Origin of the sequence: Actinoplanes sp. TBRC 11911, assembly GCF_012933445.1 — a bacterium.
Classification (GTDB): domain Bacteria; phylum Actinomycetota; class Actinomycetes; order Mycobacteriales; family Micromonosporaceae; genus Actinoplanes.
The window spans coordinates 1-111,075 of the sequence record NZ_JABBNC010000035.1 but is presented as its reverse complement, the minus strand read 5'-3'; the positions used below and the strand labels follow the sequence as shown (position 1 = coordinate 111,075).

The 111,075-nt window shown below is 69.6% G+C and carries 99 protein-coding genes, 1 pseudogene and 1 riboswitch; of the genes and pseudogenes, 54 read left to right on the top strand and 46 right to left on the bottom strand.

Annotation, left to right across the window (positions count from 1 at the left end):
* Positions 1–6 precede the first annotated feature (6 nt).
* The gene (locus HH310_RS34480) at positions 7–1,110 is read left to right on the top strand and encodes an alanine racemase (RefSeq protein WP_169179926.1); all 1,104 of its coding nucleotides are present in this window, start codon (positions 7–9) and stop codon (positions 1,108–1,110) included.
* On the opposite strand, the gene HH310_RS34475 is transcribed toward HH310_RS34480, so the two are convergent.
* Entirely contained in the window at positions 1,097–1,726 is a 630-nt protein-coding gene (locus HH310_RS34475; RefSeq protein ID WP_169179913.1) for a bifunctional 2-polyprenyl-6-hydroxyphenol methylase/3-demethylubiquinol 3-O-methyltransferase UbiG, read from the bottom strand. The genes HH310_RS34480 and HH310_RS34475 overlap by 14 nt on opposite strands.
* 1,131 nt (positions 1,727–2,857) lie before the next feature.
* On the opposite strand from HH310_RS34475, the gene HH310_RS34470 reads away from it, so the two are divergent.
* Positions 2,858–3,607: a helix-turn-helix transcriptional regulator gene (locus tag HH310_RS34470; RefSeq protein ID WP_169179912.1), complete on the top strand. Its 750-nt coding sequence runs from the start codon at positions 2,858–2,860 to the stop codon at positions 3,605–3,607.
* Positions 3,608–3,650: 43 nt separating this feature from the next.
* Here the strand turns inward: HH310_RS34470 and HH310_RS34465 are convergent, their stop codons facing one another.
* The 5 genes from HH310_RS34465 to HH310_RS34445 all read right to left on the bottom strand — a co-directional run bounded on the left by HH310_RS34465 (position 3,651) and on the right by HH310_RS34445 (position 7,439).
* Complete coding sequence (locus HH310_RS34465) at positions 3,651–4,148, bottom strand: peptide deformylase (RefSeq protein WP_169179911.1); 498 nt, start codon at positions 4,146–4,148, stop codon at positions 3,651–3,653.
* Between the two features lie 45 nt (positions 4,149–4,193).
* Positions 4,194–4,712, bottom strand: coding sequence for a SigE family RNA polymerase sigma factor (locus HH310_RS34460; protein WP_248294703.1), 519 nt, complete (start codon positions 4,710–4,712; stop codon positions 4,194–4,196).
* The gene (locus tag HH310_RS34455) at positions 4,709–5,494 is read right to left on the bottom strand and encodes a hypothetical protein (protein ID WP_169179910.1); all 786 of its coding nucleotides are present in this window, start codon (positions 5,492–5,494) and stop codon (positions 4,709–4,711) included. The genes HH310_RS34460 and HH310_RS34455 overlap by 4 nt, the downstream gene beginning before the upstream one ends.
* Before the next feature lie 98 nt (positions 5,495–5,592).
* On the bottom strand, positions 5,593–6,159 hold the full coding sequence (locus tag HH310_RS34450) for a dihydrofolate reductase family protein (protein ID WP_169179909.1): 567 nt from the start codon (positions 6,157–6,159) through the stop codon (positions 5,593–5,595).
* A 32-nt stretch (positions 6,160–6,191) separates the two neighbouring features.
* Positions 6,192–7,439 (bottom strand): chorismate-binding protein, encoded by a 1,248-nt coding sequence (locus HH310_RS34445; protein WP_169179908.1) that lies wholly within the window; start codon positions 7,437–7,439, stop codon positions 6,192–6,194.
* Between the two features lie 121 nt (positions 7,440–7,560).
* Between HH310_RS34445 and HH310_RS34440 the strand changes: the two genes are divergently transcribed.
* Entirely contained in the window at positions 7,561–7,761 is a 201-nt protein-coding gene (locus HH310_RS34440; protein WP_169179907.1) for a DUF5999 family protein, read from the top strand.
* Positions 7,762–8,163: 402 nt separating this feature from the next.
* On the opposite strand, the gene gcvP is transcribed toward HH310_RS34440, so the two are convergent.
* On the bottom strand, positions 8,164–10,959 hold the full coding sequence (gene gcvP, locus HH310_RS34435) for an aminomethyl-transferring glycine dehydrogenase (protein WP_248294702.1): 2,796 nt from the start codon (positions 10,957–10,959) through the stop codon (positions 8,164–8,166).
* A gap of 71 nt (positions 10,960–11,030) precedes the next feature.
* Positions 11,031–11,125: riboswitch (glycine riboswitch) on the bottom strand.
* A 50-nt stretch (positions 11,126–11,175) separates the two neighbouring features.
* Between gcvP and mgrA the strand changes: the two genes are divergently transcribed.
* The 8 genes from mgrA (at position 11,176) to HH310_RS34395 (ending at position 20,288) form a co-directional block, all read left to right on the top strand.
* Entirely contained in the window at positions 11,176–12,171 is a 996-nt protein-coding gene (gene mgrA, locus HH310_RS34430) for an L-glyceraldehyde 3-phosphate reductase (protein WP_169179905.1), read from the top strand.
* The gene (locus HH310_RS34425; protein WP_169179904.1) at positions 12,168–12,842 is read left to right on the top strand and encodes a DNA polymerase beta superfamily protein; all 675 of its coding nucleotides are present in this window, start codon (positions 12,168–12,170) and stop codon (positions 12,840–12,842) included. Before mgrA ends, HH310_RS34425 begins: the two co-directional genes overlap by 4 nt.
* A gap of 879 nt (positions 12,843–13,721) precedes the next feature.
* Positions 13,722–14,468, top strand: a complete 747-nt coding sequence (locus HH310_RS34420) for an alpha/beta hydrolase (protein ID WP_169179903.1) — start codon at positions 13,722–13,724, stop codon at positions 14,466–14,468.
* Positions 14,469–14,565: 97 nt separating this feature from the next.
* Positions 14,566–14,958 (top strand): hypothetical protein, encoded by a 393-nt coding sequence (locus HH310_RS34415; RefSeq protein ID WP_169179902.1) that lies wholly within the window; start codon positions 14,566–14,568, stop codon positions 14,956–14,958.
* A 129-nt stretch (positions 14,959–15,087) separates the two neighbouring features.
* Positions 15,088–15,738, top strand: a complete 651-nt coding sequence (locus HH310_RS34410) for a nucleotidyl transferase AbiEii/AbiGii toxin family protein (protein WP_312034515.1) — start codon at positions 15,088–15,090, stop codon at positions 15,736–15,738.
* Between the two features lie 10 nt (positions 15,739–15,748).
* On the top strand, positions 15,749–18,235 hold the full coding sequence (locus HH310_RS34405; RefSeq protein ID WP_169179901.1) for an RNA helicase: 2,487 nt from the start codon (positions 15,749–15,751) through the stop codon (positions 18,233–18,235).
* Complete coding sequence (locus HH310_RS34400) at positions 18,235–19,620, top strand: DUF4118 domain-containing protein (RefSeq protein WP_169179900.1); 1,386 nt, start codon at positions 18,235–18,237, stop codon at positions 19,618–19,620. The genes HH310_RS34405 and HH310_RS34400 overlap by 1 nt, the downstream gene beginning before the upstream one ends.
* Entirely contained in the window at positions 19,617–20,288 is a 672-nt protein-coding gene (locus tag HH310_RS34395; protein ID WP_169179899.1) for a response regulator, read from the top strand. The genes HH310_RS34400 and HH310_RS34395 overlap by 4 nt, the downstream gene beginning before the upstream one ends.
* On the opposite strand, the gene HH310_RS34390 is transcribed toward HH310_RS34395, so the two are convergent.
* From HH310_RS34390 to HH310_RS34375, 4 genes are all read right to left on the bottom strand, one after another.
* Entirely contained in the window at positions 20,285–20,929 is a 645-nt protein-coding gene (locus HH310_RS34390; protein WP_169179898.1) for a DUF6082 family protein, read from the bottom strand. The two genes, HH310_RS34395 and HH310_RS34390, sit on opposite strands and share 4 nt — an antisense overlap.
* Positions 20,930–20,990: 61 nt before the next feature.
* Positions 20,991–21,404 (bottom strand): nitroreductase family deazaflavin-dependent oxidoreductase, encoded by a 414-nt coding sequence (locus HH310_RS34385; RefSeq protein WP_169179897.1) that lies wholly within the window; start codon positions 21,402–21,404, stop codon positions 20,991–20,993.
* 245 nt (positions 21,405–21,649) lie between these two features.
* Positions 21,650–22,162 (bottom strand): GNAT family N-acetyltransferase, encoded by a 513-nt coding sequence (locus HH310_RS34380; protein WP_169179896.1) that lies wholly within the window; start codon positions 22,160–22,162, stop codon positions 21,650–21,652.
* 30 nt (positions 22,163–22,192) lie between these two features.
* A complete protein-coding gene (locus tag HH310_RS34375) occupies positions 22,193–23,098 on the bottom strand; it encodes a DMT family transporter (protein ID WP_211192966.1) in 906 nt (301 codons plus the stop codon).
* Between the two features lie 84 nt (positions 23,099–23,182).
* On the opposite strand from HH310_RS34375, the gene HH310_RS34370 reads away from it, so the two are divergent.
* Complete coding sequence (locus tag HH310_RS34370) at positions 23,183–24,034, top strand: LysR family transcriptional regulator (RefSeq protein ID WP_169179895.1); 852 nt, start codon at positions 23,183–23,185, stop codon at positions 24,032–24,034.
* A gap of 117 nt (positions 24,035–24,151) precedes the next feature.
* Here the strand turns inward: HH310_RS34370 and HH310_RS34365 are convergent, their stop codons facing one another.
* Positions 24,152–24,361, bottom strand: coding sequence for a hypothetical protein (locus tag HH310_RS34365; RefSeq protein ID WP_169179894.1), 210 nt, complete (start codon positions 24,359–24,361; stop codon positions 24,152–24,154).
* 60 nt (positions 24,362–24,421) lie between these two features.
* On the opposite strand from HH310_RS34365, the gene HH310_RS34360 reads away from it, so the two are divergent.
* From HH310_RS34360 to HH310_RS34350, 3 genes are all read left to right on the top strand, one after another.
* On the top strand, positions 24,422–24,967 hold the full coding sequence (locus tag HH310_RS34360; RefSeq protein ID WP_169179893.1) for a carboxymuconolactone decarboxylase family protein: 546 nt from the start codon (positions 24,422–24,424) through the stop codon (positions 24,965–24,967).
* Between the two features lie 136 nt (positions 24,968–25,103).
* A complete protein-coding gene (locus tag HH310_RS34355) occupies positions 25,104–25,445 on the top strand; it encodes a VOC family protein (protein ID WP_169179892.1) in 342 nt (113 codons plus the stop codon).
* A 1-nt stretch (position 25,446) separates the two neighbouring features.
* A complete protein-coding gene (locus HH310_RS34350) occupies positions 25,447–25,830 on the top strand; it encodes a nuclear transport factor 2 family protein (RefSeq protein WP_169179891.1) in 384 nt (127 codons plus the stop codon).
* Between the two features lie 2 nt (positions 25,831–25,832).
* Here HH310_RS34350 and HH310_RS34345 read toward each other — a convergent pair whose 3' ends face one another.
* Together HH310_RS34345 and HH310_RS34340 are read right to left on the bottom strand one after the other, a co-directional pair.
* Positions 25,833–26,489: a response regulator transcription factor gene (locus tag HH310_RS34345; RefSeq protein WP_169179890.1), complete on the bottom strand. Its 657-nt coding sequence runs from the start codon at positions 26,487–26,489 to the stop codon at positions 25,833–25,835.
* Entirely contained in the window at positions 26,486–27,535 is a 1,050-nt protein-coding gene (locus tag HH310_RS34340) for a HAMP domain-containing sensor histidine kinase (protein ID WP_169179889.1), read from the bottom strand. The genes HH310_RS34345 and HH310_RS34340 overlap by 4 nt, the downstream gene beginning before the upstream one ends.
* Before the next feature lie 86 nt (positions 27,536–27,621).
* Here HH310_RS34340 and HH310_RS34335 point away from each other — a divergent pair, with 86 nt between their 5' ends.
* The 3 genes from HH310_RS34335 to HH310_RS34325 are packed head-to-tail and all read left to right on the top strand — an operon-like array spanning position 27,622 to position 30,513.
* Positions 27,622–28,353, top strand: a complete 732-nt coding sequence (locus HH310_RS34335) for an ABC transporter ATP-binding protein (RefSeq protein ID WP_169179888.1) — start codon at positions 27,622–27,624, stop codon at positions 28,351–28,353.
* Positions 28,340–29,812: an ABC transporter permease subunit gene (locus HH310_RS34330; protein ID WP_169179887.1), complete on the top strand. Its 1,473-nt coding sequence runs from the start codon at positions 28,340–28,342 to the stop codon at positions 29,810–29,812. The genes HH310_RS34335 and HH310_RS34330 overlap by 14 nt, the downstream gene beginning before the upstream one ends.
* Entirely contained in the window at positions 29,809–30,513 is a 705-nt protein-coding gene (locus tag HH310_RS34325; protein ID WP_169179886.1) for an ABC transporter permease, read from the top strand. Before HH310_RS34330 ends, HH310_RS34325 begins: the two co-directional genes overlap by 4 nt.
* Positions 30,514–30,624: 111 nt before the next feature.
* Here the strand turns inward: HH310_RS34325 and HH310_RS34320 are convergent, their stop codons facing one another.
* Positions 30,625–31,461: an SDR family NAD(P)-dependent oxidoreductase gene (locus HH310_RS34320; protein WP_211192965.1), complete on the bottom strand. Its 837-nt coding sequence runs from the start codon at positions 31,459–31,461 to the stop codon at positions 30,625–30,627.
* 236 nt (positions 31,462–31,697) lie between these two features.
* On the opposite strand from HH310_RS34320, the gene HH310_RS34315 reads away from it, so the two are divergent.
* On the top strand, positions 31,698–32,327 hold the full coding sequence (locus HH310_RS34315) for a TetR/AcrR family transcriptional regulator (protein WP_169179885.1): 630 nt from the start codon (positions 31,698–31,700) through the stop codon (positions 32,325–32,327).
* 93 nt (positions 32,328–32,420) lie between these two features.
* Here the strand turns inward: HH310_RS34315 and HH310_RS34310 are convergent, their stop codons facing one another.
* Positions 32,421–33,224, bottom strand: coding sequence for a class I SAM-dependent methyltransferase (locus HH310_RS34310; protein WP_169179884.1), 804 nt, complete (start codon positions 33,222–33,224; stop codon positions 32,421–32,423).
* 164 nt (positions 33,225–33,388) lie between these two features.
* Between HH310_RS34310 and HH310_RS34305 the strand changes: the two genes are divergently transcribed.
* Positions 33,389–33,943, top strand: a complete 555-nt coding sequence (locus HH310_RS34305) for an isochorismatase family protein (RefSeq protein WP_169179883.1) — start codon at positions 33,389–33,391, stop codon at positions 33,941–33,943.
* 51 nt (positions 33,944–33,994) lie between these two features.
* On the opposite strand, the gene HH310_RS34300 is transcribed toward HH310_RS34305, so the two are convergent.
* Entirely contained in the window at positions 33,995–35,254 is a 1,260-nt protein-coding gene (locus tag HH310_RS34300; protein WP_169179882.1) for an alpha/beta fold hydrolase, read from the bottom strand.
* Between the two features lie 39 nt (positions 35,255–35,293).
* On the opposite strand from HH310_RS34300, the gene HH310_RS34295 reads away from it, so the two are divergent.
* Both HH310_RS34295 and HH310_RS34290 read left to right on the top strand, forming a co-directional pair.
* Positions 35,294–35,764, top strand: coding sequence for an MmcQ/YjbR family DNA-binding protein (locus HH310_RS34295; RefSeq protein WP_248294701.1), 471 nt, complete (start codon positions 35,294–35,296; stop codon positions 35,762–35,764).
* Positions 35,761–36,123 carry a nuclear transport factor 2 family protein gene (locus HH310_RS34290; protein ID WP_312034514.1) on the top strand — a complete coding sequence of 121 codons (363 nt, stop codon included), beginning with the start codon at positions 35,761–35,763 and terminating at the stop codon, positions 36,121–36,123. The genes HH310_RS34295 and HH310_RS34290 overlap by 4 nt, the downstream gene beginning before the upstream one ends.
* Here the strand turns inward: HH310_RS34290 and HH310_RS34285 are convergent.
* Positions 36,115–37,509: a WD40 repeat domain-containing protein gene (locus tag HH310_RS34285; RefSeq protein WP_169179881.1), complete on the bottom strand. Its 1,395-nt coding sequence runs from the start codon at positions 37,507–37,509 to the stop codon at positions 36,115–36,117. The two genes, HH310_RS34290 and HH310_RS34285, sit on opposite strands and share 9 nt — an antisense overlap.
* 681 nt (positions 37,510–38,190) lie before the next feature.
* Here HH310_RS34285 and HH310_RS34280 point away from each other — a divergent pair.
* Positions 38,191–38,613 (top strand): molybdopterin-binding protein, encoded by a 423-nt coding sequence (locus HH310_RS34280; protein WP_169179880.1) that lies wholly within the window; start codon positions 38,191–38,193, stop codon positions 38,611–38,613.
* 213 nt (positions 38,614–38,826) lie between these two features.
* On the top strand, positions 38,827–39,174 hold the full coding sequence (locus HH310_RS34275) for a hypothetical protein (protein WP_169179879.1): 348 nt from the start codon (positions 38,827–38,829) through the stop codon (positions 39,172–39,174).
* A gap of 60 nt (positions 39,175–39,234) precedes the next feature.
* Here the strand turns inward: HH310_RS34275 and HH310_RS34270 are convergent, their stop codons facing one another.
* Both HH310_RS34270 and HH310_RS34265 read right to left on the bottom strand, forming a co-directional pair.
* Positions 39,235–39,897, bottom strand: coding sequence for a nucleotidyltransferase domain-containing protein (locus HH310_RS34270; RefSeq protein WP_312034513.1), 663 nt, complete (start codon positions 39,895–39,897; stop codon positions 39,235–39,237).
* 5 nt (positions 39,898–39,902) lie between these two features.
* Positions 39,903–40,790 (bottom strand): AraC family transcriptional regulator, encoded by an 888-nt coding sequence (locus HH310_RS34265; RefSeq protein ID WP_169179878.1) that lies wholly within the window; start codon positions 40,788–40,790, stop codon positions 39,903–39,905.
* Between the two features lie 177 nt (positions 40,791–40,967).
* Here HH310_RS34265 and HH310_RS34260 point away from each other — a divergent pair, with 177 nt between their 5' ends.
* The 5 genes from HH310_RS34260 to HH310_RS34240 are packed head-to-tail and all read left to right on the top strand — an operon-like array spanning position 40,968 to position 47,401.
* Positions 40,968–43,805, top strand: a complete 2,838-nt coding sequence (locus HH310_RS34260; protein WP_169179877.1) for a family 78 glycoside hydrolase catalytic domain — start codon at positions 40,968–40,970, stop codon at positions 43,803–43,805.
* 11 nt (positions 43,806–43,816) lie between these two features.
* Positions 43,817–45,130 (top strand): ABC transporter substrate-binding protein, encoded by a 1,314-nt coding sequence (locus HH310_RS34255; RefSeq protein ID WP_169179876.1) that lies wholly within the window; start codon positions 43,817–43,819, stop codon positions 45,128–45,130.
* Between the two features lie 6 nt (positions 45,131–45,136).
* The gene (locus HH310_RS34250; protein ID WP_169179875.1) at positions 45,137–46,060 is read left to right on the top strand and encodes a carbohydrate ABC transporter permease; all 924 of its coding nucleotides are present in this window, start codon (positions 45,137–45,139) and stop codon (positions 46,058–46,060) included.
* Complete coding sequence (locus tag HH310_RS34245) at positions 46,057–46,884, top strand: carbohydrate ABC transporter permease (protein WP_169179874.1); 828 nt, start codon at positions 46,057–46,059, stop codon at positions 46,882–46,884. The genes HH310_RS34250 and HH310_RS34245 overlap by 4 nt, the downstream gene beginning before the upstream one ends.
* A 13-nt stretch (positions 46,885–46,897) precedes the next feature.
* A complete protein-coding gene (locus tag HH310_RS34240; RefSeq protein ID WP_169179873.1) occupies positions 46,898–47,401 on the top strand; it encodes an NUDIX domain-containing protein in 504 nt (167 codons plus the stop codon).
* A 387-nt stretch (positions 47,402–47,788) separates the two neighbouring features.
* Here HH310_RS34240 and HH310_RS34235 read toward each other — a convergent pair whose 3' ends face one another.
* The gene (locus HH310_RS34235) at positions 47,789–48,562 is read right to left on the bottom strand and encodes a hypothetical protein (RefSeq protein WP_169179872.1); all 774 of its coding nucleotides are present in this window, start codon (positions 48,560–48,562) and stop codon (positions 47,789–47,791) included.
* A 185-nt stretch (positions 48,563–48,747) separates the two neighbouring features.
* Here HH310_RS34235 and HH310_RS34230 point away from each other — a divergent pair, with 185 nt between their 5' ends.
* Both HH310_RS34230 and HH310_RS34225 read left to right on the top strand, forming a co-directional pair.
* Complete coding sequence (locus tag HH310_RS34230; protein WP_169179871.1) at positions 48,748–49,146, top strand: GntR family transcriptional regulator; 399 nt, start codon at positions 48,748–48,750, stop codon at positions 49,144–49,146.
* Positions 49,146–50,300, top strand: coding sequence for a DUF1648 domain-containing protein (locus HH310_RS34225; RefSeq protein ID WP_169179870.1), 1,155 nt, complete (start codon positions 49,146–49,148; stop codon positions 50,298–50,300). Before HH310_RS34230 ends, HH310_RS34225 begins: the two co-directional genes overlap by 1 nt.
* On the opposite strand, the gene HH310_RS34220 is transcribed toward HH310_RS34225, so the two are convergent.
* Positions 50,289–51,038, bottom strand: coding sequence for a metallophosphoesterase (locus HH310_RS34220; protein WP_169179869.1), 750 nt, complete (start codon positions 51,036–51,038; stop codon positions 50,289–50,291). The genes HH310_RS34225 and HH310_RS34220 overlap by 12 nt on opposite strands.
* Positions 51,039–51,171: 133 nt before the next feature.
* On the opposite strand from HH310_RS34220, the gene HH310_RS34215 reads away from it, so the two are divergent.
* On the top strand, positions 51,172–52,467 hold the full coding sequence (locus HH310_RS34215) for a zinc metallopeptidase (RefSeq protein ID WP_169179868.1): 1,296 nt from the start codon (positions 51,172–51,174) through the stop codon (positions 52,465–52,467).
* Here the strand turns inward: HH310_RS34215 and HH310_RS34210 are convergent.
* Entirely contained in the window at positions 52,464–53,252 is a 789-nt protein-coding gene (locus HH310_RS34210; RefSeq protein WP_169179867.1) for a phosphatase PAP2 family protein, read from the bottom strand. The genes HH310_RS34215 and HH310_RS34210 overlap by 4 nt on opposite strands.
* Before the next feature lie 186 nt (positions 53,253–53,438).
* Between HH310_RS34210 and HH310_RS34205 the strand changes: the two genes are divergently transcribed.
* A complete protein-coding gene (locus tag HH310_RS34205; protein ID WP_169179866.1) occupies positions 53,439–53,918 on the top strand; it encodes a molybdenum cofactor biosysynthesis protein in 480 nt (159 codons plus the stop codon).
* A gap of 677 nt (positions 53,919–54,595) precedes the next feature.
* Here HH310_RS34205 and HH310_RS34200 read toward each other — a convergent pair.
* Entirely contained in the window at positions 54,596–55,363 is a 768-nt protein-coding gene (locus tag HH310_RS34200) for an N-formylglutamate amidohydrolase (RefSeq protein WP_211192964.1), read from the bottom strand.
* A gap of 70 nt (positions 55,364–55,433) precedes the next feature.
* Here HH310_RS34200 and HH310_RS34195 point away from each other — a divergent pair, with 70 nt between their 5' ends.
* Together HH310_RS34195 and HH310_RS34190 are read left to right on the top strand one after the other, a co-directional pair.
* The gene (locus tag HH310_RS34195; RefSeq protein ID WP_169179831.1) at positions 55,434–55,571 is read left to right on the top strand and encodes a hypothetical protein; all 138 of its coding nucleotides are present in this window, start codon (positions 55,434–55,436) and stop codon (positions 55,569–55,571) included.
* A gap of 7 nt (positions 55,572–55,578) precedes the next feature.
* A complete protein-coding gene (locus tag HH310_RS34190; RefSeq protein ID WP_169179865.1) occupies positions 55,579–57,195 on the top strand; it encodes a methyl-accepting chemotaxis protein in 1,617 nt (538 codons plus the stop codon).
* 62 nt (positions 57,196–57,257) lie between these two features.
* Here the strand turns inward: HH310_RS34190 and HH310_RS34185 are convergent, their stop codons facing one another.
* From HH310_RS34185 to HH310_RS34155, 7 genes are all read right to left on the bottom strand, one after another.
* On the bottom strand, positions 57,258–58,121 hold the full coding sequence (locus HH310_RS34185; RefSeq protein WP_169179864.1) for an NAD(P)-dependent oxidoreductase: 864 nt from the start codon (positions 58,119–58,121) through the stop codon (positions 57,258–57,260).
* Between the two features lie 147 nt (positions 58,122–58,268).
* A complete protein-coding gene (locus HH310_RS34180; protein ID WP_169179863.1) occupies positions 58,269–59,072 on the bottom strand; it encodes an SDR family oxidoreductase in 804 nt (267 codons plus the stop codon).
* A 32-nt stretch (positions 59,073–59,104) separates the two neighbouring features.
* Positions 59,105–62,236: an NACHT domain-containing NTPase gene (locus HH310_RS34175; RefSeq protein ID WP_169179862.1), complete on the bottom strand. Its 3,132-nt coding sequence runs from the start codon at positions 62,234–62,236 to the stop codon at positions 59,105–59,107.
* A gap of 12 nt (positions 62,237–62,248) precedes the next feature.
* Entirely contained in the window at positions 62,249–63,274 is a 1,026-nt protein-coding gene (locus tag HH310_RS34170; protein ID WP_312034512.1) for an LLM class flavin-dependent oxidoreductase, read from the bottom strand.
* 47 nt (positions 63,275–63,321) lie between these two features.
* Positions 63,322–64,191 carry a M56 family metallopeptidase gene (locus tag HH310_RS34165; protein ID WP_169179860.1) on the bottom strand — a complete coding sequence of 290 codons (870 nt, stop codon included), beginning with the start codon at positions 64,189–64,191 and terminating at the stop codon, positions 63,322–63,324.
* Positions 64,188–64,550 (bottom strand): BlaI/MecI/CopY family transcriptional regulator, encoded by a 363-nt coding sequence (locus HH310_RS34160; RefSeq protein ID WP_169179918.1) that lies wholly within the window; start codon positions 64,548–64,550, stop codon positions 64,188–64,190. Before HH310_RS34160 ends, HH310_RS34165 begins: the two co-directional genes overlap by 4 nt.
* A gap of 1,158 nt (positions 64,551–65,708) precedes the next feature.
* Positions 65,709–66,332 carry a TMEM175 family protein gene (locus tag HH310_RS34155; RefSeq protein ID WP_169179859.1) on the bottom strand — a complete coding sequence of 208 codons (624 nt, stop codon included), beginning with the start codon at positions 66,330–66,332 and terminating at the stop codon, positions 65,709–65,711.
* Between the two features lie 306 nt (positions 66,333–66,638).
* Between HH310_RS34155 and HH310_RS34150 the strand changes: the two genes are divergently transcribed.
* Positions 66,639–67,247: a TetR/AcrR family transcriptional regulator gene (locus HH310_RS34150; protein WP_169179858.1), complete on the top strand. Its 609-nt coding sequence runs from the start codon at positions 66,639–66,641 to the stop codon at positions 67,245–67,247.
* 588 nt (positions 67,248–67,835) lie between these two features.
* Here the strand turns inward: HH310_RS34150 and HH310_RS34145 are convergent.
* A pseudogene (locus HH310_RS34145) lies at positions 67,836–69,287 on the bottom strand (MFS transporter); the annotation flags it as partial.
* A 105-nt stretch (positions 69,288–69,392) separates the two neighbouring features.
* On the opposite strand from HH310_RS34145, the gene HH310_RS34140 reads away from it, so the two are divergent.
* Positions 69,393–69,857, top strand: a complete 465-nt coding sequence (locus HH310_RS34140; RefSeq protein WP_169179856.1) for a CGNR zinc finger domain-containing protein — start codon at positions 69,393–69,395, stop codon at positions 69,855–69,857.
* Between the two features lie 238 nt (positions 69,858–70,095).
* On the opposite strand, the gene HH310_RS34135 is transcribed toward HH310_RS34140, so the two are convergent.
* The 6 genes from HH310_RS34135 to HH310_RS34110 all read right to left on the bottom strand — a co-directional run bounded on the left by HH310_RS34135 (position 70,096) and on the right by HH310_RS34110 (position 78,026).
* Complete coding sequence (locus HH310_RS34135) at positions 70,096–71,415, bottom strand: 6-phospho-beta-glucosidase (RefSeq protein ID WP_248294699.1); 1,320 nt, start codon at positions 71,413–71,415, stop codon at positions 70,096–70,098.
* Entirely contained in the window at positions 71,402–72,433 is a 1,032-nt protein-coding gene (locus HH310_RS34130; RefSeq protein WP_169179855.1) for a carbohydrate kinase family protein, read from the bottom strand. Before HH310_RS34130 ends, HH310_RS34135 begins: the two co-directional genes overlap by 14 nt.
* A 131-nt stretch (positions 72,434–72,564) precedes the next feature.
* Positions 72,565–74,868, bottom strand: coding sequence for an alpha-xylosidase (gene yicI, locus HH310_RS34125; RefSeq protein ID WP_169179854.1), 2,304 nt, complete (start codon positions 74,866–74,868; stop codon positions 72,565–72,567).
* A 14-nt stretch (positions 74,869–74,882) separates the two neighbouring features.
* Positions 74,883–75,770, bottom strand: a complete 888-nt coding sequence (locus HH310_RS34120; protein WP_169179853.1) for a carbohydrate ABC transporter permease — start codon at positions 75,768–75,770, stop codon at positions 74,883–74,885.
* Positions 75,767–76,657: a carbohydrate ABC transporter permease gene (locus tag HH310_RS34115; protein WP_169179852.1), complete on the bottom strand. Its 891-nt coding sequence runs from the start codon at positions 76,655–76,657 to the stop codon at positions 75,767–75,769. Before HH310_RS34115 ends, HH310_RS34120 begins: the two co-directional genes overlap by 4 nt.
* A gap of 58 nt (positions 76,658–76,715) precedes the next feature.
* Positions 76,716–78,026, bottom strand: a complete 1,311-nt coding sequence (locus tag HH310_RS34110; RefSeq protein ID WP_169179851.1) for an ABC transporter substrate-binding protein — start codon at positions 78,024–78,026, stop codon at positions 76,716–76,718.
* A 339-nt stretch (positions 78,027–78,365) separates the two neighbouring features.
* On the opposite strand from HH310_RS34110, the gene HH310_RS34105 reads away from it, so the two are divergent.
* The 4 genes from HH310_RS34105 to HH310_RS34090 all read left to right on the top strand — a co-directional run bounded on the left by HH310_RS34105 (position 78,366) and on the right by HH310_RS34090 (position 86,707).
* Positions 78,366–79,694, top strand: a complete 1,329-nt coding sequence (locus HH310_RS34105; RefSeq protein WP_169179850.1) for a hypothetical protein — start codon at positions 78,366–78,368, stop codon at positions 79,692–79,694.
* Between the two features lie 1,942 nt (positions 79,695–81,636).
* Complete coding sequence (locus HH310_RS34100) at positions 81,637–84,561, top strand: glycoside hydrolase family 3 protein (RefSeq protein WP_169179849.1); 2,925 nt, start codon at positions 81,637–81,639, stop codon at positions 84,559–84,561.
* 151 nt (positions 84,562–84,712) lie between these two features.
* On the top strand, positions 84,713–85,720 hold the full coding sequence (locus HH310_RS34095) for a LacI family DNA-binding transcriptional regulator (RefSeq protein ID WP_169179848.1): 1,008 nt from the start codon (positions 84,713–84,715) through the stop codon (positions 85,718–85,720).
* A gap of 27 nt (positions 85,721–85,747) precedes the next feature.
* Positions 85,748–86,707 (top strand): NADPH:quinone oxidoreductase family protein, encoded by a 960-nt coding sequence (locus HH310_RS34090; RefSeq protein ID WP_169179847.1) that lies wholly within the window; start codon positions 85,748–85,750, stop codon positions 86,705–86,707.
* Here the strand turns inward: HH310_RS34090 and rph are convergent.
* Positions 86,704–89,259 (bottom strand): rifamycin-inactivating phosphotransferase, encoded by a 2,556-nt coding sequence (rph, locus tag HH310_RS34085; protein ID WP_169179846.1) that lies wholly within the window; start codon positions 89,257–89,259, stop codon positions 86,704–86,706. The two genes, HH310_RS34090 and rph, sit on opposite strands and share 4 nt — an antisense overlap.
* A 293-nt stretch (positions 89,260–89,552) precedes the next feature.
* Here rph and HH310_RS34080 point away from each other — a divergent pair, with 293 nt between their 5' ends.
* A complete protein-coding gene (locus HH310_RS34080; RefSeq protein WP_169179845.1) occupies positions 89,553–90,395 on the top strand; it encodes an EamA family transporter in 843 nt (280 codons plus the stop codon).
* 203 nt (positions 90,396–90,598) lie between these two features.
* The gene (locus HH310_RS34075; RefSeq protein ID WP_169179844.1) at positions 90,599–91,933 is read left to right on the top strand and encodes an FAD-binding oxidoreductase; all 1,335 of its coding nucleotides are present in this window, start codon (positions 90,599–90,601) and stop codon (positions 91,931–91,933) included.
* Between the two features lie 106 nt (positions 91,934–92,039).
* Here HH310_RS34075 and HH310_RS34070 read toward each other — a convergent pair whose 3' ends face one another.
* The 7 genes from HH310_RS34070 to HH310_RS45050 all read right to left on the bottom strand — a co-directional run bounded on the left by HH310_RS34070 (position 92,040) and on the right by HH310_RS45050 (position 97,978).
* Positions 92,040–92,456 carry a maleylpyruvate isomerase N-terminal domain-containing protein gene (locus HH310_RS34070; RefSeq protein WP_211192963.1) on the bottom strand — a complete coding sequence of 139 codons (417 nt, stop codon included), beginning with the start codon at positions 92,454–92,456 and terminating at the stop codon, positions 92,040–92,042.
* Positions 92,417–92,671, bottom strand: a complete 255-nt coding sequence (locus HH310_RS43340) for a hypothetical protein (protein ID WP_211192962.1) — start codon at positions 92,669–92,671, stop codon at positions 92,417–92,419. Before HH310_RS43340 ends, HH310_RS34070 begins: the two co-directional genes overlap by 40 nt.
* Entirely contained in the window at positions 92,668–93,129 is a 462-nt protein-coding gene (locus HH310_RS34065) for an ester cyclase (RefSeq protein ID WP_169179843.1), read from the bottom strand. The genes HH310_RS43340 and HH310_RS34065 overlap by 4 nt, the downstream gene beginning before the upstream one ends.
* 24 nt (positions 93,130–93,153) lie before the next feature.
* Positions 93,154–93,297, bottom strand: a complete 144-nt coding sequence (locus HH310_RS34060; RefSeq protein ID WP_248294698.1) for a hypothetical protein — start codon at positions 93,295–93,297, stop codon at positions 93,154–93,156.
* Between the two features lie 1,201 nt (positions 93,298–94,498).
* Positions 94,499–95,374, bottom strand: a complete 876-nt coding sequence (locus HH310_RS34055) for a 5'-methylthioadenosine/S-adenosylhomocysteine nucleosidase (protein ID WP_169179842.1) — start codon at positions 95,372–95,374, stop codon at positions 94,499–94,501.
* A complete protein-coding gene (locus HH310_RS34050) occupies positions 95,371–96,954 on the bottom strand; it encodes a hypothetical protein (RefSeq protein WP_169179841.1) in 1,584 nt (527 codons plus the stop codon). The genes HH310_RS34055 and HH310_RS34050 overlap by 4 nt, the downstream gene beginning before the upstream one ends.
* A 133-nt stretch (positions 96,955–97,087) precedes the next feature.
* Positions 97,088–97,978 (bottom strand): hypothetical protein, encoded by an 891-nt coding sequence (locus HH310_RS45050; protein ID WP_169179840.1) that lies wholly within the window; start codon positions 97,976–97,978, stop codon positions 97,088–97,090.
* Between the two features lie 2,263 nt (positions 97,979–100,241).
* On the opposite strand from HH310_RS45050, the gene HH310_RS34040 reads away from it, so the two are divergent.
* From HH310_RS34040 to HH310_RS33990, 11 genes are all read left to right on the top strand, one after another.
* Positions 100,242–101,216, top strand: a complete 975-nt coding sequence (locus tag HH310_RS34040) for a siderophore-interacting protein (RefSeq protein WP_169179839.1) — start codon at positions 100,242–100,244, stop codon at positions 101,214–101,216.
* Positions 101,217–101,282: 66 nt separating this feature from the next.
* Positions 101,283–101,696 carry a response regulator gene (locus HH310_RS34035; protein WP_169179838.1) on the top strand — a complete coding sequence of 138 codons (414 nt, stop codon included), beginning with the start codon at positions 101,283–101,285 and terminating at the stop codon, positions 101,694–101,696.
* 110 nt (positions 101,697–101,806) lie between these two features.
* Positions 101,807–101,992, top strand: a complete 186-nt coding sequence (locus tag HH310_RS34030) for a Flp family type IVb pilin (RefSeq protein ID WP_211192961.1) — start codon at positions 101,807–101,809, stop codon at positions 101,990–101,992.
* Positions 101,993–102,077: 85 nt separating this feature from the next.
* A complete protein-coding gene (locus tag HH310_RS34025) occupies positions 102,078–102,440 on the top strand; it encodes a TadE/TadG family type IV pilus assembly protein (RefSeq protein WP_211192960.1) in 363 nt (120 codons plus the stop codon).
* Between the two features lie 35 nt (positions 102,441–102,475).
* Positions 102,476–103,657, top strand: a complete 1,182-nt coding sequence (locus HH310_RS34020) for a pilus assembly protein TadG-related protein (RefSeq protein ID WP_169179837.1) — start codon at positions 102,476–102,478, stop codon at positions 103,655–103,657.
* Between the two features lie 9 nt (positions 103,658–103,666).
* Entirely contained in the window at positions 103,667–104,443 is a 777-nt protein-coding gene (locus HH310_RS34015; RefSeq protein ID WP_169179836.1) for an RcpC/CpaB family pilus assembly protein, read from the top strand.
* Entirely contained in the window at positions 104,440–105,624 is a 1,185-nt protein-coding gene (locus tag HH310_RS34010) for an AAA family ATPase (RefSeq protein ID WP_169179835.1), read from the top strand. Before HH310_RS34015 ends, HH310_RS34010 begins: the two co-directional genes overlap by 4 nt.
* On the top strand, positions 105,621–107,000 hold the full coding sequence (locus HH310_RS34005) for a CpaF family protein (RefSeq protein ID WP_169179834.1): 1,380 nt from the start codon (positions 105,621–105,623) through the stop codon (positions 106,998–107,000). The genes HH310_RS34010 and HH310_RS34005 overlap by 4 nt, the downstream gene beginning before the upstream one ends.
* Positions 106,997–107,968 carry a type II secretion system F family protein gene (locus HH310_RS34000; protein ID WP_169179833.1) on the top strand — a complete coding sequence of 324 codons (972 nt, stop codon included), beginning with the start codon at positions 106,997–106,999 and terminating at the stop codon, positions 107,966–107,968. Before HH310_RS34005 ends, HH310_RS34000 begins: the two co-directional genes overlap by 4 nt.
* Positions 107,965–108,867 carry a type II secretion system F family protein gene (locus tag HH310_RS33995; RefSeq protein WP_169179832.1) on the top strand — a complete coding sequence of 301 codons (903 nt, stop codon included), beginning with the start codon at positions 107,965–107,967 and terminating at the stop codon, positions 108,865–108,867. Before HH310_RS34000 ends, HH310_RS33995 begins: the two co-directional genes overlap by 4 nt.
* An 82-nt stretch (positions 108,868–108,949) precedes the next feature.
* Positions 108,950–110,650, top strand: coding sequence for an ATP-binding protein (locus tag HH310_RS33990; protein ID WP_312034511.1), 1,701 nt, complete (start codon positions 108,950–108,952; stop codon positions 110,648–110,650).
* Positions 110,651–111,075 lie beyond the last annotated feature (425 nt).

Here is a 111,075-nt window from a genome sequence, read left to right as displayed (position 1 = left end):
GAGCACATCGCGTGGGGCACGCTGCGACGGCCGGTGTGCGCTTACGTCTACGACACCGCCGCACTGCGCGCGCGGACCGCCGAGGTGCGGGCAAGTCTGCCCCCTTCCGCCGTTCTCCTGTACGCCGTGAAGGCCAACGGCAATCCGGCGGTACTCGGGGCGCTGGCCGAGGTGTGCGACGGTCTGGAGATCGCGTCCGGCGGGGAGCTCGCGCTGGCACGAGCGGCCGGCGCGAAACGGATCGTGTTCGCCGGCCCCGCCAAGACCGACGCCGAGCTGGCCGCGGCACTGGACACCGGCATGCTGATCAACGTGGAGAGCGTGCACGAACTACGCCGCATCGCCGCCCTCGGCGACCACCCGGACGTGGTGCTGCGCGTCAACCGAGCCGGCACCGCGCTGCACGGCAGCCACACGATGACCGGCACCCCGACACCGTTCGGCATCGACGAAACCCAGCTCGGCGACGCGCTGGCCGTGCCCGGGGTGCACGTGATCGGCTTCCACCTGCACGCCGTGTCGAACAATCTGGACGGTGCCGCCCACGCCGCGTTCGTCCGTGACTGCCTCGACTGGTCGGCCCGCACCGCCGCCGCCCACGGCGTCGACCTGCGGGTGGTCAACGTCGGCGGCGGGTTCGGCGTCGACTACGTCACCGGCGCGTCCATCGACCTGTCGCCGCTACGCGACATCGAGGTGCCCGACGGCGTCGAGCTGATCTTCGAGCCGGGCCGGTTCCTGGCCGCCGACGCCGGCTGGTACGCCGCCGAGGTGATCGACCTGAAGACCACGCACGGGCGTACGTTCGCGGTGCTGCGCGGCGGCACCCACCATTTCCGCCTGCCCGCCGCCTGGGGTTACAGCCACCCGTTCACGGTCGTGCCGGTCGACGACTGGCCGCATCCGTGGCCGCGCCCGTCGGTGACCGACACCGAGGTCGACGCGGTCGGTGAGCTGTGCACGCCCCGTGACGTGCTCACCCGCGGCCAGCACGTGGACCGGCTGCGGGCCGGGGACATCCTGTTGTTCGCCCGGACCGGCGCCTACGGCTGGGACATCTCCCACCACGAGTTCCTGCGCCACGACCCGCCCGAGTTCATGATTCTCTGACGAACCAGGCCCGCCACCGCGATCCAAATTCCTCCACCCGTACGCCTCGAACCCCGTCCCCGGCAACGGAATCGACCTCGGCGCGGGTCAGCGGCCACGGCGGCCCGTCGTCGTCAGCGGTCGCCGACGCGAACGCCAGCACCAGCAGCGTCCCGCCCGGCGCGACGAAATCCCGTACGGCCGAGATCGCCCGCGCCCGCAGCTCCCGCGGCAGCGCCTGCACGTTGTTGCTCTCCACCACCAGATCGAAGCTTCGCCGCCACTGCGGAGGCGGGTCGAACAGGTCGGCCACGTGATAGTCCACGCGGGTGTCCGGATGCCGCTCGCGGGCCAGCCGGATCGCCGTGTCCGAGATGTCGAACGCCGTCGTCGCGTACCCCAGCCCGGCCAGGAACTCGGCGTCGCGTCCCGGACCGCACCCCACCACCAGCGCCGCCCGCCCCGCCCCGGCCGCAAGGTCCGCGCCGCGCAGGCTCTCCGCCGCGTCCGGTCGATCCCACGGCACCTCGGCCCGGCCGTCCCCCGCCTCCGCATAAAGCCGCTCGAACCAGCCGGTCGCGTCCCCCGCGTCCAGCGACGCGTGGGCCAGCCGCCGGGCGTCCTCGTCACCGCTCATGCCCCCATTCGACCATCACCGGCCGCGGCACGGGGGCCCCCGCGGCGTGGCGGGCGCGCCGGCCCGCTCGCAAGGCGGACAATTAACGCAATCATCATCGATCTCCCGCGATGTGGGGTCTGCGGCCAACCTGGCTAAGGCCACCTGGCTGCGGCCTCGAAATCGTCCTCGCCGCAGGCGCGAAATCGTCCTGGTCGCGTGACGATCGCTCGTGGCCGGACCGTCCACTATGTGGAACACCGCGGCCGCATCATGGACTTTTTGTGAACCTTGGATACTTGCGCCCACATACGAGCCACAACTCTCCAAGGTTCACATGCGGCCTGAAAATCGCGCCGGGCAAAAGGCCCATTACATGGTAAAACCATCCTCTACAATGGACGTCGATCTCACATCGCGGACGGCGGGCCCATAACGTGGACGCGGGTCTCAGCAGGCGGTCGCCCGTCCCACGGAATGGGCACGCCGCGCAGCCGCACGCCGCGCCCAGCGGCCCAGCTGTCCAGCGGCCCAGCGGATCCGACCCGTCTCCGGAAATATCGGATATGCGAGGGTGGGCCGGCCGCAGTACGCAACCAAGCGGTGGTCGGCTGTGTCACCCCGCGACCGCGCGACCGACCCTGCGGCGAGCTGCCGGCGCGCCTCAGTGATCCGCAGGCGACGGCGCAGCATCTCGCGACCCCGTGAACGGCGCCGACCGCGCGCGCGACGGGCACTGTTCCGCGACTACCGCAATCGGGCACGACCCAGCACCGGTCGGCCCGCGACCGCTGCTGACCGCTACGCCCACCGGCTCGCTTATGACTTGCTGGTCCAGTTGCTCCGGGCGCGTTGACGGCCGTGGAGTCGCCGAATTCGATATCCGCCAGGGACGTGTCGGCCCGCAAACGGCCTTCGCGCGGATTCCGCCAACGGCACGCGCCGCGAGAACCCCCCAGCCTGCCCGCACCCCGGCGGTCTCCCAACCCGGGCGGCCGCGACGACGCTTGGGCGGCCCTTACTCGGCAGCCCGCCGTCGGGCCTCGCAGGCGCGCTGCGCAGACGGCCTTCCCGGCCGGATTCCGCAAGGCAGGCGTGGCGGGCGGCGGATGTTCGGTGCGGGCCGAACTGTCGGGGCGGCATCATCGGCTGATGGACGACGCTGAAGGACTCGCCGCGTGGGCGGCGCTGCTCGCCGACCGCAGCCGGGCCGCGATGTGCCTGGCGCTGCTCGACAACCGTGCCTGGACCGTCGGGGAGCTGGCCCGGCACGCCGGCGTGGCGATGCCGACGGCCAGCGAGCACGCGGACCGTCTCGTCAACGGCGGGCTGGCCGCCGAGCACCGGCAGGGCCGGCACCGCTACCTGAGCCTGGCCGGCCCGGAGGTCGCCGCGCTGCTGGAGTCGGTCTCGTCGCAGGTCGCGCCCGGTCACGCGCCGCTCCGGTCGATGGCGGCCGCGCACCGGATGCGTAACCTCGCCGCGGCACGCACCTGCTACGACCACCTGGCCGGCACGCTCGGGGTGGCCGTCGCCGACGCCCTCGCCGCGACCGGTGCCATCGACCGGCGCTCCGGGCTGACGCTGACCGGCGAGGGACGCGCCCTGCTCGGCAACGTCGGCATCGAGCTCGCCACGACCACCCGGCGGCCGCTGCTGCGCGACTGCCTGGACTGGACCGAGCGGCGCCCGCACCTGGGCGGCGTGCTCGGCGCGGCGATCTGCCGGCACGCGTTCGACGCGGGCTGGATCGGGCGCATCGGCACCGGCCGGGCGGTGCGGGTCACCCCGGCCGGCGCGGACGCGTTCGCCGATCAGCTCGGCGTGGTCGTCCCCTCGACGCCGGATACTCCCGGCGCGATCTATGCGGCGCGGGGAGCACCGCGCGTCATCAATGCGTAGCCGGACGCGACCGACGTCACCCCCACACCTGCCGCACTGCGGATCATCCCCGCGGGGCTGGATGCACGCGGCGCAACTCCCGCAGCGCCTGCCGGCGCACGTCGCCGGTGAGGGTGTCGATGTAGAGGCGGCCGTCGAGGTGGTCGGCCTCATGCTGCAGCGCCCGCGCGAGGAAGCCGGTGCCGTGGATGACCAGCGGCTCGCCGTGCATGTCGAACCCGGTGGCGGTCACCGACAGGGCGCGCTTCGTCGGGTACGCGAGGTCGGGCAGCGACAGGCAGCCCTCCTCGTCGTCCTGCTCGCCCTCGAAGCCGGAGAGCACCGGGTTGACCATGTGACCGACCTCGTCGGCCACGTTGTAGGAGAACACGCGCAGGCTGACCCCGATCTGCGGGGCGGCGACACCGGCGCGGCCGGGCTCGCGGACCGTGTCCTCCAGGTCGGTGACCAGGGCACGCAGCTCCGCGTCGAAGGTGGTCACCGGGTCGGCCTCGGTGCGCAGGACAGGGTCACCGAAGATCCGGATGGGCCGAACTGTCATGCCCCGAAGGCTACCGGGCCGTTACCGCCGCGGCGGCACACAGGGTCAGACGGCGAACAGGGTCAGCTGGTCGGCGGCCAGCAACTCCCGCAACTTGACCAGCGACCGCCGCGTCTGGCTCTTCACCACACCGGCCGGCACTTCGAGCGCGTCCGCCACCTGCTCCACACTCAGGTCCTCGAAATAGCGCAGGATGATGATCGCCCGGTCCCGGGCCGGCAGCCGCCCCAGCGCGTCGAGCATGGTCAGCCGCAGCTCCGGGCTTTCCCGGTACGCCGGTTCGTGCAGCACCGCGTGCACGGTCTCGCTCGACGACCGGCGTCTGCGGTGGTCCAGGAAGGTGCGCAACAAAATCTTCTGCGCGTACGCCGTGAGGTTGTCCGCCAGCACCGCCCGCCGCCACGACAGGAACAACTTGGTCAGCGCCGTCTGGGTCAGGTCCTGCGCGAGGTGCCAGTCCCGGCACAGCATGAAGGCGGTGGTGCGCAGCCGCTCGGCGTGCGCGTTCGCGAACTCCGCGAACTCCTCGTCCTCGGTCATCGGCGCCAGCACGTCCCCGGTCATCGGCCGGCCACCGGCACGACCGGGAAGCGGCGCGCCCCGGCATCGACGAGCCCCGCGTCCATCGTGAAGCCCCAGCGCGGGTCGGACACGACGGCGACACCCTGCCCGGCGGTGAGGGCGCCCCCGGCCGGACAGGACGCGATGTCCAACCGCACCCGCACCCCGTCGGGCCGATCGGCCGTCACAGTCGTCGTCCGCGAACAGTCACCCGGCGTGTGCGCCACATCGACGGTGAGCGTGCCCGCGCCGCCCCGGCCGACCGTCACGGCGAGCATGCCGGCGCCGGCACCGGAGTCCACAAACAACCGAACACTCAGGTCGTCACCTGCGGAAACCCCGTACTCGCCGGTCTTCGCGGGCCGTACGAGCTCTGTCAGAAGCTGAAGCATGGCAGCGGATGTCGCTTTCTTCTGCTCTCCCCCGGCACGCGCCGTGCCGTCGTGGCTCGTCACCGTACGCTCACGGGGCGAGCCGGTGGGGGCCGAAGTCATCATCGGCACAGTTTCGGGAGACAACGACGGCATCGATACGTGAGGATCGATGCCGGTGCCGTCCGCGACCACCGGCACATGCGCACGCGACGGGGTTGCCTCGTCACGCAGAAGGAGCCCGGCGAGGACCAGCACCGCCACCAAGCCCGCACCGAGAGCGACCCGGCGCTGACGCCGCACGCGCCGGGCACGGCGGCCGGCGGCCATCGCGGCGCCGACGATGTCGCCGATCGGGGGCGGGCGCTCAGCGTCGAGCTCGGACCGCAGCAACGCCCGCAGCTCTTCCGTCACCACGACCTCTTCCCGCCTTTACCCACTAAGACGTGCCGGCGGCACCGGCCGGTGACACGTCATCGCACCCCCTTTCAACGCAGCCTCGGCCGGACCCGTCACGCGCGGGCGTCCACCGAGTACGTCAGGTAGGCGAACTGGGAAAGCCGCTCCACGTTGGTCAGACGCAGGCGTTTCGAGCTCAGGCGCCGCGGCAGCACCGGCGCACCGGCACCGAGGGTCACCGGGGCGACACCGAGGATCACCTCGTCGAGCAGCCCCTCGTCGGCGAACGCCCCGACGAGGGCGCCGCCGCCGACCAGCCAGATGTTCTTGCCGGCGGCGGCCGCGGTCATCGCCTCGTGCACCGGGCGCACGTCACCGCGCACGAACGTCAGGTTCACCCCCGGGATCGGCGGCAGCGAGCGATGCGTGAACACCCAGGCCGGGACGTCGCCGTAATACTCGTGCCACTTGGCCGGGTTCTCGAGTAACTTGTCGTGGTCGAGGATCCACTCGTAGGTGGTCGCGCCCATCGCGAACGCGCCGATGCCGGCGAAGAACGCGGCGAACGGCGGCCCCTCGCCCTCCTCGCCCTCCACCTCGAACAGCCAGTCCAGCGAGTTGTGCTCGTCGGCGATGAAGCCGTCGATGGTGGTGGCGGTGTAGTACTGGGTTGATGGCATGGGGTCACCCTGCCATCGGGGTACGACAATTCTCAGCCGGACTGCAGCGCCGCGCGGATGGGCGCCGCTTTGGCCGCCGCCTCCGCCACCTCGGCGTCCGGGTCGCTGTCCCAGGTGATGCCGCCGCCGGCCCAGGCGTGCACCCGCTGCCCGTCGACCGCCACGGTCCGGATGCTCAGGCCCAGGTCCAGATGGCCGGTGCCGATCCAGCCCAGCGCGCCCATGCTGACGCCGCGGCCGACCGGTTCCAGCCGGGCGATCTCGGCCAGCGCGGCAAGCTTCGGCGCGCCGGTGACCGACCCGCCCGGGCACACGGCCCGGAGCAGGTCCGCGAGGCCGAGACGGCCGGTGATCGGCGCGGACACGACGGATTCGGCCTGCCACAGATCGACCCACCGGCGTACGGCGAAAAGCTCGTCGACCCGCACCGGCCCGACGCCCGGCAGCCGGGCCAGGTCGTTGCGTTCCAGATCGACGATCATCACGTGCTCGGCACGTTCCTTGCGGGAGGCGAGCAGCTCCCGGCGCCCGGACGCGGTCGCCGGCCGGGTCCCCTTGATCGGCCGGGTGATCACCCGGCCGTCGCGCACCTCGACCAGGGTCTCCGGGGTCGCGGTGGCGAGCGCCCAGCCGTCGCCGCCCAGAACGCCGCCGTAGCGGGCGCCGGGCAACGCCGCGACCCGGCGCAGCGCCGGCCAGGGATCACCCGTGTACGGCGCGATGAGGTGCCCCACGACGTTGGTCTGATAGACGTCACCGCGCCCGATCGCCTCCCGCACCGCCTGAACGGCGGCGGCATGCTCGGCCGGACTCCAGGACGACGTCCACGGCCCGAGGGTCCAGGAAGCCGGCATCCGATTTGTCCCGGACGCTCCCGGCACGAGGTAAGTCTCTCCGGGCGTGTCACGAACATCCGGCGATTCAGCGTGTTCGTAGACGACGGCGTACACATCGGGCACCCCCGGAACCGGCGACGGCCGCCCCGGATCCGCGCCGGCCATCACACAACCGGCTGCCGCGGACACATACAGTGCCGCGCCGCAGAGGGTGCCATCGCCGGACGGATGAACCTGGGTAACCGTTCGGCCAATATTTCGCACGTCCAGTCCGTTGCCCGCGAGGAACCCGGAGACAAGCTCAGCAGGGTCACCTCCCGCACCCGCGAACCAACTGAATATCGCTGACGCACGGTGACGGCCCTGGCAGGACGCCGGAGACCCCGGCGGTACGTCAATCCGACGTGAATGAAGGTGGCCGAGCGACGTTGTTCCGTGGACCATACAAACCGAGGATTCTCGCAACTCCGGCGCCGTCACCGCCTCAATCCGTCCTCGTTCGGTTTGAGGTAACGTCCATCACCGTAGTTGTGAATCATCACACAGCCCCCACCGGAGACCCCCGATGTGCCAGCACCAAACCCCATGTCCCGCAGCGGACGACACCGATCGCGAGGCCGCGCGCATCGTCGCGGCGCACCCCGAGCAGGGTTGGAGCCTTCTCTGCAACGGCGTGATCACCTTCGAGGACACGGGTGAGATCCTTCCCGACGGCTCGATGATCGAACCGCACCGCGGACCGGCTCCCCACGCCCTCGCGGCCTGACGTGCAAGCACCGGCCCCGCGGCCGGTGCACGCCGGCCGATCGGTCACGCAGAGTAGCGAACCGACTCTTTTCTCGCTCACCGTCGAGCCCTCCCCCTGACCTAGGACGCCGCTCCGACGGCCCGCCATCTCCGCGAGCAACGACGACTCGCGGCGGGCGCCGCCACCGCACACCCCGAAACCCCCGTTCGGGTACGCCGGCAGGCCGCGCCCCACCAGTTCCGGACACCGCCGCCCCCGCCCCGGTCCGCGCGAACCCCCGTCCACCCGCGCGCACGGTGCGAACCGACGCCCGCCCAGCCGCCGGCGCTCCGGGCACAACGCCCACCCCCGCGTTGCCCCGGCAGCCACCCCGGCTGGGCGGGCCGCTCCCGCTCGGCGGAACGGGGGCGGCCCGCGATCTCAGTCCTCGAACGCCTCCGGCGGCGGACACGAGCAGACCAAATTCCGGTCCCCGTACGCCCCGTCGATGCGCCGCACCGGCGACCAGTACTTCGACCCGCGATCCACACCCTTCGGGAACGCCGCCACCGACCGCGGGTACGCGTGCGCCCACTCGTCGGCCGACACCGCCGAAGCCGTGTGCGGCGCGTTCGCCAACGGGTTGTCGCCGGCCGGCCACACCCCCGCCGCGACCTGGTCGATCTCACCCTTGATCGCGATCATCGCGTCCACGAACCGGTCCAGCTCGGCCAGGTTCTCGCTCTCGGTCGGCTCCACCATCAGCGTGCCGGCCACCGGGAACGACATCGTCGGCGCGTGGAACCCGTAGTCGATCAGCCGCTTCGCCACGTCGTCCACCGACACCCCGGTCGCCTTCGTCAGCGGCCGCAGGTCGAGGATGCACTCGTGCGCCACCAGACCCTGGTTACCCGCGTACAGCACCGGGAAGTGGTCCTTGAGCCGCGCCGCCACATAGTTCGCCGCCAGCACCGCCGACCCGGTCGCCGCCTTCAGGCCGTCCGGGCCCATCATCCGCACGTACGCCCACGAGATCGGCAGGATGCCCGCCGACCCGTGCGCCGCCGCCGACACCGCACCCGACGACTCGCTCAGCGGGTCACCCGGCAGGAACTCGGCCAGGTGCGCGCGCACCGCGACCGGCCCGACCCCGGGACCGCCACCGCCGTGCGGGATGCAGAACGTCTTGTGCAGGTTCAGATGCGACACGTCCGCCCCGAACCGGCCCGGCCGCGCGTACCCGACCAGCGCGTTCAGGTTCGCCCCGTCCACGTACACCTGACCGCCCGCGTCGTGCACCTTCGCGCACAGATCCGCGATCGACTTCTCGTACACGCCGTGCGTCGACGGATACGTCACCATGATCGCCGCCAGGTTCCCGGCATGCGCGTCGATCTTCGCGTCCAGGTCGCCCAGGTCCACGTTGCCGTTGTCGTCACACGCGACGACAACCACCCGCATACCCGCCATCACCGCCGAAGCCGCGTTCGTGCCGTGCGCACTCGACGGGATCAGGCACACATCACGGTGGTTGTCGCCCCGCGCCAGGTGATAGCCGCGAATCGCCAGCAGCCCGGACAACTCGCCCTGCGACCCGGCGTTCGGCTGCACACTCACCGCGTCGTACCCCGTGATCTCCGCGAGCCACGCCTCGAGCTGCGACACCAGCCGCTCGTAGCCGGCCGCGCGCTCCGCCGGGGCGTACGGGTGAATGCTCGCGAACTCCGGCCAGGTCACCGCGTCCATCTCGGTGGCCGCGTTCAGCTTCATCGTGCACGAACCCAGCGGGATCATGCCCCGGTCCAACGCGTAGTCCTTGTCGGACAACCGGCGCAGATACCGCATCATCGACGTCTCGGAGTGGTGCGTGCGGAACACCGGATGCGTCAGGAACTCCGACGTACGAGGCAGCGAAACCGTGCCCGCCGAAGCAACCACCGGCGCGTCGAAAACCGCCAGCACCGCCGCCACGTCCGCCACCGTCGTCGTCTCGTCACACGAGATCGACACCCGGTCCCCGCCCACCAGCAGCAGGTCATAGCCCGACTCGGCGGCCGTCGCGACAATCTCCGCGGCCCGCCCCGGCACGATCGCGGTCACCGTGTCGAAGATCGCCTCATGCGCCACCTCGACACCCGCCGCACGCAGGCTCCCCGAGATCGTCAGCGCCCGGCGATGCACCCGCGACGCGATCGCCTTCAACCCCTCCGGCCCGTGATACACCGCGTACATGCTCGCCATCACCGCGAGCAGCACCTGCGCCGTACAAATGTTGCTCGTCGCCTTCTCCCGGCGAATGTGCTGCTCACGCGTCTGCAACGCCAGCCGGTACGCGGGCGCGCCCTCGGCGTCCTTCGACACACCCACCAGCCGGCCCGGCAACTGCCGCTCCAGCCCGGCCCGCACCGCGATGTAACCCGCGTGCGGCCCGCCGAAGCCCAACGGCACCCCGAACCGCTGCGTCGTGCCCGCCGCGATGTCCGCCCCGATCTCCCCCGGCGCCCGCAACAACGTCAGCGCCAGCAGATCCGCGGCCACCGTCACCAGCGCACCCCTCGCGTGCGCCGCCACGATCAACGACTCATGATCCCGTACGGCTCCGGAAGCTCCCGGATATTGCAGATGCAGCCCGAAGAACTCCTCCGGCAGCTCGGCACCCGCGTCCAGATCCACCAGCACCAGCTCGATGCCCAGCGGCTCGGCCCGGGTCCGCAGCACCGACAACGTCTGCGGCAACGTGTCCGCGTCCACCACGTACACGCCCGACCGCGACTTCGAACCCCGCCGCGCCAGCGTCATCGCCTCGGCCGCCGCCGTGCCCTCATCGAGCATCGACGCGTTCGCCGTGGTCAGACCCGTCAGATCGGTCACCATCGTCTGGAAGTTCAGCAACGCCTCCAGCCGGCCCTGCGAGATCTCCGGCTGATACGGCGTATAAGCCGTGTACCAGGCCGGATTCTCCAGCACGTTGCGCCGGATCACCGACGGCGTGAACGTGCCGTAGTAACCCAGGCCGATCATCGACCGGGTCACCGTGTTCTGCGCCGCGATCTCCCGCAGCTCCTCGATCGCCTCCTCCTCAGAGGCGGCATCCGGCAGATCCAGCGACCCGTGCCAACGGATCACCTCGGGAATCGCGGCATCCATCAGCGCGTCCAGCGACGCGTACCCGATGGTCTTGAGCATGAGGGTCTGCTCGTCCGGGTCCGGACCGATATGCCTTGATGCGAACGTCATGGCGGCTCCCAGGGGAGAGGTCGACAGGGCGGCCTCCCCCTCTGTCATACCCTCGCGGTACTTCAGAGTCGCCTGCCCACGCGGTCCTTTTGCCTGAGAGGTTCCGGGGAGGATTTGCCCCTTCGGCGCCACCCCTTGACAGGGCGGACTCTCCCGCGTGGCTGCGCCAAACGTACCAGCGATCATTTGACGAACCGATGACCCTATGGTGTTCGTGTGACATACGCCCCCGCGAACAATCGCTACGACACCATGACGTACCGCCGCTCCGGACGCAGCGGGCTCAAACTGCCCGTCATCTCGCTCGGCCTGTGGCAGAACTTCGGCACCACCCGGCCCCTCGAAACGCAGCGAGCGATCGTCCGGCGCGCCTTCGACCTCGGCGTCACCCACTTCGACCTGGCCAACAACTACGGCCCGCCGTACGGCACCGCCGAGTCCAACTTCGGCCTGATCATGGAGAAGGACCTCCGCCCGTACCGCGACGAACTGGTCATCTCCTCCAAGGCCGGCTACGACATGTGGCCCGGCCCGTACGGCGAATGGGGCTCCCGCAAGAACCTGCTCGCCTCGCTCGACCAGTCCCTCAAGCGGCTCGGCCTCGACTACGTCGACATCTTCTACAGCCACCGCTACGACCCGGACACCCCGCTCGAGGAGACCATGGGCGCCCTCGACACGGCCGTGCGTTCCGGCCGCGCCCTCTACGCCGGCGTCAGCAACTACAACGCCGAGCAGACCGCCCGCGCCGCCGCCATCCTGCGCGACCTCGGCACCCCGCTGCTCATCCACCAGCCGTCCTACTCGATCCTCAACCGCTGGACCGAGCACGACAACCTGCTCGACACCCTCGAAGAGGTCGGCGCCGGCTGCATCTCGTTCAGCCCGCTCTCGCAGGGCCTGCTCACCGACCGCTACCTCGGCGGCATCCCGGCCGACTCGCGTGCCCGCACCAGCATCACGCTCAGCGAGAACGACCTCGACGCCCGCACCCTGCAACGGCTGAACGCCCTCAACGACATCGCCAAGCGCCGCGGCCAGAGCCTCGCCCAGATGGCCCTCGCCTGGGCGTTACGCGACCCGCGCATGACCAGCCTGGTCATCGGCGCCAGCAGCGTCACCCAGCTGGAGAACAACCTCGGCACCCTCGGCAACCTCACGATCAGCACCGAGGAAGCCGACGAGATCGACGCCACCGTCCTGGACCTGTGACCGACCTCGTCGCCGACCACACGATCCTGTCGGTCGTGGTCGGGTCCCGGGCCTACGGGCTCGACGGACCCACCTCCGACCATGACCGGCGGGGCGTGTTCGCCGCACCCACACCCCTGTTCTGGCACCTGGACAAACCGCCCACCCACCTCGACGGGCCGCTGCCGGAGCAGTTCAGCTGGGAGATCGAACGCTTCTGCACCCTCGCCCTGCAGGCCAACCCGACGGTCCTCGAAGTCCTCTGGTCCCCGCTGGTCGAAAAACTCACCCCGGCCGGTTCGGCGCTGCTCGCGATCCGCTCGGCGTTCCTGTCCCGCCGGGTTTTCCAGACCTACGGCGCGTACGCCTCGGACCAGCTCAAAAAGGTCTCCGCCCGGCGGTCCCGAACCGGCGACACGAACCACAAGCAGGCCATGCACATGATCCGGCTGCTGATGGCCGGCGTGCACGTGCTGCGCACCGGCTCCGTCCTGGTCGACGTCGGCCCGGCCCGCGACCGCCTGCTCGCGGTCCGTCAGGGCACCGCATCCTGGGAGTCGATCACCGACTGGGCCGCCGAGCTCCAGGCCTCGCTCGCCCTGGCCGCGGCGGAAACTCGGCTGCCCACCGCCCCGGACCGCGCCAAAATAGATCAACTGCTGGTGCGCGTACGGGAACAGGGTTTGACATGACCGCCGAGGTGACGGCGTGGGCCGCCCCGCTCCGCCGCCGCGTCCGCCCGGCTCCTGCCACCGCATCCGCCCCGCTCCGTGCCTCGGCGAGCACCGCGGCGGGTGCGTGATCGATTCGGGCAGTTGGTCCGTCGGCGAAGCCGTCCGTTGTGTTCTTGGTGCGGCTTGCCGCACCGTTCGTAATGCGTCCTAGGATTCTAGGATTAAGATGGTCCCCGTGCGGCGCGAGCCACGGGATGCCGGAGGTGGTCGTCGCCGGGCAACATCCGAAGGGGAGCGCCTGTTAACAGCAGCGCGGGCCGATATCCGACAAATGCTGTTAATACATGCCGACGCTGTCGGAAATCGTACGGGTGAGCTGGCGGGGCGGTATCCGCGTCCGGCCGCGCTCTCATCATGCGGTCGCGGACGCCTACATACCGGGATGTCTGTCCGAATAGGACACTCGTTTTGTGCAGGTTAGTTCCCTTTTGGGCGGGCTGCTGGCCGGGTGATTTCGAGACCTTGGAGAGTTACGCCCACATACGAGCCCGAACTCTCCAAGGTCTCGAAAATCCGATCGTGGGCACTCAGCCGACGTGGACATGGCAGCGGCCAGAACGGGGCGAATCGGCATGTATGGACTCCTCCGGTCGGAGCGTCGAGCAAGGCGATCGTCCTCGGCGAACGCGCGGCGGTGTGCGGCGATGGAGCGTCGGCTTGCTGGCAAAAACGAACGTTCGTTCGTGGAGCGAGAATAGGTGAGGCAGGCATCCGGGCCCGCGGGTGCAGCCGCCGCTGGCCTGCCTATGCCTCATCGCGGTGCTCGGCGGCATCGCGCTGTAGTTCATCCACGTGGACGGATAGGCAAGGGCGGCGCCGGACTGCTTCGATGGACGGATGGCGGACGCGATCCAGTGGGGTGAGCGCCGGCTCGCGGCGGGCGTCGTCGAGCGGACCTTCCTGGTGAACCGCACGATCCCCGGCGTGCTCTGGATGCCCACGCCGGCCGCGCTGCCCTGCCCGGTCGTCCTGCTCGGGCACGGCGGCAGCGGCCACAAACGCAGCGAACGCGTCGTCGGCCTGGCCCGCTGGTTCGCCGCGCACGCCGGCCTGGCCTCGGTCGCGATCGACGGCCCGTACCACGGCGACCGCTACGCCGAGGACTACCAGGAACGCATCGCGAAGGCCGGCGTGGAGCGCGTCCTGGACCGGATGACCCGCGACTGGCGCGCGACCATCACCGTCCTCACCGGCGAGGGCATCGCCGACGCCGACCGGATCGGCTACCTCGGCATGTCCATGGCCACCCGCTTCGGCCTGCCGCTGGCCGCCGCGATGGGCTCGACGTTGCGGGGCGCGGTGCTCGGGAAGTTCGGCCTGCGGCAGGGCCCGGACCTGCACCCCGGCCTGGAGTCCGCCGCCCGCGTGACCGCCGACGCCCGCGCCGTGGTCACGCCCGTGCTGTTCCACGTCCAGTGGGACGACGAGGTGTTTCCCCGCGACGGCCAGTTCGAGCTGTTCGCCCTGCTCGGCTCCCCCGACAAGCAGCTCGCCGCCTTCCCCGGCACGCACACCGACACAAAGGACAGCGCGGTCCTCCTGTGGCGCGATTTCATCTGCCACCACCTGGCCAAGCACCACTGATCCGGGACCGTCCGGTGTGTCCCGGACACACCCTCTGAGGCGTCCTAGGATTCTAGGAATTAAGGAGGCGGGCGAATGTCGGTTTACGCTGATCGTCATGCGCGCCGCTCTTGACGCCGTCCACCTTGCCCGGCCACACCGGCCCGTGCTCGTGGCGGGCACTCTCGGCGAGCTCGCCGGCCCCACCCGCGGGCTGGTCGAGCTGCCGCTGCGTCTGTGGTGGGGCCCGCAGCGCGCGTTCGATCTGGCCGAGCCGACGATGCTGGCCTGGATGTACGAGAACGTCCTGCGCGAGGCCATTCGTGTCGAGGAGCTCCGGGCCTACCTGGACGGGCCCACCCTGGTGCGGGTGTGGCCGCAGCTCAACCTCCCCCGCGCGGTGCGGGCCGCCTGGGAGGCGCGCCACCCCCGCCTGCGCCTGGCCGCCGCCCACCAGGCCGCCGCCGGCCTCGAAAGCGCCGACGCAGGCCCCCAGCTCCGCCACGCCTGACAAGTCTCGCGGCTGACGACCTCGCGGCCGCCGCCCCACCGAATCGGTAGCGGAGGCCCGGAGCCGCCGCCCCTCCCGGCGGATAAATAATTGCCGAATGCCGACCCGCACCCGCCCCGGCGCCCCGTCGTGAGCCCCGACGAACTCTTCCGGGACGTCGCCCGCATCGCGCTCACCGTCGCCACCAAGCACGGCTTCGTCCTGGGCGGCGGCGTCGCCTGGCTGGTCAACGGCCTCGTCGACCGCCCCACCGAGGACGTCGACCTCTTCACCGACACCGCGGGCGGCGTCCAAGCCGCCGCCGGCGAGGTCACCGCGGCACTCACCGAAGCCGGCTACCGCGTAGTCCGCGAGGAAGGCGACGACCTTTTTGCCGGAATGTCGGCAGATATCCAGGAATTTCTGGTCGCAGCCGACAACCGCGCCCTCCGACTCACCCTCTGCCGCCTGGACCGCCAACGTGCCCCGGTAGTCATGGACGTAGGCCCGGTCATGCACCTGGACGACCTGGTAGCCACCAAAGTCGCCGCCCTGGTAAACCGCCGTGAGGTGCGCGACTACATAGACGTAGCAGCAGCCCTCGAGCGCTACCCCTTGACCCAGATCCTCGCCTTGGCACGAACGGCCGACCCCGCCCTCGACCCGGAAGACATAGCCGACGCCGGACGTTATCTGGATCGCCTGGACGACGCCCGGTTCGCTCTCTACGGGCTCACCCCCGCCGACATAGCAACCCTGCGGCAGCGCCTGGCGAACTGGCCACGATCCCTATCCATATAGTTGACACATCATGACACTGACCGACCGCCTGCCCAAAGATCACGATCCCGACTCCGTCTTCGACGCCTTCCAGAAGTGGGCCACCGAGCAGGGCCTCTCCCTGTACACCCACCAGGAGGAGGCGCTCATCGAGATCGCCACCGGCGCGAACGTCATCCTCAACACCCCGACCGGCTCGGGCAAGAGCCTGGTCGCCACCGGCGCGCACTTCGCCGCGCTCGCCGACGGCCGCACCACCTTCTACACCGCGCCGATCAAGGCCCTGGTCAGCGAAAAGTTCTTCTCGCTCGTGTCGATCTTCGGGGCGCACAACGTCGGCATGCTCACCGGCGACGCCAGCGTCAACGCGGACGCCCCGATCATCTGCTGCACCGCCGAGGTCCTGGCGAACCTGGCGTTGCGCGAGGGCAAGGACGCCGACGTCGGCCAGGTCGTCATGGACGAGTTCCACTTCTACGCCGAGCTGGACCGCGGCTGGGCGTGGCAGGTGCCGCTGATCGAGCTCCCGCAGGCGCAGTTCATCCTGATGTCCGCGACCCTCGGCGACACCACCCGCTTCGTCGACGATCTCACCCGCCGCACCGGCCGGCCCACCGCGGTGGTGGCCAGCGTCGAGCGCCCGGTCCCGCTGCTTTTCTCGTACGCGATGACCCCGCTGCACGAGACGATCGAGGAGCTGCTGACCACCCACCAGGCGCCGGTCTACATCGTGCACTTCACGCAGGCCGCCGCCCTGGAACGCGCGCAGGCGCTGATGAGCATCAACATGGCGACCCGCGAGGAGAAGGACAAGATCGCGGCGGCCATCGGGAACTTCCGGTTCACCGCCGGTTTCGGCCGCCAGCTTTCCCGTCTCGTACGCCACGGGATCGGCGTCCACCACGCCGGCATGCTCCCGAAGTACCGCCGTCTCGTGGAGACGCTCGCCCAGGCCGGCCTGCTCAAGGTCATCTGCGGTACGGACACGCTGGGCGTCGGCATCAACGTCCCCATCCGTACGGTGTTGTTCACCGGCCTGTCGAAGTACGACGGGGTGAAGACGCGGCTGCTCAAGGCGCGCGAGTTCCACCAGATCGCGGGCCGGGCCGGGCGGGCCGGGTTCGACACGATCGGCACCGTCATCGTGCAGGCGCCCGAGCACGTGATCGACAACGAGCGCGCCCTGGCGAAGGCCGGCGACGACCCGAAGAAGCGGCGCAAGGTCGTCCGCAAGAAGCCGCCGGAGGGCACGATCGGCTGGGGCCAGCCCACGTTCGATCGCCTGGTCGCCGCCGACCCGGAGCCGCTGACCTCGTCGTTCCAGGTGTCGCACGCGATGCTGCTCAACGTGATCTCCCGCGGCGGCGATCCGTTCCAGGCGATGAAGCACCTGCTCACCGACAACCACGAGGAGCCGGCCGCGCAGCGCCGCCACATCCGGCGGGCGGTGGCGATCGCCAAGGCCCTGATCGCCGGCGGTGTGATCGAACGCACTGATCAAGGTACATATCGCCTGGTCGAGGATCTCCAGCTCGACTTTGCGCTGAACCAGGCGCTGTCCCCGTTCGCGCTGGCCAGCCTGGAGCTGCTCGATCGTGACGCCGGTGACTATCCGCTGGATGTGGTGTCCGTCATCGAGTCCACTCTTGAGGACCCGCGCCAGGTACTTTCCGCTCAGCGGCAGAAGGCTCGCGGCGAGGCGGTCAATGCGATGAAGGCGGAGGGCATCGAGTACGAGCAGCGCATGGAGCTGCTCGAGGATGTCACCTACCCTCGTCCGCTGCTGGAGCTGCTGGAGAACGCGTACGAGACCTATCGGCGCGGCCATCCGTACGTCGCCGACTACGAGCTGAAGCCCAAGAGCGTGGTCCGCGACATGTACGAGCGGGCGATGACCTTCACCGAGTACGTGTCGTTCTACGGGCTGTCCCGCTCCGAGGGCCTGGTCCTGCGGTACCTCGCGGACGCGTACCGGGCGCTGCGGCAGACGGTGCCGGAGGACGCGCGTACCGAGGAATTGACCGATCTGATCGAATGGCTGGGCGAGCTGGTCCGGCAGGTCGACTCGTCGCTGCTCGACGAGTGGGAGCGCTTGCGCAACCCGGGGGCCGAGATCGAGGAGGTACGCCTCGACGACAAGCCGCCCGCGGTCACCCGCAACACCCGCGCGTTCCGGGTGCTCGTGCGCAACGCCATGTTCCGCCGGGTCGAGCTGGCCGCGTTGCGCCGCTACTACGACCTGGGCGAGCTGGACGGCGAGTCGGGCTGGACCACGGACGCCTGGCAGGACGCCCTGGAGCGGTATTACGACGAGTACGACGAGATCGGCACCGGCCCGGCCGCGCGCGGTCCCGCGTTCCTGCACATCGACGCCGGTGCGACCGTCTGGACGGTGCGGCAGGTGTTCGAGGACCCGAACGGCGACCACGACTGGGGCATCGACGCGACCGTCGACCTGGCCGCCTCGGACGAGGCCGGGACCGCCGTCGTGCAGGTCACGAGCGTCGGCCCACACTGATGATCGGCGGGCCGCCGCTGTCCGGGCGACGCCGTGTCGCCGGGTACGCGCTGGCCCTGTCCGCGTTACCGGTGCTCAGCGCCGTGGCGTACGAGATCGGCATGGCCCTGTCCGACGTGATCGTGCTGTACCTCGCGGTCGTCGTCGGCGTGGCACTGGCCGGCGGTCTCGGCCCGGCGCTGCTCGCCGCGGTGGGCTCGTTCCTGCTGCTCAACTACCTTTTCACCCCTCCCGTACGCTCGTTCGACATCGCCACCCGCAAAAATCTGCTCGCCCTGGTCGTCTTCGTGATCGTGGCGACCGGCGTCTCCTGGATCGTCGACCTGGCCGCGCGCCGCACCCGCCAGGCCGACGAGGCGAGCCGCGACGCGCACACCCTGGCCGAGGTCGCCGGCGGGGTGCTGGGCGGCGCCGACCCGCTGGACGCGTTGCTGAACCAGTTACGGGGCTCGCTCGGCCTCGCTTCCGTGAGCCTGCTCGAACGCGTACCGGAAGGGGGTTGGAAGGTGGCCGCGGCCGTGGGTGGACCGGTGGCCGAAAGCCCCGCCGAGGGTGACGTGCGCGTGCCCGCCGACGAGGACCGCATGCTGGTGTTACGCGGCCGGCAGCTGGCCGCGGGCGAGGAACGGATCGTGCGGGCGTTCGCCGCGCAGGCCGCCAACGCGCTCACCCAGCAGCGGCTGGCCGTCGCCGCCGAGGGCGACCGGGTCCGCAGCGCCCTGCTCGCGGCCGTGTCGCACGACCTGCGCTCCCCGCTGGCCGCGGCGAAGACGGCGGTGGACGGGCTGCGGCTCCCGCTCGACGAGCAGGACCGCGCCGAGCTGCTGGCCACCGCGGACGAGTCGCTGAACCGGCTGACCGAGCTGGTGGCGAACCTGCTCGACATGAGCCGCCTGCAGGCCGGCACGCTGGGCATGACCCTGGTCGACGTGGGGCTCGAGGACGTCGTGCCGCGGGTGCTGACCGAGGTCGGCGAGCAGCGCGTCGTGGTGCGGTTGCCGGACGGCCTCTGCGGCGTACGGGCGGATCCGGGTCTGCTCGTGCGGGTCCTGGTGAACTTGCTGGCCAACGCGTTGCGCTACAGTCCGGCGACCGTGCCGCCTTCGCTGGTCTCGTGCCTCGACGGCGACATGCTGCGGGTGCGGGTCGTCGATCACGGTCCGGGCATCCCGGCGGCCGACCGGGAACGGGTGTTCCAGCCGTTCGAGCGGCTCGACGACCGCGACTGCCATCACGGTGTCGGGCTGGGGCTGGCGCTGTCGCGGGGCCTGACCGAGGCGATGGGTGGCACACTGCTGCCTGAGCCCACGCCCGGTGGCGGCGTCACCATGGTGGTCTCGCTGCCCTGCGCCCATCCCTCCGCTGACCTCGATGGGGCCTCATGACCCGCATCCTCGTCGTCGACGACGACCCGCAGATTCTGCGCGCCCTGCGCATCAACCTGCGCGCCCGCCACTACGAGGTCGACGTGGCGGCGGACGGCACCGAGGCCCTGCACGTCGCGGCCGCCCACCCGCCGGACCTGGTGGTGCTCGACCTGGGCCTGCCCGACATGGACGGCGCCGAGGTGATCCGCGGCCTGCGCGGCTGGAGCAGCATCCCGATCATCGTGCTCTCCGGCCGCGCCGAGGGCACCGACAAGGTCGACGCCCTGGACGCCGGCGCCGACGACTACGTGACCAAGCCCTTCGGCGTGGACGAGCTGCTGGCCCGCATCCGCGCGGTGACCCGGCGCGCCCACCCGCAGGACGGCCCGGGCGCGGCCCTGGCCACGATCGGCGACTACCGCATCGACCTGAGCGACCACACGATCAGCCCGGATCTGCGGCTCACCCCGACCGAGTGGCAGTTATTGGAGCAGCTGCTCCGCAACCCGGGCAAGCTGATCACCCAGCGGCAGCTGCTGCACGAGGTGTGGGGCCCGCAGTACAGCACGGAGACGAACTACCTGAGGCAGTACATGGCCCGCCTGCGGAGGAAGCTGGAGCCCGACCCGACCCGCCCGAGGCACCTGCTGACCGAGCCGGGGATGGGCTACCGGTATCAGCCTTAGGCGTCAGGGGTCGCGGGGTCGTCGTACTCAGCGCATATGTTGTCCAGCTTGGCCGCGAAGAGATATTCCGGGCCGCCCGGGTTGAGCGAAGCTCTGATGTGCTTTCCGGCCGTCCAATATCCACGCATGATCGGACTGGTGAAGAGATAGCGCATGCTCGCGACGACATCTTCGTCGGAGGCCTTGTTCAGCTTCAGCGAAGTCCAGTGGAACTGGTAAATGATATTCGCATAGAGATACTGACGGTTTTGCGTCGCCGACAAACCCGCCGCGTATGCCGGCCAGACGTCGGCCAGTTCCAGGTCGTCGACGCTCATTCGCATTATTTCCAGATGCATGGCACTTAGATTGGCGGCTACGCTCCCCTGCAGCTCGCGGAACTGAATCCGTGCGGTGATCACCACCGCCGCCAGGCTCAGGATGGCGATGATCGAGCTCAGCGCGCCGAAGGTCTGACCAACGTCGCTCCATCGGCTCCAGTCCTCCGAGGTTCCCCGCCATGCGAGGGTAGCGGCCAGGCCCACGCCGACAGCGAGCGCGAATGCCACCAGAAAACTCAGCCCCACCCACAACGAGAACCGGCCCAGAGACACTGCCCTTTCCAGATTCTTGACATGGGTCATCGTTTTTACGCCCTTCAAGTCGGCATCCGTCGTTCCCCCGGCAAACTCATAGTGACGGCGCCCACCAAATAACGATCGATTACTGACGGATCAAGGACACCACCGGGATGGGACGGCCGGCTCGCTGCTCGTGCTCCTCGAAGAACGGATACGTTGCCTTGATCCCGGACCACTCCTCGGCGTAGTCGTCGCCCGATAAGGGGACCGCCTTCGCCTCGAACTTCACGCCGGTCATCTCCACGGTCACGTCCGGGTCGGCCACGAGATTCAGATACCAGTGCGGGTCACGCTTCGCGCCGCTGTTCGAGGCGATCACGAACAGGCGGTCGCCGGAACGGGCGTACATCATCGGGGTGGTTCGTTCCTGGCCGGTGCGGCGGCCGGTCGTGGTCAGCAGCAGCAACGGGCGCCCGGCCATGGACCGGCCTTCGTCGGCCCGGAAGTCGGCGATGAGCTGGCGGTTGTGGGCGCGCATATCGTCGGGCATCGTCATGGGGCCATCTTCGCGCCGGAGCCGCCGCTTGTCCCGGCCGTCGCCGCATCATGCTGATAGATCCACCCCACCGTCTGGGACGACATCCCGGCCGGGCTGCTGGCCATCAGCTCATCCCGCCCACCTCACCCCACGCGGACGCCCGCTCGTACACCCGCACGTCGAAGCCCGCCGCCAAACCCGGCCATGCCCGCGCTCCGCAGCGAGAACGTCCCCCGCTCAGCGAACCTCCGCCGCGCCAGCCGCTATGCGTTGCGCACACCCGGGATCTCGGCGTTCGAGTAGTACGGCTTGCGGAACGGGAACACCTCGGTCACCCAATGCCGCAAACCTTCGTAAACCAAATCGTAAAACCCTTGCCCGTACGCCTCCGGAGTCACCCACCAGCTCACGTCCACGTCGAAGTCGAGCAGGTCCGCGGTCAGCGTGGTGCGCTTGCCCATCGGGTAGAGGTAGGCGCATCCGAGGTAGCGGCCGGCGTCGTCGTACACCACGTACGTGAACGAGCCGCCGTCGCGGAACTCCACCTCGTGCCAGACGACGTCGTCGAAGTTGTACTCCTCGGTGACCGGCCCGGTCGGCCACTTCCCGCCCCGGGTCCGCCGGATCAGGTCGAGGCTGGCGTTGATCCCGCGCACGTCGTCGGCCAGGAAGGCCCGGCGGATCGCGCGCGCCCGGATGCCGGCGTGGCTGAGCTCGGCCGGCGGCGCGAAGTCGTCCGGCAGGCGCAGCTTCTTGACGCATCGGTCATAGTCCATCCTCGCAGTGGACCACGCCGGCTCCAGGTTTTACCGCGCGCCCGCGACCGCCGGCTCCAGCTCGACGGTCCCGGTAAGCTCCGGCTCCGACTCCGGCACCGGCTCGGGGTGCCGCTGGCCGGTCCTGGTCGCACCGATCCCGGCGACCACGACCAGGGCCATTCCGGCGACGCCCGCCACGTCCGGGATCTGGTGCAGCACCAGCGCTCCGATGGTCAGCGCGAGGGCCGGTTCCACCGCCATCAGCGTCCCGAACGATGCCGTGTTCAACCGCCGCAACGAGAGCATCTCCGCCCCGTACGAGGTGATCATCAGCAGGCCCAGCACCGCGCCCAGCAGCAGGTCGCTGGGCTTCAACGCGGACACCACGCCGGGGATCACCGCGAACGTCGCCACCAGCCCCGCGACCGGCATCGACACGGCGAGCGCCCGGAACCCGGCGACGGCGTTGCCGACCCGCTCGGTGAGCAGGATGTACGCGGCCCAGCACGCGGCCGCGGCCAGCGCGAACCCGACGCCGGCGAGATCCGGCACCCCCCGCCACGGCGAGGTCAGCATCAGCACGCCCAGGCCGGCGAGCAGCGGGAACACGGCCGCGGAGCGTTTGCCGCGGGCGGCCGCGACGCCGAGCGGCCCGAGGAACTCGATCGCCGTGGCGGTGCCGAGGGGCAGCCGAGCGACCGCCGCCATGTACAGCATCGTCGTGCCTGCGGTCGCGATGCCGAGCACCACGGCGGCGATCAGGTTGCCGGTGCCGAAGCTGCGCAGCCGGGGCCGCACGAGCAACGGCAGGACCAGGCCCGCGGCCACGAGTCGCAGCCACGCGCTACCTTCGGCCCCTAGCCGATCCATCACTCCTACCGACGCGGCGATGGCGATCTGCACGGTCAGCATCGAGGCGATGGCCAGGGAGGTTCCGGTGCGCGTGACGTTCATGGGCACCAGTAGTACGTCGTGAGATTATTCGCGACCACGTGTGAATCATTTACAAACCGTTCACGGATCCCGAACAATAATCCGATGGAAACGCGCAGGCTGCGGATATTGGTGGAGCTCGCTCGATTGGGGTCGATGCGTGAGGTCGCCCAAGAGATGGGACTCACTACCTCGACCGTGTCGCAGCAGCTAGCGATCCTTGCCCGCGACGTCGGCGCCACGCTGATCGAGCCCGAGGGCAGGCGGGTCCGGCTCACTCCCGCGGGCCGCCGGCTGGCCGAGCACGGCATCATCATCCTCGCGGCGGTCGAGGCGGCCCAGCACGACCTCGACCCCGGCGCCGAGCCCGCCGGCCTGCTGCGCGTCGCCGGCTTCGCCACGGCCATCCGGCGATCGCTTCTTCCCGTTCAAGAGCTTTTGTCCGTACGCCACCGCGACGTCCGACTGGAGATCCTGGAACACGAGCCGGAGGAGGCGTACGCCCTGCTCGACAGCGACGACGTGGACCTGGCCCTCACCTACGACTACAACCTGGCCCCTGCCGCCTTCCCGAGCCGCTACGAGACGCGCCGCCTGTGGAGCGCCCCGTGGGACCTCGGCGTGCCGATCGGCATGTCCGCCGAAGAGGCGTGGCGGCAGGACTGGATCGTCAACTCGCGCGACGGCTCGGACGAGGAGGTGATCCGCACGCTGGCCGCCCTGCGCGGCGGCGAGCCCCGGATCATGCACCGCTGCGACAGCCTCGGCCTGCTCAGCGACCTGATCGTGGCCGGCATGGGCGTGGGCCTGCTCCCCGCCGACGTGGCCCCGCGCGCGGGCGTCGCGCTGGTGCCGCTGGCCGACCCCCGGGTGGACCTCCGGGCGTACGCGGTGATCAAACGAGGCCGGGGCACGTGGCCGCCGCTGGCCTTGGTGCTCGGAATGCTCCAGCCCTGAGCGCCGGGCGAGGTGTCGGCACTACGTCGGCGCATCCCAGCAGCCGGGGCGCGGGCACGCGGGCCGGGAGCGGGGCGAGCGGCCCCTTCCCGCGTCGGGCGTCACTCGACCAGGGCTCTAGTGCCCGTTCGGGCTGATTACCCGGAAGGTGGTGGTCTGCTCCAGCACGCGGGGTTCCTCCACCGCGCCGTCGCAGAGCAGCGCGACCGGCTGACGGGGCAGCCCCGAGATCTTGTCCGGTAACCAGCCCACGACCAGCCAGACCCGGTCGTCGGCCCGGGTAGCCCCGGGCTCACGCAGATAGAGCGGGAAGTTCTGCGGGATCACGACATCGACGCTACGCGCGCCGCCGCCCGCCCGTGGCCCGATTCCCACTATCCTGAGCCGGTGACGCACATCGATCTCGGCGTGGACGAGGAGCGGCTCCCCGGCATCCAGGGCCTGCTCGCCTACCGCCCGGAAACAGCGAAGCCACTCATGGACTTGGCCGAGGTCCTGCTGCGCAGCCCGAACTCACTCCCCCGAGGCGAACGCGAACTGATCGCCGCCTACGTCTCGTCCCGAAACGAGAACACGTACTGCCGCGAATCCCACTCAGCCTTCGCCGCCGCACAGCTACCGTCCGGCCGCCAACTGGTGGACGAGGTCCGCCAGGACCCCGAGACCGCCGCGATCTCGCAGAAGTTGCGCACCCTGCTGCACATAGCCGAGGCCGTACGCCGAGACGGCCGCACAGTCACCGACAAGCTGGTGGAGGCCGCGAGGTCGGAAGGCGCAACAGACCGCGAAATCCACGACACCGTCCTGATAGCCGCCGCGTTCAGCATGTTCAACCGCTACGTCGACGGCTTGGCCACCGCGTCCCCGTCAGACCCCGAGGCCTACCAGCGCGCCGTCCCCCGAAGCGTCAACTCGGGCTACACGGCCCGCTGACGTCGCCGCCACCGCGACCCGCCTCGACACCGCAGCGTGACCCACCTCCGCAACGCGCGTCGCCACCCCACCGCCCTCGGCCCAGTCGCTGCTCAGGAGCCCTCCTTTCGGCCCGGCCGTCTCGTATGGTGGGGCGATGGCCCTCGACTTCTTCGGCGGGATCTCGGTCTCGGACTATCCCGCGGCCCTCGACTGGTACGAGAGGCTGTTCGGCACCCCACCCGCTTTCGTCGCGCACGACACCGAATCCGTGTGGGAGCTGGCCGAGCACCGCTACGTCGCGGTCAATCTCCGGCCGTCGCACGCGGGCCACGCCGTACACACGATCTTCGTGGACGACCTCGACGAGCGGGTCGCCGCCGTGTCCAAGCGCGGAATCGAGCCGGCCAACCGCGAGACCTACGGAAACGGCGTACGAAAAGTCACCTTCACGGATCCGGACGGCAACGAGTTCGGCTTCGGCGGCGGACCGGTTTGACGTGGACGCCACCGAACAGACGCGGCGCACCGCCCACGCATACGGAGAACTGCTGGACATGCGTGACTGGCCGGCCTGGGGCGCGTTGCTCAGCGACGACGTGGTCTACGAACTGCCCCAGACCCGCGAACGAATCCGCGGCAAGCAAGCCCTGATCCAGTTCAATGTGGAATACCCGGGCGACTGGCAACTGACCGTGCGCCGTGTGGTGGCCGACAGCCGCGAAGCCGCCCTGTGGGTGACGTTCGACGTCGGCGACGACAGCCACGACGCCCTCGTCTGGCTCGAGCTGACCGGCGACGGCCTGATCTCGAAGATCACCGACTTCTGGCCCGAGCCCTACGACGCCCCCGCGGGCCGCGAGCACCTGACCGACCGCTCCTAGCGCTAAACGATGCGATAGCCGACTCCCGCCATGGTGGCGATGACCTGTGGCTCGCCCAGTTTGCGGCGGAGGCGACCGATCGTCACGGTCACCGTGTTGGTGAATGGATCGGCGTTCTCGTCCCATACCTGCTCCAAGAGATCCTCGGCGCTGAGGAAGGCCGGCGTGGCCCGCAACAGCGCTTCCAACAACGCGAACTCCTTGACCGACAACGACAGCGGCACCCCGGCCCGGGTGGCCGTACGGGTGATCGGATCGAGCTCGATGCCCGCCGCGCGCAGCGTGCGGGCGCGGGCCGCGGGCCGCCGCCGCCCCAGCGCGCGGACCCGCAGCACCAGCTCGGGAAAGTGAAACGGCTTCGCCAGGTAGTCGTCGGCGCCCAGCGTCAGACCGCTCACCCGGTCGTCGGCGCTGCCGGCGGCAGTCAGCATCAGCACCATGGCCCGCGCCTCCCGCGCCGTGATCACCTGGCAGAGGGCGTCCCCGTGCATGCCCGGCAGATCACGGTCGAGGACCACCACGTCGTACGTGTTCCGGTCGACCTTGCCCGCCGCGTCGATCCCGTCATAGGCGACATCCACCGCCATCCCCTGGTCGCGCAGCCCCTCGGCCACCACGTCGGCGAGCTCGCGCGCGTCCTCCACGACCAGGATCCTCATCGGCGTGGCAGGGTGATCGTGACCTGCAGCCCGCCCGCCGGGCGAGCCTGCAGATCGAGGGCGCCGCCATGGGCCGACACGATCGCCGCGACGATGGCGAGCCCCAGCCCGGTGCTGGTGCCGGTGCGCTCGGCGCCGATCCGCTGGAACGGCTTGCCGAGCTGCTTGACCTGCGCCGGATCGAGCATCTCGCCGTCCGAGCTCACGACGAGCCGGGCCTGGGTGTCCGACGCGTCCGCATAGATGGTGATCTTCCCGCCGGGCGGGCAGTGCAGGACGGCGTTGTCCACCACGTTGGCGACCATCCGCGCGAGCAGCACGGGATTGCCCTCGGCCAGCGCCTCTCCGGTGATCGGAACGTCGTCGTCCCACGCGAGCAGCGCCTGCTCGGCAAGATCTCGCAACGACACCACCGCGCGCGAATCGAGCGCACCGTGCTGCGCCCGAGCCAATATGAGGAACCCGTCGATGAGCCCGTCCACCTGGTCCAGCGACCGGCGCAACCGGGATGCCAGCGCCGGCGGCACCGATTCCGGTTTCGCCTCGGCCACATCCAGCGAGGCTCGCATGGTCGCCAACGGCGTCCGCAGCTCGTGCGACACGTCCGCGACAAACCGCCGTTGCGCCACGAACGACTGCTCGAGCCGGCCCAACAGGTCGTCGATCGTGTCGGCGAGCGCCTTCACCTCGTCCGCCGGCCCGCGCACCGCCAGCCGCTCGTGCAGGTTGTCCGCCGAGATCCGCCGCGTCGCCGCGGTGATCGTGCGCAGCGGCCGCACCACCCGCCAGGCCGCCGCGTGCCCGAGGACGATCGCGAGCAGCAGCATGACGAACAGCGCGACGAGAGCCCCATATATAAGGCTCCGGTTGCGTTCCCGGTCCGCCTCGGCCAGCACGCGTGCGATGTCGACGGACGGCGTCTGCCCCTGCCGCGGCGCGGTGACCGCGCTGCGCGCCCCGAAAGCGGCGACGATGGACAGCAGCACCGCTCCCGAGAAGAGGAACAGCCCTCCGTACAGCAAGGTGAAGCGGGTCCGAACGTTCATGCGCCAACCTTGCCAGCCGGCACCTAACAGAGAAATGACAAGACCTGTCACGCCGCTGTTAGGCCCGGCGCCGTACAACATTCGGCATGCGAGCCAACACCATCGAAGTCAGCAGGTTGTGCAAGCGTTACGGTCCCGCGGTCGCGCTGGACGACATGACCTTCACCGTGCGGCCGGGGCACGTCACCGGCTTCGTCGGCCCGAACGGCGCCGGCAAGTCCACCACGATGCGCGTCATCCTCGGCCTGGACCGCGCGGATGCCGGCACCGCCCTGGTCGGCGGCCGTCGTTATGCCGAGCTCACCCGGCCGCTCACCCACGTGGGCGCGCTCATCGACCCGGGCGCTCTGGCCCCGACCCGCTCCGGCCGCAACCATCTACTGTGGCTGGCCCACTCGCAACGGCTGCCGGCCCGCCGGGTCGACGAGGTGCTCGACCTGGTCGGCCTGGCGAAGGCGGCCCGCCGCCACGCGGGCGGATATTCGCTGGGCATGAAACAACGTCTGGGCGTGGCCGCGGCGCTTCTCGGCGACCCACCGATCCTCATCCTCGACGAGCCGTTCAACGGCCTGGATCCCGAGGGCATCGTCTGGATGCGGGAACTGCTGCGCGATCTCGCCGCCCAGCAGCGCTCGGTGCTGATCGCCAGCCATCTCATGTCCGAGCTGCAGGATCTTGCCGGTCATCTGGTGATGGTCGGGCGCGGCCACGTGGTCGCCGACGAACCGGTCGCCGCACTGACCGGGCGCCACGGCAGCCTCGAGGCCGCCTACCTCGCGCTCACCCGTACGGAGGTCGAGTTCCGTGCTGCGCGCTGAGTGGACCAAACTCCGCACCCTGCCGGGCTCGATGATCGCCTTGCTTGTCGCGATCACCCTCACCGTGGCGTTCGGCCTGCTCACCGCCGCCGGCACCCACACGTCCTGCCTGGGCGGCCCCTGCCCCGATCCCCCGGTCGGTCCGGACGGCCAGGTGGTCACCGACTCGTTCTCGTTCGCTCATCGCCCGCTCGACGGCGACGGCACGCTTACGGCCCGGGTCACCTCGATGACCGGGATCATCACGTATCCCCCGCCGCACAATGACGAGATCGTCAACGAGATGGTGCCCTGGGCCAAGGCCGGCCTCATGATCAAGGACGGCACAAAGCCCGGTTCCCCGTACGCCTCGGTGCTGCTCACCGCCGCGCACGGCGTCCGGATGCAGCACAACTTCACGGGCGACGCCGCCGGACCGCCGGGCGCCCGGTGGCTCCGCCTCGACCGCAAGGGCGAGACCATCACCGGGTATGCCTCGGCGGACGGCACCTCCTGGACGAAGATCAGCGCCGTACGCCTCGACGGCCTCCCCCGGCAGGTGCAGATCGGCCTGTTCGTCGCCTCCCCGAGTAACGTCACGGCGGAGGCGAACGGCCGCGGCGGACGCGTCGTCAAGGCCCGATTCACCCAGGCCACCGCCGTATTCGACGAGGTCGGCCCGGGCGGCGGCTGGACGTACGACGGCGTCGGCCGGACCGGTGACGGCACCGACTGGGAGAAATTCCATCAGCCGCCCGGGATGCGCGAATCCGGCGGGTCGCTCACGATCAGCGGCAGCGGAGACATCGCGCCGGCCGGTCGCGAGGCCGGGCCGCCTCTCGAACAGACCGTCGCGGGCCTGTTCGCCGCGCTGTTCGTCGTCATCGTGGTCGCGGCGATGTTCATCACCGCCGAGTACCGCCGCGGCCTCATCCGCACCACACTGATCGCCACCCCTCGACGCCATCGCACGGTCGTCGCCAAGGCGGGGGTGATGTTCGCCGCGACGTTCGTCACCGGACTGATCGCGGCTCTGCTGACGCTGCCGGTGTCACTGCGTCTGCTCCGGGCGGGCGGCACGTTCATCGCCCCGGTCGGCTTCGGCGTCGGGCTCCGCATCGTCGTCGGGTGCGGCTTGGTGCTTTCGCTCGCGGCCCTCCTCGCGTACGGGATGGGGGTCGTCCTCCGCCGTGGCATCGCCGCCATGGCCTGCGCGGTCCTGCTGGTCGTCGTGCCGCACATGCTGGCCACCACATCGGTGGTGCCGGACGAGGCGGCCCGCTGGTTGCTGCGGGTGACACCGGCCGCCGGTTTCGCGATTTTGCAGAGCATTCCCGCGTACGCCCAGGTGCAGTATCCGTACGCACCGGCCGACGGCTACTTCCCGCTCGCGCCGTGGGCCGGCCTGGGCGTGACGGCTTTGTGGGCGACCGCGTTCGTGGCTCTGGGCGTGGTCCGCATCCGGCGAGGTGACGCATGAGGGCCGAGCTCACGAAGTTGCGCACCCGGCGTGGCCCGCTCCTGCTGTTGATCCTGCTGGTCGCGGTGACGGCAGCGGGCTCGGCGATGGCCGTAGTGGACGGTCCAGACCCGGTGCACGCAAGCCTCCAGGGCGTGCTCATCGGCCAGGCCGTGGCCGCGCTGGCCGGCGTGCAACTGCTCGCCGGCGAGTACTCGACCGGCCTCATCCAGACCACATGGCTGGCGGTGCCCCGCCGCCTGCCCGTGCTTTTCGCGAAGAGCGCTTGGCTGCTGCTCGGCGTCTCCGGGGCGGCACTGCTGGCGGTGGGCGCATCGGTGCTCGCGGGTCGCCTGATCTCCTCGTCCTACCCGGCACTGACATCGACAACCGTGCTGCGCGCCGCGGCCGGCTCAGTGCTCTACCTTTCCCTGACAGCGCTGTTCGGCCTGGGCGTCGGCGCCCTCCTGCGAAACGCGCCTTTCGCCGCCGGCGCCACTCTGAGCGCCCTCTACGTCATCCCCGCCATCATCCCTTTCTTCCCGGACCGCGACTGGCAGGAGGCCCTCTACCGGATAGGCCCCTCGACGGCCGGCCTCTCCATCCAGACCACGGCCGATCCCGCGAGCCTGCCGATCGGCCCCTGGGCGGGCCTCGCCGTCACCGCCGCCTGGGCCCTCGGCACCCTGGCGTCAGGCGGGTGGTTGTTGCGTCGTCGCTGAGCCAACCCACCGCGACGGCGTCGCGCCGCGGGGACATAAGCGCATCGCCCGGGCGGCTCGGATGGCGTCTGAGGCTCAGCCGTCGGACGAGGTCTGACGGGCGGTCACCGATCAGCGCTGAATGGGAGGTACGCCGAGAACGGTGCCTCCGCTGGCGTCCAGCACCTGACCGGTGATCCAGCGCCCTTCATCGGAAGCCAGGAACACGATCACGTTCGCCACGTCAATGGGCTCCCCGACATCCTGAAGGGCGTTGATGGTTTTCATCCACGCCGCGATCTCGGGAACCGCCAGAAACGGTGCGGCCATGGGGGCGTTGATGAATCCTGGGGCGACGGAGTTCACGGTGATTTTGCGACCACCCAGCTCCCATGCGAGGGTGCGAGTCGCAAGGTTGGTACCGGCTTTGAGTGTCGAGTACAGAAGGTCCGACGGAATCGCCACATAGGTGGCGGCGGTGGAGACATTGATGATGCGACCACCGTTCGGCATCCGGCGCAGAGCCTCTTGGATGATCAACAGCGGCGCCCTGAGGTTGATCGCGAAGAGTTGGTCGTAAAGTTTCTCTTCGGCTCCCGCGAGGCCGTCAAAGCCAGGACCGCGCAAGCCGGCATTGTTGACCACGATGTCGACCGTTTGCGAATGCAGGTCGAAGTCGGCCCACAACTTCTTGGCACCTCCAGGCTCAGAGAAGTCCGCGCACACGAGGAAGCCGGAACCGCCTTCCGCTTCAACGGCCGCCAGTGTCTCTTCGGCACCTTGTTTGCCGTTCCGATAGTGCACGGCGACGCGGGCGCCCTCGCGGGCCAGTTTGAGTGCTGTGCTCCGACCGATACCCGCCGTACTAGCCCCTGTCACCAGGGCGACCTTGCCCGCCAGTCCCGACATTTCAAACTCCTTTTCGGTGATCCGATAGACGATTAGAGCAGGAGTTATCGCGAGATCCATCCTCTTTTGAAAACGGGACGGACCCCGAGGTTCCTCTTTCCCGGGTTTCTTCTCGTAGTGCCACACCGCAGTTACTCGGAGGCCTTGGCGAATATCGCCGCCTGCGGCCTCCTTGCGCTGTTTATCAGGGCAATCTTTGTCGGCAGAATCCTGCTTCGCTTTCCCACTTGGAGTGGATGCACCGAGTATGCCGGGCGATTTTTGGAGTGGCAACTCTAAACGAGGTACGGTGGCGCATGACCGCGAGTGAGGATAAGCGTCGATTGACGGCGAAAGGACAGGCCACGCGTCTCCGCATAGTCGATGCGGCCTCCGGGCTCATGCTGGAACACGGCGTGACACGCACAACTCTCGAAGACATTCAACGCGCTGCGGCGGTCAGCCCCTCGCAGCTCTATCACTACTTCCGCGACAAGGATGAGCTCGTCCTGGCGGTGGTCGACCGGCTGACCGAAATCGTCCTCGACGTTCAACATATGGGTCTCGACCGGATGGACAGTCTGGCGGCGCTCCGCAGATGGCGTGATCTTGTGGTCGACCTGACTCGTCAGGCCGAGTGCGTCGGCGGCTGCCCGTTGGGCTCGCTCGCGAGCAACCTCGCCGAGCCCAATCCGATTGCTCGCGCCCGGCTCGCCCAGTCGTTCGCGCAATGGGAGAAGCTGCTCGTTGCCGGCCTGGCCGCCATGCAGGCCACCGGCGAGCTCCGGGCGGACGCCGATCCCGAGGAGCTGGGGCTCGCTCTGCTCGCCGCTGCCCAGGGCGGCCTGTTGCTCAGTCAGGTCCGCCGAGACACCAAGGCACTCGAAACCGCGCTCGACACCGCCATCAACTACATCGAGACGCAGACGACCCCGGCCGGATCATGACTCAGTCGCGGGCAGCACGCTACGGCGCCGACGAGCTCATCGCTACCGCCCTGATCGTCGATCGGCACCGAAACCTGACCCGCCGGATGCGCCTCAGCCGCGAAGCGGTGTCGCGACGGAAAGGACATGACTATCGCCGAGCAGGGATGGTTCGTCTTCCACGGTGCGCAGCATCTCCAGCATGACAGCGGTCTCTTGCGGGTCGGCCAGGATTTCGTCCAGGCGAGAGCCGATGATCCGCAGCGGACCTTCCACGGTGATCCGCCGGCGCACCATCAGACCGGCCTCCGCGGGTTCACTCAGCAACTCGTCCGGATGATGCAGGTACGCGGTCGTGAACCAGGCCGGCTCACCGTCGACGTTTCGATAGGTGCCGTCCGACAATGTCTGCTCCACCAGCCGGCGATACCGCAGGTCCCGGAAGAAACCCCGGGTCAAGCCGTCGAACAGCGGGAAGAACCGGCTGATCGTCGCGGCCACGATCACACCCTCGGGCCGTACGACTCGAGCGGCCTCGCGCCAGACCACGATCCGTTCGGCCCGGTCCAGCACGTGATACAGCGGGCCGAACAACAGCACCGCGTCGGCGGTGTCGTCGGCCGCCGGCAGCGCACGGCCATCCCCGACGACGGCCGCCACTCCGTCCAGAGCGGACGCCTCGGCAACATACTCGGGCACCGGATCGATAACGCACACGCGATAGCCGGCCCGTGCGAGCGGGCCCGCATAGACACCGGTGGCACCGCCGACATCCAGCACCGTCGCGGGTGGTGCGGGCAGCACCCGGGTCAGGACGTCCCAGGTGCGGAGGAACTCCAGCCGACCCCGGCTGGAGACGGTGAGACGATTTCGTTCGCCACCGCGCTGGTAGTAGTTCATGATCTCGGGCCTGAGCATGGGAATCATGCTTGCAGCGGATCCGGTCGTCCGGCCGTATGACGAAGGCCACCGCGACGGCAACGTGGCCGTGTTCACGGGGCACCGGCATGAATCTCTGGCCCGGTTGTCAGGGGGTCGGTCTATGTTCGTGGGGTCGGATCCACCTCAGCCGAGGAGTAGCCATGACGACGCTCGACAACCGCCCCCACAGCGCGCTGCTGGTGATCGACGTGCAGAACGGTGTGGTGCAGGGGGCCTACGAACGCGACAAGGTGGTGGCCACGATCGCCGGGCTCGTGGAGCGGGCGCGGGGCGCGGGTGTCGAGGTCGTCTGGGTGCAGCACAACTCCGACGAGTTACCGACGGACAGCGAGGCCTGGCGGTACGTTCCGGAGCTGGAGCGCGGCGAACGTGAGGCGCTGGTGCAGAAGTATTACGGCGATTCGTTCGAGGGCACCGATCTCGAGCAGGTGCTGGCCGAGCGGGGCGTCGGCCGGGTGTTCGTCTCGGGCGCTCAGACCGACGCGTGCATCCGGTCGACGCTGCACGGTGCGATGGCCCGCGGCTACGACACGGTCCTCGTCTCGGACGCGCACACCACCGAGGATCTGACCGCCTACGGCGCGCCGACCCCGGACAAGGTCATCTCCCACACGAACCTGTACTGGCGGTTCAGCGACGCCCCAGGCCGTGTCGCAGCGGTGGTCACCGCCGCCGACGCCGATTTCACCACCTGAAGACCGGGGGCCGGGAGGCCGGGGGACTCTCCACCCCCGGCCGACCGACGATCAGCGCAAGCCGGCCGCCATGTCCATCAAGTGGCTCAGGATCTCGTCGCCGGACGTGCGCAGGCCGTCGTGTTCGTGCTCGTTCGTCACCCAGGTGCGGACGTTGCCCACCGCGGCGGCCGTGTCCAGTGACAGGCCCGCGTCCACGTACATGTCGTCGGCGTAGACGGCCGCGCACACCGGGATCTCGTTGGCGGCCAGGCGGTCCAGGTCGTAGAGCGGCGGCCAGTCGTCGGTGCGGGCCAGGATGTCCGCGGCGCCGGCGAAGGGCTTCAGGGCGGTGATGTCGGTGAACATCCAGGGGTACATCATCTCGCCGGTGAACAGCAGCGGGTCGGCGTCCTCGGCGAACTCGGGGCGCGATTTCAGAGCGCGGGCCGCGGCCCAGTCCGTCGCGACTTTACCGAGGCCGTAGCAGTATTCCTGCAACGCGAACAGTGGCTGGTCCACGAAACCGGTCAGGCGCATCACCTCGTGGCGGAAGGTGTCGGAGAGCTCGTCGCCGTTCCACGCCTCGTCGAGGAGCCAGTGCAGCTGCGCGTACCCGTAGCTCATGCCGAAACCGTTGCCCAGCACGCGCAACCGGGCCACGGTGAGGCGGTCGCCGTCGGGGAGGCGTACATCCGTGGTGGTCAAATGGTCGGCGATGCGGCGGACGGCTGCGCGATCGGCGGGGAAGGCGCGGTAATACTCGGCGTTCTTCGCGGCCACGCGCGGATACGTACGGGCGTAGACCTCGTCGGCCGTGGCGGTCAGGCCGGGCAGGCCGCCGGTGATGTAGCAGGTGCGCAGCGCGTGCGGGGCCGCCGAAAGGTAGGCGAGCGTGACGAAACCGCCGTAGCTCTGGCCCAGCGTGTCCCAGCGCGCGCCACCGGCGACCTTCTCCCGGAGGATCTCGGCGTCGGCGACGATGCTGTCCGCGCGGAACAGCTTGGTGCGGTCGGCGAGATCCTCCGCGGACATGCCGGCGACCGTGCGCGCGGTCAGCGGCGTGCTGCGGCCGGTGCCGCGCTGGTCGAGCAGTAATAATCGATGCGTCTGCACCGCCCGGCCGATCCAGCTCTCGGCGCGCAGCGGCCGGGGTGACTTGCCGCCCGGACCGCCCTGCAGGAACAGCAGCCAGGGCAGGTCCTCGCCGGTGCGGTCGGCGGCGACCACCTCCCGGGCGAAGACCTCGATCGTGCCGGCGCCGGGCCGTCCATGATCGAGCGGAACGTTGACGACGTGGTCCGTGAAGCGAAGTCCCGGGTGAGCGATCATGAGCACACCCTAAGGCCCGTTCACGTTATTCTGCGAGGCATGGACGGGGACGGCGAACGCGCGGCCCGCATCGACGACGTGCACGAGCTCGCGATGGCGATGCCGCACGTGAGCGTGGTGGACGGCTCGTCGGACAACCCGGTCTATCAGGTGGGCCGCAAGTCGTTCATCTTCTTCCGCAATCCGCGGCCGGATGCCGTCGACCCGGACACCGGCGAGCGCTACCCGGACGTGATCGTCTTCTGGGTCGAGTCGGAGGCGGACAAGCTGGCGCTGGTCCAGGACACCTCGACGCCGTTCTTCACCACCCCGCATTTCGACGGGCATCTGTCGGTGCTGCTGCGGGCCAGCCGCATCGGCGAGATCTCCCGGCAGGAGCTGGCCGAGATCGTTCAGGACGCCTGGCTGTCGCGCGCCTCGCCGCGACGGGCGCAGGCGTGGCGTACCAACGTCGACAAACAGGCGTGGCATACCAACGCTGACAACGCTGACAAAGGAGTGAGCCGGTGACCGGGCCCGCGAACCATCAGCTTCTGGCCAACATGTACGCCGCCTTCAACCGCCGCGACGTCAACGCGGTGCTCGCCGCCATGACCCCGGACGTGGTCTGGCCCAACGGCTGGGAGGGCGGGACGGTCCTCGGGCACGACCAGGTCCGCGAATACTGGCGCCACCAGTGGCATGAGATCAACTCAACCGTCGTGCCGACGGCGTACGCGGATCGCAGTGATGGACGTACGGCCGTGACGGTGCACCAGGTCGTACGGGACAAGCAGGGTGGCGTGATCACGGACCAGCAGGTGGTGCACATCTACCGGTTCGTGCACGGGCTGGTGTCGGACATGGAGATCACGCAGGTGTCAGGGTGACAGGGCGCCGTCCTCGCCGAGCGCGAGGATGACCAGCTCACCCCGGTTGTCGGTGGCGGTCAGACGGTAGTCGCCGAGCCGGTTCAGCGCGGCGATCCCGGCCCCGAACTCGCCCACCAGCCGCGGACCGCTGGGCGGGCCCGACCAGTCGACGGTCCACGCGTAGAGGCGGAAGTCGTACGAGGCGGCGACCACCACCGGCACCGACGGCGAACCCAGCACCGCGACGGTCTTCACCGGTTCCGGTGCGTGCAGCGTGACCGCGTGGTCGGCGGTCAGCCCCTCGGCGGCGAGCACCAGCAGGCGGATCGCCCGGTGCGCGGCCGACACCACGACCCGGTCGGCGAGCGCGGACACCGCACCGATCCGGGCGTCGTGCTCCCACAGCACCCGCCGGTCGTCGCCGGTCCCGGCGGTCACCACCCGCCCGTTCGCGGCGAGGACGCCACCGCGGAACGGGACCGACAACGGGTCCGAGGACGGCGCCGGGGCGTCCGCGGGAGCCCCGATCGTTCCGCCGGCCAGCAGATCCAGCAGGTGCGGCCGGCCCGCGAAGGTCGCCGACGCCACCACCGTGCCGCCGACGGCCAGCGAACGGGGCCACACCAGCGCATGGCTGCGGCGCCACAACGGGCGGTTCATCGACAGCGCCATCAGCGATCCGTCGTAGCCGCCCGCGATTAAGTGCCGGCCGTCCGGCGCCCACGTCAGCCCGCGCAGCGGCACGTCGCCGGGGTGGATGCGGCGCATCGGCGTCAGGTCCGGCCGGAACATCTCGATCGAGCCGTCCTCCCCCGCCACCGCCAGGACGTCCCCGCCCGGCGACCACGCGCATGCCTCCGCTACCGCGACGGGACGCCGGGCCAGGGGAGCCGCGTCACGCCACAGATCCCGTACGCTGACCAGCCCGTCCACACCCGCAGTCGCGACCAGGCCGGATGGGGACACGTCGAGGCGTACGCAATCGGGAATCTCGCCCAGAAAGGCCTCGTCGAACGGGTTCCACACGGCGAGCCGGCCGCCGCCGATGAGGCAGAGCAGATGCTGGCCGTCCGGCGTCCAGGCGACGGTGGTGATCGCGCCGGGATGGCCGGGCAGCGCCTTCATCAGCGACGGCGGCCGGTCGTCGACCACCCGCCACACCGACACCGTGCCGTCGGCGGTGCCGGTCGCCAGCACGTCGGCGGCCCCCGGATTCCACGACACCGAGGTGATCGGCGCGGAATGCGGCAGCGTCGTGTGTATCACCGGGCGCCTCGGGTCGGCGGTTTCCCAGATCCGCACCGTGTGATCGGTCGACCCGCTCGCGAGGCGCGCTCCGTCGGCACGGAAGGCCACACAGCTGACCGGCGCGCCCTGGACCGGCGCACTTGAACCCACCGTCACCTCGACCATGCTGGTCAGCCGCTCAACCCGAGTCAATACGGCCACGGGTGGGTCAGAACACGCTGCGAGGCCGGGGCGGGTGCGCAGTCACCCGTTAGTAGTAGGTGTCTTGGTGCACGTTTGCGTAGTCCCGCCGGAGCGCGGCGGGCAGCCTTGCCCAAGGCGGGTTACCCGGGCGGCCGCGATGCCGGTGCGTCGCCCCGAACCGGCCGGTGCGACGTTTCGTGACGGGCCGGTCTCCGGGCGCGGCGGGGATCTCGATCGCGCGTCCGGCCATGGGATCGCGTCGGCTGGTTTGACGAGACGAGTGGTCAGATCGAGGCCGGCCCGAATAGGGGGCGACCGCGGGTCAATGCGTGCGGATCGGGGATTTGTCCGCGGTTGCATTATGACGATTGCTGACGTCGACGCACGGTAGCGGCGCCGGCGTCACTGTGCGTCAGCGGCGGCGGAGCTCGTCGGGCTGATAAAGTCGCTGCTGGCGGCCGGTCTCGGCGGCACCACCATGAACGCGCCGCCTGAGATCGTCAGACCGTACGCCTTGGCCCGCCGACCGCCATTCGCGAGAACGGGACCGGGCCGAGTGGCAAATAGTGGATCTGACACGGACAAGAGAAATCCTGGCCGGGCTCGAAACGCAGTACGGTGTTATCGAATGATCGTTTTCTTGAGGGGCCGATAATGCAGCTGAGTATTCGCAATCAATTCCCCGGCACCGTGGTGTCGGTGGCGTCGGGTGACGCGATGAGCGCCGTGAAGGTACGGCTGTCCGGCGGCCAGGAGGTCACGTCGGCGATCACCGCCGAGGCGGCCCGCGATCTGGGGCTGGCCGAGGGGACGGCGGTGCGCGCGCTGGTCAAGTCGACCGAGGTGGCGGTGGCGACCGGCGAGGTCGACGACGTCAGCATCCGGAACCGGGTGCCCGGTGTGGTCGCGAGCGTCCAGCACGGGTCGGTCATGAGCACCGTGAAGATCACGCTCCGGTCCGGCGAGGTGCTGACGGCGGCCATCACCCGGGACGCGGCCGAGGATCTGAAGCTGAGCGCCGGGGCGTCGGTGACCGCACTGGTGAAGTCGACCGAGGTCAGCCTGGCGGTGGACTGACCGGCACCGACGGGCAAGCCTGGCGATGGGCTGACCAGCACCGACGGGCAAGCCTGGCGATGGGCTGACCAGCACCGACGGGCAAGCCTGGCGATGGGCTGACCGGCGTCGGCGGCACCCGCCCGACCGTGGGCTGACAGCGCCGGCGAGGCGCGCCCCACCGTGGGCTGACCCGGGTGATCAGCTTCGGGCAGGCCTGGCAAGCTTGCCCGGGTGGAAGCACTCCGGCTGATCCTTTTGTTCATCCACCTCATCGGCTTCGCGTTGCTGCTGGGCGGTTCGATCACCCAGCTACTGTCCGGCAAATTCCGGATAAATCCGGCGATGCTGTGGGGCGTGGTGATCCAGCTGATCAGCGGCCTCGGCCTGGCGGCCCCGCTGCGCGGCGGCGGCGACGCCGAACCGAGCCCGATCAAGCTGGGCGTCAAGCTGATCGTCGCCATCCTGATCTTCATCATGGTGTTCGTTCCCCGTAAGCGCGAGTCGGTCGCAAAGGGGCACTTCATCGGGATCGTCGCGCTGACCCTGGCCAACGCGGCCGTGGCGGTGTTCTGGCGCTGATTGCTCCGGGCCGGCGGCCCGCGCTTACCGCGTCGGCGGTGTCCGGGGAACGAGCGGGAATCATCCCGACGAGTCGACCGCGCGGTAACCGTCGAAGAGTGGGCCACCGCCCGCCGCCAAGACCTCCGCCGCCAGCGGTGCCGGGTCGTCCCGGGCGGTCAGCCATCGTGCGGCCAACGCGGGGTCGAGCTCCCGCAGCTCGCGCAACAGCCACTTTCCCCCACTGATCCACCCACCCCGGAACGCCAGCGCCGCCCGTGCCGTCTCGGTCCACACCGCCGCCGCGATCACCAGGCGTTCGCCCGCATCCGTCGCGTGTGTGTAATCGTCGAGCAGATCCGTGAGCCCGTACCGGAAACGCTCTCGCTCTATGGCCGTCAACGGGGGCGGGCCCTCGGCGAGCACGCGCGCACACCGCGAACGCGTCGGCTCCGGATCACCCGACAACGTGACCCCTTGAGCCAGCATCCGGTGCAGGCTCGGCTTGCGGATCGCCAGTTCCTTCGCCAGGAAGCGCTCCAACGCGGACGGTGTCTGCACGAACAATTCGACCGGCCAGCCCCGGAAACGCAGCGACTCGCGGAACGCCGGGCCCGCCGAGCGCAGGATCACGATGTCCAGGTCGGACCCGGCCGTGCGCAGCGGGCCGATCACGCTGCCCGTCAGAACGGCCCACGTCGCGTCCGGGAAGCGGGCCTCGACCAGGTCACGAGCGTCCGCCACGGCGGTCAGCGCCGCACCGACTTCGTGAAGCGCGAGCGATACGTCGAGGCGCTCAACCCGTAGTGGGACTTGAACCGGCGCGCGAAGTAGTTCTGGTCCGGCCAGCCCACCGACTCGCCGATCCGGTTGATGGGGTCGTCGGTCTCCAGGAGCCGGGTCGCGGCCAGCTCCACCCGTTGCCGCGACAGGTAGGCCATCGGCGGTAACCCGGTGGCCGACTTGAACAACCGCACCAAATACCCCGGCGCCAGGTGCAACGCGTTCGCCAGCTCGGTCAACGTCCACTGATACGCCGGCCGCTCCTCCAGCATCCGCATCGCGTCCAGCACCGCCGGATGCGTCACCGCCGCGACCCCCGACGACGGCACCGCCGCCCGCGCCAGGCAACTCAGGAACAACGCCAGCCGCCCGACGATGTCGCCTCGATACGTTTCGACCGGATAGGACCGCAGATCATGCAGCCGGTCCAGGTGTTCGACGCACTCGGCCAGCGCCGCCGGCGGCAGGTGCGCGGCGAGGATGCCGCGGCGCTGTCCCGCGTACGGTCCCGTCCAGATCAGGTGGCCCAGCTGCGGATCCTCCCTGGTCCAGGCGAGCTCCCGGTTGAGCAGCTCGGTCGAGAAGCAGCAGTTGTACAGGTCGAGGCCGCGGCAGTCCTCGTACCCGTGCCAGACCCCGGGCCGCAGCAGCACCACGTCGCCGACCTCGAGCCGTTGCCGGCCGACCAGGCTGCGCTGCGCTCCCTCGCCGCCCATCACGATCGCGACCTCGACGAAGCTGTGCGTGTGAATGGGATGCGTGTCCTCGTGGAGGTAGTGACCGGCGAACGCCAGTGACCCGTCGATGATGTGGATCAAGGTGTGGGTCTGCACCACCGGGAACGCGTCGGGCATGCCCCACCGTAGAGCCGAAGTGAATTTCGTGCTAGCTCCGGTGCACGTCGGGCTATGCCGTGGCCAGGGCGGAAACGCAGTATCGGGGCAGGCGAAACCCCCTCGCCACAATGTCGAAACACTTGTAGACGCCTCGCGCTCGCCGTTGTTTGAATCGTTTCACCATTCTGGAGTGCCATGCCGGACATCGCCGCACCCGTCGCCCTCCGCTTCGACCATCACCCCGGCTCCGTACTCGGCACCGCCTCGACGACACCGCGCCTGTCCTGGCAGGTCCCGGCCGCGCCGGAGGGCTACCGGCAGACCCGCTACGAGATCGAGATCCGCCGCTCCGCCAACCCCCGCGAGATCCCCGACGGCGAAGCCCACCAGACCCCCTCCGGCGCCGCTCCCGAGATCTTCCGCGTCACCTCCGGCGAGCAGATCCTGGTGCCCTGGCCGGCCGATCCACTTCAACCCCGAGAGCTTGCCTCCGTACGCGTCCGCGCCGGCGACGACCACACGCTCAGCGATTGGAGCGCCCCCGCGACGGTGGAAGCCGGCCTGCTGACCCCCGCCGACTGGACGGCCCGCTTCGTGTCACCGCGCGAGATAGCCGCGTGGGGCGCCCCCGCCCCGATCCTCACCGGCACCCTCGGCCCGATCGCCGCCCCGCAGCGGATCATCCACGCCCGCCTCTACATCACCGCCCACGGCCTCTACGTAGCCACTCTCAACGGCACCCGCGTCGGCGACGAGCAACTAGCCCCGGGCTGGACCGCCTACCAGCACCGCCTGCGTTACCAGACTCACGACGTCACCGACCTGGTCACCACGGGCACCAACCGCCTGGAGATCCTCCTGGGCAACGGCTGGTACCGCGGCCGCCTCGGCTTCCAGGGCAAGAGCTCCCTGTACGGCGACCGCCTCGCCGCCCTCGCCCAGCTCGAGATCACGCTGGCCGACGGCACCGTCCACACCCTCGCGACCGACGGTGACTGGACCGCCCGCGAGAGCACGATCGTCGCCGACGACCTCTACGACGGCCAGTCCACCGACCTGCGCCGCCCGCACGACGCCCCGGAGAGCCCGGTCGATCTCCTGGACGCCGACCTGGCCGTCCTCGTCACCCCCGACGGCCCTCCGGTGCGCGCGATCACGACCGTCCCCGCGCAGACGATCACCGACGGCACCCTGGTCGATTTCGGGCAGAACCTGGTCGGCTGGGTCCGCCTGAAGGTCACCGGCACCGCGGGCCAGGAGATCACCGTCCGGCACGCCGAGGTCCTCGAGAACGGCGAGCTCGGCACCCGCCCGCTGCGCACCGCCAAGGCCACCGACACGTACGTCCTGGCCGGCACCGGCGAGACCGTCCTCGAACCGAGCCTCACCTTCCACGGCTTCCGCTACGCCGAGATCACCGGCGCGGGCGAGCTGCGCCCGGAGGATGTCGAGGCGGTCGTCGTCGCCTCCGATCTGAACCGGACAGGCTGGTTCGAGTCCAGCAACGAGCTGCTGAACCGCTTCCACGAGAACGTCCTCTGGGGGATGCGCGGCAACTTCGTCGACGTCCCGACCGACTGCCCGCAACGCGACGAGCGCCTCGGCTGGACCGGCGACATCCAGGTCTTCTCCCCCACCGCGAGCTTCCTGTTCGACTCGGCCGGCTTCCTCGGCAGCTGGCTCGCCGACCTGGCCGCCGAACAACAGAAGGACGGCTCGGTCCCGTACGTCATCCCGGATGTCATCCGCCGGCCGGGGCAGGCGACGGCTGCCTGGGGCGACGCGGCGACCATCGTGCCGTGGGTGCTCTATCAGCGCTACGGCGACCGCGACCTGCTCAACCGGCAGCTCCCGAGCATGCGCGCCTGGGTGGACAAGATGGCCGCGCTGGCCGGCGACGGGCTGCTGTGGCAGGGCGGTTTCCAGTTCGGCGACTGGCTCGACCCGACCGCCCCGCCGCAGGACCCGTTCCGCGCCAAGGCCGACCCGGACGTCATCGCCACCGCCCACCTCGCCCGCAGCGCCGAGATCGTCGGTCGGGCGGCCGAGATCACCGGCGACGACGAGACCGCCCAAACCTACAAAACCCTGGCGAGCGCCGTACGCCACGCCTTCGCCCGTGAGTACGTCACCGACCGTGGCCGGGTGCTCGGCGACGCCGCCACCACGTACGCGCTGGCTCTGCAATGGGCGCTGTTGCCCACCGAGGCCCAGCGCCGGCACGCGGGTGAACGGCTGGCCGATCTGGTCCGCACCGCCGGGTTCCGGATCAGCACCGGGTTCGTCGGCACCCCGCTGATGACCGACGCGCTGACCGACGCCGGCGCGCCCGAGGTGGCGTACCGGCTGCTCCTGCAAACCGGTTGCCCGTCCTGGCTGTACCCGGTGACCATGGGCGCCACCACCGTCTGGGAGCGGTGGGACAGCATGTTGCCGGACGGCAGCATCAACCCGGGAGAGATGACCTCGTTCAACCATTACGCGCTCGGCGCGGTCGCCGACTGGCTGCACCGTCGCGTCGCGGGTCTCGCCCCGGCCGAGCCCGGCTACCGCCGCATCGAGGTGCGGCCGCTGCCGGACGAGCGGCTGACCAGCGCTTCCGCGAGGCATCTCACGCCGTACGGGGAAACCGAAGTGGCCTGGGAGCGCGAGGGCGGCGAGTTCCGGCTGTCCGTGCGGGTGCCGGTGGGCGCGACCGCGACCGTGCACGTCCCGGGCCGCGACCCGGTCGACGCCGGGCCCGGCGAGCACCACTTCACCGCCGTCGACGCGTACGCGCAAACGGCGGAACTGGCACCGGACGCGACCATCCGGCAGCTCATGGACCACGAACCCGGCTGGGTCTCGATCGTCGAGGCGGCCCGCCAAGCGGGCGTGGCGGCCGACGAGGCCGCGCTGGCCGACCGCCTCGCCCGGTATCTCGACGCTCCCGCGACCGACCTGGTCGACGCCGCGACCGGCGGCGGATTCGTACCCGGTGCCGCCGACCTGGCGGCACGCCTCACCTCTCTGCTCACCCCCAACCCTCGATAAAGGAGCCGGCAATGAGATTGCGGCAGATATCGGTGGCCGTCCTGGCCACCTCGACGCTCCTGCTCGGCGCGTGCAGCGCCGGCAGCCTGGGCTCCAGCGACGACAGCGGCGGCGGCAAGGTCACCCTGTCGTTCCTGGTGGACAACGGGCCCGAGACGGTCAAGGCCGCCGAGCAGCTGGCCAAGGACTTCACCGCGAAGAACCCGAACGTGACCATCAAGGTGGACACCCGCCCGCAGGGCACCGAGGGCGACAACCTGGTCAAGACGCGACTGTCCACCAGCTCGATGAGCGACCTGTTCCAATACAACACCGGCTCGCTGTTCCAGGCGCTGGCGCCGCAGAAGAACCTCGTCTCGGTCAACGACGGGTCGTGGGTCGGCTCGCTGGACAAGAACTTCTCGATCACGGTCACCAGCGACAACAAGGTGTACGGGGCGCCGTGGGGTCAGTTCATGGCCGGCGCGATCCTGTACAACAAGGATGTCTACAGCAAGCTGGGCCTGCAGGTGCCGAAGAGCTGGGACGAGTTCATGGCGAACAACGCCAAGATCAAGGCGAGCGGCGTGGACCCGGTGATCCAGACCTATCAGGAGACGTGGACGTCGCAGTTGTTCATCCTCGGCGACATGCACAACGTGCTCGCCGCCGACCCGCAGTGGGCGGACAAGTACACCAAGAACCAGGCCAAGTACGCGACGACCCCGGCGGCCCTGGAAGGCTTCCAGCACCTGCAGGACGTGCACGACGCGGGTTACGAGAACAAGGACTTCGCCTCCGCCAAGATCACCGACGGGCTGCGCTACCTGGCGCAGGGCAAGGGCGCGCAATACCCGATGCTCTCCGGGCAGCTCAGCCAGCTCATCGCGGAGAACCCGGGATCCGAGAACAAGATCGGGCTGTTCGCCATCCCCGGCACGGACGCGTCGAAGAACGGGCTGACCGTGTGGAGCCCGTCCGGTGTCTACATCCCGGTCAGCACGACCGGCGCGAAGCTGGACGCGGCCAAGAAGTTCCTCGCGTTCATCGCCAGCCCGGAAGGGTGCACGTCGTACACCGCCGCGTCGAAGCCGACCGGGCCGTTCGCGGTCAAGGGCTGCTCGCTGCCGGCCGACGTGCCGCCGGCGGTCAAGGACCTGCAGGGCTACATCGACGCGGGCACGTCCAGCCTGGCGCTGGAGTTCCTGTCCCCGGTGAAGGGCCCGGCGCTCGAGCAGATCTGCGTCGAGGTCGGCTCCGGCATCCGCAAGGCCGACGCGGGTGCCAAGCTCTACGACGAGGATGTGAAGAAACAAGCCCAGCAGCTCGGACTCGAGGGCTGGTAGACCATCGTGGCAACCACCACCGTTGACCGGACCGCCCGGACGCGCAACGACGCGTCCGTGGCGGCCCGGAAACGGGCGAAAAGCCCGTACTCGAACTGGTTCTATCTGCCGGCGGCGATCATCTACGGCGTCCTGTTCGCCGTCCCGACGCTGACGTCGTTCTACTTCAGCCTGACCCGGTGGAGCGTCTTCGACTCGAAGTTCATCGGCCTGCAGAACTACGTGACGTTCTTCCAGGAGCCGGGGCTGGTGTCGGGGCTGTGGCACACCCTGCTTTACGGCGTGGTCACGTCCGGCCTGAAGGTTGTGCTGGGCATGCTCCTCGCTGTGCTGCTCACGTCGCAGATCGTGGCACGCGGGTATCTGCGATCCGTCGTCTTCTTCCCGGTGCTGGTGTCGACGATCGGCGTGGGGCTGATGTTCACGGTCCTGATGAATCCGGAGCGCGGACTGATAAATCAGTCTTTATCCATTTTTGGGATCACTGGGCCGGGGTGGCTGACCGACCCGCACCTCGCGCTGTTCTCGGTGGCGCTGGTGGACGTGTGGAAGGGCGTCGGGCTGGCCACGCTGATCTACATCGCCGGCATCGTGTCGATCCCGCAGGAATACTTCGAGGCGGCCCGCATGGACGGCGCGTCCTCGTGGAACACGTTCCGCAGCATCATCATCCCGCTGGCCCGGCCGGCCACCGTCACGGTGATCATCCTGTCGCTGATCGGCGGGTTGCGCTCGTTCGACCTGATCTGGTCGATGACCCGCGGCGGGCCCGGCTTCACGTCCGACGTCATCGCCTCGGTGATCTACAAGCAGTACCAGGCGGGCTTCTACGGGCTGTCGACGGCGGGCAACGTGATCCTGTTCGTGCTGGTCACCGCGATCGTGCTGCCGTTGTCACGCTTCCTCAACCGCAAGGAGGTGGAGCTGTGACGTTCCGGCGCAACTATCTGTTGTCGTTCGTCGCGATCGTGGCGTCCATCGTGGTGTTCGTGGTGCCGTTCGCGTTCATCGTGCTCACCGCGGTGAAGGATCAGCAGCAGGCGTCGTTGCTGGACTTCTCCTGGCCCCGGCACTGGCAGCTGGTGCAGAACTTCGTCGACGTGGTCCAGGCCCGCGACTACATGGTGATCATCGCGTTCATCAACAGCACGATCCTGACCGTGGTCAGCGTCGCGATCATGGTGATCCTCGGGTCGATGGTGGCGTTCGTGCTGCAGCGGCGCAAATCCCGATGGACCGGCCTGGTGAACTTCCTCGTGCTGTCCGGGCTGATCATCCCGCCCGCGGTGGTGCCGACGATCTGGGTGCTGCAGAAGCTCGGCCTGTTCTCGACGATGCCCGGGCTGATCCTGGTCGAGGCGGCGTTCGGGATGTCGTTCTGCATCCTGCTGTTCCGCGCGTTCATCGCGACGATCCCGCGCGAGCTGGACGAGGCGGCGATCATCGACGGCGCCGGGCCGATGCGGTTGTTCTTCCGGGTGATCCTGCCGCTGCTACGGTCGGTCATCGTCACCGTCGTGGTGGTGCAGTCGGTGACGGTGTTCAACGACTTCACGTATCCGCTGTATTTCCTGCCCGGTGACCAGAACGCGACGGTGCAGCTGACGCTCTACAACTTCTCGTCGCAGTTCGGCACCGAGTACAACCTGCTGTTCATGAACATCCTGCTGATCACCATCCCGCCGCTGATCATGTTCCTGTTCTTCAACCGCCGCATCGTCGCGGGCATGACGGCGGGCGCGATCAAGGGATGACTAGGGTTTCGGCATGCCAACGTACCGCCGTCGTTCCGCCCGTGTCCTGCTCGTCGACGGCGCCGGCCGGGTGCTGCTGCTGAGCGCCCTGCTGGATCCGCGCGATCCCGCCCGGGGCCACGTGTGGCTGACCCCGGGCGGCGGCGTGCACGACGGCGAGGCGCTGGCCGCGGCCGCCGCCCGCGAGCTGTCCGAGGAGGTCGGCGTGCAGGTGCCGGCGTCGTCGCTGGGCGGCCCGGTGGCGTACGTGTCCGGATACGCCGACCTGGGCTGGGCCAAGGGCGTCTTCCGCGACGACTTCTTCTACTACCGGTCGCCGCTGGCGGCGCTCGACGTCGACGTGAGCGGCATGGAAGACCGCGAGCGCGCCACGCATGCGGGGCATCGCTGGTGGTCGCTGCCGTCGCTGTTCGCGACCACCGAGCGGGTGCTGCCGCTCAAGCTGGCGCCGCTGCTGGCCGAGTTGCTGGCGGGCGGCGTTCCGGCCGCGCCGGTCGAACTCCCCTGGCACCACTGAGCCGGCGCCTGCTTGACCGCGTGGCACTGTCGCTGTGGGGATCTGCGACGTCCCAGCCGTCGCGGCCGCCCACTGCCCGGTGGGACGAATCGCCGTGTGGGGATCTACGACCTCCCGGGCGCCACGGCTACCCACGCCAGGATGGGGCGGGCCGCGGTGTGGGGATCTACGACCGCCCAGGCGTCGCAGATACCCACACCAGGATGGGGCGGGCCGCGGTGTGGGGATCCACGACCGCCCAGGCGTCGCAGATACCCACACCAGGATGGGGCGGGCCGCGGTGTGGGGATCTGCGACCTCCCGCGCGTTGCAGGTACCCACAGCGGTCGCAGTGTGCGGAACTGCTAAGTCTCGCGTGGGCCTTCGTCGACGCGAAGGCCCTGCGGGCTAGCCGGCGAAGACGCCGACGAACGAGGCGGAGTTGGCGAAGCCGCCGACCAGCTGGGTCTCGTCGCTGTTGTTGAGGATGAGCACCCAGCCGCCCTTCTTGCAGCTGACCCGGGCGCACAGCACCGCGCCGGGCGAGCCGGCGTTGCCGCCGACGACGCGGACCGAGGAGATCTCGTTGTTCCAGTCGCCGCCGCCGGGCTTACGCAGGTCGTTCAGGTCGTCCACGGTGTCGTTCGGGGCCACCACGAAGCTCGGGCCGCTCAGGTTCGGGCGGTCGTAGAAGGTCGTGAACTGGGCCTTGCGGGCCGACCAGGCGAGCCGGTCGTCGCCGTGCCCATTGCCGTGCCGATTGCCGTGGCGGTCACCGTGGCGGTCACCGTTGTCGCCGCGCCGGCCGTCGTTGTCGCCGTCTCCGCCGCCCCGGTTGCCGTTGCCGCTGTCGTCGCTGTCGCTGTCGTCGCCGTTGTCGCCGTCGCCGCGTCCGTTCCCGGCGCTCGCCAGGTCGACGTGGATTGAGCCGCCGCGCAGGCTCATGCTGATGCCGTAAGTGTCGCCGGCCCAGTCCGCGAAGTCGGCGAACCCGGTGAAGCCCTGCATCGAGCCGTCCGGTTTCTGACCGACGTAGATCTCGCTGTTCTCGCCGATCTCGTCGACCGTGACGCACGAGTCGCCGGTCTCGATGCACATGGGTGGCGGCGCTGCCAGCGCTGGTGTGGCCGTCCCCGCCGCGAGGAGCGTCGCCGCGGCCGCCGAAGCCATGATTCGTTTCATGGGAGACCTTCCTCAGGGGTTACGAAGAGTAATCGCGAGGAGTGTATGCGGGCTCTGACCAGGCCGGATCCCGTTTCGCTATTCCGGCCGCAGGAACTCGGCAAGCGGCTCTGGTCCATGTCAGACACTTGCGTACCGCTGATGGTCTGTTCTATAACTTGTATAACAGTGAGGGAGCGACCTACGTGATCATCGAGGTGGACCCGGACGGCGACGTGCCGATCTACCAGCAGCTTCGGGACCGCGTGGTCGAGGCGATCGCGACCGGGGCCCTGAAGGAGGGCAGTCCGCTTCCGTCCACCCGGGCGCTGGCCACCGACTTCGGCATCAACTTCCACACCGTCAACAAGGCGTACGACCTGCTGCGCCGGCAGCGGCTGTTGCGGATCAACCGGAAGTCCGGCGCCGTCGTCTCGCGGGACGCGAGTTCGGGCCCGGCCGAGCCGGAGTTCGTCGCGGACTGGACGGGCCGGGCGACCACCCTGCTCGCCGAGGCCACGGCGCGCGGCCTGACCCGCGACGACATCCTGGACATCTGCCGCACGGTGCTGGCGACGTTCGGCGAAGAATCGGAGGAGTCGTGATGGTGGTTGTTGCCGGGAGCGTCGTCGCGGTGCTCTCGGTCGCCGGTTCCGCGTGGGTGATGCCGTTGCTGCAGCGCCCGACCCTGCCGTTCGGTGTGCGGGTGCCCACCCGGCACGCGGGCGACGCCACGATCGCCCGGCAGGTCGGCGCGTTCCGCACCCGGATCGTCGCGAGTGGACTGATCGCGCTGGTGGTGGCGGTGATCCTCGGGCTGGCCGGCGGCGACCGCGATTCCGCCGTCACCGGGCTTGTCCCCACGGTCGTGCTGCTGGCGCTGGTGACGTTCTTCTACCTGCGCGCCCGCCGCGAGATCACCCGGGCCAAGGCGGCCGGCGCCTGGTACCGCGATGTGCCCCAGCGCGTCGCCGCCGACACGTCGCTGCGCACCGAGCCGGAGAGGCTCCCGTGGGCGTGGGCGGTGCCGGCGTTGCTGCTGCCGTTGGTCACGCTCGGCGCCGGCATCGCGCTCTACCCGGACATGCCCGCGCGGGTGCCGTCACGCACCCACGGGTCCGAAGTGGTGGCCTGGCAGACGAAGTCACCGTGGGTGGTCGCCACGCCGTTACTGATCGAGGTCGTGGTCACGCTGCTCATCGTCGGCCTGCTCGCCTGGTCGTACCGCTCGCGGGCCGATCTGGAGCCGTCCGATCCGCAGCGCTCGGCCGCCCAGCACCGGATCTTCCTGCGCCGCGTCGGACGAGCCCTGCTGGTGCTGGCGGCCGCGGTGAACGTGAACTTCCTGCTGGCGTTCACAGCCATCTGGCGGGGTGACGTGCCCGGCCCGTGGACGACCACCGGAATGCTCCTCGTGCCGCTGCTCGCGGTCGCATACGTGCTGGTCGTCGCGGTCCGCACGGGCCAGGGCGGCAGCCGCGTCGACACCGCGACCCAGCCCGCGCGGGCCGGCTCAGCGGCGCGGCCGGAGACGCCCGGGGCGGCCCGGCCGGTCCGGGTGGCCGAGCACACCGACGACGACCGGCACTGGCGGGCGGGCATCCTCTACGTCAACCGCGACGATCCCGCGCTCATGGTGCAGAAGCGCGTCGGCTTCGGCTGGACGGTCAACTTCGGCAACCCCTGGGGCATCGTCATCATGGCCGGCGTGCTCGTCCTCGTCGCGGCCGCCGCGCTGATCCCGGCGTTACAGTCCTGATCCAGCCAGCTTGGTGAACTCGGCCAGGGCCGCCGCGTCGCCGTACGGGTGAAGCACGTACTCCGACGCCCATGCGGCGGCACCGGGGTAGTCGGCGGCGGAGATCCGTGCGACGGCGGCGGTCACGTCGTACCCGGTCCGGCGCAGCTCCACCCGCGGACCGAGGACCGCCCAATACGCCCCGGGCGGCCCGTACGCCATGCCGACGCTGCCCGGGTTGACCACGCGGCGCCCGTTGACCAGCCGGTCGTACGGCATGTGGGTGTGCCCGCACACCACGACCGGCGCGGGGACCCCGTCCAGCACCCTCTCCCAGCGCGACATCGGCGAGTCCACCAGGATCATCTCGTCGTCGCGGCGCGGGGTCGCGTGGCAGAACAGCACCGGCCCCAGACCGTCGGCCTCCAGGGTGACGGTCATCGGCAGACCGTCCATGAGGTCGCGATGCCGCCGGGTCAGCAGCGGCACGCACGCGCGCACGGTGTCGCCCGCGGGCCCGTCCGGCACCGGCTCGCCGTCGAACCCGGACACCAGTTCCCGTTCCCCGTTGCCGTGCACCCACACGACTCGTTCTCCGAGCGAGGCCAGTAGATCGAGAGTCGGCGCCGGCATCGGGCCGGCGGCGATGTCGCCCAGCGCGACGATGCGGTCGACGTCGCCGAGCTGCTCGATCTCGGCGAGGACGGCCTCGAGGGCCGGGAGGTTCGCGTGGATGTCGGCGAGCACGGCGATACGCATGCGCCCGATCCTCGTCGCCCGGCCGGATCCGCGCTGCCCCGAAAGACCGCCTGACCGAATCATGGCCGCCGGCGGGGGTGGAAGCCCGGTTGCACAATGGCGGGGCACGCATCGGCGACAGGGAGTTCCGGGGATGAGAGCGAAAGCACTGGTCACGGTCGCCATGGCGGCCGCGCTCACGGCCGGCTGCGCGATCCTGCCGGACGACTCCCCGTCCCCGGCGCCGGCCAAGGGCTCCGACACGGTCACCCGCTCGCTGCGCGACGTCGAGCGCTTCTGGGGTGACAACTTCCCGGACGTCGGCGGCGGCGCGCGGTTCGAGGCGGTCCGGGGCGGCTATTTCCCGTACACGGAAACGCATCTGCCGCCGGACTGCGGTGGTCAGCCGTCGCAATACCAGCCGAACGCCTTCTACTGCACGTCCGGTGACTTCATCGCCTGGGACGCGCAGAACCTCGTCCCGCAGCTCGAGTCCACCTACGGTCCGCTGCTGGTCGGCGTGGTCATGGCGCACGAGTACGGGCACGCGGTCCAGACCCGGCTCGGCCGCACCCGGGAACCGACCGTCGTGCTGGAGCAGCAGGCCGACTGCTACGCCGGCGCGTGGCTCGGCGACGTGCTCAACGGCCGGTCGCCGGCGTTCCGCGACGTCACCGCGGCGCAGCTCGACAACACGATCGCCGGTCTGCTCATGCTGCGCGACCAGCCGGGCACGTCGGCGACCGCGGATCAGGCGCACGGCAACGCGTTCGACCGGGTGCGCGCGCTGCAGGACGGCGTCGAGCAGGGGCCGGAGACCTGCGCCGGCTACGCGGCGGACAACCTGCCGGTCACCGAGATCCCTTTCCTCAATCCGGCCGACGAAGCCAGGGGCGGTGATCTCCCGTACGCCGACGCGGTGAACCTGCTCGCGAACGACGCCCAGGAGTATTGGCGCCGGACGTTCCCGGCCCTCGCCGCCGCGCAGTGGACCGACCTGCCGGTGCGGGCGTTCGACGCGTCCGCCCCGCCGGCCTGCCCGCAACCGGACTCGTCGGCGGGCGGCCGCGCGTTCTACTGCCCGGACGGTGACTTCGTGGCGTTCGACAACAGCGAGCTCGGCCCGACGCTGTACCGGCGGATCGGCGACAACGCGGTCGGGATGCTGCTCGGCGACCTGTTCGCGCGGGCCGCGCAGGACCGGCGCGGCGCCTCCACCCGGGACCGGGCCGGCCAGCTCGCGGTCGACTGCCTCGCCGGGTCGTGGACCAACGACCTGCTCACCCGGCAGGGCAACACCGACCTGCGGCTCTCCCCCGGCGACCTGGACGAGGCGGTCACCGCGCTACTTGCTTTCGGCCGCGCCGAACAGGGTGCCGGCCCCACGGCGTTCGACCGGATATCGGCGTACCGGAAAGGGGTTTTGCAAGGTCTGGACGCCTGCGGTTAGCCTTGGTGGACGCGGGGCTTGGGGATGCTTGTCACGTGTGTGGTGCGCCACGCGCCCTGCAGGGCCAGCACGATGCCGAGCAGCAGGGTGACCACGATCGCATCGAGCCAGTAATGGTTGCCGGTCACCAGCACCACGGCGAGCGTGAGGATCGGGTGCGCCACCCAGAGCCACCGCCACTTGGAGCGGGTGGCGCCGATGAACGCCATCGCGATCACAATCGCCCACCCGACATGCAGCGACGGCATCGCGGCGTACTGGTTGGTGAGGGTGTCGCCGTTCGGTGATCCGTAGACCGACGGCCCGAAGACGCGTCCGGTGTCGACCATGCCGAACGCGGCGATCATCCGCGGCGGCGCCAGCGGCATGAGCAGGTGCACCGCCAGTGCGGCGCCGGTCAGCCAGGCCAGGGTGCGCCGGATCCGGATGTAGTGTTGCGGCCGCCACACATACAGCCAGATCAGAGTGATGGCCGTCACCGGAAAGTGGACATACGCGTAGTAGCAGTTGGCAATCTTGACAAGCCAGTGGTGTCCGAGGACCGCGTGCTGCAGGCCGTATTCACTTGGCAGGTGTAGCAATCGTTCGAGATGCCAGACCGTCGCCGCGTTGTTCATCGCCTCTTCGACGTGTCCGGCGGCCGCGATCCGTCCCACCTTGTACGCCAGGAAAAGCACCGCCACCAGCGCGAGTTCCAAAAGGGCGCGGCGCCACGGTCCATGTTGCGGGGTGGGCGGCGCCGGCGGACGTACGCGAGTATCCGGTTCCCTCTGCAACAGGCTCATGGCGCCTCTCCCCCTCAGGCTCCCCGGCATCCAAGATCGGAACGACGGGGCGACTTGCGATCTTCCCAAACTCGCGCAACTGACCGGTATGACGGTCTTCACCCACAGGTTTGTAGGTGTTCACTTTCGGCCAGTAGGTAGCGCAGATCACTGGCCGCCGGCTGAGGGGTCGTTAAACTCGCGCGGGTGCCGTCGATCGTGGAGTTACTCGCCTCGCCCGTTCACCGGCTGGAGGGGCGACCGAGCGACGGGCCGGCGCCCGCCCCAGCGGGTGAGCTGGTCGATGAGGTGCACGTCCGGGCCGGGTTGGGCATCCTCGGGGATCGTTATTTCAACCATCGGGCGCACAAGGATGCGAGCGTCACGATGATCGCCCAGGAGTCGCTGCCGCCCGGGGTGGGGCTGGCCCAGGTACGCCGGAACGTCCTGCTCAACGGCGTGGACGTGGACGCGCTCGTCGGGTCGGTGCTGGTTCTCGACTCGGGTTCCGGGCCGATCCGCTTCCGGGTGAACCGCCGGGCGAATCCGTGCGCGTGGATGGACGTGATGGTCGCCCCGGGCGCGTTCCGGCAGCTCCGCGGCAAGGGCGGCATCCGCTGCACGCCCCTCGACGACGGCGTGCTGACGGTCGGCCCGGTGCGGGTCGATATCCTCGAGGCCGCCTAGCGGACCCTGATCTGCCGATTAAGTCCTAACCGTGGTGGTAGGCGGTGAGTGACCTGGTCACGGTGTGGCCGGTGGTGCCGGAGCTGAGGCGCTGTGGCGATTCGTTCGCGGCCGGGTTGTCCCGCCATGTGGGACACCCCGGCCACATCATGGATTTTGTGAACCTTGGAGAGTTGCGCCCACATACGAGCCATAACTCTCCAAGGTTCACATTCGGCCGGAAAAACCTGCCGGGCGAAAGCCTCGTTACGTGACAAAGATACTCTCTACAATGGACGCTGATCCCACATTGCGGACGCCGGGTCCATGATGCGGGCGCGGGTCTCAGCAGGCGGTCGCCCGTCTCACGGAATGGAAGCGCCGTGCGGGGCGCGCTCCGAGACCGCCTGTCCGGCGGCCCGGCCGATCCGGCAAATCTCGGGAAATGTCGGATATGCGAGAGGGGTGGCCGGGGGCTGGCGGACGGACGGCGATCAGATCGCTGACTCGCTTACAGCCACTGACTCGCTTACAGCCACTGACTCGGCTACAGCCACCGACTCGCCTACAGCCACCGACTCGCCTACGGCCTTACTCGTCTAGGCCCGACGGCCAAAGCGGCGGCCGGGGCAGCCGCCGCGGCGATCAACCCGGCCGTGACGTCAGGAGGCGACGACGCAGGGCCGAGCGACCAACCGTTACGCGGCGTCGACCAGATGCGCCAGGGCCGCTGCCACCACGTCCAGGCCGGCCGTGGGGGCGCCGGCGGGCTCGATCATGTACTGGTCGCGGCGGATCTCGATCATCAGCGCCGTCACCTCGGGCGAGCGGCGGTAGTGCGCCAGCGGCACGTACGCCCCGGCGAACGGGCTGTTGACATATCGCTTAAATCGGGAAAAAGCGGTGGACGCCGCTTCGAGCAGCACCGGCGGCGTGTGGAACGCGTCGGATCCCAGACAGATCTCCGGGCGCGGCCCCGAAGCGTGCAGCTCGTACGGCAACGCCACCGCCGGATACGAATGCACGTCGATCACCACCGCCCGCCCGGTAGCGGCGAGCCGTTCGCCGACCAGATCGGTCATCGCCGCGGCGTACGGCCGGAAATGCGTCCGGAGCAGGGCCTCATCGCGTACCGGATCATCGGAGCGCAACCGGCGCCGGGCGTAACCGTGCGTATACACCGCGCCCATCCCGACGGCCCGCATCTCCTCGCTCTCGTCCGGAAAGCGTTCCGGGTCGACGACGAGCCGCGACAGCCGGTTCTCGAAGATCCACGGCCGGGACGCCGACGCGCCGGCCGCCTGCCGGGCGATCATGTCGGTGTACGCGTCGGTCAGATGATCGAGTTCGGTGGCCACCTCGGACGGCGAGATCGTGAACTCCGCACCGGCGACCGAACGGGACGCGTGCGGCACGTGCAGGATCACCGGCGAGTCCGGGGTGCCGGGGAAAATCGCGTACGTCATAAGGTCTGTCGTTATCTCCTGTTTGCCAGACTTCGCCCCGAAAGGGGGAACGGCTCCTAATGTGGTGACCATGGCCGCGCCCGGCGGAAACGGGTTCGCGATCACGATCTCACGGAAGTCGCCGACCGCCCACGTCGGCCACCGTGGCCGGCCGGCCAAGACGGTGGTCGCCGCGACCGTCACCGTCGTCGCCACGTTCCGAGTGTGAGGCTGCCATGGGATTCATCAGCAACATCAAGATCGGGGTACGCCTCGCCGCCGCCTTCACCGGGGTGTGCGTCTGCATGCTCGTGGCGCTCGGGATCGGGCTGTACGGCCAGCAGAAGGCCAACACCGAGGTCGACCACCTCGCCACCGCCACCGATCTGCGCAAGGACGCGAACGTTCTGAAGTACCGCATCGCCGACGTCAACGGCCTGCAGAACGGGTACGCCTTCGACATCCTGCGCGGCGAGCGGGACGCCACCTCGGACACCTCGGGCCAGCGTAAGACCTTCCTGGCCCAGGCCACCGCGTTCGACGAGGACATCCGCACGCTCCAGGCCGACCCGCTGACCGGCGAGCAGCAGGCCGCCGTGACCACGGCCTCGGACACGTTCAAGCAGTTCATGACCCTGGACACCGAGATCGTCAACGGCTTCCGGCAGAACAACGCGCGGGCCGTCGCCGAGGCCGGCCGGCGGGTCTCCGGTGAGACCGTCGCGCTGATGTCCACGATCATCGAAGCGGTGGACCAGCTCACCCGCATGGCGACCGAGGAAGCGGACGTTGCGCAGGCCGATGCCGTCGCGGCTGCGGCCACCGCCCGCACCTTCATGATCGTCGCAGGGGCCCTGGCGGTTTTCCTGGCGGCGCTGCTCGCGGTGCTGGTCACCCGCAGCATCACCGGGCCGCTCGCAGTCACCGAGCGGACCCTGCGCGAGGTCGCCGCCAAGAACCTCACCGTGCGGGCACCGGACACCAGCCGCGACGAGCTGGGCAGCATGGGCCGGGCGGTGAACAGCACCCTCGACGTGCTGCTGAGCACCTTCAACCGGATCAACGACCACAGCCGTACGCTCGCCGGCGCCTCCCACGAACTCACCGCCGCCTCGGGCCGCATCGCGAACGCCGCGGGTGACGCGTCCGCCGAGTCGGAGCGCGTGGCGTCCGCCGCCGAACAGGTGTCGAGCAGCGTGCAGACGGTGGCCGCGGGCACCGAGGAGATGAACGCGGCGATCCGGGAGATCTCCGGCAGCGCCACCAACGCCGCCGGGGTGGCCGCCAGCGGCGTCGACTCGGCACGCCAGGCCGGCGAGACCATCGGGCAGCTGGGCCGGTCCAGCGCCGAGATCGGCGAGGTGATCAAGCTGATCACCTCGATCGCCGAGCAGACCAACCTGCTGGCGCTGAACGCGACCATCGAGGCGGCCCGCGCCGGTGAGGCCGGCAAGGGCTTCGCGGTGGTGGCCAGCGAGGTCAAGGACCTGGCGCAGGAGACCGCGAAGGCGACCGAGGACATCTCCCGCCGGGTCGCGGCGATCCAGCAGGACACCGACGCGGCGATCGGCGCGATCGACCGGATCACCGGCATCATCGGGGAGGTCAACGAGCATTCCACGACGATCGCGGCGGCGGTGGAGCAGCAGACCGCCACCACGAACGAGATGGGCCGCAACATCGTCGAGGCGGCCACCGGGTCCAGCCAGATCGCCCAGAGCGTGTCCGGGGTCGCCACGTCGGCGCAGGTCACCGCCGACGGTGTAGCCGAGGCGCAGCGGACCGCGGAGAACCTGCAGGTGATGTCCCGCGAATTGCAGGAGATCGTGAACCAGTTCCAGGTCGCGCGCTGACCGATTCGCGAGCGGCCTTGCCGGCGGCTTCGCCGGCGCCTTCGGGCGCCTTCCGGCACCTTTCAGGCGGCGCGCTTGTTGATGCCGTCGAGCACGTTGCGATACCGCGCGAAATTCTCGTTCGCCTCGCGGGCGATTCCGGCCAGCTCCGCGGTATCCGCCTCGATCGGCTCGCGGACCCGGTCGAAGACGTCGAGATCCTTGTCGCCGATGCGCATGACCAGCTCGCCGAAGTCGCGGTCCGGCAGCATCCGCCCGACCATCAGCCCCAGCCCGAAGCTGTCGCCGGTCGACGACCGCAGTGTGGCCTCGGTCGCCGCCCGGTCCAGGCCGAGCCGGCGGCTCGCGTCCAGCGCCAGCGCGGCCATGTTGAGGTTGGCGAACAGCAGCGCCTGGTTGAGGGCCTTCATCCGCAGGCCGCTGCCGGTCGGGCCGAGGTGCTCCACGTTCGAGCCGAACGCGTCGAGCACCGGCCGCACCGCCTCGAAGACCGTCGCGGGACCGCCGACCATGACGGTGAGCCGGCCCTCCTCGGCGCGCTGCCGGGCGCCGCTGACCGGTGCGTCCAGCACGGTGACGCCCTTGGTGAGGCACTCACGCTGGAGATCCAGCACGGCCTCGACCGTGACGGTGGAGTGGACCAGGATGATCCCGCCCGGTGCCATGCCGCCGAGGATGCCGTCGTCACCGAGGATCACCTCGCGGACGTCCTTGGCGGCGAAGACGCAGACGCCCACCACGTCGCTGGCCCTGCCGAGCTCGACGAGGTCAGCCGCCCGCCGGTAGGGGGTGCCCGCGAAAGGGGCCAGACTCGCCTCGCGCCGCGCCCACAACGTGACCGGGAACCCCGCCTGGATAAGCCGCCGGGCCAGCGGTTCCCCCATGTCACCGAGCCCGACGAAACCCACCCGAAGCCGTTTTTCCATTTCCCTTGGTCCATTCACCCCGCTGCATGAAACGGTCGTTTCACCACGGGCGAAGTTAGCTCCCGGCACAAAGAACCGGCCAGAACTCTCGTGAAAGTCACAAATCGCGGCCCGTTGAACCGGCGGACCTGCGTCACTCAGCAACTTTCAGCGGGTCAAACCATGCCTGCGGTGCGTGAGCGTCTCCATCATTGCGGCCGGTGCGAAACGCCGCAGCGCGAAGGCCACCGGAGCGTTGCTGCCGACCGCGTAATGCTGGCGTGGCTTATCAGATTCGATTGCGCCGACAATTGTCCGGGCCACACGTTCCGCGGAAATACCGCCCTGCTCATTGCGGTCCAGGGCGGCCAGCATGGTCTCGAATTCGCGCCGGCGCGGCGACTGCGGATCGCAGTCCTTGGTGCGGCGGGTGCTGATGCCGGTATTGACGGAACCCGGCTCGACAGTGGTCAGCCACACCCCGAACGGCGAGAACTCGTGCCGCGCGGCGGTGCAGAAACCCTTCAGCGCGGACTTCGTCGCGACATACGACGAGCGGTACGCCAGCGGGAACGACGCGAGCATCGAGCCCACCATCACGATCCGGCCGTAGCCACGCTCACGCATGCCGGGCAGGGCGAGCTGGCTCAGGCGTACGGGACCGAGGACGTTGACCTGAAACAGCCGATGCAGCACGTCGGACGTCAATTCCTCGAACGGCCCGGAATGGCTCTCCCCCGCGTTGTTGACCAGCACGTCGACGCCCTCGAGGTGCTTGCCCAGCGCCTCGACCGAGCCGGGGTCGTTCAGCGTCAGCGGGAGGTATTCGACCTCGTCGGCGCGCCGGCCGGCGCTCAGCGACAGCGGGTCCCGGCTGGTGCCGAGAACGCGATAGCCGCGGGCGACCAGCGCCGCGGCCGTGGCCAGCCCGATGCCCGACGATGCCCCGGTGACCAACGCGGTGCGCTCCATCGATGCACCATACCTGTTTGTGCAAACAACACTTAAGAGTCGAGCTGCTCGATGACGTCGCGGTAGTGGCCGGGGCGATAGCGATCGAGCGCGACGCGCATGCGCCGGCGATACGCGGGGGACAACGCATCCGTGCTGAAACTGAGCATGTCCGACAGGGAATCGACGACCTGATCGCCTTCGAACGACCTCGCGGTCGTCGCCGCGACGCACTCCAAGGCGGCCAGCTGGTCCTCAGGCCCGAAGGACGGCAACCGCCCACAGAGCCGATCGACGAAACGAGCGACATCGACGACGGGTAAGCGCCCGGCGTCGGCGGTCAAGCTGCGCAGCACCATCCTGACGACCGGCACCACCGAGGTGTTGTCCGGTCCCGGCGGCCCCCACGCCGGCCCGGTCACGGCCGACACCACCCGCTGGTAGGCGGCAAGCAGATCACCTTCGCCGAGACCGGAGGTGACCCAGAGCCGGACCAGGCTGGCCGCGATCGATTCGGCGTCTCCGGGGCCGTGCCGGGCGAACCCGGTGACCGCGTACGGCACCGCCTCGATCAGCGGTTGCACGACGTGCCGCAGGACGTCATCACTCAACGCGCCGGTGAGGTGGATGGACTTGAGAGTGTCCTCCAGCCCGAAATACCCGCCGAAGCTGTCCATCTCGCGGAAGTCCCGCTCCGGCGACGAATGGTGCGACCACAGTGGATCGACCGGTTCGGGCGTCGCCGAGAATGCCAGCGCCAGCTCGATGTCGCGCCGATCGTCCGCGGTACGGGTGCGGGTAATGGTCATCGCGCGCACGGCGTCCAGCCACATCCCGCTCGGCACGGCGGCACGCCATTGCAAAGCCATGTTGCGCAGCCAGCCGGCCGGGTCCTTGGCGTACCGGAAAAGCTCCGACGCCCGCACCGGGGAACCGCAGGCGAGAGTCAGCAGCAACAGATTGAAGGAGTACGTGCTCATCCAGAAGTCGGCGCGCCGGTCCACCGGCTGATAGGCGCCGGGCGAATAGGCCGGCCGCAGCACCGCGCTCCGCAACCGGTCGATGAGCCAGGGCCGCAGCGACGGATCGACCAGCCCCTCGATGAACGGCAACACGGTCGCGCGCGCGGACAGCGGCGTGAAGGGCAGCAGGGTCTGCACGAGACCGTCGTCCGCCGCCTGCCCCAGCGACAGCGTGCCGGCGTTCCAGCGGGCCGAGGCGTCGCGCACCGCCTGCACGACGAGCCGCGCCACGAGGAACTCGCCGAAGGTGGCGTGCAGGAACTCGTACGTCTGCAGCGTCTGCTCGTCCTGATAGGCCTGCGCGCGCTGGATGAAGAAGAATCGCCCGACCATCTCCTGCGCCGCCGTCAGCGGCGTCCGGAAGCTTTCCGTCGGTGCTCTGACCGACGGTCCGAGTCCGAGCGCGGCGAGGTCGGCATCCAGTTCGGTGCCGGTGGCCCACAGGCGTCCACGGTGGAACATCGCCAGGGCGACCACCGACAGCCGCTGCAACTCCTCCTCGATCAGGCGAGCCTGGGCCTCCTCCGGTTGCGCGTCGTGCACGCGGCGGACCTCACGGGCCGCGAACTCGTGCAGCAGGCGTTCGTAGAGCCGGCCCGCGTCGACGTCCTCGTCCTGCAACGAGTTTCCGGCGGCGTCGTACAGGGCCAGCATGAGAAGCAGCAGCGGCTCGGTCGCGAGGTGCAGATAGGGGCGCAGGGCGTCCACGGTCAGCCGTCCGGCGTTGCCGGCGTTCCACACCGAGAGCCAGCGCTCGATCCGCGGCTCGTCGAACGGCTCGAGCCGGACCGCCAGACCGCCCGGCGGCATCGCGGCCCGGTCGGCCACCGCGATGCGACTGGTCACCACGACGGCGACCGGGCGGTTCAGCACCTTCTCGCGCTCCTGGAAGGCGGCCACCCGGCGCAGGTAGTCGGACTGGTGCACGCCGGTCACCTGCAACAGCTCGTCGAAGCCGTCGAGCAGCACGACCGGCATCGCGCCCTCGGCGGACTCGGCCAGCGCCGCCCACTCGACGGTCTGCCCGATCGTCGAGCGCAGTGCCTGCTCGATCTGGTCCTGGATCTCCGCCTCGGCCCGGACCTCGCGCAGCACCACCCGCACGACGAGGAAGTCGGCCGCGGGCAGCCGGGCCGCGAGGATCCGGGTCAGTGCCGACTTGCCGGCACCGGGCTGGCCGAGCAGCAGCAGCGGCGCGTCGGCCGACTGCGGGGTGGTCAGATGGAAGGCGAGGAACTCGGCCAGGTCGTCGCGCGGCGGGGTGTCCCACCACGACTCGTCGCCGGGCTTCGCGCCCGGGCCGGCCGGCTTCACCCGGAAAGGCGGATCCACGTACGCCGCGGCCAGCGTCGGCATGACCAGCTCACCGGTGGCGCCGGCCAGAACGGGACGGTCGAGTTCGGCCCGGTACGCGGCGGCGAGCTCGGCCCGCCGGCGTACCGGATCGTGCCCGGAGGTGGCGCTCAGCAACGCCTTTTCGAGGGTTTCCAGGCCACGGGCGATGGCCCGGTCCTCGATCTGGCGCATCCAGATCGCGAACTCCGGCACGTCGAGCGCGAGCCGCCGGACGCTGCTCTCGTAGTGGTCGAGCGCCGGGCCGGCAACATCAAGCGAGCCGATCGAACCCCGCGCCCGCTCCGCGTCCTCCCACACGGCCAAGCCCCGCAGATGGCCGAGCGCTCGATGCTCCAGCCGGGCATAGAAGTCGCCGAGATCCGTCCGGAGGCCTTCGTAGCCCCGGTCCGGTGACGGCGACGGGATCGGCTCGGCCAGCAGCCGGCGGAACCAGTCGCCGCCGGTGCCGGCCGCCAGGAGTAGCTGCTCCTCACGATTGATCTCCGCGGCGGCGATCCCGGCGGCACGCAGCCGTTCGTCGAAGGCCTCGAAGAACGCGGACACCACGACAATGCCGTGTGCGGCCCGCAATCGCTCGCTGCGCTGATACCGGCCCAGCCCGGTCACCGACTCGCGGATCCGGCCGGTGACCACCCGGCCGAGCCGGATGACCTCGGCCTTCGCGTCGAACAGGCTGAGCGCGACCTCGCTGCCCCCGGCGGTCGCCACACTGAGCAGACCGCCGAGGACGTTGTCCGCGAAATCGAGAAGGGGACCGGAGCCGCCGAGCACCTTGACGGCGTCGGCGTACGTCAATTTCCGCGGCACCCGGTCACGGTATTACTTCGCCGGCTCCCACCCAATCGCCGGCGCGACGTACTTCGCGATCGACTCGAGGATGCGCGCGTTGTACTCGACACCCAACTGATTCGGGACGGTGAAAAGGATCGTGTCGGCTTCGCGTACGGCCTCGTCCTGCGCGAGCTCCTCGGCGATCCGGTCGGGCTCACCGGCGTACGTGCGGCCGAAGCGTGACCGGACCCCCTCGAGCAGCCCGACCTGGTCCTCGTCCTGTTCCTGGTCGCCGAAGTAGATCCGGTCGATCTCCTCGGTGATCGGCAGGACGCTGCGCGAGATCGAGATGCGGGGCTCGCGGTCGTGCCCGTTCTCGCGCCACGCCTCGCGGAACTGGCGGATCTGCTCGGCCTGCAACTGGTCGAACGGCTGGCCGGTCTCCTCGGACAGCAGCGTCGAGCTCTGCAGGTTCATGCCGATCTCGGCGGCCCAGCGCGCGGTCGCGAACTGGCCCGCCCCCCACCAGATGCGCTCCCGCAGGCCCGGCGACTGCGGCGAGATCGCGAGGCCGCCGCTGACGCCGGTGCGGGCCGGGTCGGTCTGGGCCACCGCGGCGCCGTCGATCGCCGCCAGGAAGATCTCGGTCTTGTTCCGGGCCAGGTCGGCGGCGGTGGTGCCCTCCGGCGGCACGTAGCCGAAGACCTCGGCGCCGCGCAGCACGCTCTCCGGGGATCCCCGGCTCACGCCGAGCTGCAACCGGCCGCCGCTGATCAGGTCGGCGGCCGCGGCCTCCTCGGCCATGTAGAACGGATTCTCGTAGCGCATGTCGATCACGCCGGTGCCGATCTCGATGCGGCTGGTGCGCGCCCCGATCGCGGACAGCAGCGGGAACGGCGAGGCGAGCTGACGCTCGAAGTGGTGCACCCGGACGAACGCGCCGTCCACCCCGACGTCCTCGGCCGCCTGCGCCAGGTCGATGGTCTGCAGCAACGCGTCGGCGCCGCTGCGCGTCTGGGATCCGTTGACGTCCCGCCAGAACCCGAAGGACAAGAACCCGATCTTCTTCTTCACGCCGTCTCCCAACCTCCCGTACGCCTCGAGGATTCCCCCGCGAATGCTCAGGCAACCAGCCATGTGTGCAGCAGCACCACGAAATCCGAGGTGGCGATGATCGCGGCGGCCACCGCGGTCGCCGCCGTGACGACGAGGGCGGCCATGGTTCTGCCGGTGACGGGCCGTGGCGGGCAGCGCAGCGCGCGGACGCGACGGACCACGACCCCGCCGTGCACGCCGAGCGCGGGGGTGCGGTCGGTGGTGGCCAGCGCGGCCTTGGCGACGGCGCGCGCCACCAGGTCGCGGTCGCCGAGTTCGGTCGCGGCCTCCTCGTCGGCCCATCTCTCGATCAGGTACGCCACCGAGTCGCGCACCGGACGCAGCAGCGGGTTGATCGCCGCCGCCGCACCGGCCGTCGCCATCAGCAGGTGGTGACGGTGCGTGAGGTGGGCCCGTTCGTGCGCGAGGACGGCGCTGCGCTCGCGCGGGCCGAGCAGCCGGACCATCCCGGTGGTGAGCAGGATCCGCCCCGGACGGCCGGGCAGCGCGACCGCGAGGGGCTCGTCGTCGGCGGCCATCACCACGTCACCGGCGGCGGCCTGGTCACTGCGCAACAGGCGTACGGGGGAACGCCTTTGATGAAGGTCCTGCACCGCACTCCCGGCGGCCAGAATGATCGCGGCGGCGGCCGTGAGCGCCACCCAGTCAGGGACCGGTTCCGGCAGGCCCGGGGCTCGCGCGCTCATCGACGGCAGGTCGTCGAACAGCGTCAGCGCCAGCAGGGCGAGAGCCCATACGGTGGCGGCCGCCGCGCAGATCCCGGCGAGGGTGAGCCCGACGGCACCGTTGCGCGGCCCCAGCCGATCCCCGGCGCGCCGTGCCGCGACCGCCAGCAGCGCCGGCAGGATCAAGGGCAGATAGACCGCGTACGTCACGACGTGCGCTCATCCAGCAGCGCCCGCAACACCTCGGCGTCCTCCGCCCCGAGCCCGGCCGCGAACTGCTGCAGCACCGCCTGCCGATCCGGCCGCGCGTCAAGCGCCGCCCGCATCCGGTCCGCGGCGGTCGTCGCGGCGTCGAGCACCGGCCAGTAGATGTGCCCGCGCCCTTGGGCCGCCCGCCGCACCAGCTCTTTGTCCATCAGCCGGATCAGGATGGTCTGCACGGTGTTGTAGGCGAGCCCGCCCCCTAGCGTGGCTTGGACGTCCGCCGGGCTGAGCGGTTTGCCGGCCGCCCAGAGCGCCGCCATCACCTCGGATTCCAGGGCACCGCGGGGGCGCCGTTTCGCTTCCATCACACGGGCAGGATAGGTGACCGCAACCCACCCCCATCAGCACCGACAGCAGCAAGTCGCACCCCGCCGCTCTTGCTTCGGCGCACACCGCGCCCTTTGTCCCTCGGCCACTCGCGCCGCACCACACCTGCCCGCGCTCGCGCCGCGCTCTCCCGCGACCGCCCCACTTACTCCCTCGCTCCCTCGCCCTTTCGCACTCGCGCCGCGCCCGCCCGCGTCTCCCGCTCTTTCTCCAGCGCTCGCCCGCGATTCGTAGCGGTCTCTCGCGAGTCACACGTCGACACAGGTCGCTTTGGTCGGTGCAGGTCGCGCAGGCGGCACGGGTTACGCAATCGGTACAGGTCGCGGGGAAAGGCCCTATGCTGCGCACCCGATCACGCATTTCCGATATTTCCGGTAACTGTCCGAACCGGCTGGGCCGCCAGGCCCGGCGAGTGGCGCGGCACATCCACTATCTGGGATCGCTGACCGCTTACTGAGATCGGCGACCACGTCCTGGAACAGGCGTCCGCGATGTGGGATATTCGTCCATTGTGGAGAGGTTTTTGTCGGGCGATGCGGCTTTTGCGCGGCGGGCTTTCGCGGCCAGATGTGAACCTTGGAGAGTTATGGCTCGTATGTGGGCGCAACTCTCCAAGGTTCACAAAAAGCCACGATGTGGCCGCAAATGTCCACACAGTGGGAACGACCGCCCACAAGCGGATCGCCGCGCGACCATGACGCTTTCGTCGGCCGCAGCGGAATCGCCGGCATCCTGTCTCCGGCGGCCGGCTACGCGGCATCCTGTCTCCGGCGGCCGGCTACGCGGCATCCTCTCCCCCGGCGGCCGGCTACGCATCGAGTCAGGGCGGCCGCAAGAGCAACGGCCGGGGCGAGGTGCGCGGGCGCGTTCTCTTAACCGCGACTCGGCGGGTGGCATGCTCGCGTAACCGCGACTCGGCGGGTGGCATGCTCGCGGCGGCCGGCGTCGGCGCGATGCTGTCCCCGCCCACGCTCGATGCGACGGGGCTGCGCCCTCCGTGACGTCGCAGCCCACCACCATCGCCAACAACGTGCAGCTGCGACAAAAGCCGTAAACGTGCTCGGGCCCCCACCCCCTCAAGCATCCTAGGATCCTGGGTTTCTGCGTCACCACTCGGTGACCGACCTGGGATGGCCTCACGCCTCGGCGGGCCGGCGGCCGGGGCGGATCTGCTGGAAGCAGTAGTAGAGGGCGATCAGGAAGTGCGCGATCAGGCACAGCGGCGCGCTGAACAACGCCACGATCACGGTCCCCACGTAGAGAAGCAGGCCCACGGCGCTGAACCGGACGATCGAGCGCCGCACCGCTACCGGGTCGACCCCGTCGGCCAGCCGCTCCGCGTGGCGCGCGAGGTGGGCGAAAAGACCCGCGAACGCCACCGACATCGCGAGCATGACGAGCGAATAGACCAGCGCGGCCGTACGGGCGTCGCGGCCGCCGGCCCGTAGGTACTCGGACAGCAACGCCGTCGTGAACGGGATGGCCACGACCGCCATCAGGAGCAGCAGGTTGAGAAACAGCGTGACCCGATCGACGCGGTTGACCAGGCTGAACACGCCGTGATGGTTGACCCAGATGATCCCGATGACGAGGAAGCTGGTCACGTACGCGGCGTAGGCCGGCCACTCGTCGGCGAGCGCCGACGCCAGCGAGCCGTGGAGCGTGTCCTCCAGCGGCACCCGCAGATCGAGCACGAGCAGGGTGATCGCGATGGCGAGAACACCGTCGCTGAATGCCTCGAGGCGGGTGGTCTCGCTCACCCGATCATTATCAATGGACGTACGCCGGAGCGCAGTCCCGCCGAGCTCGGTTTTCAGTTCCCCCGCGGCACGTCAAGCGGCGCACCACGGGGGAACTGCCCCCTCATTTCAGCAAAGTCGCGGGGCCGGACCGGCACGGGAACCGGGGATGCGAATCGGCGCGATCCGCTCAACCCGGTCCGGCATCCGAGCGTCGGCACGGTGGCTCGAGCTCGGTTCGGTCGTCGCGCCAACACTATCAGGGCACATGCGTGATCAGATAAGACATGTGCTCAGATGCACAAAATCAAGTAACCTGGCGGTGCGATGAGGGACTACGACGGAAAGACCGCGGCCGAGCGCGTCGCCCAGCGACGCGAGCAGCTGATCGCGGCCGGTCTCGAGGTGTTCGGCACGCAGGGCTACAGCAGCGCCTCGATCCGGGCGGTCCTGGAACGGGCCGGTCTGCGCGCCCGCTACTTCGCGGAAAACTTCGCCGACCTGGACGATCTCATGGCCGCCGTCTTCGACCGGATCGTCGAGGGCGAGGTGGCGGTCGCCACGGCCGCGGCTGCTGCGGCCAAGGCGGGTCCCGGCCGGGCGCGGGCGGTGTTCGGGGCGCTCATCGAGTACCTGGAGGACGACCCGCGGCGGGCCCGTATCAAGCTGCGCGAGGTGCTCGCCGCCGGCCCGGTGTCCCGGCTCCACCGTCAGAGCGCGATGGCCGGGATCGGCGCCTTGTTCGCCGGCATGCTGCCGCCGTCCACGCCGGACCGTGACTACGATCCCCAGGTCTTCGGCCTGGCCCTGGCCTCGGTCGGTTACGAGCTGCTCATCGCCCGGCTCTCCGACGATCCCGACGTGACCCGCGAGCAGGTGGTCGACGTGCAGACCACGCTCTACAAGGGCATCGTCCACGCACTGACCGTCCCTTGAATCACGGCGGCAGGGGCGCGCCGGGCGCGTGGCCGCACCGTGCGACGGTCCGGTCGCCAAGGCTCAGGCCGCGGCGCGCGATCTCGGTCGCCGAGGCACAGATGAGGTGCGCGATGCCCATCGCCGAGGCACCGGCCGAAGCGGGCGATCCCGGTCGCCGGGGCATCGGCCGCACGTCGATTCCGGTCGCGAGGCTCAGGCCGCTTGATCCCCCGAGTCACGGTCCGGCCCGGCCGCACGGCGATCCCGGCCGGCGACCGGCGGGATGAGGCGACGAGACGCGGAAGCCGACTCAGCCGCACGAGCAACAGACGCGGAAGCCACCGGCGGCCGGACATCTGACGTCACGTCCCGCTGGTTCGCCACGAGCGGCCGCGCCGACCCAGCCGACTGCTCCACGACGGAAGGCAGGGCGTCGGCGGAAAGCACGGCCGGTCCACAAGAAGTCACGGCCGGAAAGGACTCCCCGCCGGCAGAAGGCATAGCCGGCAAGGACCCCGCGCCTGCAGAAGGCACAGCCGACACGTACTCCCCGCCGGCAGAAGGCACAGCCGAGGAAGAACCGTCGTCGACGAGCGACTCGAGCCCAGCCGGCAGCGGCCGCAAGACCCGCCAAGCCAGCACCGCCGCCACCGCCACCATCCCGGCCGCCACCAGCGACATCAACCCAAAAGCTCCCGTGTACGCGGCCGACGCCCGCCCCAGCAATTCCGCCCCGGCCCGCACCGGCAACGCGGCGGCCTGCCCCACCGCGTCCGACAGCGTCTCCCCACTGCCCAGCCCGGAACCATGCCGGAAGGCCGCCACCCCCACCGACCCCAGAATCGCGATCCCCAGCGCCCCGCCCAGCTCCGACCCGGTCTCGGTCACCGCCGCCGCCATGCCCGCCCGCGACGAACGAACCGACGACACCACCAGCTCGGTGCTCAGGATGTAGACCGGCGCCAGCCCGATCGAGAAGATCACCGTCCCGGCCACCACCCCCGACAGGCCCGCGGTCGCCAGCACCCCGAACCCGGCCGTCATGACCAGCAGCCCGGCGAAGATGGCCCGGCCCGGCCGCAGCAGACGACCCAGTTCCGGGGCCAGCAGCGACGACCCGAGGAACGCCACCACCGACGGCAGCATCCACAACCCGGCGTGCAGCGGCGACAGCCCCAGCACGAGCTGCAGATACTGAGCGATCGCCAGCTGCGTCCCGTACAGCACGAAGTACGACAGCGCGTTCGACGCTAACGCCACGGATACGCGTGACGACCGGAACATCGACAGGTCGAGCAGCGGATGCGCGACCCGCCGCTGCCGCACCAGGAAGAACACGCCGAGCAGGGCCGCGACCACCATCGCCGCGAACGGTGTCAATGCCCATCCGGAGGCCGCGAGCTTCTTCAGCCCGTACACGAAAAGCAAAATCGCGGCCAGGCTCGTCAGCGCGCCGGGGAAGTCGAACCGCCCGGGTGTACGGTCGCGCGACTCCGGCAGCAGCAACGGGCCCAGCACCAGCAGCAGCGCGGTCGCGGGCACGGCGATCGTGAAGACCGAACCCCACCAGAAATGCTCCAGCAGCACGCCGCCGATCAGCGGGGCCGCCACGCCGCCGAGGGAGAAGCTGGCGCTCCACACGCCGAACGCGACCGAGCGTTGCCGCGGATCGGTGAACATCACCCGGATCAGCGCCAGCGTCGACGGCATCAGCGACGCCCCGGACAGCCCCATCAGCACGCGCGCGGCGATGAGCTGCGCCGGCGTCTGCGCGAACGCCGCGAGCATCGACGCCACCCCGAACGCCGCACCGCTGATCAGCAGCAGCCGGCGCCGCCCGATCCGATCGCCGAGCACGCCCATCGCGATCAGCGCGCCGGCCACGACGAAGACATAACTGTCCATGATCCAGAGCAGCTGTACGCCGGTGGGTCGCAGCGCGGCGGACAGTTGCGGCGCCGCGAGGTTGAGCACCTCGGCGTCCAGCGAGACCAGCAGACACGGCAGGGCGAGCACGGCCAGCCCGGCCCATTCACGTGCGGTTGCCGTCGCACGCATGATTTCCACCCCAAGCGGATAACGTGATGAAGTCCTCTATCACGTTACGTGAGCTGTCCGGGTGGAGCAACGCGTAGAACGGCCTCAAGGCGTTATGCTCACCACGTGACTACGGTTGAGGTGATGTCGGTCGCCGACGTCGTCGAGCTGGTCAACGAGTGGGGCACGCAGCCGCGCGGCAAGGACGGCCGCCCGCGCGCCGAGGGCGTGCTGAGCGATCTGGCGGACGAGCTCCACCCGATATTCGCCGAAAAGTCGGATAGAGCCGTCAAAATCACGAAAATTCTTGACCAGACCGCCGTACGCCCGCAGGTAGCCGATCACCACGGCAAGCTGATCGAGTCGTGGATCGTGGACGACGCGTCCCAGGACATCCGCGCCTCGGCCGCCTTGGCCCTGCGCCACCACCTCACCTCGCACCCCGGCCGCATCGGGGTCTGCGCCGACGACCAGTGCGCGGACGTCTACGTCGACGCCTCCCCCGCCGGCCGCCGCCGCTTCTGCTGCCTGACCTGCCAGAACAGGTCCCGCGCAGCGGCTTTCCGCCAGCGCCGCCGAGCGGGCGGATGAGCGCCGCCGACGAGGCTTTTCCGGCAGCGCCGTCGATCCAGCGATGAGCGCCGCCGACGACGCTTTTCCGGCAGCGCCGCCGATTCAGCGGATGATCGCTGCCGACGACGCTCGACGGCGCGGCAGTTGACCAACGAATCAGCGCCTATGCCGCCAGAACATGTTGACTGAATCAACATTGACTCGCCTGACATCAATATTGACGGCCGCGGGCAGCCGAGCTGCTGGCGACCGGGCATCAACGCAAGTAATCCAGCTCCGGCAACCGCCGCTGATACTCGGCGATGAGCTCACGCCCGAGCGGCACCGAATCGATCAGCGGGTGCCCGGCCATCGCCCGCACCGCCACCGCCCGCGACCCGGTCGACGCCGCGTCCAGCACCGCCCGCTCGGTCACCTTGATCTGCTTCACCAGCGCGACGCCGTGCTCGGGCACCTCGAACGCCCGCACCGGAACCGCCCCTCGCGCATCCACCCGGCACGGCACCTCGACAACCGCGTCGTCGTCCAGAAACGCGATCGTCCCCCGGTTGCGCACATTCAGGATGAGCTCCGCCGGCACATCGCGCGCAATGGCCGTCATCAATTCCAGGGCGACCTGCTCATATCCGCCACCTTCGGCGTCGTCGCGCTCCCCCAGACCTTCGAGGGCCATGTACGTCGCGTCCCGCTGCCGCCGCGCCCGCTCCCACGCGGACAACGGATCGGGCCCGGCCAGATCGGCGTACACCGAAGTCTGCTGACGTAACAGGAAGGCCCCGCGTGTTTCGTCGGCCGCCCGCTCCCGGCGTACCAAATCGTCGTGGTCGTAGTAATAGTGCAGATATTCGTTGGGTATCACGCCCAAGGCCCGCAGTCGTTCCGCCCCGAACAACCGGCCTTCCTCGAAGGACTCGACAGCCGCCGGCGATTCCAGCAACCCGGGGAGCAACTCACGCTTCCCGTCGCTTACCGCCGTGAGCCATCCCAGATGATTGAGTCCCCCATACGACACGGACGCCGACGCCACCCCTGACGCCCGTAACACCCGCCGGACAAGCGCCGACGGCGAGTCACAGATGCCGATCACCCGGTCCCCGAGATGACGCCCCATCGCCTCGGTGACGAGCCCGGCCGGATTCGTGAAGTTGATGACCCAGGCATCGGGCGCGACTAGCGAGATCCGCCGTGCGAGGGCGTCCGCGACCGGCACCGTCCGCAGCCCGTACGAAACCCCTCCGGCGCCGACCGTCTCCTGCCCGAGCACCCCGCTGGAAAGCGCCACCTCTTCGTCGACGACCCGCCCGGCGAGCCCCCCGACCCGAATGGCGCTGAACACGAACGAGGCCCCGGAAAGCGCCGACGTCAGATCCGTGGTCGCCACGATTCGCGGAGCGTGCGCGACACCCGCAGCCTGCGCGTGCAGCACCCGCTCGATGGCCGCCAGCCGGCGGTGGTCCACGTCGTGCAGCACGACTTCGTCGATGAGCCGATCCCCGAGAAGTGCACCGTAAACCAGCGGCACCCGAAACCCGCCGCCCCCGACAATCGTGAGCCGGCGCATCTCAGGGCCGGTCATTCGCGTCCGACAGGCGTGCGATTGTGGCGCTGGCACGGCGTACGGTGCGCTGTTCGCCGTGCGGAATGACCTCGTCGAGGAAGGCATATCGCCCGGCCGTCGCGGGATCGTCTTTCGCGGTGCGCCACCAGTCGGCGATGTCACCCCAGCCGGGCGCCGACAGCGACCCGCCGAAATGCTGCACCGACAACGCCGCGATCAGATTCGCGAATGCGAGCCGCTGCGCGAGCGGCCAACGATGCAGGGTCCCCAGAATGAATCCGGCGGTGAACACGTCACCGGCGCCGGTCGGGTCGAGCGGCTCCAACGGCACCGCCGGCACCCGTACGATCTCGCCGGTCTCCGCGTCGGCCGCCATCGCGCCGTCGGCACCGCAGGTCACCACCACGACCGGGGCGAGCCCGGTGAGCCGCCGCAACGCCTCCTCCGGCGAGGACGCCCGGGTGTACTCCATCGCCTCGACCGCGTTCGGCAGGAAAGCGTGGCAGTCCTCGAGCATGTCGAGCACCTCGGGCGGCCACTCCTCGCTGGCGTCCCAGCCGACGTCGGCGAACACCAGCGTGCCCGCCTCCTTGGCCGCGCGCACCCAGGGCAGGCCGTCCTTGGTCAGGCTCACCGACGCGGCGCGGGCCGCCGGCAGCTCGCCGACCAGGCCGTCCGCGCCGACCGGCAGCGGATGGCCGTGCGTGATCAGGCTGCGGTCCCGGTCGTACGCCAGCGACACCGTCACCGGCGAATGCCCCTCGCCGGCACGGGACGCGGACAGGTCGATGCCCTCCTGAGTACAGAGGATCTCGGAGCAGAAATCGCCGTACGCGTCGTTGTTGATGACCGTGCCGAGCCCGGTTCGCAGGCCGAGCCGGGACGCCGCGACCGCCAGATTCGCGACGCCGCCCGGCGACGAACCCATGCCGGTCGCCCACACCTCGGTGCCCGGGGACGGCAGCCCATTGATCCCGGTGAAGATGATGTCCAGATACACCACCCCGGGAACGAACAGGTCAAGCGCCGGGCTCATTGGCCGATCTTAATTCGCCGGGGTACCGGAAAGCGTATGATCAGCGACTCTTCGACTGCGGTGAACCCGACCACAACCAGTCCGTTTGCTTTCAGGGTGTGCGGGCCGGCCGCCCGCACACCCGATTTGTCTCAGCCGGCGGTGAAGGCCGAGTCCGCCGCCGCGACGTCGCCGGACGGGCCGCCGGCGATCTCCACTCGCCACGGCAGCGCGGCGCCGTCACGCTCGACGCGGATCCGTGCACCGTCGCGGATCACCGCGAACACGGTGTCCCCGACGCGTACGGTCGTGACGCCTTGCACCGGATCGTACAAACGCAGCGTGACGCCGTCCGCCCAGTCGTAGTCGGGCCGGTCGGTGCGGTTGCCGACCGCGATGACCGCGCCCGGCCGGACCAGCAACGGCACGCCGGTGAACCCGTGCCGCTCGGTCACCCAGGCCGGCCCCTCGACGATCTCCGAGGTGTCGAACCGGGTCCACCGCCCGGCCGGCACGTAGTAGGTGACCGACCCGTCGTAGCTCATCACCGGCGCGACCAGCAGATCGTCGCCGAGCAGGTACTGCCGGTCCAGATGGGCGGCGGCCGGATCGTCCGGGAAGCCCAGCACCATCGGCCGCATCACCGGCAGTCCCTGCTCGCGGGCCTGGCGGGCGGCCCCGAACAGGTACGGCATCAGCCGGTACTTGAGGTGCGTGAAGTGCCGCAGCACGTCGACCGACTCCTCGTCGAACAGCCACGGCACCTTGTACGCCTGGTTGCCGTGCAAGCGGCTGTGCGACGACAGCATCCCGAACGCGATCCACCGCTTGAACACGGCCGGGTCGGGACGGCCCTCGAAGCCGCCGATGTCGTGGCTCCAGAAGCCGAACCCGGACGACATGAGCGACAGGCCGCCGCGCAGGCTCTCCGCCATCGACTCGAAGGTCGCCGAGTTGTCGCCGCCCCAGTGCACCGGGAACTGCTGGCCGCCGACGGTGGCCGAGCGCGCGAACAGCACCGCCTCGCCCTCGCCTTTCGACGAGCGCAGCACGTCGAAGACCACCTGGTTGTAGAGCTGCGTGTAGTAGTTGTGCATGCGTTGCGGGTCGGATCCGTCGTGCCAGACCACGTCGGTGGGCACGCGTTCGCCGAAGTCCGACTTGAACGCGTCGACACCCATCTCGACCAGGGCCGCGAGCTTCGACGCGTACCACTCGCGGGCGGCCGGGTTGGTGAAGTCGACCAGGCCCATGCCGGCCTGCCAGCGGTCCCACTGCCAGACGTCGCCGTCCGGCTTGCGCACGAGATAGCCGTTCGCCCGGCCCTCCTCGAACATCGCCGAGCGCTGCGCGATGTACGGGTTGATCCACAGGCACGTGCGCAGCCCCTTGTCGGCGAGCCGCTTGAGCATGCCCGGCGGGTCCGGGAACACGACCGGGTCCCACTCGAAATCGCACCAGTGGAACTCGCGCATCCAGAACGTGTCGAAATGGAACACGCTCAACGGCAGGTCGCGCTCGGCCATGCCGTCGACGAACGTGGTGACGGTCTCCTCGTCGTACGGCGTGGTGAAGCTCGTGGTGAGCCACAGACCGAACGACCAGGCCGGCGGCAGGGCGGCGCGCCCGGTGAGCGCGGTGTATTTGCGCAGCACGTCGGCCGGCGTCGGCCCGTGGATGATCAGATAGGACAGGCTCTGCCCGGCGACGCTGAACTGGGTCCGCGACACCATCTCGCTGCCCACCTCGAACGACACCTTCCCGGGGTGGTCGACGAGCACGCCGTACCCCCGGTTGGTGAAATAGAAAGGCACATTTTTGTACGCCTGTTCGCTGCTCGTGCCGCCGTCCTCGTTCCAGATGTCGATGCTCTGGCCGTTCTTGACGAAGGGGCCGAAGCGCTCGCCGAGGCCGTAGACCGTTTCGCCGACGCCGAGGTCGAGTTGCTCGTGCACGTAGTGGTCGCCGTCGTCGGTGTCGACGACGCCGATGCCCTTCCAGCCGCTGCCGGTGATCCGCTTGCCGCCGACGAGGAAGTCGAGTCCCCACTCGTCGCCGCCGGCGTGCTGCGCCTTAGCGGCGCCGTTCTGCGCTTTCGCGGCGCCGGCCGCGCTCTGCGGCGTCGCCGGCGCCCGGAACCGCGCGGTCAGCGCCCCCGACGTGATCTCATGGCTTCCGACGACAACCGGGTGCTCTTCACTTTTTATCGCGAAATTTGGGCCTTTGGGCGTGCCGCCGAGGAAATGACTGATCGTCACGCGTAGCACGTCCGGCATCGGCGCCTCGACACGTACGGTGATCAGCGGGGTGTCGAGGGTGTCGGCCCGGCCACGAACCCGCTTCGTCGTGGCGTACGCGGTGAGCGACGTCCCGTCGGAGCTGGTGTCGCGCAGCTGGGCCAGGTGCAGCACGGCGAACCCGTCGCGCTTGCGCCAATACCCGTCGGTGAACTTCATTTTCGTGAGCGTCCTTACTTGATGGCGCCGGCGGTGATGCCGCGGGTCAGCGTGCGCTGGAAGATGACGAAGAAGAGCATCGCGGGCAGGATGCCGATCAATGCCGAAGCGCTGGTCGTGGTGGCGTCCATCAATCGGTCGCCCTGCAGCACGGCCAGCGACACCGGCACGGTCTGCTTGTCGTTGGAGACCAGGAAGACCAGCGGCAGGAAGAACTCGTTCCACGTCCAGATGAAGAAGAACGTGAACAGCACGCCCAGCGTCGGCCGGCTCACCGGGACCACGACCCGCCACAGCGAGCGCCATTTCCCGGCCCCGTCCGCGGCCGCCGCGTCCAGCAGTTCGGTCGGGAAGTCGGCATACACGGACGTCAGCAGATACGTGCCGAACGCGCCCTGGATGACCGTGAAGATGATGATGACGGAGAACAGGCTGTCGTAGAGACCGACCTGTTTGGAGATGTAGTACAGCGGATAGACCAGCGCCTCCTGCGGCAACAGGTTGGCGACCAGGAAGAAGACCAGGAACCAGATCCGGCCGTTGACCCGCCCGATGCCGAGCGCGTACGCGTTGAGGATCGACAGCAGCAGGCCGAGGACCGCCACCACGAAACTCGTGATGAAGCTGTTCCAGAGTTTCTCGGTGAAGTCGACGCGCTTCCAGAAATCGACGATGCCGTCCCAGTAGAAATGGTCGGGCCAGGCGAGCGGGCCGTGACTCGCGTAGTCGGACGGGCTCTTCACCGCGTTCACCGCCACGACGAGCAGCGGCGCGATCATGAGCAGCAGCAGAACGATCAGGCCGAACAGCACTCCGAAGCGTACGGGATTGCGCTGCTTTTTGGCTTTGATCGTGGTGTTGGTGTGGACGGCGGGCGGGCGCGCGGTCGCGGTTGTCGTCATCGGCTGATCCGTTCGGCGCGGTTCTGCAGGCGCAGGAACACGAAGGCCAGAATCACGATGATCACCGTCAGAATCGTGGAGATCGCCGAGCCGTAGCCGACCTGGGCCTGCTGGAAGAAGTTCTTGTACGCGAAATAGGACGGCACCAATGTCGCGTTGCTCGGGCCGCCGCGGGTCAGCACGAAGATCTGCCCGAAGATCTTCAGCGCCGCGATCGTGGTGGTGACCAGCACGACGTAGAACTCCGGCCGGATCATGTAGACGGTGATCTTCCGGAACCGCTGCCACCAGGTCGCGCCGTCGAGATCCGCCGCCTCGTACAGGGTCGGGTCGATGCGTTGCAGGCCCGACATGAACAAGACGATCGGGTAGCCGAGCTGGATCCACACCATGATCGCCATGACCGTGTAGAGGGCGTATTTCGGGTCGCCGAGCCAATTCTTCGCGAGCCCGTGCAACCCGATAGCGTCCAGAACCTTGTTGAGCGCGCCGTAGTCGGGATGCAGAATCCAGCCCCACACGATGCCGGTCACCGCGACCGGAATGACCTGCGGAATGTAGAAACCGGACCGGAACACCGACGCCCACCGGTCACTGAACTTCTTCCCGATGTAGTCGAACAACACCGCCGCCAGCACCAGTCCGAGCAGCGTCGGCACCACCGCCATCGCGAGGATCAGCAGCAGGATGTGGCCGAACGACGCCCAGAAATTCGAGTCCTGGAACAGCCGGGTGTAATTGTCGAACCCGATCCACTTCTGGTCGCCGACGCCGTTCCAGCGCGTGAAGCTCGTGTAGACGGTCATCACGAGCGGCACGATGATCACCGCGAGGGAGGTGATGATTCCCGGGATCAGATAAACCCCGTAGCCCTTCTTGCCGGGCATGCTTGCGCTCCTTTTCCCGTACGCGGGTGGGAAGGGTCTTCTCCCCACCCGCACCGGGTCACTTCCCGAGATCCGCCAGGTTGTCGTTGTACGGCTTGGCGATCTCGTCGAGGAACGCCGACGGGGTCTTCGAACCATTGATCAGACCCTGTACGCCACCGGTCAGCACGTCGTAATATCCCGGCGCCACCCAGTCCGGGTAGAACGCGAGCCCGTCCTCGGCCGACACCTTGTTGAAATTGTCGATGAGGTCCTTGTTCGCGCCCGTGATGGCGCTCGCGTCGGCCGCGACCGGGACACCACCGTTGTTGCCGAGCAGGTTCTGAATCTCCGGCTTCATGGTGATGTCGATGAAGTCGTACGCGAGGGATTTGGCCTTGCTGTTCTCCGGCACCACCCACAGGTTGCCACTGGAACCCGGGTGCAATTTGTTGCCCGGGAACAGGAACGTGCCCCACTGGAAGTTCTTGATCTCGTTCTCGAACCGGCCGTACCACCAGGAGCCGGAGATCATGATCGGGAACTTGCCCTGCTCGAACGCCACGCCCATGTCCTCGGCCTTGATGCCGGCGGAGTTCTTGGCGATGTAGCCCTTGCCGACCCAGTCCGCGAACGTCTGCGCGCCGTACGTGAACTCGGGCCCGTGGAAGTCCACCTTGCTCTTGTAGAGCTGGTAGTTGTCGACGAACGTGCGGTCCGCCTTCGACAGCGCCAGCTCGTAGAAGATCTGCTGCGCCGGGTACTCGGCGCCACCCACCGACAGCGGGGTGACCTTGTTCTTGACGAACGTGTCCATCACCTTGGTGAACTCGTCCAACGTCGTCGGCACCTGCAGGTTGTACTTCTGGAACAGGTCCTTGTTGTAGTAGACCTCGACGTACTCGCCGTAGTTCGGGATGCCGAAGATCTTCCCCGAGCCCATGATGCCCTGGTCGTCGTACTTGGCGGTGGTCTGCAGGCTGGGGGTGAGCGCCTTGTCCCAGCCGCGCTTGGTGGCCTGGTCGGTCAGGTCGGTCAGCAGCCCCTGCTTGGACAACAGCCCCGCGGTGGCGTTGCCCTTGTTGTACTCCATGATGTCCGGCGCGCTGTCCGAGTTGAGGATCATCTGGGCGTTCTGCTGGATCTGCTCGAAGCCCTTCTCCTCGAACTTCACCGTGACACCCGGGTGGCTGGCCTTGAACATGTCGATGGCCTTGTTCCAGGCGATGCCCATCGCGCTGGTCGGCCCCTCGTAGTGCCAGAGGGTCAGCGTCTTGGCGTCCGCCCCCTCGTTGGCGTCGTCGCCACCACCACCGCAGGCCGCGAGCGAGAGTGAAGTAGCCAGCAGAACAGCTCCGGCCGCAAGGCCGGCTCGTCGGTATCGGAACATGTGCGTCCTCCGGGAGGGGTCCGTCGAAGCGCTTCGACGATGGGGTGTCGAAGCGCTTCGACGCGGGACTTTGAGGTGACGCTAGAGAGGCGGCAGAGAGATGTCAACGGTGTGACAGCGACATTTCCGCGTCGACCGTGGACGGTCCACGACTAGGGGTGGGAGCGTTCCCGGGATCTGGTTGGCGGTCCGCCACAAGCCAACCCACCACCGAGCACGAGCCGCCACAGTCGACGCGCGCCGCAGCACCACGACGCGCCGACGGCCAATCCACAGGTTTCGATCGAAGCAGGCATAAACTCACGTGCCTCGATATATCGTACCTGGGGAGGTTTCGACGTGTGGTTTCGACGGGTTTCGGTGACCGCGGCCCTCATCGTCGCGTCGGCAGGGGTGGCTGTCGCGCCGGCAGCCGCCGCGAGCGCACCTGTACTCGGTGACTTCGTGCTGCGGCCGGCGAGCAACGCCGCCGCCTTGACGCAACGCGTGACGGAGCTCGACGCGCAACTGCCGAAGCTCGGCGTGCAGAACATCGTGGGGCAGGCGAGCCGCAGCGGCACCGCGATGTCCGGGCCGGGCGCGATCTGCAACCCGAACGCGGTCGACAGCAAGGAGCGCAACCTCAACGCCGTCTACAGCTTCTGCTTCGACGCGGCCGACAGCGGCACCAACGGCGGCAACGTCGAGTGGACACCGCAGGGCATCACGACCGTCGCGGACGCGCAGGACGACCAGGCCTGGGGCGCCGCCACGCCACTGATCGTCAGCTGGTACAACGACGACTCCGAGGCGGTCAAGGGCTCGCGGATCACCTTCATCGATCCGTTCAGCGGGGCCTACCAGCACGTGCTGCTGGTCTACCCGTTCCAGAACGACTCCGGCAACGCCACCTACATGAGCCTGCGCAACAAGCAGGACTCCACCGGCGGTTCGCTGCACGCGGGCGGGCTGGCGTGGTACGGCAACTACCTCTACGTGCCCGACACGCGCCGCGGGTTCCGGGTCTTCGACATGCGCTACATTTTCGACCTGCAGGCCGCCGGGGCGAAGGGCAACATCACCGACAAGACGAAGATCGGCCGGCAGGACGGCGTCTTCTACGGACTCGGCTACCGCTACGTCATGCCCGAGGTCGCCGCGTACACCAGCGTCGCCGGCGAGGTGGCCGACCCCGCAACGTGTGCCGCACAGGGTTCACCCCATTTCTCGTACGCCGCGGTCGACCGCACCGGCACCGACCACCTCAACACCGGTGAATATTGCGACGGCACCACCGGCGACCTGACCGGCCGGGTAGCGTCCTGGCCCCTCAACGGCACGGACGGCACGCCCCAGATGAGCGCCGACGGCTTCTGGCATGCGACGAACGCGTTCCGGCTGCCGGTCTCCAACGTGCAGGGCGCGGTCTCGCACGGCGACACCTGGTACCTGAACCGCAGCCACGGCACCGACGTCCCGGACCAGAACGACAACGGCGACCTCCTCAAGACGACCGCCCCGGCCTCCGCGACCGGCGTCCTCGGCCCGGCGACGCGCCGCACGGCCGCGATCGGCAACGAGGATCTGTCCTACTGGCCCGGCTTCCTGACCTTCGGCGACGTCCTGTTCACCGTCACCGAGCACCCCGGCCAGAGGATGGTGTACGCCACGCCGGTGTCCGCATTCTGAGCCACGTGAGGCGCCCCGCGCGGAGGCGAGCCGCCGTGCCTTGATTTCGGGCACGCCGCGTGCGCCGCTCCCCCGCGGACACCGGATCCCCGCTGGAGGCGAGACCGGCGACCGTGCTCGGGCTTTCCGCCTCCCCGACCCGGACTGCCACGGGGAGAGGACGCGCAAGCCCGGCATGGCCGCAGCCCCGGAACCGGCAGAAAACCGGCAGGCGCGAAAAGAGCACGGCCCGCAGCGCACCCGGAACCCCCACAACGCCCGACGCAGCCGAGCGATGCGAACTCAAGGACGCCCGGACGCAGCCGGGCGTCTGCCTCAGGGAACGCTTTCACCCCGCACGCTACGCGCGCCGACCCAGGCCCGCTCCCCGTTCGACAATCTCATCCTCACCGTCCAGGCCCCGGCGCCCCACCGCCACCCTCCACGGCGGTCCCAGCGCCCGCGTCACCCCAGACGACCATTGGCGCGCCCATCGCGAGCGCGCCATCGCGAGCGCCGCCATCGCGAGCGCCGCCATCGCAAGCGCGCCATCGCAAGCGCGCCATCGCGCCCAGCCGCAGGCCCTTCGCCGCACCCATCTCCAGGTCGACGCGCGCCTCGCCTATCCATCCCCATATGCGGCGATCCCGACCACATTCTGGAACTGTTCAGCTGGTTCTCGCCGCTCACCCTGCGATGCGTTGGCCGTGCGTGGCGGACCTGAGGGCCGTCGCTGTGGGGAGCTGGGACGTTCCGACCGTGACGGGTGCCCACACCCGCTGTGGGTCGCCACGGTGTGGGGAACCACAGCCTCCCCGCCGTCGCGACTCCCCACACGCGGGCGAGGGTGGCCACGGTGTGGGCAACCACAACCTCCCCGCCGTCGCGACTCCCCACACGCGGGCGAGGGTGGCCACGGTGTGGGCAACCACAACCTCCCCGCCGTCGCGACTCCCCACACGCGGGCGAGGGTGGCCACGGTGTGGGCAACCACAGCCCCCCAGCCGTCGCTTCTGCCCCACACCCGAGTGGGGCGCCCACTGTGGGGAGCTGGGACCTGCCCGGGCCTGGCGGCGCCGCCTCGCACGGGGACTCCCGTCCGACGGAACCAGCTGAGCAGGTACACATTCTGGACTTTCTCGAGACCTTGGATACTTACGCCCACATGCGAGTCTTCTCCTCGGGCGGCATCGCATGTGTTCGCAAGTCGCCCGATCGGTAGATCCCAGCCGCCCTATTTGCGACTTAGGCGTCGATCGCCATGATTGTGACCCCACTTTCGGGGGACTTGACGAGACGCGATGAGCAAACCTGCAGAAGACTCATGCGAGCCCCGAACTCTCCAAGGTCTACAAAAAGGCGAGGAAAACGACCGAGCAAAGCACGCGAAAGCGGAGAAAAGGAACTCCATTGTGGACGCGGATCCCACATTGTGGACGCGCTGCCATGATGTGGGTCGCCAATCCCGCACAACGGACACAGATCCCACATCATGGACTCGCACGACGGCAGCGGCACCGGCCGACACAACCCGCCCGGCGACGCGCAACAACGCCCGCCCCGAGCCACTACGAAGCGATCCCCGACCGTCGGCCCCGCGCGGAACTCGCGCGACTCTTCAAAAGACCGCCGCCCGCCGCAAAGCCGGCATTGCCGGTCGCCACGTAGCGGTTCGCCAATACGTGGGTGAGGCGTGCCGAACGCGAGGCGGCGGGAACTTCCGGCCACGATCTGCGCCACACCATTGACGGCCAGGTGACGCCGGACGGCGGCAGGACACCGCGGAGACGAGGGCGTCACGAGACTGTGGACAGGCATTCGCGAGGCATCTATGGTGGGCGATACCGCCGAATCGAAGCGCTTCGACGAATCGCCTAGAGACCTCTCTGCTCAGCCTGGGCCAAGGCGCTGAGCAGGTGATTCACTTTGCCCGTATTCGCTGTCCTCAATGAGGAGAATCGCCATGCGAAGGCGTTCCCTTGCGGTTCTGGCCGCGGCGATACTGATCGCGCCGACCGTTCCCAGCGCCGCGTACGCCGGCCCGGACTATCCCTTCCGCGATCCACACCTGCCGCTCGCGCAACGCGTCGACGACCTCGTCGGAAGGCTCACGCTGGACGAGAAGATCTCGATGCTGCACCAATACCAGCCGGCCGTTCCGCGGCTCGGCATCAAGCTGTTCAAGGCCGGCACCGAGGCGCTGCACGGCGTCGCCTGGTCCAACGACATCGACCATGGTGCGTCTGTCGTGCAGGCGGACGGCACCACGTTCGCGCAGCCGCCGGGGCTGGCGAGCACGTGGAACCCGGATCTGATCAAGCGGGTCGGGGACGCGGTCGGCACCGAGGCGCGCGGGTTCAACGCGGAGAACCCTCGCGTGTTCGGGCTCAACCTGTGGGCCCCGGTCGTCAACCTCCTGCGCGATCCCCGGTGGGGCCGCAACGAAGAAGGCTACTCGGAGGACCCGCTGCTCACCGGTGCGATCGCCACGGCGTACGGGAAAGGGTTGGAAGGCTTTGATCCCGACCACCTCAAGACCGCGCCGACGCTGAAGCACTACCTGGCGTACAACAACGAAGCCGGCCGCGACGTGACCTCGTCGAACGTGCCGCAGCGGGTGCTCAACGAGTACGACCGCCAGGCCTTCCGGACGCCGCTGGAGAACGACGCCGCGACCGGCGTGATGGCTTCCTACAACCTGATCAACGGCCGTCCGGCCACGGTGGACCCCGACCTCGCCACCTTAACGCGAAATTGGGGGACATATCCGAAATTCAACGTCTCGGACGCGTACGCCCCGTACAACCTCACCGGCTCGCAAAAGTACTTTGCCACGCAGGCGGAAGCGAACGCGGCCGTCATCAAACAGGGCCTCGACAGCTTCACGGTGGACGACGCGAACGGCACGCCCACGATCACCGCGATCAAGCAGGCACTCGCGCAGGGCCTGCTGACGGAGAGCGACATCGACCAGGCCGTCGGTCACGCGCTGAGCATCCGTTTCCGGCTCGGAGAGTTCGACCCGGACGGCGGTCCGTACGCGAGGATCAGCCCGTCGGTGATCAACAGCCCGGAGCACCGGCAGCTCGCACGGGAGACCGCGAACCAGGCGATGGTCCTGCTCAAGAACGACCGGAACGCGCTGCCGCTCAAGTCCGGCGGCAGCGTGGCGGTGGTCGGGCCGCTGTCCGGCACGCTCTACAGCGACTGGTACGCCGGGAAGCTCCCCTACCAGGTAACGGCGGTCGACGGCATCAAGGAACGCGCCAAGACCGTCACCACCAGTGACGGCGAAGACCGGATCGCGCTCAAGGACGTCACCAGCGGCCGTTACGTGACGGCGACCGGCACCACCGACGCGGACGCGGTCAGCGCGACCGCCGAGACCGCCACCGACGCGACCCAGTTCGACGCGGTCGACTGGGGACAGGACATCCTGACGCTGCGCAACGTCGCGAACGGCAAGTATCTCGGCTACAACGGCGGACCGTTCATCACCCGCGATGATCAGCCCAGTGGCTGGTTCGTCCAGCAGCAGTTCAAGCTCGAACCGCAGCCGGACGACACGTTCGCGTTGCGCTACGCCGGTTACGACACGCTCGAGAGCTGGTTCCCCGCCACCAAATACGTGACGGTGGGTGCCGACGGCCGGTTGACGCTCGGTTCACCGGACGCCGCCGGGGCCGCCCACTTCACCCGCGAGGTCGTGCGCAGTGGCATCGACGAGGCGGTGGCCGCGGCGAAGAAGGCGGACACGGCCGTCGTGGTCGTCGGCAGCCAGCCGTTCATCAACGGGCGCGAGGCCCACGACCGTACGTCGATGGCACTCGGCACCGGCCAGGAAGCCCTGGTCCGCGCGGTCCGCGCCGCCAACCCGCACACGATCGTCGTGCTGCAGACCAGTTATCCGGACACGATCACCTGGGAACAGCAGCACGTCCCCGGCATCGTGTGGACCACGCATGCCGGCGCGGAGACCGGGCACGCGATCGCCGACGTGTTGTACGGCAGCGCGAACCCGGCGGGCCGGCTCACCCAGACCTGGTACCGCTCCACCGATCAACTGCCGCCGGACCTCGACGACTACGACATCATCTCGTCCGGCCAGACCTACATGTATTCGAAGCAGACACCTCTCTATCCCTTCGGGTACGGGCTTTCCTACACCAGCTTCCGGTACGGCGTACCCAGCGTCGCCAACGGGAAGGTCACGCTGCAGGTCACCAACACGGGCGGGCGCGACGGCGACGAGGTCGTCCAGCTCTACACACATCAGCGCACGTCACGGGACACGACCGCGGTGAAACAGTTGCGCGCCTTCCAGCGCGTACATCTGAAAGCCGGTCAGACCCGCACGGTGACACTCAAGCTGAGCCCCGCCGACCTGGCCCGATGGGACGTCACGCGCGGCCGCTGGGTGATCGAGTCGTCGGTCTACGACATCCTGATCGGCTCGTCGTCGAGCGACATCCGGCAGCGGACATCGCTCAAGGTCCACGGCGAGACCATCCCGGCCCGCGACCTCTCGCGGGAGACCAGGGCCGAGAGCTTTGACCGGTACGCCGGTACGAAGCTCCTGGACGAGACGAAGTCCTCGGGCACGGTGGCCAGAGCGACGAAGCCCGGTGACTGGATCGCGTTCCGGGACGTGGACCTGCGCGGGGCCACGTCGTTCACCGGGCGGACCGCGGCCCTGAGCGCCGGGACGATCCAGATCCGCCTGGACTCCCCGACCGGCAAGCTGATCGGCACCGCGTCCGTGGCAGCGACCGGCGACGTCTACCGGTACGCGACGAGCACCGCCCCCCTCACCCGGGTAAGCGGCCGCCACGAAGTGTACCTGGTGTTCGGCTCGGCCCTGCGACTGTCCACATTCTCAATTCGGTGAGAGCGGCCCGCCCACCGGCCCGGCCGGTGGGCGGGCACCAGCACGGCCGATCACCCTGGGCACTCGGCAGGGAGGCGCTGCGTATCACCATGATCATGGGCTTCAGTAGGATCGGGAACGCACCGTGAAACCAGCGACGTGGGGAGGGCCGATGCCGACGATCAACGACGTCGCCCGCGCCGCGGGAGTCTCACCCAGCACCGTCTCGTACGTGCTCAGCGGCCGCCGGCCCATCTCGGCGCAGACCCGGGCGCGCGTGCAGGCCGCGATCGCCGAGCTCGGCTTCCATCCGCACGCCGGGGCGCGGGCGCTGGCCAGCAGCAAGACCAACGTGCTCGCCCTGGTCGTGCCGCTGCGGGTGGACGTCAACGTACCGGTCATCATGCAGTTCGCGACAGCGGTGGTGACCGCCTCGCGCACCCACAACCACGACGTGCTGCTGCTGACCAAGGACGAGGGCACCGCGGGCCTGGAACGCGTCGCGCACAGCACGATGGTCGACGCGCTGATCGTGATGGACGTCGAGCGCGACGACGTGCGCATTCCCGCGCTGCGCAGACTCAAGCAGCCGTCGGTGCTGATCGGCCTGCCCGCGGACCCGGCCGGGATAGCGTGCGTCGACCTCGACTTCGCCGCGGCGGCCGCCGAGGCGCTGCAGCATCTCGCCTGGCACGGCCATCGCAAGATCGCGCTGGTCGGCCCCTCACCGGCCGTCTACCGGCGCGGCACCAGCTACGCCGACCGCTTCCTGACCGGCTTCACCGAGGCCGGCGCCGCGCTCGGCCTGCAGACCATGGCGCACCCGTGCGAGCCGGGCGCCGAGGGCGTACGCGCGTGCCTCGCCGACATCGACGCCGAACTGCCCGGGGTGACCGCGTTGGTGGTGCACAACGAGGAGGCGTTGCGTCCCGTCCTCGACCAGTTGCGGGCGAGCGGCCGGCGCGTGCCGGAGGACATCTCGGTGGTGGCGGTGTGCCCGCGCGACGTCGCCCTGAGCATGCCGATCCCGCTGACGTCGATCGACATCCCGGCCCACGACGTCGGCGGCCTGGCCGTGGAGACCGCGATGAGGCTGCTGGACGGCCGCAACACGGAGCCGGTGCGGCTGCTCCCGCCGACGCTGGTGGAACGCGAGAGCTGCGACCGCCCGGCCACGTGAGATCCCCGCGGCGATACGGTGTGGATCATGCGAGCCATCCAATGTGCCCGATTCGGCGGGCCCGACGTGCTGTCGCTGGTCGAGGCGCCGGAGCCGGTCGCCGGTGACGGGTTCCTGCTCGTCGACGTGAGCGCGGCCGGGGTCAACTTCGCCGACACGAGTCGCCTCGCGGGCACGTACCAGCCGACGCCGTCGCTGCCGTTCATCCCGGGCACCGAGGTGGTCGGGCGCACCGCGGACGGCCGGCGGGTGCTGGCGTCCACCTTCGGCGGTGGCGGATTCGCCGAGCGTGCGGTGGTGGCGGCCGCGGATGCCGTACCGGTGCCGGACGGGGTGACCGACGCCCAGGCGCTCGCGCTTCTCGTGCAAGGCCTCACCGCCTGGCACATCCTGCGGAACTGCGCCCGGGTACGCCCTGGCGAATCCGTCGTCGTCAACGCCGCCGCGGGTGGGGTCGGTTCGCTCGCGGTGCAGCTCGCCAAGCACTTCGGGGCGGGGCGGGTCATCGCGACCGCGTCGACCGAGGCCAAGCGCACCCTGGCCGGTTCGCTCGGCGCGGACGTCGCGGTGGCCAGCGACGCGGACGGCTACACCGACCGGATCCTGGCCGCCAACGACGGCCGCCCGGTGGACGTCGTCCTCGAGTCGATCGGCGGGCGGGTGTTCAGCGCGGGCCTGCAGACGCTGGCCAACTTCGGTCGTCTGGTCACCTTCGGCACCGCGTCGCGGGAGGGCCGTCCCCTGGTCGACCCCGCCGACCTGGCGCGCCACAACCGCAGCGTGACCGGCTTCTGGTTACGCCCCGGGCTGACGGTCCCCGGCGCCTACGCGGAGCCACTGACCGAGATGTTCGCGCTCGTCGCCGCCGGAGTGCTCACCCCGCTGGCCGACGCGGTCTATCCGCTCGCCGACGCCCGCCGCGCCGTCGAGGACCTGCTGGCCCGGCGCACCACCGGCAAAGTCGTGCTGACCACCCAACCGCACTAAAGCAGCTCGACGTACCCGTCGGCTCCGTGCACGCGGATCCGCTGGCCGTCGTGGATCAGCCGGGTCGCCCCCTCGACGCCGACGACGGCCGGCAAACCGTACTCACGGGCGATCACCGCGCCGTGCGTCATCAGGCCACCCACCTCGGTGACCAGCCCCGTGATCCCGACGAACAGCGGCGACCAGCTCGGGTCCGTGTACGCCGTGACCAGGATGTCGCCGGCCTCCAGGTCGGCCTCCGCGACGTCCACGATCACCCGTGCCCGGCCTTCCACGGTTCCCGCCGACACCGGCAAACCGACCAGCGCCCCCGCGGGCACGTCGTCACGGCGGTACGAGCCGGCGACCGCCTCGCCGTCCGAGGTGAGCACGCGCGGCGGGGTGAGCGCCTGGTACGACTTGAACGCCTCCTTGCGCTGCCGGATGAGCCCGTCGTCGACACGCTCGGTGCGTACGAGGTCATGGAATTCCTGGAACGTCAGAAAGAAGACGTCTTCGGGATCGGCGAGCACCCCGGCGCGTACCAGACGCCGGGCCTCCGCCAGCAGGGCCTGCTTGTAGACGAAGTAGCGGCTCACGATGCCGTACTTCGGATACTCCCGGTAGCCGATGAAGGTCCGGACCCGGTCGATCATCCGCCGCGTCTCGTCCGCCTTGCGCTCGCCGTCCGGCAGGGCCCGCAGGCGCGACAGCACCTCGCGTGCCTTGTCCTCCGCCTCGCGCCGGCCCTGCTCGAAACGCCGCGCCCCGGCCCCCGGCTCGAAGAGCTTCACATTGTCGAGGATCAGCGGTACGAGCGTGCCCGGGCGCTCCCGCCAGCGCGGCCTGGTGATGTCGATCTCGCCGACGCAGCGCATGCCGTACCGGTCGAGATACGCCTCGACGGCGTCGCGCGCCGCCACCCCGCCGGCGACCTCGGGCAGCTCGTCGAGGGAGCCGCCGTCGCGCAGGAACGCCACCACCTCCGGATGCGGGCGGATCACGTCGGCGACGTCGAGCAGCGCGAGCCCCATCTCGGAGGTGATGTTGCCGGGGGCGGACAGGGTGAGCGTGTCGGCCGCGTTCTTCTCGCTCAGCCATTCCAGCAGATGGTCGTTGAGCCACCAGGTGGCCTCCATGCCCGCCATGATCGCCTGGATGCTCAGCGGGTCGCTGAGGACGCGTTTGTGCTCCTGGAAGGCTTCGAGGAGGAAGTCGAACAGCGCCGGCCCGGTCTTCGTGGCGATGTCGCGCCGCAGCACCGCCAAAGAGGCCTCGCTGCGCCCGATCAGCTCGGCGACGACGGCCGGGTCGGTCGGAAGCGGGGCTGGTGCTCCGGCAGGCGGCGGGCCCCCGGGCGCCACGTCGGGAAGCAATGGGATGAAATCGCCGCGATCCAGGATGGTCTCCAACGCATCCCGGATCAGCGGGTCACCCCGGCCCATCACGTCGAGAAGGGCGGCACGACTGGCCGGTGGCCCGAGCCGCCGCGTCACGTCGACGAACAGCCGCCCGCCCGCCTCGTGCATCGCCACCATCGCGGTGAGCTGCCACATCGAGTACCCGAGCGGCTTCATCGGATCGGTCATCATCTGCTGGTGGCCGACCGAGACGTACACGTGGTTCTCGGTGTCCCCGGCCGCGGGGATCGGGAACAGCGTGGTGATCGGCCGGCTCTGCACGATCTCGAACTCGTCGCCGGCCAGGCACCATTCGATGTCCTGCGGGCGACCGAAGTGCGCCTCGATGCGCCGTCCGAGCTCCACGAGGCGTACCACCTGGGAATCGGTCAGCGCCGGCCGCCGCTCGTCGATCGCGACCTCCCGCGTTCCGCCCTCCGGCAGGGCGTGAATGGCGAGCCGCTTGGCGGCGACCGTCCTCGCCACGATCTCGCCGTCGCGCACGGTGAAGACGTCCGGGTTCACCCGTCCGGACACGAGCACCTCGCCGAGCCCGAAGCTGGCGTCCACGGTGGCGACCTTCCGGTTGCCGCTCACGGGTTCGGCGGTGAACAGGATCCCGGCCGCCCGCGCGACGACCATCCGCTGAACGACAACAGCCATTTTCACCGTACGGTGGTCGATGCCGTTACGCTGCCGGTAGGTCACGGCCCGCTCGGTGAACAGCGAGGCCCAGCACCGGACGACGTGCCGCAGCACCTCGGCCGGCCCGATGACGTTGAGATAGGTGTCCTGCTGGCCCGCGAACGAGGCGGTCGGCAGGTCCTCGGCCGTCGCGCTGGATCGGACCGCGTAGGCGCCGTGCTCGTCGAGCGGGCCGGTGATCGCCGCGGCGACATCGTCCGGCACGGTGATGCCTTCGATGATCCGGCGGATCTCCGCGCTGAGCGTGCGGATCGCGTCCCGGTCGTCCCCGATGCGGCGCACCAGCTCGTCGATCTCCGGCGCCTCCGCCATGATCCGCTCGAAGGCGCGCGTCGTCACGCAGAACCCGCCCGGCACCCGGATGCCGCCGATCCGCCACAGCTCCCCCAGGTGCGCGCCCTTGCCGCCGACGACCGCGACCTGCCCGTCGTCCACGTCGTGCAGGTCCAACACGTACTGCTCGATCACTACGAGCCCTCATTTCCGCAGGTCGTGGGTCCGGCCGACGATTCTGCGCCATGACCGGGGTCTTGCCGCAAGCCCCCGGGTCCGCTATACGTTAAGAGTGGCAGGGAGAGTTGTCTCCTTGCCCTTCCTTTTGCCCGTACGCGTCGGCACCGCCTCATCTTTTGGGTGGGTGACCGTGACGGGGCCGTCCTGATCTTGATGTGGTTGACGGGTGGACACACTCGCCGACCGCCTGATGCAGCCAGGCCCGCGCGGCTCATGACCGCCGACCCGGGTCGCACGGCGTGCACTGGATGACGGTGTCGGCCGCGATCGCGGCGGTGATGTGGGGAGCGTCCGACTTCACCGCGGGTGTGCTGGCCCGCCGGCTCCGGGTGACGACCGTGCTGGTCTGCTCCAAGGTCTTCGGCATGGCGCTGTCGCTGCCGGTCCTCGCGTTCGGGGACATGCCGTCCGCGCACGACCTGCGTCTCGCGATGGCCGCGGGGTTCCTCGGCCTGCCGGCGTTGGGCCTGCTCTATCGCGCCATGCGGGACGGCTCGCTGATCATCGTCGCGCCGGTCGCCGCGGCCGCCGCGCTGGTCCCGGTCGGCTGGGGGTTGATCGGCGGTGAGCGTTTCGGTGCCGTCGGGGTGCTCGGTGTCGCTGTCGCGCTGGTCGGCGTCACGCTGGCGAGCTGGCCCGTCGAGCGGGGCACCCGGCCCGCCCGCCTGTCGACCATGGTGTCCGCCCTCGGCGCGGCGCTCGGCTTCGGCACGTACTTCGTCCTCCTGCACCAGGCGAGCGGCACCGAGGCGTACGGGGTCATCGCCGTCTCGCACCTCTGCGGCGGCGCCGGCGCGCTGGTTCTCGCGGCCGGCCTCGGCCTGCGGAAAAGGCAAAGCGGACGCCGCCCCGCACCGGCGCTCGCTACGGTCGTCGCGATGTGCGGGGTCGGGGCGCTCGACGTCGCGGGCGACATCGCTTTCCTCGTCGCCGCCCACGGTGGACCGCTCGGGCAGGCCGCCGTGCTCGCCTCGCTGTATCCGGCGGTCACCGTCCTGCTGAACCGGTCGGTCCTCCGGGAGCGGATGCACGCCGTGCACCTGTGCGGCGTGCTGGCCGCGCTCTTCGCCGTCGCCTGCCTGGCCGGGTGAGTCCGGCCAGGGTGCGGCTGAGCCCGGCCGGGTCCGGCCGTGGTTCCGGTCACAAACGCCTGGCCTCGCGGGGCGTCGATGTGGTGCCCTGGCGATGAGGCCGCCGCGCTACCCACGTGGCGCCCGTCACAAATCGAAGCATCCGTCTCACACCAACCCCCTCCCCCGCGTCGTGTCTGTGTTCACCGCCTGGGAGGAGCGTCATGAGCTCATTTTTGGAAACTTTGCGCCGCGAGTTCGGTGGCGACATCATCGAGCCCGGCTCGGCCGAGTACGAAACCGCCCGCCGTACGGTGCTGATCGTCGGCAGTCCGGCGTACGTGCTGCGGCCCAAGGACGTACGGGATGTGCAGGCCGGTGTCCGGTTCGCCGCCGCCAGCGGCCTTGCGCTTTCGGTGCGCGGCGGCGGCCACGGCTTTGCCGGTTTCGGCACCAACGACGGCGGCATCGTGATCGACCTCGGCGCGCTGGCCGACGTCGAGGTGCTCGACAAGGAACGGGTCCGGATCGGCGGCGGCGCCACCTGGGGCCAGGTCGCCGCGGCGCTGACCCCGCACGACTTGGCGATCTCGTCCGGCGACACCAAGAGCGTCGGGGTCGGGGGTCTCACGCTGACCGGCGGCATCGGCTGGAAGGTCCGCAAGTACGGCCTGGCGCTGGACAGCGTGGCCGGCGCCGAGGTCGTCACCGCCGACGGCGAGGTGGTGCGCGCCGACGCCGGCGAGAACCCCGACCTGTTCTGGGCCCTCCGCGGCGGCGGCGGCAACTTCGGGATCGTCACCGCCTTCGAGTTCGCCGCGCATCCCACCACGGAGGTCTTCCACGGCAAAATCACTTTCCCCGCGGCCGAGGCGGCCGGGGTGCTGCAGGGCTGGGCGGACTACATGCGCACCGCCCCCGAGGACGTGACGTCGGTGGTCAGCTACGCCAACCCGTTCGCCGGCGGCGCGACGGCCCCGGTCGAGATCCACGTGGTCTTCGACGGCGACGACGCGACGGCCGCCGGAGCCGCCCTCGACCCGATCCGCCGCCTCGGCACCGTGCTGGACGACGACGTCACGCTCAAGTCGTACGCGGCCGTCCTCGAGGACGGCCTGACCCCGCCGCCCGGCATCCGGCTGCTCCCGCGCAGCGGCTTCGTCGACACCCCGTCGGTGCCGGCGGTCCTGCGCACGATCGCCGAGGCCGGGGCATCGGGCACGGTCCCGTTCACCGCCATCCGCAGCGTCGGCGGCGCGGTCGCGCGCGTCCCCGGCGACGCCACCGCCTACGCCCACCGCCGGGCCGAGCTCATGATGGTGACCACCTTGGTGGGCCCGGAGGCGGTGGTGGAGGCCGCCCGCCCCGGCGTGGAGGCCCTGTGGCAGCGGCTCTCCCCGCACGTCGACGGCGCCTACGCGAACTTCCTGGCCGCCGATTCCGAGGAGGCGGTGGCCGCCGTCTATCCCCCGGAGACCTACCGGCGCCTGGCCGCGGTCAAGCGCCACTACGACCCGGCAAACCTGTTCGCCGCCAACCACAACATCCACCCCCAATAGCCTTCCCCCGTACGCCTCGAAACAGCCGTCGAGACGTACGAAAGGCACCCGGCCGGCCCCGCACGGGCCGGCCGGGTGTCGTCACGTCGGGCTTCGACGTCCCCGATCAGAGTGCCGCGATCGTCCGAGGCGCCCGCTCCGAACGGCTGAGCGCCCGGATCACCGCGCTAGGACCGTGCCGCCGCGCCGCCATCCGCGAAAGCTCACCGATCGCCGCCTCCCAGCACCCCTCCGGCAACGGCGGCGCCGCCACCCCGATACTGGCCGCCAGATCGTCGCAATGCACAGCCAACTCGAGCAGCCGGGTGGTCAGGTAGTCGTCGAGCGTCAACGCCCACGGCCCCCACGGCAACTGAATCACCCGATCGGCCGACTCGAAGGGCAGCCGCCGCCGCAACTCCGCCAACGCGCTCACCGCCGCCGCGTTGAGGGCCGCCGCCCCGGCCCGCGCCTCCTCCTCGGCGGCCCGGCGGATGTACGTGTTCACGTCGCTCTCGATATCGCCGTCCGTCCAGGTCGACATCGCGAAATGCTCGGCCAGCGAGACGCGCGGTCCACCACCGGCGCGTCCAACGCGGGCGGCACCTGGGTGAGCTGCCCGACCAGATGCGCGGTGAGGCCACCGATCCGCAGTTTCGCGAGAGCGCTCGGCGCGTCCCAGCGCGCCGCCACGATCGGCTGCGTCAGGAAGGTCGTCGCCACCGCGGCCGATTCCAGATATACCTCGCTGACCGTCACGTCCTCCAGTGTGGACGCTGAACCGGCGCACTGCCAGCGCTCATCTGGGCCCGCAGATCCTCCATGTCCATGCTGGTCCAGTGCTCGATGATCTTTCCGTCGCGGACGCGCATGATGTCGATGAACTCCCACTCGACCCGATTCCCGGACGGCGCGAGCCCCCACAGCTCCCCGGTGTGCGTGCCCCGGAACGTCTTGCGCGTCGCGACCATGTCCCGCTCCGCGAGCTGCTCGTCGACCTGCATCGTCGCGTCCGGGAACCCGCGCAGCAGCATCCCGTAGAACCGCTGGAAACCGGCCGCCGGACGACCCGAGGTCTCCGGGATCGCGCGCCCGGCGGGCTTGTAGTGATTCACGAAATCCGGGTGGAAGATTTCGTCGGCGTAGGAGAGATCGTGCCGGTTCTGGCACACCTCGACGAAACTCGCGACGACCTTCTTGTTCTCCTCCGCCGACACAAGCCCATTCTGCCTCCGCGAGCGTCAGACAGCGGTCCCCGGCGGCGATTTCAACAAGGAAGCCGCCTCCGAGAGGTACCCGCCGCGCCCCGCGCGCAACGCGACCGCCGCCATCCGGATCAGGTCGATGTTGACACCCGCGGCCCCGCTGGGGTCGTGCACCTTCACAGGTCGATGTTCACGCCCGCGACACCGCCGGGGTCGTGCACCTTCAGGCGTAAGCGGCCCGCATCATGATCACGACCCAGGCCAGGCGTTCACGTGGTTGCCGGAGGCCCCGACAGCAGTGCCGGACGCACGACAGCAGTGGCGCCCGATATCCGATAAATGCGGATAAGACATGCCGTGCTCTCGGAAGTCGCGCGGGTGCGTTGTCGAATGGCGCCCGCATCTGGCCGGGCTCTCACCATGCGGTCACGGACGCCCACATGCCGTAACTGTTCAGCTGGTTCCGTCGGCCGGGAATCCCCGTGCGAGGCGACGCCGCCCGGCCCGGGCAGGTCCCAGCTCCCCACAATCGGCGCCCCACCCGGGTGTGGGCAGTAGCGACGCCGGGGACGCTGTGGCTCCCCACACCGCGGCCACCCCCACCCGGGTGTGGGCAGTAGCGACGGCGGGAAGGCTGTGGCTCCACACACCGCGGCCACCCCCACCCACGTGTGGGGAGTCGCGACGGCGGGAAGGCCGCGGCTCCCCACACGTGGCGACCCACCGCAGGTGTGGGCACCCGCCACGGCCGAAACGTCCCAGCTCCCCACAGCCACGGCCCTCAGGTCCGCCACGCAAGGCCAACGCATCGGAGGGTGAGCGGCGCGAGAACCAGCTGAACAGTTCCACATGCCGGGACGTTTGTCCAAATAGGACACATATTTTATCCAGATTAGTGGCCTTTAGGCGGGCCGCAGGTCGGGTAATTTCGAGACCTTGGAGAGTTACGCCCACATACGAGCCCTAACTCTCCAAGGTCTCCAAAATCCGCTCCCGGACACCCGGCCGGTGTGAACATGACAGCGGCCGAAGCGGGGCAAAGTCGTGTATATGGTGTCGCCGGTGAATGAGTAGCGGCGCTCGGCGACGGGGATGCGGCGTGGGTGGGATGGCGCGGGATACCGGGCGCGGATGAGATGGCGCGTACCGGAGTGTCGGCTCGCCGGTAAAACGAACGCTCGTTCGCGGAACGGCCGCGCCGGCCCCGCCGCACCGGGCAGGGCCGGCAAAAGGAGGCCGGAAAGGTGGAGGCTTTCCCCACGGTGTCCGGCCAGCGGCGGCGACAACCAGTAACCAAGTCACCGATCGCCCACGGCGGCAGCCGCGGCCACGATCCGCACCGTACCTCCCCCGCCACGTCCGACCCGACCACCAACCGCGGTTAGGACTTACTCGTCGAGGGCGTCCGGAAGTCGAGGAACGGCACCAGCATCGCCATGACCTCGGCCGCGTGCCGGGCCGCGATCGCGTGGTCGTCGTCGTTCTTGCTCTGGTCGGCGGTGTCCGAGATGCCGCGAATCGTCAGCCAGCCGGGCAGGCGCGCCGTCTCGTGGAAGGACTGCGCCACCCCGGCCGCTTCGGTCTCGACGGCCAGCACCTTGTCGTTGACGTGGTGCAGCCAATGCCGGATCTCCGCCTCGGGGTCGGCCACCACGGCGTTGCCGGAACCGATCGGCCCGCGATGCACCCGGTAGCCGACGCGCGGCTCCAGCTGGAAGAACTCGTTGAGCCGGTGCCCGATCGGCGCCGGCACGACCTGGGACTGGCCGCGGTGCTGGGTGCCCTGCGGCGTCACTTTGCGCGCGTCGTACGAAATAATGTTGTCGGCGATCACGACGTCACCGATCCGCACGCCCGGCGCCACCCCACCCGCGATGCCGACAAGCAAAACCGTGCTTGGCCCGTACGCCTCGACGAGCGCACGACAAGCCAAGGCGGCCGATTCGGTGCCGCGGGTCAGCGTCTGCACCGCCGCGATCCGCAACGGCCGGCCGTCGACGCCGGTCAGACGGGCCTCGTGCGCGAGGGGCCCGTCCGCGAGCCGCCGCGTGCGGTAGCCGTCCATTCCGGCGAGCACGCCCGTCACCGCGCGCATCTCCTCGTCGATGACGGTCAGCACGCCGATCTCAGCATCCGATTTATCCGACTTATCCGCTCGGGAAGGCGCCGCCGTGATCGTGACGTCGTTGCCCGCGACCGGCCCGTAGAAGTTGTTCGACCCACCGAAGTTGTTGAAACCACCGTTGATCGTGGTCACGGCTGGGCTCCCTGGATGTTCACGTCGTTGCCCGCCACCGGCCCGGTGAACGTGCTGGTACCGGCGAGGTTGTTCACGCCGCCGCTGATGTTGAGGATCGACGCAGCCCGCGCCCGGTACTCGGTGGTGTCGATGTCCCGGTCGTCGAGGAAGTCCAGCACCGCGGCGAACACCCGCCGTTCGATCAGCCGCTGATACCGGGCAACGTCCTGCACCTGCACCAGGTTGCGAACCCCGTCGGCCAGCTCGGTCCCGTTGCGGAACACCAGCTCGCTGCCGAGCTCGCGCACCGACAGCTGCGCGCCGTAGTCGAATCCGCGCGCCAGCATCCGGGAGCCCACCACGTTGCCGGACCCCGCCACGATGTTGATCAGCGCGCCGACCAGGTTCGCGGGTGCCCGTCCGATGATCCGCGGGGTGTCGAGCAGCCCCCGCTTCACGGCCCGCAGCCACGCCATCCCCTCGGTGCCCTCGGCCGTGTCGACGATCCGATAGCGCTCGGCGCACGGCGGCAGGGCGGTGGTCGTCATCTCGAGGTAGAGCGAGCGCCCCTGCACCGCGATGTGCACATACACGGTGGTGACGAGCTGCCCGCCCCAGCCGAACACCTGGCAGGTGAGGTAGTGCCGGGCCGGCGTCGTCGGGTGCTGCACCACCGCCGCCATCACCTCCGGCGGTGTCTCCGGGCTGAGCTGGCTGACCTCGGTGCCCGCCAGGCAGATCCGGTCCTCCACGCTGAACCCGCTGATCTGCTCCTCGGCCCGGCGTTCCGGCACCAGTCCCGCCAGATGACCGCGCAAATACCCGATTATCTCGTACGCCTGGAAGGGCGGCTCGGCAAACTCACGCTGCTGTTCGGTGGGGGCCGCCGCGTGCCGGGTGAGCGCTTCGGTGAAGGAGCGCTCCGGGCGGACCAGGCGCAACGCGAAGCCATCGGTCTCGACCACCGGCCCGGACCCGACGAACGGACGGAACCCACTGTAGACGGCGGTGTTCCCGCGCTGCTGCCGCCCGATCTCGTCCAGGCGCTCGTTGCGGTGCGGCATGGTCACCGTCGAGCCCGGGGTGAGCCGGCTGAGCTGGCTCTGTGTCCACAGCGCGTGCGCCACCGGGACCAGGAACACCAGGAAGGCCAGCCCGAGCGCACTGTTCAGCGATCCGGTGGACAGCGAGTCGAGGTCGTCGCCGTCGCCCATCGCGAAGGCGAGCCCCGCCCCGAACACGAACCACGAGACGGACCAGCCGATCGCCAGCAGGATCGCACGCGGCAGCAGCGTCGCGGTGTGCACCCGGGTCCCGTTGCGCAGATCCCGGACGATGTCGCGGGCCAGCCGGTACGTGGACTTCGCCAGCTGCACGCCGACCACGATGGCGAGCGCGACCACCACGGTCGCCGCCGAGACGATGACGGCCACGAGCAGCGTCAGCAGCACCGCACCGTCGCGGAGCAGCGCACCGTTGCGGGCCCGTAGTGAGTGCGAGAGCACCGGCACGAGATCGAACCCGAACGAGGGCGCCACCAGCCGCTTCGGCTGGTAGTACACCTTGCGCAGACTGGCCTGGCGAAAATCATCGTCCATGTACGCCGCGGCGCACAAATGGCGGGTCGCGGTCGTCGGGTCCTGCGGATAGGGGTTCGGACTCTCGAATGTCCGCCGCGGGGCGGGTATTTGCGTTGAGGCGACCATGTCAGCTCCAGAATGCGTGGCGAGTTCAGCTGGCCGGCCGTAGCCTGCGAACGGCACACTGATTAGTCAGCGCGTCGCCGGAGAGCCGGGGAAATCGTTGTGCGCACCAATTCAGCACGTCCTGCGTCCCCCGGAACCCGGCGACCGCGAACGTGACGTAAAGCGGCTTGCCGTGATAAAGCTGCCGCTTCCCGTAATCGGTGCTCTTCAGCAGCACGATCCGCGCCGCACCGTTCCCCGGCCCGGCGCGCAGTGCCTGATATTCCGCGAGGATGTCGGTCGCCCGGAACGTGTGCGACCCGTCCGCCGCCGTCTGATACTTGTCGGTGATCCCGGGGTTCTTGGAGGCGAGCTGCGCAACGTACTGCCCCTCGACAGCCACCCGCCCGCGGTCGACCTTACTAATCCGCTCCAGCTCAGCGAGCGCCTGCTTCTCGGCGGTAGCGGGCGCCCCCGGCCCCGCGGTGCCCGGCGGCGACGACTCCGGCAACGCCCCGTCCGTCGGCCCCGCGCCCGGCAGCCCTCCGTCGGTCAGCCCTCCACCCGGCGGTGTCCCACTCGGCTGCCCGGCCCCCGGCAGCCCCGCACCCGGCAGCGGCCCATCGGTCAGCGACCCACCCGGCAGGGATCCATCCGGCAGGGATCCATCCGGCAGGGATCCATCCGGGAGTTGCGAATCCGACAGCGGCGCACCGGGCAGCGGCGTAGCACCGGCCGGAGATCCCGGCCCGGCCGCCGAGTCCACACCGGACGGAGACCCACCCGCGTCCGATGCCGCATCGTTCCGCCCCGCGAACGCGACGGCCCCGGCACCCCCGGCCGCCAGCACAGCAAGGGTGGCAAGCCCCACCAGCAGGATCCGGCCCCGCCGCGCACCCCCACCACCAGTACGCCCCGGGCTCTCCGGTTCTCCCACCGCCGGCCCATCCGACGTGATCCAGGCCGGCGACCCGCCCGACGCCGCAAAGCCCCCCACCGGCCCTGCGCCGTCACCGCCAACCAGCTCCGCGCCGTCACCGCCGACCCGCCCCACCCGCGGCCCGCCAACCGGCTCCGCCGCCTCGCCATCCATACGAGCCGACGTCGCCACGTCACCCGCCGGCGGCTCCTCCGCCGTGATCCACGGCGCAGAACTCGACGACGTCGGGAACCCGCCCGACTGCCCGGGCATCTCGGCTCCGACCGGTCCAGAATTCTCGGCATCCCCTCGCTGCCGGGGCTCCGAGGTGATCCACGACGGCGAAGTGCCCGGCTTCTCGAATCCGCGCAGCTGATCCTCGCCCCAACCGCCCGCGTGACCGGGCGCCCCGGTGTCGGCACGTGGCGAGGGACCGTCCGATGTGATCCATGCCGGCGTGACCGAGGACTTCTGGAAACCACTCAGCTGTTCCGCGTCCCAACCACCCCCATGGACCGGCGGCGCGGTGTCAGCGCGCGGCGGCGGCGATGCCTCCGACACAATCCACGGCGGCGGATCAGACGATTTCTGGAAACCGTTCACCGGATCGGGTTCAGTCATTTTCCCTGTTTCCCCGTCGATCATACGAGCCGAAGAATGGAGCATCGTCACCCTTGGCCGGAAGCGTAACCACAGCGTTCCAACGTGGATAGCGTCCGTTCCGGAGTATCGATTGCGGATGATCGTTTTCCGGCACCGCCCGAAAGGCGGAGGCCGAGTGTATTCACATCGACCTCCGCCGCTCGCTCCCCAGCGAACCCGGTTTCCGACGCCGCCCCGCGACCCTACGAACGTTTCCTTCCGCTTCCCTACCGCCCCGGGCCGCACCCGACGAAAGCGGCGACACCAGACCCGCCACCGACAGCCCGTCCCGACAGGGCTGCCAGGTTCGCTTCGGGCTGCCAGGTTCGCTTCGGGCTGCCAGGTTCAGCCGCCCTCGACGGACCACGCTGTCCGACAAATCCGTATAGGGCGGGCCTTGACCTGCGTCCACTGTGAAGCAGCCGTGTGGACACAGCTCGACCACGTGCTCGCCGACCCCTACGCGGCGCTCCGCCGCCGCCCCCGCGGGACGGGCACCACGCGCACCACCCGCACCGAGACGAGGCTGGCCCCAGGCGCCAAGGTGTCTCACTATCCGTAACTGTTCAGCTGGTTTCGTCGGCCGGGAGTCCCCGTGCGAGGCGGCGCCGCCAGACCCGGGCAGGTCCCAGCTCCCCACAGTGGCCGCCCCACCCCCGCGTGTGGGGAGTCGCGACGCCGAGGAGGTGACGGTTCCCCACACCGCAGCCACCCCCCACCCCCGTGTGGGCAGTCGCGACGCCGAGGAAGTTGCGGTTTCCCACACCGCAGCCACCCCCACCCAGGTGTGGGCACCCGCCACGACCGAAAGGTCCCAGCTCCCCACAGCGACGGTCCGCGCAGGTCCGCCGCGCAAGGTCAACTCATCGGAGCGTGAGCGGCGCGAGAAACAGCTGAACAGTTCCACTATCCGGACGGAGATCTCCGCATCGTGGACCATCATCCGAATAGGACAGCTGTTTCACCCGTTTCACGGCTTTTGTGGGCGCCATTTTCCGCCCTGTTGCGAGACCTTGGAGAGTTACGCCCACATAGGAGCCATAACTCTCCAAGGTCTCGAAAATCCGGCCGCCGGCACCTCAACAGAGGCATCAAAGCGGACGAAACGAACGCTGGACCCACCCATGGCGAGAACAGCAGGCCGGCATGGACGCGACCAAGCCGGGCGTCGAGTTTCGCGCCGGGCAACCAGATCCGTGCCGGCCGGCGCCGACGTGACCGGGCTGCGCCGGCGACACGCGGACCCGCCACATCGACAGCGGCAGCTCGACCGACCGACACGCCGCCTGCTGAGGGGGTGATCGCGGTGCTCGGGGTTTCCACGACGACCAGGCCCGAGCCACCAGCGGCTGGTTACCGACCGCGATGAGCCCGCGCCCGGAACGATCACCCGCAACCACGCGATGCAGGGGTGCTCCGTGGGCGCGCCGTCCGGTGCGGGTCCGGGCGCTGAGGCCGCCGGCCCACTCCGCTAAGCCGCTGCGGACCAACGCGTGAGGCGCGCCGCGGCCGTGCGCCGCGATCAAGGTCGCGGGCGGCAGCGGCGCAGCCGGGGGCGGGGCGGCGTGCGGTTGGGGGCGGATCGAAGGCGTACGGGATCGGGGGTTAGGTTAGCCATACCTTAAGAGCGGGAGGCGATGTGGCGGAGGCGTGGCGGTTTTTCACCACTGAGGTGCGTGCGGTGCGTGGGCTGAGTCCGCATTTTGTGCGGGTGACGTTCACCGGGGAGGATCTCGATCGGTTCGCGGACAACGGGTTCGATCAGCGGATCAAGCTCATCCTGCCGCTCGCGGACGGTGGCTTCGAGCATCTGCCGACGCACGCGGACTGGTATGAGGAATGGCGCTCGCTGCCGGACCACCGGCGTAATCCGGTGCGGACGTACACGGTTCGCGCCGTCCGGCCCCGGCAAAAAGAAGTCGATCTCGACATGGTGCTGCACGGCGCGACCGGGCCGGCCTCGCGCTGGGCCGTCGAGGTGTCGCCCGGTGCGCCCGCCCGCCTGATGGGCCCCAACGCGGATTTCGACGGCGTGCACGGCGGCATCGACTTCCGCCCACCGGCACTCACCGCCAACCCGCAGGCCTTCACCCCCAGCCGGAGGACCCCCGACCCGCGAGCCCTCACCCTTGACCCGCCGGACCTCGCCGCAGCCGCCGACACCGGCTCCACGCCCCACCTGCTGATCGCCGGCGACGAGACCGCGGTGCCGGCCATCGCCTCGATCCTCGGCTGCCTTCCCCCGTACGCCCGCGGCGAGTCCCTGATCGAGATCCCCTCCCCGGACGACATCCAAGACCTGACCGCTCCGCCCGGCGTCCCGGTCACGTGGCTGCCCCGCAACGGAAACCCGCACGGCGAGCGCCTCATCACCGAGGTCCGCCGCCGCTTCGGCAAATCCGCGAAGCCCACCGACATCGAGGACGTCGACGTCGACACCGACACGTTGTGGGAGGTCCCGGAGCCGGTCACCGGCCACTTCTACGCCTGGCTGGCGGGCGAGGCCGGCGTCATCAAGACGCTGCGCCGCTACCTGGTCGGTGAGTGCGGTGTCGACCGCGGATCGGTGGCGTTCATGGGTTACTGGCGTCTCGGCAGACCCGAGGACATCTGACAAACCACCAACAGTCCGGCGAAACCGTCGTTAGCGTGGACAGAAAGGCCACGCCCAGGAGGGGCCATGTGGAACACGTCGGACCCGCCCAAGGGCCCCGTCGTCCTGCTGGTCGAGGACGACGAGGACCTGCGCGAGATGACCACGCAGATGCTGGAGCTGCGTGGCTTCCACGTGCTGTCCGCGAACGACGCGGTCACCGCCATCACCACCTGCCGGGTGTACGACGGGACGATCGACGTGCTGCTGACCGACCTGGGGCTGCCCGGCGTGTCGGGTGGCGAGCTGGCCCGCTCGGCGCACTCGGTCCGGCCGCAGATGGAGGTCGTCTACGTCTCCGGGATCCCGCAGGACATCGCGGTGAAGAAGGGGCTGATCAAGGCCGGCGCACCGTTCATCTCGAAGCCGTTCACGACCGATGTGCTGGCCGGGACGCTGCGTTCGGTGCTCGTCCACCACAGCAACCTTCCGGCACCCTGATGCCACTCCCCTGCAACGCAGGAAATGTCAACCGTCCACCCGGGCTCCCGATAACAACGGGGACAGGCCGCCCGTGCGGGGTGGTCGACATCCGACCAGGGGGAGTCCCGATGCCGAAGTTCCAGATGATCGCCGCCTACCTGCAAGCCCGTCTCGCCAGCAAGAACGACGAGGGTGCCACCGCCGTCGAGTACGGCCTGATGGTGTCGCTCGTCGCCCTCGTGATGATCGTGGGTGTCAAGGCCTTCGGTTCGCACCTGAGCAGCTTCTTCAGCGGGCTGGTCTCCCAGTTCTGATGAAAGGCGTGTAGTGCCGCAACGGCATCGTCACCTCCGCCGCCCCGGGGCCTCCTGGTCCCGGGGCCAGGACGGTGCCGCCGCCGTGGAGCTCGCCATCGTGATGCCGCTGATGCTGCTGATGATTTTCGGCATCATCGACTTCGGGCGTGCGCTGCAACAACAGATCCAGCTCACCGAGGCGGTACGCGAGGGCGCCCGGCTCGGAGTGCTCAACGGAACCGTCGCGACGATGCAGGCCAAGGTCAACACCGTGGCCGGTACGACGCTGACCTTCACGACCACGACACCGTGCTCGTCGTCGTCGGCGGCCGGCTCCGATGCCACCGTGACGGCATACCGGACGTACGCGCCGGTCAGCCCGATCTTCGCGGTCATGAAGGCGTTCGGCAGCACCGTCACCGGTTTCAAGATCACCGCGACCGGGGTCATGGGATGCCTCGGTTAGGCCGCCCGGACTCCGAGCACGGCGCTATCGGCGTCATGCTCGCCGTGCTTCTCAGCGGCGGCGTGCTGTTCGGCATGGGCGCGATAGTGATCGACTACGGCCGATTGCTCGTCGAGCGCGAGGAACTGCAGAGCGGCGCCGACGCGGCCTCCTGGAAGATCGCCGTCAACTGCGCCCTGACGCCCGCCAGCTGCACGTCCGCTTTGCAGACGCCGGTGGCGGTCACCTACGCGCAGAAGAACGCCAAGGACCAGGCCGCCGCCGCGCAGATCTGCCTGAACAACTCCGGTTGCCCGAGCCCGTGGAAGACCGCCGTGACCTGCCCGGCGATGCCCGCCGCGGCCGCCGGGTACAGCGTCGGGAAGTACGTCGAGGTGCGCACGTCGACGCTCACCACGTCCGGCTCGACGCTACTGCCTCCTTCGTTCGCGCAGGCCATGCCGGGTTCGACCTACACCGGGAAGCAGGTCGGCGCGTGCGGCCGGGTGAACTGGGGGCCGGCCGCCGCCGAGAACGTCTTCGCGCTGGGCATCTCGAAGTGCGACTACGACCGGATGACCAGCAGCGGCAGCACCTTCTACGGCCCACTCGGCTCGCTGCTCGACCAGACCGGCCTCTTCAGCGTGCTCGGCTTACCCAGCGCCTCGAGCGGGGTGGACAGCGCGGTCGTCCTGGGCACTCCGATCAGCGTGCTCGGTCTCCCGGTGACCTCGTGCACCACGCCGACGCTGAACCTGAGCATTCCCCGCGGGTACGTGTGGCTCACCTACCCCGACCTCACCGGGCCGGACCCGGCCACCTGCACCCTCAACCTGAAGGTTGGCGACAACCCGCGGTCGAACCTGCTCAGCCCGCTGGTCAACACGGTGGCGAACACGTGTGCCGCGAAACTCGCCGCATACCGCGGCAGTACTCTCACCGTCCCGATCTACGACTCGGTGGGCGGCTCGCTGGCCTCGCTCATCCCGTCCTATCACATCGCCGGGTTCGCCTCATTCGTCGTCACCGGCTACACCGGACTCCTGGGCGGCCTGCTCGGCGCCGTCGGCAGCCTGGTCACCGGCGCCTCGCTGTTCAGCGTCCTCAACACCGCGTTGTGCTCGGCGCTGTCTTCCTGCATCTACGGCTACTTCACGCGCACCCTCACCCCGCAGCAGAACCCGCAGTTCGGCACCGGGAACGACTACGGGGCAACGATCATCGGGCGTACCGGATAGGGGGAACGGATGCGCCGACGGATCCTCATCCTGCTGGCCGCGGCGATGCTGGCGATGGTCAGCGTCGCTGCCGTGGTGGCGTACGCGCGGGGAGCCGACCGCCGTGCCCTGCAGGGCCAGACCGGCCGGTGGGTGCTCCTCGCGACCACGCGCATCCCGGACGGGACCACGGTCGCCGAGATCCGCTCGAAGAAGCTGACCCGGCAGGTGCTGATGCCGGCCCAGACCGTGCCGTCCGGCGCACTGGACAAACTGGACCGCTCCCTCGACGCGATGGCCCTCAGCGCGCCGCTGCAGCCCGACCAGTTGCTGCTGCGCGGCCAGTTCGGCACGGGTAACGCGCCGACGGCCAGCCCGAGCCCGACCTTCCCGCTGCCCGCCGACAAGATCGCGGTTAGTGTGGACCTCGGGATGGCGCCGCAGGTGGCCGGCAACGTCGACCCGGGCGACAAGGTCGTCGTGTTCCTCACCTACCCGAAGGTGCCGTCGGGACAGGCGAAGCAGGTCACCGCCGTGCTGCTGCCCTCCGTCACGGTGATCAGCGTCGGGGAGCGCAGCCCCCGGACCGCGGCGCCGCCCACCCCGGCACCGGCGGCGTCACCGTCGAGTGCCAGTCCGGCGCCGGCCCCCACACCGGTAACCCTTCAGCGGTACGTGGTCACGGTCGCGGTCACCCCCGCGGAAGGGGAACGGCTCATCTTCGCGTACAACACGGGTCTGCTGCACCTGGGCCTGCTCGGCAGCGGCGTGAAGGTGACCCCCGAGTTCACCTGGCCGGCCGCATGAGCCTCTACGTGTACCTGGAACCCGACCGGGACCGCCTGGCCGAGGTCGGCCCGCAGTTCCAGCAGATCGGCACCACGATCGTGCACACCATGCCGGACCTGGAGGCGCACCTGCCGCGTTACCCGGAGACGCTGCTGGTGGTCATCGGCGCCACCGTCGACCTGGACGAGGCGCTGATGTTCACCGCCTACCAGCGGCTGCAGCGCCCGATCATCGGCGTGGTCCTGGTCCGCAAGCAGCTGACCCCGGACGACGTGCTGAAATGCCTGCGCGCCGGGGTCCGTGAGGTGGTCGAGGAGTCCGACTGGGAGGGTCTGCGCAGCGCTTCGTCGCGTACGGTCGACCTGTCCAAGGCGCTGAGCACGACGTTGCGCAGCAGCGCCGACCAGACCCCGTTCGGCCGGGTGATCACGGTCTTCTCCGGCAAGGGCGGCAGCGGCCGCAGCGTGATCGCGGTGAACCTGGCGGCCGCGCTCGCCGCCGGCGGCAGCCGCCGGGTCCTGCTGGTCGACCTGGACCTGCAGTTCGGCGACGTGGCGATCATGCTGAAGGTGATCCCGAACCGCAGCATCGCCGGCGGCATCGCGATGGCCGGCCGCCTCGACGAGCCCGGCCTGCGCTCGATCGTCACCCCGTACCGGCCCGGCATCGACGTGCTGCTCGCGCCGTCCAGCCCGGCACAGGGCGAGCACGTACGCCGGGAACTGGTGGTGGAGATCCTGGACATCGCCCGCCCGATGTACGACTTCATCGTGGTGGACACCCCCGCGCTGGTCACCGATCAGGTGCTTGCGGCAATGGACATCGCCGATTGGCTGGTGCCGATCGTGACACCGGACCTGCCGACCCTCAAGAGTGTGCGGCTCACCGTGGAGATGTTCGACATGCTCGACTATCCGCGCGACCGGCGGCTGCTCGTCTTCAACCGCTCCAACACCCAGGTCGGGCTGACGCCGAGCGACGTCGAGGAGGCGATCGGCATGCCCTTCGCCGTGCACGTGCCGTCCAGCCGGGACGTGACGGTCTCGGTGAACCAGGGCGAGCCGCTCTACATCAGCCAGCCGATGCACCCGGTCAGCCGCGCGATCGGCCTGCTCGCCGACCGCTGCGCCGGCGTCGAGGCGGTACCCGAGCGCCGGCGCGGCCTGTTCGGCCGGGTCCGCCGGGCGGTGACGTCATGAGCCTGTCCGCCCGGCTCGGCTTCGAACCGCTGCCGCCACCGGAGGAAGCCGCCGACTCCAGCGCCACCCAGCGTTACCGGGCGGCCGGCCGGCAGGTCGCCGACCCGGTCTACGACGCACGCCTGCGGATCCAGCGCAAGCTGGCCGACGAGCTCGGCCCGACCCTGTACGGCAATCGCGCCCAGGACGAGGATCTGGGCCCCCGGGTCCGCGAGGTCCTCAACGAGTTGCTGGCCCGCGAGGAGACCCCGCTCTCCGGCGCTGACCGGTCCCGGATCATCAAAGAGGTGATCGACGAGGTTCTCGGTCACGGCCCGATCGAGCCGCTGCTGAAGGACCCGTCGGTCACCGAGGTGATGATCAACGGCGCGAAGAACATCTTCGTGGAGCGGTACGGGCGCATCGAGCGCACCGATGTGGAGTTCGACGACGAGGCGCACCTGCGGCGGATCATCGACCGGATCTGCGCACGGGTGGGCCGGCGCGTCGACGAGGCCAGTCCGATGGTGGACGCGCGCCTGCCCGACGGCAGCCGGGTCAACGCCATCGTGCCGCCGATCGCCCTGGACGGCTCGTCGCTGACGATCCGCAAGTTCGCCGCCACTCCGCTGACCGTCGGCGACCTCATCTCGTACGCCACCCTGAACCGCCCGGCCGCCGAGTTCCTCGAGGCATGCGTGCGCGGCCGGCGCAACGTCGTGGTCAGCGGCGGCACCGGCTCCGGCAAGACCACCATCCTCAATGTCCTGTCCAGCTTCGTGCCGATTGACGAACGGATCGTCACCATCGAGGACGCCGCCGAGCTCCAGCTCGGGCAGGACCACGTCGTACGCCTCGAGTCCCGTCCCTCGAACTCCGAGGGGCGCGGCACCGTGACCAGCCGCGACCTGGTCCGCAACGCGCTCCGGATGCGCCCCGACCGGATCATCGTGGGCGAGGTCCGCGACAGCGCCGCACTCGACATGCTGCAGGCCATGAACACCGGCCACGACGGCTCGCTGACCACGCTGCACGCGAACACACCGCGCGACGCGCTGTCCCGCCTGGAGACGATGGTGCTGATGGCCGGCATGGACCTGCCGAGCCGCGCGATCCGCGACCAGATCGCCTCGGCCGTCGACATGATCATCCAGATCAACCGGTTCAAGGACGGCAGCCGCAAGGTCACCCACATCAGCGAGGTGGTGGGCATGGAGGGCGACACCATCACGCTGCAGGACCTGTTCATCTTCGACGTCACCGCGGAGAGCGGGCCGCTGCAGCTGGCCTCGCTGCGGCCGACCGGCATCCGGCCGCGCTTCGCCGAAGCCCTGGCCATGTACGGCGTCACCCTTCACCAGACGCTGTTCACGGGTGCTCCCGCGGGCCGGCGATGATCGGCGACATCTGGGCCGTCGTCAGCCTCGCCACCGGTGGCCTGGCCGTGTTCGCCGTCTTCTTCGTGATCCTGGACGCGATCTTCGGGCGTACGCCGATGCAGCGCCGCATCGCCACGCTGCGCCTGTTCACCGTCGGCGAACGTCGCGAGGACATCCCCGCACTGCGCCGTCTGCTGGCCGACGCCGGCCGGGTCGTCGAGGAATCACCGCTTCTCACCCGGTTCGCCGCCCGCAGCGAACCGTTGCTCGACCAGATGACCGGCTCGCCCGGCCCGCCGGAGTGGCTCGCGATCCGGTTGACCGCCTCCGTCGCGCTGAGCCTGCTACTCGTCACGCTGCTGCCCGGATGGTTCGGTGCGCTGCTGGGCGTGCTGGTCGGGTTCAACCTGCCGCCGATCCTGTTGCGCTCCCGGATCCAGCGCCGCCGCCAGCGTTTCGCCGACGACCTGCCCGGCGTTCTGCACCTCATGCTCAGCTCGCTGCGTTCCGGGTTCACCCTGCAGCAGGCGGTCGAGGCCGCCGTGCAGGAGGAGCAGGGGCCGGTCGCCGAAGAACTGTCGCGGGCGTTGTCCGAGAGCCGGATCAGCGGCGACTTCGAGAACGCGCTGGAACGCGTCGGCGAACGGGTCCGCAGCCAGGAGACGATGTGGCTGGTCATGGCGTTGCGGCTGCAACGCGAGGTGGGCGGCAGCCTGGCCGACGTCATGCAGACCACCGCCGACACCATGCGCGAGCGTGCGTATCTTCGCCGCCACGTGCGCACGCTCTCGGCCGAGGGACGCATTTCCGCGTACGTCCTGACGGCGTTGCCGATCGGCATCTCGGTTCTGCTGTTCGTGACCCGCCGGGAGTACCTGGAGCCGCTCTACACCGAGCCGCTCGGGTTCGTCCTGCTCGGCGTGGCGGGTTTGATGATGCTCGTCGGCATGGTGTGGCTGCGGGCGACCACGAGGATCGAGATATGACGGTCCTCGCCGCGGCGGCGTTCGCGGCGGTACTGGCCGTTGCCCTGGGCGCCACGGCGGTGACGATCCCGGCCAGCCGGCGCGCGCAGATGCTACGGATCCTGGCAACGTTCGGCGGCAGCCGCATCAGCGACCTGCGGCCCCGGCGACCCACCTTCACCGAGGTCGCACGCCCGCCGGTGGTGCGCTTCCTGCAGCTGGTCGGCGACATCATCACGCCGTCGTTCTCCCGGCAGCGCCTGACCCGCCGCCTCGACCAGGCCGGCAACCCACCCGCGTGGCCGCTCGACCGGGTGATCCGCGCCCGGATGGTCGGTGCCGTCCTGGGCGCGATCTTCGGCTATTACCTCGGCGGGATACTGGTCAGCACACCGCTGAGCGTGATCCTGGGCACGGTGATCGGGGTGGTCGTGCCGGAGCTGCTGGTGCACAACGCCGCGGTCAAGCGGCAGCGCGACATCGAACGCACTCTGCCGGACGTGCTGGACGCGCTGGTCATCGGTGTCGAGGCGGGCCTGGGCCTGGACGCGGCGCTCACCCACGTCGCGGCGATGCTACGCGGCCCGATGCCCGACGAGATCAACCGCATGCTGCACGAGATGCGCCTCGGCGTGGCCCGGACGCAGGCGCTGCGCGCGTTGAGCGCCCGCACGAGCGTACGGGATCTCAAACGCCTGGTCACCGCACTGGTGCAGGCCGGTGAGCTGGGCATATCGATCTCCGGCATCCTCCGTGAACACGCCGCCGATCAACGGTCGCGCCGCCGTCAGCGGGCCGAGGAACAGGCTCAGAAGGTGGCCGTGAAGCTGCTGTTCCCGGTGCTGATCTGCCTGTTCCCGGTCATCTTCATCGTGGTGCTCGGTCCGGCGGTGCTGAGCGCGCTGCGTGATTTCACCTAAGGCTTTCGCCTTGGTCGCCGATAGAAGGTGAGTGTCGTCCAGTGTTCTCCGAGCCGATTCGGTCGCGTCGCACCCCCCGAGCGTGAACTCCGCTCCCGAGTCGGCCGCCGCGGCGCCGCTTTCGTCCGTCTCCAGCGAGACGGAGCGCCTGGCAGCCCTGCACGAATACGAGCTGGTGGACAGCCCGGCCGACGACGAGCTCAGCGCGGTGATCCGGGTCGCCGCGATGGTCGCCGAGGTGCCGACCGCGTCGCTGAACCTCATCGACGAGAACCGCCAGTGCCAGTTGACGACTGTCGGTTTCGAGGGCGCCGACTCTCCCCGAGACTCGTCGATGTGTGCGATCCAGTTCCGGGCCGGGCGTTTCGTCCACGTCCCGGATGCGACCCGAAATCCGATTTATGCCAATAATCCGTGGGTTACCGGCCTGATGGCCGACGTCCGGTTCTATGCCTCGGCGCCGCTCATCACCCCTTCCGGGTACGCCTTGGGCACGCTCTGCGTGTTCGACGACAAAGTCAAGAAGCTCCGCCCGGACCAGGTGAGCCGCCTGCTCGACCTGGCCGACGTGATCGTGGCCCTGTTCGAGCGCCGCCGGCAGGCTCGCCAGTTCGCCGAGCTGGCCGTGCAGCGCGAACGCGAACGCCGGTTCATCGAGACCGTGCTGGAGACCATCGACGTCGGCGTGGTGGTGGCGGACCCGCGGGGCCGGGTGACGGTGTTCAACCGGGCCGCCCGCGAATGGCACGGCCTGGGCCCCGAACCCGAGCTGGCCCCCTCCGACCTGCCCGACCGCTACGGCCTGTTCGACGCCTCGGGTGGCCGACGCCTGGCCGAGGACGAGGTGCCGCTGCTTCGCGCCCTCCGGGGTACCGACGTCACCGGTGTCGAGATGATGATCAAACGCCCCGACCTGGACCCGGTGCAGATCACCTGCAACGCTCGCCAGCTGGTCGAGGACGACGGCACCGTCGTCGGCGCCGTGGTGGCGATGAACGACGTGACCCGCGACCGGGCCACGCACCGCGCGCTGGAGCAGGCCCACGCCGACCTGGCCGACCGCGGCGAACAGCTGGCCGCCGCCGTGGTCGAGCTGCGCCGTTCCAACGAGGAGCTGGAACAGTTCGCCGGCGCGGTGAGCCACGACCTGGTCCGCCCGATGGCCGCCGCGCACGGCTACCTGGAGATGCTCGCGTCCGAGCGGGCGTCGTCGCTGGACGCGCTGGGCGTGAAGTGGCTGGACGCCGCGAGCAGCGCCGTCGAACGCATGCAAAAACTGGTGGACGCCCTTTTGTCGTACGCCCGTTCCGGCCAGGCACCGTACAAACCGCAGCCGGTAGATCTCGACGAGGTCCTGCGCAACGTGCTCGCCGACCTGCGCACGATCACCGAGAGCAGCCACGCGACCATCGACTCACCGGAGCCGCTGCCGTCCGTGCTCGGCGACCCCACGCTGCTGCGCCAGCTGCTTCAGAACGTGCTGGACAACGCGATGAAGTACCGTTCGCCCGAGCGGGAGTGCCGGATAGAGCTCACCGCCGTCGCGGACGGCGACCATTGGCAGCTCCAGATCGCCGACAACGGCATCGGCATCCCACCCGACCAGCGGGAGCGCGTCTTCGAGATGTTCGCCCAGGTAGACCCGGCAGCCCGGAAGGGCCACGGGATCGGCCTGTCCACGTGCCAGCGCATCATGGAACGGCACGGCGGCACGATCACGCTGGCCGACACCCCAGGCGGCGGCACCACGATCCGCCTGCGCCTGCCGGCAGCCACGCAGTAGCGGCCTCGTAGCACCGCCCGCCTTCCGGCTTTCGGCTCCGCGGGATCTGGGCGGGCTTTTGTCAGGTTAGATAGCTTTTGCGGTGCGGATTCAGGTGTCGGGTGTAGACCTTGGAGAGTTGTGGTCGATATATGGGCGCAAGTCTCCAAGGTCTCGATTCCCGGCCCTGGCGGTGGCTTCCAAAGGCCGCGAAGTCGCCCAAATCCTCCGTGCAATGTGGAGGCAGGTCCACGATCCGGCCCGCCGCTCTCACATCGCAGGACGCACGGCCGGACCGGCGAACGATGAGCAAGCCCTTCGGCCGCCGCGGTTCGCGGCCGGCTGGATCCCGCAGCGCGAGCGGCCTGGTCGAGACGTGAAGCGATTGGGCGTTTAGCGGTCGTGGAAAAAGGGTGCAGAAATGGCGGTAGGCCCACCCCGCATAA

Coding starts and splice junctions, on each gene's coding strand:
- HH310_RS34475 (WP_169179913.1), bottom strand. CDS start 1,726: ATGAGCGGTGACGAGGACGCCCGGCGGCTGGCCCACGCGTCGCTGGAC.
- HH310_RS34470 (WP_169179912.1), top strand. CDS start 2,858: ATGGACGACGCTGAAGGACTCGCCGCGTGGGCGGCGCTGCTCGCCGAC.
- HH310_RS34465 (WP_169179911.1), bottom strand. CDS start 4,148: ATGACAGTTCGGCCCATCCGGATCTTCGGTGACCCTGTCCTGCGCACC.
- HH310_RS34460 (WP_248294703.1), bottom strand. CDS start 4,712: ATGACCGGGGACGTGCTGGCGCCGATGACCGAGGACGAGGAGTTCGCG.
- HH310_RS34450 (WP_169179909.1), bottom strand. CDS start 6,159: ATGCCATCAACCCAGTACTACACCGCCACCACCATCGACGGCTTCATC.
- HH310_RS34445 (WP_169179908.1), bottom strand. CDS start 7,439: ATGGTCCACGGAACAACGTCGCTCGGCCACCTTCATTCACGTCGGATT.
- HH310_RS34440 (WP_169179907.1), top strand. CDS start 7,561: ATGTGCCAGCACCAAACCCCATGTCCCGCAGCGGACGACACCGATCGC.
- gcvP (WP_248294702.1), bottom strand. CDS start 10,959: ATGACGTTCGCATCAAGGCATATCGGTCCGGACCCGGACGAGCAGACC.
- HH310_RS34420 (WP_169179903.1), top strand. CDS start 13,722: ATGGCGGACGCGATCCAGTGGGGTGAGCGCCGGCTCGCGGCGGGCGTC.
- HH310_RS34415 (WP_169179902.1), top strand. CDS start 14,566: ATGCGCGCCGCTCTTGACGCCGTCCACCTTGCCCGGCCACACCGGCCC.
- HH310_RS34405 (WP_169179901.1), top strand. CDS start 15,749: ATGACACTGACCGACCGCCTGCCCAAAGATCACGATCCCGACTCCGTC.
- HH310_RS34400 (WP_169179900.1), top strand. CDS start 18,235: ATGATCGGCGGGCCGCCGCTGTCCGGGCGACGCCGTGTCGCCGGGTAC.
- HH310_RS34395 (WP_169179899.1), top strand. CDS start 19,617: ATGACCCGCATCCTCGTCGTCGACGACGACCCGCAGATTCTGCGCGCC.
- HH310_RS34385 (WP_169179897.1), bottom strand. CDS start 21,404: ATGACGATGCCCGACGATATGCGCGCCCACAACCGCCAGCTCATCGCC.
- HH310_RS34380 (WP_169179896.1), bottom strand. CDS start 22,162: ATGGACTATGACCGATGCGTCAAGAAGCTGCGCCTGCCGGACGACTTC.
- HH310_RS34375 (WP_211192966.1), bottom strand. CDS start 23,098: ATGAACGTCACGCGCACCGGAACCTCCCTGGCCATCGCCTCGATGCTG.
- HH310_RS34370 (WP_169179895.1), top strand. CDS start 23,183: ATGGAAACGCGCAGGCTGCGGATATTGGTGGAGCTCGCTCGATTGGGG.
- HH310_RS34355 (WP_169179892.1), top strand. CDS start 25,104: ATGGCCCTCGACTTCTTCGGCGGGATCTCGGTCTCGGACTATCCCGCG.
- HH310_RS34345 (WP_169179890.1), bottom strand. CDS start 26,489: ATGAGGATCCTGGTCGTGGAGGACGCGCGCGAGCTCGCCGACGTGGTG.
- HH310_RS34340 (WP_169179889.1), bottom strand. CDS start 27,535: ATGAACGTTCGGACCCGCTTCACCTTGCTGTACGGAGGGCTGTTCCTC.
- HH310_RS34335 (WP_169179888.1), top strand. CDS start 27,622: ATGCGAGCCAACACCATCGAAGTCAGCAGGTTGTGCAAGCGTTACGGT.
- HH310_RS34325 (WP_169179886.1), top strand. CDS start 29,809: ATGAGGGCCGAGCTCACGAAGTTGCGCACCCGGCGTGGCCCGCTCCTG.
- HH310_RS34320 (WP_211192965.1), bottom strand. CDS start 31,461: ATGGATCTCGCGATAACTCCTGCTCTAATCGTCTATCGGATCACCGAA.
- HH310_RS34315 (WP_169179885.1), top strand. CDS start 31,698: ATGACCGCGAGTGAGGATAAGCGTCGATTGACGGCGAAAGGACAGGCC.
- HH310_RS34310 (WP_169179884.1), bottom strand. CDS start 33,224: ATGCTCAGGCCCGAGATCATGAACTACTACCAGCGCGGTGGCGAACGA.
- HH310_RS34305 (WP_169179883.1), top strand. CDS start 33,389: ATGACGACGCTCGACAACCGCCCCCACAGCGCGCTGCTGGTGATCGAC.
- HH310_RS34300 (WP_169179882.1), bottom strand. CDS start 35,254: ATGATCGCTCACCCGGGACTTCGCTTCACGGACCACGTCGTCAACGTT.
- HH310_RS34295 (WP_248294701.1), top strand. CDS start 35,294: ATGGACGGGGACGGCGAACGCGCGGCCCGCATCGACGACGTGCACGAG.
- HH310_RS34280 (WP_169179880.1), top strand. CDS start 38,191: ATGCAGCTGAGTATTCGCAATCAATTCCCCGGCACCGTGGTGTCGGTG.
- HH310_RS34265 (WP_169179878.1), bottom strand. CDS start 40,790: ATGCCCGACGCGTTCCCGGTGGTGCAGACCCACACCTTGATCCACATC.
- HH310_RS34260 (WP_169179877.1), top strand. CDS start 40,968: ATGCCGGACATCGCCGCACCCGTCGCCCTCCGCTTCGACCATCACCCC.
- HH310_RS34255 (WP_169179876.1), top strand. CDS start 43,817: ATGAGATTGCGGCAGATATCGGTGGCCGTCCTGGCCACCTCGACGCTC.
- HH310_RS34240 (WP_169179873.1), top strand. CDS start 46,898: ATGCCAACGTACCGCCGTCGTTCCGCCCGTGTCCTGCTCGTCGACGGC.
- HH310_RS34235 (WP_169179872.1), bottom strand. CDS start 48,562: ATGAAACGAATCATGGCTTCGGCGGCCGCGGCGACGCTCCTCGCGGCG.
- HH310_RS34225 (WP_169179870.1), top strand. CDS start 49,146: ATGGTGGTTGTTGCCGGGAGCGTCGTCGCGGTGCTCTCGGTCGCCGGT.
- HH310_RS34220 (WP_169179869.1), bottom strand. CDS start 51,038: ATGCGTATCGCCGTGCTCGCCGACATCCACGCGAACCTCCCGGCCCTC.
- HH310_RS34215 (WP_169179868.1), top strand. CDS start 51,172: ATGAGAGCGAAAGCACTGGTCACGGTCGCCATGGCGGCCGCGCTCACG.
- HH310_RS34210 (WP_169179867.1), bottom strand. CDS start 53,252: ATGAGCCTGTTGCAGAGGGAACCGGATACTCGCGTACGTCCGCCGGCG.
- HH310_RS34200 (WP_211192964.1), bottom strand. CDS start 55,363: ATGACGTACGCGATTTTCCCCGGCACCCCGGACTCGCCGGTGATCCTG.
- HH310_RS34195 (WP_169179831.1), top strand. CDS start 55,434: ATGGCCGCGCCCGGCGGAAACGGGTTCGCGATCACGATCTCACGGAAG.
- HH310_RS34190 (WP_169179865.1), top strand. CDS start 55,579: ATGGGATTCATCAGCAACATCAAGATCGGGGTACGCCTCGCCGCCGCC.
- HH310_RS34185 (WP_169179864.1), bottom strand. CDS start 58,121: ATGGAAAAACGGCTTCGGGTGGGTTTCGTCGGGCTCGGTGACATGGGG.
- HH310_RS34180 (WP_169179863.1), bottom strand. CDS start 59,072: ATGGAGCGCACCGCGTTGGTCACCGGGGCATCGTCGGGCATCGGGCTG.
- HH310_RS34160 (WP_169179918.1), bottom strand. CDS start 64,550: ATGGAAGCGAAACGGCGCCCCCGCGGTGCCCTGGAATCCGAGGTGATG.
- HH310_RS34150 (WP_169179858.1), top strand. CDS start 66,639: ATGAGGGACTACGACGGAAAGACCGCGGCCGAGCGCGTCGCCCAGCGA.
- HH310_RS34135 (WP_248294699.1), bottom strand. CDS start 71,415: ATGACCGGCCCTGAGATGCGCCGGCTCACGATTGTCGGGGGCGGCGGG.
- HH310_RS34130 (WP_169179855.1), bottom strand. CDS start 72,433: ATGAGCCCGGCGCTTGACCTGTTCGTTCCCGGGGTGGTGTATCTGGAC.
- yicI (WP_169179854.1), bottom strand. CDS start 74,868: ATGAAGTTCACCGACGGGTATTGGCGCAAGCGCGACGGGTTCGCCGTG.
- HH310_RS34120 (WP_169179853.1), bottom strand. CDS start 75,770: ATGACGACAACCGCGACCGCGCGCCCGCCCGCCGTCCACACCAACACC.
- HH310_RS34115 (WP_169179852.1), bottom strand. CDS start 76,657: ATGCCCGGCAAGAAGGGCTACGGGGTTTATCTGATCCCGGGAATCATC.
- HH310_RS34110 (WP_169179851.1), bottom strand. CDS start 78,026: ATGTTCCGATACCGACGAGCCGGCCTTGCGGCCGGAGCTGTTCTGCTG.
- HH310_RS34100 (WP_169179849.1), top strand. CDS start 81,637: ATGCGAAGGCGTTCCCTTGCGGTTCTGGCCGCGGCGATACTGATCGCG.
- HH310_RS34095 (WP_169179848.1), top strand. CDS start 84,713: ATGCCGACGATCAACGACGTCGCCCGCGCCGCGGGAGTCTCACCCAGC.
- HH310_RS34090 (WP_169179847.1), top strand. CDS start 85,748: ATGCGAGCCATCCAATGTGCCCGATTCGGCGGGCCCGACGTGCTGTCG.
- HH310_RS34080 (WP_169179845.1), top strand. CDS start 89,553: ATGACGGTGTCGGCCGCGATCGCGGCGGTGATGTGGGGAGCGTCCGAC.
- HH310_RS34075 (WP_169179844.1), top strand. CDS start 90,599: ATGAGCTCATTTTTGGAAACTTTGCGCCGCGAGTTCGGTGGCGACATC.
- HH310_RS34070 (WP_211192963.1), bottom strand. CDS start 92,456: ATGTCGACCTGGACGGACGGCGATATCGAGAGCGACGTGAACACGTAC.
- HH310_RS34050 (WP_169179841.1), bottom strand. CDS start 96,954: ATGGACGATGATTTTCGCCAGGCCAGTCTGCGCAAGGTGTACTACCAG.
- HH310_RS34035 (WP_169179838.1), top strand. CDS start 101,283: ATGTGGAACACGTCGGACCCGCCCAAGGGCCCCGTCGTCCTGCTGGTC.
- HH310_RS34030 (WP_211192961.1), top strand. CDS start 101,807: ATGCCGAAGTTCCAGATGATCGCCGCCTACCTGCAAGCCCGTCTCGCC.
- HH310_RS34020 (WP_169179837.1), top strand. CDS start 102,476: ATGCTCGCCGTGCTTCTCAGCGGCGGCGTGCTGTTCGGCATGGGCGCG.
- HH310_RS34015 (WP_169179836.1), top strand. CDS start 103,667: ATGCGCCGACGGATCCTCATCCTGCTGGCCGCGGCGATGCTGGCGATG.
- HH310_RS34010 (WP_169179835.1), top strand. CDS start 104,440: ATGAGCCTCTACGTGTACCTGGAACCCGACCGGGACCGCCTGGCCGAG.
- HH310_RS34005 (WP_169179834.1), top strand. CDS start 105,621: ATGAGCCTGTCCGCCCGGCTCGGCTTCGAACCGCTGCCGCCACCGGAG.
- HH310_RS34000 (WP_169179833.1), top strand. CDS start 106,997: ATGATCGGCGACATCTGGGCCGTCGTCAGCCTCGCCACCGGTGGCCTG.
- HH310_RS33995 (WP_169179832.1), top strand. CDS start 107,965: ATGACGGTCCTCGCCGCGGCGGCGTTCGCGGCGGTACTGGCCGTTGCC.